General features: G+C 60.3%; 105 protein-coding genes, 1 other RNA gene and 2 pseudogenes (2 of these 108 only partly in view). 44 read left to right on the top strand and 64 right to left on the bottom strand.

Features of this window, described 5'->3' with window-relative positions; translation table 11 throughout:
* Both ilvD and HK44_RS24080 read left to right on the top strand, forming a co-directional pair.
* Positions 1–1,283 carry the 3' portion of a dihydroxy-acid dehydratase gene (gene ilvD / locus HK44_RS24085; RefSeq protein ID WP_019694115.1) on the top strand. The gene continues 559 nt to the left of window position 1, outside the view, so the window shows 1,283 of its 1,842 coding nt (coding positions 560–1,842); the start codon falls outside the window, past its left edge; the stop codon is at positions 1,281–1,283.
* A 223-nt stretch (positions 1,284–1,506) separates the two neighbouring features.
* Positions 1,507–2,898: an L-cystine transporter gene (locus tag HK44_RS24080; protein WP_019694116.1), complete on the top strand. Its 1,392-nt coding sequence runs from the start codon at positions 1,507–1,509 to the stop codon at positions 2,896–2,898.
* 66 nt (positions 2,899–2,964) lie between these two features.
* On the opposite strand, the gene HK44_RS24075 is transcribed toward HK44_RS24080, so the two are convergent.
* A complete protein-coding gene (locus HK44_RS24075; RefSeq protein WP_019694117.1) occupies positions 2,965–3,477 on the bottom strand; it encodes a dihydrofolate reductase in 513 nt (170 codons plus the stop codon).
* 85 nt (positions 3,478–3,562) lie between these two features.
* Between HK44_RS24075 and HK44_RS24070 the strand changes: the two genes are divergently transcribed.
* On the top strand, positions 3,563–4,942 hold the full coding sequence (locus HK44_RS24070; RefSeq protein ID WP_019694118.1) for a DUF2868 domain-containing protein: 1,380 nt from the start codon (positions 3,563–3,565) through the stop codon (positions 4,940–4,942).
* Entirely contained in the window at positions 4,935–6,320 is a 1,386-nt protein-coding gene (locus tag HK44_RS24065; protein WP_019694119.1) for a GTPase/DUF3482 domain-containing protein, read from the top strand. The genes HK44_RS24070 and HK44_RS24065 overlap by 8 nt, the downstream gene beginning before the upstream one ends.
* Before the next feature lie 136 nt (positions 6,321–6,456).
* Here HK44_RS24065 and HK44_RS24060 read toward each other — a convergent pair whose 3' ends face one another.
* Entirely contained in the window at positions 6,457–8,721 is a 2,265-nt protein-coding gene (locus HK44_RS24060; protein ID WP_019694120.1) for a heavy metal translocating P-type ATPase, read from the bottom strand.
* 85 nt (positions 8,722–8,806) lie between these two features.
* Here HK44_RS24060 and cadR point away from each other — a divergent pair, with 85 nt between their 5' ends.
* Positions 8,807–9,256 (top strand): Cd(II)/Pb(II)-responsive transcriptional regulator, encoded by a 450-nt coding sequence (gene cadR, locus HK44_RS24055; RefSeq protein ID WP_019694121.1) that lies wholly within the window; start codon positions 8,807–8,809, stop codon positions 9,254–9,256.
* Here cadR and HK44_RS24050 read toward each other — a convergent pair.
* The 6 genes from HK44_RS24050 to HK44_RS24025 all read right to left on the bottom strand — a co-directional run bounded on the left by HK44_RS24050 (position 9,253) and on the right by HK44_RS24025 (position 14,397).
* Positions 9,253–10,434, bottom strand: coding sequence for an MFS transporter (locus HK44_RS24050; RefSeq protein WP_019694122.1), 1,182 nt, complete (start codon positions 10,432–10,434; stop codon positions 9,253–9,255). The genes cadR and HK44_RS24050 overlap by 4 nt on opposite strands.
* A gap of 50 nt (positions 10,435–10,484) precedes the next feature.
* The gene (locus HK44_RS24045; protein WP_019694123.1) at positions 10,485–11,081 is read right to left on the bottom strand and encodes an undecaprenyl-diphosphatase; all 597 of its coding nucleotides are present in this window, start codon (positions 11,079–11,081) and stop codon (positions 10,485–10,487) included.
* A gap of 188 nt (positions 11,082–11,269) precedes the next feature.
* Complete coding sequence (locus HK44_RS24040; RefSeq protein WP_019694124.1) at positions 11,270–11,473, bottom strand: co-regulatory protein PtrA N-terminal domain-containing protein; 204 nt, start codon at positions 11,471–11,473, stop codon at positions 11,270–11,272.
* Between the two features lie 191 nt (positions 11,474–11,664).
* Positions 11,665–12,636 (bottom strand): thymidylate synthase, encoded by a 972-nt coding sequence (locus tag HK44_RS24035; RefSeq protein WP_019694125.1) that lies wholly within the window; start codon positions 12,634–12,636, stop codon positions 11,665–11,667.
* A gap of 64 nt (positions 12,637–12,700) precedes the next feature.
* Positions 12,701–13,516, bottom strand: a complete 816-nt coding sequence (gene lgt / locus HK44_RS24030; protein WP_019694126.1) for a prolipoprotein diacylglyceryl transferase — start codon at positions 13,514–13,516, stop codon at positions 12,701–12,703.
* 98 nt (positions 13,517–13,614) lie between these two features.
* Positions 13,615–14,397 (bottom strand): sulfite exporter TauE/SafE family protein, encoded by a 783-nt coding sequence (locus HK44_RS24025; RefSeq protein ID WP_019694127.1) that lies wholly within the window; start codon positions 14,395–14,397, stop codon positions 13,615–13,617.
* 123 nt (positions 14,398–14,520) lie between these two features.
* Here HK44_RS24025 and HK44_RS24020 point away from each other — a divergent pair, with 123 nt between their 5' ends.
* Complete coding sequence (locus HK44_RS24020; RefSeq protein WP_019694128.1) at positions 14,521–15,267, top strand: NRDE family protein; 747 nt, start codon at positions 14,521–14,523, stop codon at positions 15,265–15,267.
* Positions 15,268–15,433: 166 nt separating this feature from the next.
* On the opposite strand, the gene ptsP is transcribed toward HK44_RS24020, so the two are convergent.
* Both ptsP and HK44_RS24010 read right to left on the bottom strand, forming a co-directional pair.
* The gene (gene ptsP, locus HK44_RS24015; RefSeq protein ID WP_019694129.1) at positions 15,434–17,713 is read right to left on the bottom strand and encodes a phosphoenolpyruvate--protein phosphotransferase; all 2,280 of its coding nucleotides are present in this window, start codon (positions 17,711–17,713) and stop codon (positions 15,434–15,436) included.
* 22 nt (positions 17,714–17,735) lie between these two features.
* Positions 17,736–18,215, bottom strand: a complete 480-nt coding sequence (locus HK44_RS24010) for an RNA pyrophosphohydrolase (RefSeq protein ID WP_008064982.1) — start codon at positions 18,213–18,215, stop codon at positions 17,736–17,738.
* Positions 18,216–18,359: 144 nt separating this feature from the next.
* Here HK44_RS24010 and HK44_RS24005 point away from each other — a divergent pair, with 144 nt between their 5' ends.
* Positions 18,360–19,016, top strand: coding sequence for an HAD family hydrolase (locus HK44_RS24005; RefSeq protein WP_019694130.1), 657 nt, complete (start codon positions 18,360–18,362; stop codon positions 19,014–19,016).
* A gap of 168 nt (positions 19,017–19,184) precedes the next feature.
* On the opposite strand, the gene HK44_RS24000 is transcribed toward HK44_RS24005, so the two are convergent.
* Positions 19,185–19,610 (bottom strand): DUF2269 family protein, encoded by a 426-nt coding sequence (locus tag HK44_RS24000; RefSeq protein ID WP_019694131.1) that lies wholly within the window; start codon positions 19,608–19,610, stop codon positions 19,185–19,187.
* Between the two features lie 39 nt (positions 19,611–19,649).
* Complete coding sequence (gene ilvA / locus HK44_RS23995; protein WP_019694132.1) at positions 19,650–21,164, bottom strand: threonine ammonia-lyase, biosynthetic; 1,515 nt, start codon at positions 21,162–21,164, stop codon at positions 19,650–19,652.
* A gap of 340 nt (positions 21,165–21,504) precedes the next feature.
* Between ilvA and rpiA the strand changes: the two genes are divergently transcribed.
* Positions 21,505–22,176, top strand: coding sequence for a ribose-5-phosphate isomerase RpiA (gene rpiA, locus HK44_RS23990; RefSeq protein WP_019694133.1), 672 nt, complete (start codon positions 21,505–21,507; stop codon positions 22,174–22,176).
* Between the two features lie 67 nt (positions 22,177–22,243).
* Here the strand turns inward: rpiA and HK44_RS23985 are convergent, their stop codons facing one another.
* The 3 genes from HK44_RS23985 to HK44_RS23975 are packed head-to-tail and all read right to left on the bottom strand — an operon-like array spanning position 22,244 to position 25,242.
* The gene (locus tag HK44_RS23985; RefSeq protein ID WP_019694134.1) at positions 22,244–23,152 is read right to left on the bottom strand and encodes an SdiA-regulated domain-containing protein; all 909 of its coding nucleotides are present in this window, start codon (positions 23,150–23,152) and stop codon (positions 22,244–22,246) included.
* Positions 23,142–23,807: a fumarylacetoacetate hydrolase family protein gene (locus tag HK44_RS23980; protein WP_019694135.1), complete on the bottom strand. Its 666-nt coding sequence runs from the start codon at positions 23,805–23,807 to the stop codon at positions 23,142–23,144. Before HK44_RS23980 ends, HK44_RS23985 begins: the two co-directional genes overlap by 11 nt.
* Positions 23,808–23,847: 40 nt before the next feature.
* Positions 23,848–25,242 carry an FAD-binding oxidoreductase gene (locus HK44_RS23975; protein ID WP_024265150.1) on the bottom strand — a complete coding sequence of 465 codons (1,395 nt, stop codon included), beginning with the start codon at positions 25,240–25,242 and terminating at the stop codon, positions 23,848–23,850.
* A gap of 204 nt (positions 25,243–25,446) precedes the next feature.
* Here HK44_RS23975 and serA point away from each other — a divergent pair, with 204 nt between their 5' ends.
* Positions 25,447–26,676: a phosphoglycerate dehydrogenase gene (gene serA, locus HK44_RS23970; RefSeq protein WP_019694137.1), complete on the top strand. Its 1,230-nt coding sequence runs from the start codon at positions 25,447–25,449 to the stop codon at positions 26,674–26,676.
* Between the two features lie 61 nt (positions 26,677–26,737).
* Here the strand turns inward: serA and HK44_RS23965 are convergent, their stop codons facing one another.
* Positions 26,738–27,175 carry a DUF4399 domain-containing protein gene (locus tag HK44_RS23965; protein ID WP_019694138.1) on the bottom strand — a complete coding sequence of 146 codons (438 nt, stop codon included), beginning with the start codon at positions 27,173–27,175 and terminating at the stop codon, positions 26,738–26,740.
* 132 nt (positions 27,176–27,307) lie between these two features.
* Here HK44_RS23965 and HK44_RS23960 point away from each other — a divergent pair, with 132 nt between their 5' ends.
* Positions 27,308–28,081, top strand: coding sequence for a transporter substrate-binding domain-containing protein (locus HK44_RS23960; RefSeq protein WP_019694139.1), 774 nt, complete (start codon positions 27,308–27,310; stop codon positions 28,079–28,081).
* Between the two features lie 164 nt (positions 28,082–28,245).
* On the opposite strand, the gene HK44_RS23955 is transcribed toward HK44_RS23960, so the two are convergent.
* Together HK44_RS23955 and HK44_RS23950 are read right to left on the bottom strand one after the other, a co-directional pair.
* Positions 28,246–28,731 carry a DUF523 domain-containing protein gene (locus tag HK44_RS23955; protein WP_019694140.1) on the bottom strand — a complete coding sequence of 162 codons (486 nt, stop codon included), beginning with the start codon at positions 28,729–28,731 and terminating at the stop codon, positions 28,246–28,248.
* 2 nt (positions 28,732–28,733) lie between these two features.
* Entirely contained in the window at positions 28,734–29,366 is a 633-nt protein-coding gene (locus HK44_RS23950) for a 2OG-Fe(II) oxygenase (RefSeq protein ID WP_019694141.1), read from the bottom strand.
* 132 nt (positions 29,367–29,498) lie between these two features.
* On the opposite strand from HK44_RS23950, the gene HK44_RS23945 reads away from it, so the two are divergent.
* Positions 29,499–30,251 (top strand): DUF2059 domain-containing protein, encoded by a 753-nt coding sequence (locus HK44_RS23945; protein ID WP_019694142.1) that lies wholly within the window; start codon positions 29,499–29,501, stop codon positions 30,249–30,251.
* A gap of 39 nt (positions 30,252–30,290) precedes the next feature.
* Here the strand turns inward: HK44_RS23945 and HK44_RS23940 are convergent, their stop codons facing one another.
* Complete coding sequence (locus HK44_RS23940; protein ID WP_019694143.1) at positions 30,291–31,244, bottom strand: alpha/beta hydrolase; 954 nt, start codon at positions 31,242–31,244, stop codon at positions 30,291–30,293.
* 109 nt (positions 31,245–31,353) lie between these two features.
* Between HK44_RS23940 and HK44_RS23935 the strand changes: the two genes are divergently transcribed.
* The 3 genes from HK44_RS23935 to HK44_RS23925 all read left to right on the top strand — a co-directional run bounded on the left by HK44_RS23935 (position 31,354) and on the right by HK44_RS23925 (position 34,953).
* Positions 31,354–31,938 carry a DUF6436 domain-containing protein gene (locus tag HK44_RS23935; RefSeq protein ID WP_019694144.1) on the top strand — a complete coding sequence of 195 codons (585 nt, stop codon included), beginning with the start codon at positions 31,354–31,356 and terminating at the stop codon, positions 31,936–31,938.
* Between the two features lie 103 nt (positions 31,939–32,041).
* Entirely contained in the window at positions 32,042–34,453 is a 2,412-nt protein-coding gene (locus HK44_RS23930; protein WP_019694145.1) for a penicillin acylase family protein, read from the top strand.
* Between the two features lie 158 nt (positions 34,454–34,611).
* Positions 34,612–34,953, top strand: coding sequence for a carboxymuconolactone decarboxylase family protein (locus HK44_RS23925; protein ID WP_019694146.1), 342 nt, complete (start codon positions 34,612–34,614; stop codon positions 34,951–34,953).
* A gap of 224 nt (positions 34,954–35,177) precedes the next feature.
* Here HK44_RS23925 and HK44_RS23920 read toward each other — a convergent pair whose 3' ends face one another.
* The 8 genes and pseudogenes from HK44_RS23920 to HK44_RS23885 all read right to left on the bottom strand — a co-directional run.
* On the bottom strand, positions 35,178–36,068 hold the full coding sequence (locus HK44_RS23920; RefSeq protein ID WP_019694147.1) for an ABC transporter permease subunit: 891 nt from the start codon (positions 36,066–36,068) through the stop codon (positions 35,178–35,180).
* Positions 36,065–36,946 carry an ABC transporter permease subunit gene (locus tag HK44_RS23915; protein WP_187682506.1) on the bottom strand — a complete coding sequence of 294 codons (882 nt, stop codon included), beginning with the start codon at positions 36,944–36,946 and terminating at the stop codon, positions 36,065–36,067. Before HK44_RS23915 ends, HK44_RS23920 begins: the two co-directional genes overlap by 4 nt.
* A 35-nt stretch (positions 36,947–36,981) precedes the next feature.
* Positions 36,982–38,124, bottom strand: a complete 1,143-nt coding sequence (locus HK44_RS23910) for an ABC transporter ATP-binding protein (protein ID WP_019694149.1) — start codon at positions 38,122–38,124, stop codon at positions 36,982–36,984.
* Positions 38,125–38,195: 71 nt separating this feature from the next.
* Positions 38,196–39,290, bottom strand: a complete 1,095-nt coding sequence (locus tag HK44_RS23905; RefSeq protein WP_024265149.1) for a polyamine ABC transporter substrate-binding protein — start codon at positions 39,288–39,290, stop codon at positions 38,196–38,198.
* A 187-nt stretch (positions 39,291–39,477) separates the two neighbouring features.
* Positions 39,478–40,572, bottom strand: coding sequence for a polyamine ABC transporter substrate-binding protein (locus HK44_RS23900; protein ID WP_031319668.1), 1,095 nt, complete (start codon positions 40,570–40,572; stop codon positions 39,478–39,480).
* A gap of 200 nt (positions 40,573–40,772) precedes the next feature.
* Positions 40,773–42,137 carry an aspartate aminotransferase family protein gene (locus HK44_RS23895; RefSeq protein WP_019694152.1) on the bottom strand — a complete coding sequence of 455 codons (1,365 nt, stop codon included), beginning with the start codon at positions 42,135–42,137 and terminating at the stop codon, positions 40,773–40,775.
* A 53-nt stretch (positions 42,138–42,190) separates the two neighbouring features.
* On the bottom strand, positions 42,191–43,549 hold the full coding sequence (locus HK44_RS23890) for a glutamine synthetase family protein (protein WP_019694153.1): 1,359 nt from the start codon (positions 43,547–43,549) through the stop codon (positions 42,191–42,193).
* 86 nt (positions 43,550–43,635) lie between these two features.
* Positions 43,636–43,938 (bottom strand): annotated as a pseudogene (locus HK44_RS23885) (gamma-glutamyl-gamma-aminobutyrate hydrolase family protein); the annotation flags it as partial.
* A gap of 278 nt (positions 43,939–44,216) precedes the next feature.
* Between HK44_RS23885 and HK44_RS23880 the strand changes: the two are divergent.
* The gene (locus HK44_RS23880) at positions 44,217–45,593 is read left to right on the top strand and encodes a glutamine synthetase family protein (RefSeq protein WP_019694155.1); all 1,377 of its coding nucleotides are present in this window, start codon (positions 44,217–44,219) and stop codon (positions 45,591–45,593) included.
* 265 nt (positions 45,594–45,858) lie between these two features.
* Positions 45,859–46,497, top strand: coding sequence for a TetR/AcrR family transcriptional regulator (locus HK44_RS23875; protein WP_019694156.1), 639 nt, complete (start codon positions 45,859–45,861; stop codon positions 46,495–46,497).
* 130 nt (positions 46,498–46,627) lie between these two features.
* Here HK44_RS23875 and HK44_RS23870 read toward each other — a convergent pair whose 3' ends face one another.
* From HK44_RS23870 to argE, 10 genes are all read right to left on the bottom strand, one after another.
* The gene (locus tag HK44_RS23870; protein WP_003177394.1) at positions 46,628–46,843 is read right to left on the bottom strand and encodes a TOBE domain-containing protein; all 216 of its coding nucleotides are present in this window, start codon (positions 46,841–46,843) and stop codon (positions 46,628–46,630) included.
* A 33-nt stretch (positions 46,844–46,876) separates the two neighbouring features.
* Positions 46,877–47,683: an aliphatic sulfonates ABC transporter ATP-binding protein gene (gene ssuB / locus HK44_RS23865; RefSeq protein ID WP_019694157.1), complete on the bottom strand. Its 807-nt coding sequence runs from the start codon at positions 47,681–47,683 to the stop codon at positions 46,877–46,879.
* Complete coding sequence (ssuC, locus tag HK44_RS23860; RefSeq protein WP_019694158.1) at positions 47,680–48,468, bottom strand: aliphatic sulfonate ABC transporter permease SsuC; 789 nt, start codon at positions 48,466–48,468, stop codon at positions 47,680–47,682. The genes ssuB and ssuC overlap by 4 nt, the downstream gene beginning before the upstream one ends.
* A gap of 8 nt (positions 48,469–48,476) precedes the next feature.
* Entirely contained in the window at positions 48,477–49,625 is a 1,149-nt protein-coding gene (ssuD, locus tag HK44_RS23855; protein ID WP_019694159.1) for an FMNH2-dependent alkanesulfonate monooxygenase, read from the bottom strand.
* A gap of 25 nt (positions 49,626–49,650) precedes the next feature.
* The gene (locus tag HK44_RS23850; RefSeq protein WP_019694160.1) at positions 49,651–50,619 is read right to left on the bottom strand and encodes a sulfonate ABC transporter substrate-binding protein; all 969 of its coding nucleotides are present in this window, start codon (positions 50,617–50,619) and stop codon (positions 49,651–49,653) included.
* 90 nt (positions 50,620–50,709) lie between these two features.
* Positions 50,710–51,303, bottom strand: a complete 594-nt coding sequence (gene ssuE / locus HK44_RS23845) for an NADPH-dependent FMN reductase (protein WP_019694161.1) — start codon at positions 51,301–51,303, stop codon at positions 50,710–50,712.
* A 146-nt stretch (positions 51,304–51,449) separates the two neighbouring features.
* Positions 51,450–52,088 carry a peroxiredoxin gene (locus HK44_RS23840; protein WP_019694162.1) on the bottom strand — a complete coding sequence of 213 codons (639 nt, stop codon included), beginning with the start codon at positions 52,086–52,088 and terminating at the stop codon, positions 51,450–51,452.
* A gap of 291 nt (positions 52,089–52,379) precedes the next feature.
* Positions 52,380–53,702 carry an OprD family porin gene (locus tag HK44_RS23835; RefSeq protein ID WP_019694163.1) on the bottom strand — a complete coding sequence of 441 codons (1,323 nt, stop codon included), beginning with the start codon at positions 53,700–53,702 and terminating at the stop codon, positions 52,380–52,382.
* A gap of 536 nt (positions 53,703–54,238) precedes the next feature.
* A complete protein-coding gene (gene argA / locus HK44_RS23830) occupies positions 54,239–55,537 on the bottom strand; it encodes an amino-acid N-acetyltransferase (RefSeq protein ID WP_019694164.1) in 1,299 nt (432 codons plus the stop codon).
* A 138-nt stretch (positions 55,538–55,675) separates the two neighbouring features.
* Complete coding sequence (argE, locus tag HK44_RS23825) at positions 55,676–56,824, bottom strand: acetylornithine deacetylase (RefSeq protein ID WP_019694165.1); 1,149 nt, start codon at positions 56,822–56,824, stop codon at positions 55,676–55,678.
* 157 nt (positions 56,825–56,981) lie between these two features.
* Here argE and HK44_RS23820 point away from each other — a divergent pair, with 157 nt between their 5' ends.
* Positions 56,982–58,349 carry an inorganic triphosphatase gene (locus HK44_RS23820; protein WP_019694166.1) on the top strand — a complete coding sequence of 456 codons (1,368 nt, stop codon included), beginning with the start codon at positions 56,982–56,984 and terminating at the stop codon, positions 58,347–58,349.
* A 123-nt stretch (positions 58,350–58,472) separates the two neighbouring features.
* On the opposite strand, the gene HK44_RS23815 is transcribed toward HK44_RS23820, so the two are convergent.
* Positions 58,473–58,946: an Lrp/AsnC family transcriptional regulator gene (locus tag HK44_RS23815; protein WP_019694167.1), complete on the bottom strand. Its 474-nt coding sequence runs from the start codon at positions 58,944–58,946 to the stop codon at positions 58,473–58,475.
* A gap of 125 nt (positions 58,947–59,071) precedes the next feature.
* Here HK44_RS23815 and HK44_RS23810 point away from each other — a divergent pair.
* The 3 genes and pseudogenes from HK44_RS23810 (at position 59,072) to HK44_RS23800 (ending at position 61,765) form a co-directional block, all read left to right on the top strand.
* Positions 59,072–59,411, top strand: a pseudogene (locus HK44_RS23810) (hypothetical protein).
* Positions 59,412–59,552: 141 nt separating this feature from the next.
* Positions 59,553–61,334 (top strand): GspE/PulE family protein, encoded by a 1,782-nt coding sequence (locus HK44_RS23805; protein WP_019694169.1) that lies wholly within the window; start codon positions 59,553–59,555, stop codon positions 61,332–61,334.
* A gap of 98 nt (positions 61,335–61,432) precedes the next feature.
* Complete coding sequence (locus HK44_RS23800; protein WP_019694170.1) at positions 61,433–61,765, top strand: DUF2388 domain-containing protein; 333 nt, start codon at positions 61,433–61,435, stop codon at positions 61,763–61,765.
* Positions 61,766–62,067: 302 nt separating this feature from the next.
* Here the strand turns inward: HK44_RS23800 and HK44_RS23795 are convergent, their stop codons facing one another.
* Positions 62,068–63,093 carry an IS110 family transposase gene (locus tag HK44_RS23795; protein ID WP_024264761.1) on the bottom strand — a complete coding sequence of 342 codons (1,026 nt, stop codon included), beginning with the start codon at positions 63,091–63,093 and terminating at the stop codon, positions 62,068–62,070.
* Between the two features lie 108 nt (positions 63,094–63,201).
* The gene (gcvP, locus tag HK44_RS23790) at positions 63,202–66,075 is read right to left on the bottom strand and encodes an aminomethyl-transferring glycine dehydrogenase (protein ID WP_019694171.1); all 2,874 of its coding nucleotides are present in this window, start codon (positions 66,073–66,075) and stop codon (positions 63,202–63,204) included.
* Between the two features lie 154 nt (positions 66,076–66,229).
* On the opposite strand from gcvP, the gene HK44_RS23785 reads away from it, so the two are divergent.
* Positions 66,230–67,369 (top strand): DegT/DnrJ/EryC1/StrS family aminotransferase, encoded by a 1,140-nt coding sequence (locus tag HK44_RS23785; RefSeq protein WP_019694172.1) that lies wholly within the window; start codon positions 66,230–66,232, stop codon positions 67,367–67,369.
* A gap of 89 nt (positions 67,370–67,458) precedes the next feature.
* Here the strand turns inward: HK44_RS23785 and gcvH are convergent, their stop codons facing one another.
* The 8 genes from gcvH to HK44_RS23745 form a co-directional block, all read right to left on the bottom strand.
* Positions 67,459–67,842: a glycine cleavage system protein GcvH gene (gcvH, locus tag HK44_RS23780; protein WP_019694173.1), complete on the bottom strand. Its 384-nt coding sequence runs from the start codon at positions 67,840–67,842 to the stop codon at positions 67,459–67,461.
* A 51-nt stretch (positions 67,843–67,893) separates the two neighbouring features.
* The gene (gcvT, locus tag HK44_RS23775; protein ID WP_019694174.1) at positions 67,894–68,976 is read right to left on the bottom strand and encodes a glycine cleavage system aminomethyltransferase GcvT; all 1,083 of its coding nucleotides are present in this window, start codon (positions 68,974–68,976) and stop codon (positions 67,894–67,896) included.
* Positions 68,977–69,131: 155 nt separating this feature from the next.
* Positions 69,132–70,748 carry an ABC transporter permease gene (locus HK44_RS23770; RefSeq protein WP_019694175.1) on the bottom strand — a complete coding sequence of 539 codons (1,617 nt, stop codon included), beginning with the start codon at positions 70,746–70,748 and terminating at the stop codon, positions 69,132–69,134.
* A gap of 208 nt (positions 70,749–70,956) precedes the next feature.
* On the bottom strand, positions 70,957–71,958 hold the full coding sequence (locus HK44_RS23765) for an extracellular solute-binding protein (protein ID WP_019694176.1): 1,002 nt from the start codon (positions 71,956–71,958) through the stop codon (positions 70,957–70,959).
* A 166-nt stretch (positions 71,959–72,124) separates the two neighbouring features.
* Positions 72,125–73,342, bottom strand: coding sequence for a 2-octaprenyl-3-methyl-6-methoxy-1,4-benzoquinol hydroxylase (locus HK44_RS23760; protein ID WP_187682505.1), 1,218 nt, complete (start codon positions 73,340–73,342; stop codon positions 72,125–72,127).
* A gap of 106 nt (positions 73,343–73,448) precedes the next feature.
* Positions 73,449–74,636, bottom strand: a complete 1,188-nt coding sequence (gene ubiH / locus HK44_RS23755) for a 2-octaprenyl-6-methoxyphenyl hydroxylase (RefSeq protein WP_019694178.1) — start codon at positions 74,634–74,636, stop codon at positions 73,449–73,451.
* The gene (gene pepP, locus HK44_RS23750; protein WP_019694179.1) at positions 74,633–75,967 is read right to left on the bottom strand and encodes a Xaa-Pro aminopeptidase; all 1,335 of its coding nucleotides are present in this window, start codon (positions 75,965–75,967) and stop codon (positions 74,633–74,635) included. Before pepP ends, ubiH begins: the two co-directional genes overlap by 4 nt.
* A gap of 27 nt (positions 75,968–75,994) precedes the next feature.
* Positions 75,995–76,555: a YecA family protein gene (locus HK44_RS23745; protein ID WP_019694180.1), complete on the bottom strand. Its 561-nt coding sequence runs from the start codon at positions 76,553–76,555 to the stop codon at positions 75,995–75,997.
* A 124-nt stretch (positions 76,556–76,679) separates the two neighbouring features.
* Here HK44_RS23745 and HK44_RS23740 point away from each other — a divergent pair, with 124 nt between their 5' ends.
* The 4 genes from HK44_RS23740 (at position 76,680) to HK44_RS23725 (ending at position 78,106) form a co-directional block, all read left to right on the top strand.
* Positions 76,680–76,889: a TIGR02449 family protein gene (locus tag HK44_RS23740; RefSeq protein ID WP_007982902.1), complete on the top strand. Its 210-nt coding sequence runs from the start codon at positions 76,680–76,682 to the stop codon at positions 76,887–76,889.
* Positions 76,886–77,203 carry a cell division protein ZapA gene (locus tag HK44_RS23735; RefSeq protein ID WP_019694181.1) on the top strand — a complete coding sequence of 106 codons (318 nt, stop codon included), beginning with the start codon at positions 76,886–76,888 and terminating at the stop codon, positions 77,201–77,203. Before HK44_RS23740 ends, HK44_RS23735 begins: the two co-directional genes overlap by 4 nt.
* Positions 77,204–77,233: 30 nt before the next feature.
* Positions 77,234–77,412, top strand: a non-coding RNA gene (gene ssrS, locus HK44_RS23730) — 6S RNA.
* A gap of 88 nt (positions 77,413–77,500) precedes the next feature.
* A complete protein-coding gene (locus HK44_RS23725) occupies positions 77,501–78,106 on the top strand; it encodes a 5-formyltetrahydrofolate cyclo-ligase (RefSeq protein WP_024265148.1) in 606 nt (201 codons plus the stop codon).
* A gap of 42 nt (positions 78,107–78,148) precedes the next feature.
* Here the strand turns inward: HK44_RS23725 and HK44_RS23720 are convergent, their stop codons facing one another.
* The gene (locus HK44_RS23720; protein WP_019694183.1) at positions 78,149–78,307 is read right to left on the bottom strand and encodes a hypothetical protein; all 159 of its coding nucleotides are present in this window, start codon (positions 78,305–78,307) and stop codon (positions 78,149–78,151) included.
* A gap of 199 nt (positions 78,308–78,506) precedes the next feature.
* Between HK44_RS23720 and HK44_RS23715 the strand changes: the two genes are divergently transcribed.
* From HK44_RS23715 to HK44_RS23700, 4 genes are all read left to right on the top strand, one after another.
* Entirely contained in the window at positions 78,507–78,956 is a 450-nt protein-coding gene (locus HK44_RS23715; protein ID WP_019694184.1) for an EVE domain-containing protein, read from the top strand.
* Between the two features lie 122 nt (positions 78,957–79,078).
* Positions 79,079–80,044, top strand: coding sequence for an HlyD family secretion protein (locus HK44_RS23710; RefSeq protein ID WP_019694185.1), 966 nt, complete (start codon positions 79,079–79,081; stop codon positions 80,042–80,044).
* Positions 80,041–82,764 carry a ribosome-associated ATPase/putative transporter RbbA gene (rbbA, locus tag HK44_RS23705; RefSeq protein ID WP_019694186.1) on the top strand — a complete coding sequence of 908 codons (2,724 nt, stop codon included), beginning with the start codon at positions 80,041–80,043 and terminating at the stop codon, positions 82,762–82,764. The genes HK44_RS23710 and rbbA overlap by 4 nt, the downstream gene beginning before the upstream one ends.
* Positions 82,764–83,882, top strand: a complete 1,119-nt coding sequence (locus HK44_RS23700; protein ID WP_019694187.1) for an ABC transporter permease — start codon at positions 82,764–82,766, stop codon at positions 83,880–83,882. Before rbbA ends, HK44_RS23700 begins: the two co-directional genes overlap by 1 nt.
* 43 nt (positions 83,883–83,925) lie before the next feature.
* On the opposite strand, the gene HK44_RS23695 is transcribed toward HK44_RS23700, so the two are convergent.
* Positions 83,926–84,333: a flagellar basal body-associated protein FliL gene (locus HK44_RS23695; RefSeq protein WP_019694188.1), complete on the bottom strand. Its 408-nt coding sequence runs from the start codon at positions 84,331–84,333 to the stop codon at positions 83,926–83,928.
* Between the two features lie 151 nt (positions 84,334–84,484).
* On the opposite strand from HK44_RS23695, the gene HK44_RS23690 reads away from it, so the two are divergent.
* Positions 84,485–85,462, top strand: coding sequence for an NADPH:quinone oxidoreductase family protein (locus HK44_RS23690; protein ID WP_019694189.1), 978 nt, complete (start codon positions 84,485–84,487; stop codon positions 85,460–85,462).
* Between the two features lie 51 nt (positions 85,463–85,513).
* Complete coding sequence (locus tag HK44_RS23685) at positions 85,514–86,128, top strand: hypothetical protein (protein WP_019694190.1); 615 nt, start codon at positions 85,514–85,516, stop codon at positions 86,126–86,128.
* Positions 86,129–86,178: 50 nt separating this feature from the next.
* Here the strand turns inward: HK44_RS23685 and HK44_RS23680 are convergent, their stop codons facing one another.
* Entirely contained in the window at positions 86,179–86,826 is a 648-nt protein-coding gene (locus HK44_RS23680; protein ID WP_019694191.1) for a gamma-glutamylcyclotransferase, read from the bottom strand.
* A gap of 341 nt (positions 86,827–87,167) precedes the next feature.
* Between HK44_RS23680 and HK44_RS23675 the strand changes: the two genes are divergently transcribed.
* Positions 87,168–87,647, top strand: a complete 480-nt coding sequence (locus HK44_RS23675) for a hypothetical protein (RefSeq protein WP_019694192.1) — start codon at positions 87,168–87,170, stop codon at positions 87,645–87,647.
* On the opposite strand, the gene HK44_RS23670 is transcribed toward HK44_RS23675, so the two are convergent.
* From HK44_RS23670 to HK44_RS23650, 5 genes are all read right to left on the bottom strand, one after another.
* Positions 87,644–88,630: a CDP-6-deoxy-delta-3,4-glucoseen reductase gene (locus tag HK44_RS23670; RefSeq protein WP_019694193.1), complete on the bottom strand. Its 987-nt coding sequence runs from the start codon at positions 88,628–88,630 to the stop codon at positions 87,644–87,646. The two genes, HK44_RS23675 and HK44_RS23670, sit on opposite strands and share 4 nt — an antisense overlap.
* Positions 88,630–90,096 (bottom strand): 4-hydroxy-3-polyprenylbenzoate decarboxylase, encoded by a 1,467-nt coding sequence (ubiD, locus tag HK44_RS23665; RefSeq protein WP_019694194.1) that lies wholly within the window; start codon positions 90,094–90,096, stop codon positions 88,630–88,632. The genes HK44_RS23670 and ubiD overlap by 1 nt, the downstream gene beginning before the upstream one ends.
* Before the next feature lie 141 nt (positions 90,097–90,237).
* Positions 90,238–91,497 (bottom strand): transcription termination factor Rho, encoded by a 1,260-nt coding sequence (rho, locus tag HK44_RS23660; RefSeq protein ID WP_019694195.1) that lies wholly within the window; start codon positions 91,495–91,497, stop codon positions 90,238–90,240.
* A gap of 249 nt (positions 91,498–91,746) precedes the next feature.
* A complete protein-coding gene (trxA, locus tag HK44_RS23655; protein WP_003206727.1) occupies positions 91,747–92,076 on the bottom strand; it encodes a thioredoxin TrxA in 330 nt (109 codons plus the stop codon).
* Positions 92,077–92,196: 120 nt separating this feature from the next.
* Positions 92,197–92,901: a FadR/GntR family transcriptional regulator gene (locus tag HK44_RS23650; protein WP_019694197.1), complete on the bottom strand. Its 705-nt coding sequence runs from the start codon at positions 92,899–92,901 to the stop codon at positions 92,197–92,199.
* A gap of 255 nt (positions 92,902–93,156) precedes the next feature.
* On the opposite strand from HK44_RS23650, the gene HK44_RS23645 reads away from it, so the two are divergent.
* The 5 genes from HK44_RS23645 (at position 93,157) to ppx (ending at position 97,779) form a co-directional block, all read left to right on the top strand.
* On the top strand, positions 93,157–93,942 hold the full coding sequence (locus HK44_RS23645) for a transporter substrate-binding domain-containing protein (protein ID WP_019694198.1): 786 nt from the start codon (positions 93,157–93,159) through the stop codon (positions 93,940–93,942).
* Between the two features lie 34 nt (positions 93,943–93,976).
* Positions 93,977–94,657 (top strand): amino acid ABC transporter permease, encoded by a 681-nt coding sequence (locus HK44_RS23640; protein ID WP_019694199.1) that lies wholly within the window; start codon positions 93,977–93,979, stop codon positions 94,655–94,657.
* Complete coding sequence (locus tag HK44_RS23635) at positions 94,654–95,304, top strand: amino acid ABC transporter permease (RefSeq protein WP_019694200.1); 651 nt, start codon at positions 94,654–94,656, stop codon at positions 95,302–95,304. The genes HK44_RS23640 and HK44_RS23635 overlap by 4 nt, the downstream gene beginning before the upstream one ends.
* Entirely contained in the window at positions 95,291–96,028 is a 738-nt protein-coding gene (locus HK44_RS23630; RefSeq protein ID WP_019694201.1) for an amino acid ABC transporter ATP-binding protein, read from the top strand. The genes HK44_RS23635 and HK44_RS23630 overlap by 14 nt, the downstream gene beginning before the upstream one ends.
* A gap of 248 nt (positions 96,029–96,276) precedes the next feature.
* Complete coding sequence (gene ppx, locus HK44_RS23625; protein ID WP_019694202.1) at positions 96,277–97,779, top strand: exopolyphosphatase; 1,503 nt, start codon at positions 96,277–96,279, stop codon at positions 97,777–97,779.
* 59 nt (positions 97,780–97,838) lie between these two features.
* On the opposite strand, the gene ppk1 is transcribed toward ppx, so the two are convergent.
* Entirely contained in the window at positions 97,839–100,064 is a 2,226-nt protein-coding gene (gene ppk1, locus HK44_RS23620) for a polyphosphate kinase 1 (protein ID WP_019694203.1), read from the bottom strand.
* Positions 100,065–100,082: 18 nt separating this feature from the next.
* The gene (gene hemB, locus HK44_RS23615) at positions 100,083–101,096 is read right to left on the bottom strand and encodes a porphobilinogen synthase (protein ID WP_019694204.1); all 1,014 of its coding nucleotides are present in this window, start codon (positions 101,094–101,096) and stop codon (positions 100,083–100,085) included.
* A 207-nt stretch (positions 101,097–101,303) separates the two neighbouring features.
* On the opposite strand from hemB, the gene HK44_RS23610 reads away from it, so the two are divergent.
* On the top strand, positions 101,304–101,936 hold the full coding sequence (locus HK44_RS23610) for a DedA family protein (protein ID WP_019694205.1): 633 nt from the start codon (positions 101,304–101,306) through the stop codon (positions 101,934–101,936).
* Here HK44_RS23610 and HK44_RS23605 read toward each other — a convergent pair.
* Positions 101,917–103,152, bottom strand: a complete 1,236-nt coding sequence (locus HK44_RS23605; RefSeq protein ID WP_019694206.1) for a sterol desaturase family protein — start codon at positions 103,150–103,152, stop codon at positions 101,917–101,919. The genes HK44_RS23610 and HK44_RS23605 overlap by 20 nt on opposite strands.
* 115 nt (positions 103,153–103,267) lie before the next feature.
* Between HK44_RS23605 and elbB the strand changes: the two genes are divergently transcribed.
* A complete protein-coding gene (gene elbB, locus HK44_RS23600) occupies positions 103,268–103,933 on the top strand; it encodes an isoprenoid biosynthesis glyoxalase ElbB (RefSeq protein ID WP_019694207.1) in 666 nt (221 codons plus the stop codon).
* 186 nt (positions 103,934–104,119) lie between these two features.
* On the opposite strand, the gene HK44_RS23595 is transcribed toward elbB, so the two are convergent.
* The gene (locus HK44_RS23595) at positions 104,120–104,575 is read right to left on the bottom strand and encodes a YaiI/YqxD family protein (RefSeq protein WP_019694208.1); all 456 of its coding nucleotides are present in this window, start codon (positions 104,573–104,575) and stop codon (positions 104,120–104,122) included.
* A gap of 54 nt (positions 104,576–104,629) precedes the next feature.
* Complete coding sequence (locus tag HK44_RS23590; RefSeq protein WP_019694209.1) at positions 104,630–106,528, bottom strand: FTR1 family protein; 1,899 nt, start codon at positions 106,526–106,528, stop codon at positions 104,630–104,632.
* A gap of 307 nt (positions 106,529–106,835) precedes the next feature.
* On the opposite strand from HK44_RS23590, the gene HK44_RS23585 reads away from it, so the two are divergent.
* From HK44_RS23585 to HK44_RS23570, 4 genes are read left to right on the top strand one after another with little or no spacing between them, the layout of a single operon-like run.
* Positions 106,836–108,233, top strand: coding sequence for a COG3014 family protein (locus HK44_RS23585; protein ID WP_019694210.1), 1,398 nt, complete (start codon positions 106,836–106,838; stop codon positions 108,231–108,233).
* A 13-nt stretch (positions 108,234–108,246) separates the two neighbouring features.
* Positions 108,247–108,618 carry a YcfL family protein gene (locus HK44_RS23580; protein WP_019694211.1) on the top strand — a complete coding sequence of 124 codons (372 nt, stop codon included), beginning with the start codon at positions 108,247–108,249 and terminating at the stop codon, positions 108,616–108,618.
* A gap of 31 nt (positions 108,619–108,649) precedes the next feature.
* Positions 108,650–109,237, top strand: coding sequence for a penicillin-binding protein activator LpoB (gene lpoB, locus HK44_RS23575; protein WP_019694212.1), 588 nt, complete (start codon positions 108,650–108,652; stop codon positions 109,235–109,237).
* Between the two features lie 3 nt (positions 109,238–109,240).
* Positions 109,241–109,984: a hypothetical protein gene (locus HK44_RS23570; protein WP_019694213.1), complete on the top strand. Its 744-nt coding sequence runs from the start codon at positions 109,241–109,243 to the stop codon at positions 109,982–109,984.
* A 63-nt stretch (positions 109,985–110,047) separates the two neighbouring features.
* Here HK44_RS23570 and HK44_RS23565 read toward each other — a convergent pair whose 3' ends face one another.
* Together HK44_RS23565 and HK44_RS23560 are read right to left on the bottom strand one after the other, a co-directional pair.
* On the bottom strand, positions 110,048–110,680 hold the full coding sequence (locus tag HK44_RS23565; protein WP_019694214.1) for a LysE family transporter: 633 nt from the start codon (positions 110,678–110,680) through the stop codon (positions 110,048–110,050).
* Between the two features lie 187 nt (positions 110,681–110,867).
* Entirely contained in the window at positions 110,868–112,778 is a 1,911-nt protein-coding gene (locus HK44_RS23560; RefSeq protein ID WP_019694215.1) for an ATP-binding cassette domain-containing protein, read from the bottom strand.
* Positions 112,779–112,828: 50 nt separating this feature from the next.
* Here HK44_RS23560 and HK44_RS23555 point away from each other — a divergent pair, with 50 nt between their 5' ends.
* On the top strand, positions 112,829–113,293 hold the full coding sequence (locus tag HK44_RS23555) for a TIGR02444 family protein (protein ID WP_019694216.1): 465 nt from the start codon (positions 112,829–112,831) through the stop codon (positions 113,291–113,293).
* Here HK44_RS23555 and HK44_RS23550 read toward each other — a convergent pair.
* Positions 113,290–113,766, bottom strand: the 3' portion of a protein-coding gene (locus HK44_RS23550) for an AlgP family protein (protein WP_019694217.1). The gene runs 492 nt beyond the window's last position; 477 of the gene's 969 nt are visible here — the last part of the coding sequence; its start codon lies off the right edge, out of view; its stop codon occupies positions 113,290–113,292. The genes HK44_RS23555 and HK44_RS23550 overlap by 4 nt on opposite strands.

Raw genomic sequence — 113,766 nt, 5'->3', positions numbered from 1 at the left:
GCCCGACCTGCGGTTCGTGCTCCGGCATGTTCACCGCCAACTCGATGAACTGCCTGACCGAAGCCCTCGGCCTGGCACTGCCAGGTAACGGTTCGACACTGGCCACCCACAGCGACCGTGAACAGCTGTTCCTGCAAGCCGGCCGTACCATCGTCGATCTGTGCAAACGCTACTACGGCGAGAACGATGAGTCGGTGTTGCCACGCAACATCGCCAACTTCAAGGCGTTCGAAAACGCCATGACGCTGGACATCGCCATGGGCGGCTCGACCAACACCATCCTGCACCTGCTGGCCGCCGCCCAGGAAGCCGAGATCGATTTCGACCTGCGCGACATCGACCGTCTTTCGCGCCACGTGCCGCAACTGTGCAAAGTCGCGCCGAACATCCAGAAGTACCACATGGAAGACGTGCACCGCGCCGGCGGGATCTTCAGCATCCTCGGTTCCCTGGCCCGTGGCGGCCTGCTGCACACCGACCTGCCGACCGTGCATAGCAAGACCATGCGCGATGCTATCGCCAAGTGGGACATCACCCAGACCAACGACGAAGCGGTGCACCACTTCTTCAAGGCCGGGCCTGCGGGCATCCCGACCCAGACCGCGTTCAGCCAGTCAACCCGTTGGGAAACCCTCGACGACGACCGTGAACACGGCTGCATCCGCAGTGTCGAACACGCCTACTCGCAAGAAGGCGGCCTGGCCGTGCTGTACGGCAACATCGCCCTGGATGGCTGCGTGGTGAAAACCGCGGGCGTCGACGAGTCGATCCACGTCTTCGAAGGCAACGCGAAGATCTTCGAAAGCCAGGACAGCGCCGTGCGCGGCATCCTTGCCGATGAAGTGAAAGAAGGCGATATCGTCATCATTCGCTACGAAGGTCCGAAAGGCGGCCCGGGCATGCAGGAAATGCTCTACCCGACGTCCTACCTGAAATCCAAGGGTCTGGGCAAAGCCTGCGCCTTGCTCACCGACGGTCGCTTCTCCGGCGGCACCTCGGGCCTGTCCATCGGTCACGCTTCGCCAGAAGCCGCTGCCGGCGGTGCAATCGGTCTGGTACGCGACGGCGACAAGGTGCTGATCGACATTCCGAACCGCTCGATCAACCTGTTGGTCAGCGACGAAGAGTTGGCTGCGCGCCGCGTAGAGCAAGACAAGAAAGGCTGGAAACCGGTTGAAGTGCGCCCACGTAAAGTGACCACCGCACTGAAAGCCTATGCCTTGCTGGCAACCAGCGCCGACAAGGGCGCCGTGCGTAACAAAGCGATGCTCGACGGACTGTAATGCTGACCCGTTGAACACAAAAATGCCCCGCCAAGTGCGGGGCATTTTCGTTCCCGCGCTCCCGCGTGGAAATACCTCAAGTGACGCAGAACGTCACAGCCTTATTCCAAAAACCACAGCAACCATGCATTTTTGATATTAATTCGTTAGATATCAAGCTGTTAGGCTTCCCGGTTCGCAATCGCCCCGGAACGCGATTGGCACAAGCCTTTTTGGAGCCTCAATGAATCTGCCACTGATCCTCAATCTGCTGGTGTTCCTGGCCTTGCTGTTCGGCCTGGCACAAACCCGCCACACCACTTGGAGCCTAGCCAAAAAAGTGTTGGTCGCGCTGGTGCTGGGCGTGCTGTTCGGTGTTGCCCTGCACACTGTTTACGGTGCCGACAGCCCGGTGCTGAAGGCCTCGATCGGCTGGTTCGATCTGGTCGGCAACGGTTATGTGCAGTTGCTGCAAATGATCGTGATCCCGCTGGTGTTCGCCTCGATCCTCAGCGCCGTCGCCCGTCTGCACAATGCCTCTTCGCTGGGCAAGATCAGCTTCCTGACCATCGGCACCCTGCTGTTCACCACCGCCATTGCGGCGCTGATCGGCATCGGCCTGACCAACCTGTTCGGCCTGACGGCTGAAGGTCTGGTCGCTGGCACCCAGGAAATGGCTCGCCTGCAAACCATTCAGACCGACTACGCGGGCAAGGTCGCCGACCTGAATATCCCGCAGTTGCTGTTGTCGTTCATCCCGCAGAACCCGTTTGCCGATCTGGCCCGGGCCAAACCGACCTCAATCATCAGCGTGGTAATTTTCGCTGCATTCCTTGGGGTCGCGGCGCTGCAACTGCTTAAGGACGACGTCGAAAAAGGTCAGAAAGTGCTCAACGCCATCGACACTTTGCAAGCCTGGGTGATGCGCCTGGTGCGTCTGGTGATGAAGCTGACCCCGTACGGCGTATTGGCGCTGATGACCAAAGTGGTTGCCGGTTCCAACCTGCAAGACATCATCAAGCTCGGCAGTTTCGTGGTGGTGTCGTACATCGGCCTGGGCCTGATGTTCGTGGTTCACGGCCTGCTGGTGTCGCTGGCCGGGATCAACCCGCTGCGCTTCTTGCGCAAAGTCTGGCCGGTGCTGACCTTCGCCTTCACCAGCCGCTCCAGCGCCGCGAGCATTCCGCTGAGCATCGAAGCGCAAACCCGTCGCCTGGGTATTCCACAATCGATCGCCAGTTTCGCCGCCTCATTTGGCGCGACCATCGGCCAGAACGGCTGTGCCGGTCTTTACCCTGCGATGTTGGCGGTCATGGTGGCGCCGACGGTGGGCATCAACCCGCTGGACCCGCTGTGGATTGCGACGCTGGTAGCGATTGTGACCTTGAGTTCGGCAGGGGTTGCCGGTGTTGGGGGTGGTGCAACCTTCGCTGCGCTGATCGTACTGCCGGCCATGGGTTTGCCGGTGTCACTGGTGGCGTTGCTGATCTCGGTTGAACCGCTGATCGACATGGGCCGCACCGCCTTGAACGTCAGTGGTTCGATGACTGCTGGCGCGATCACCAGCCAGATCATGCAGCAGACCGATAAAGAACTGCTGGATGCGGATGAGCATGAGGAACTGGCTCAGGCTTAAGCCACCCACCCCTTCAAGTCTAAACATACAAGCGAGCTTGCTCCGGGCGGCGTTCCGACGATGCTTTTAAGCTTTTTCCCAAACCTCAAAGCTGTAGGCGGGTTTATCACCTTCCGCCGGATTCGGAACATTCGACACCAGCTTCCACTGCTCCAGATCAAACTCCGGAAACCACGCATCGCCCTCGGGGCTCAGCGCCACGCGGGTCAGGTACAGCCGATCGGCCTGTGCCAGGCCTTGCGCATACAACTGCGCGCCGCCAATCAGCATCAGCTCATCGACGCCCTGCTCCAGCGCCCATTCCTGCGCCCGAATCACCGCGGCTTCCAGCGACGGATAGACTTCCGCGCCTTCAAGTTGCAGGTCGGTCTGACGGCTGACCACGATGTTCAGCCGGCCCGGCAGCGGGCGACCGAGCGAATCCCAGGTTTTGCGACCCATGATGATCGGCTTGCCTAGCGTTGCGGCCTTGAAGTATTTGAAATCCCCCGGCAAGTGCCAGGGCATGCTGTTGTCGACGCCGATCACGCGGTTTTCACCGAGGGCTGCGATCAGGCTGAGGGGGAGAGTTTTTTTCATGCCGGCGAGGATACCAGAGCCTCGCTTACCCCGATAAGCGCCACAGCGGTTATGCTCAGCGTTCATTTGAGCGACGGGATGCCGCGTGACTGAACTGACCACACTGCAAACACTTTGGCTGACCGAAACCATCCGCCTGCGCGAGGAACACGCAGGCCCGCTGGAAGACCAGGAAGCCAACCGTCTGGCCCGCAGCGCGGGTGGCGACCTGCCGACCCGCATCAAGGCCCGCGCCCTGTGGCTGGCCGAACGCGATGGCTTGACCGGCGCGCTGCGCCATTGGCTGCAAGGGGCGCGACTGGCGTTGATCGTTCTGGCCGTATTGGCAATCGTCAGCGGTGCCGGGCTGGCATTTGCCGCTTTGAACGACGGCCAGACACCGGTCAACGTGTTCTGGGCCCTCGGCAGTCTGCTGGGGTTGAACCTGATTCTTTTGCTGAGCTGGGCCTCGGGCCTGATATTCGCTGGCGATTACGGCGCCACACTCGGGCGCTTGTGGTTGTGGCTCAGCGACAAACTCGCCCGCGACGCCAAAGCCGCACAACTGGCGCCAGCCCTGTTGCTGTTGCTGCAACGGCAGAAACTCAATCGCTGGGCGCTCGGCGTGCTGGTCAACGGTTTATGGCTGCTGGCGATGCTCAGCGCTCTGGCGATTCTGCTGACGCTGATGGCCACCCGGCGCTACGGTTTCGTCTGGGAAACCACGATTCTCAGCGGCGACACGTTCGTGGTCATGACCCAGGCTCTTGGCGCTCTGCCGGCACTGCTCGGCTTCAGCGTGCCGACCGTGGAGATGATCCGCGCCAGCGGCGATACCGCGCTGAACATCGAAAGCGCCCGGCAAGCCTGGGCCGCATGGCTGGTGGGCGTGTTGCTGGTGTACGGCGTATTGCCACGCTTGCTGCTCGCGCTGTTCTGCCTGTGGCGCTGGACAACCGGCCGCGCGACATTGCATCTGGACTTGAACCTGCCTGGCTATGCGCCGTTGCGTGAACAACTGATGCCGAGCAGCGAGCGCCTCGGCGTCAGCGATGTCGCGCCCGAGCGCCTGCATCAGGTCGAAGGCGGCGCCAACGCGCTGGACAGCGACGGTGCGTTGCTGGTGGCCATCGAGCTCGACGACCAGCGCCCATGGCCGCCGCAACTGCCAAAGAACGTCAAAAACGCGGGCATCCTCGACAGCCGCGAGTCCCGACAAAAATTGCTGGAACAACTGACGCGTTTCCCGCCGGAACGCCTGGCCATTGCCTGCGACCCTCGGCGCTCGCCGGATCGCGGCAGCCTCGCGCTGATCGCCGAACTCGCCCGCAGTGCCAGCGCGACACGGATCTGGCTACTGCAAGCGCCGCCCGGTCAGGCACTCGACGCCGAACGCCTCGGCGACTGGCACGCCGCGCTGCAACAGTTGGCATTGCCGTTCGCTGACTGCGCGCCGATGAACTGGCTGGAGTCGGGCCATGACTGATTCAAAAAAGACGCTGCTGAAACTCGCCGTGGTCGGCCACACCAACGTCGGCAAAACCTCATTGCTGCGCACCCTGACCCGCGACGTCGGTTTCGGTGAAGTCTCCCATCGCCCGAGCACCACCCGGCATGTCGAGGGCGCCCGGTTGTCGGTGGACGGCGAAGCCTTGCTCGAGCTCTACGACACACCGGGACTGGAAGATGCCATCGCCCTGCTCGATTACCTGGAGCGGCTGGAACGCCCCGGCGAACGCCTCGACGGCCCGGCGCGGCTGGCGCGTTTTCTCGACGGCAGCGAGGCGCGTCAGCGTTTCGAGCAGGAAGCCAAGGTGCTGCGGCAACTGCTGGCGTCCGACGCCGGCCTCTATGTGATCGACGCCCGCGAGCCGGTGCTGGCCAAGTACCGCGATGAGCTCGAAGTGCTGGCCGGTTGCGGCAAACCGCTGCTGCCGGTGCTGAATTTCGTCAGCAGCGCCAACCACCGCGAACCGGATTGGCGCGAGGCCCTGGCCCGTTTGGGGCTGCATGCGCTGGTGCGTTTCGACAGCGTGGCGCCGCCCGAAGATGGCGAGCGGCGGCTCTACGAAAGTCTCGCGCTGTTGATGGAAAGCGCACGCGCTCAGCTTGAGCGATTGATCATCGACCAACAGGCGCAACGCGCAGCCCGCCAGCAAAGCGCGGCACGCTTGATTGCCGAACTGCTGATCGATTGCGCCGCCTGTCGACGTAGCGTGGTCAGTGACGCTGCACAGGAACAGCAGGCCATCAGCGAACTGCGCAAAGCCGTTCGCCAACGTGAACAACGCTGCGTCGAAGCGCTGCTCAAGCTGTACGCCTTCCGTATACAGGATGCCGCCGCCAGCGACTTGCCGTTGCTGGACGGCCGCTGGGGCGATGATTTATTCAACCCTGAAACCCTCAAACAACTGGGCGTACGCGTCGGCGGCGGGATCGCCGCTGGCGCGGCGGCCGGTGCCGGCGTGGATTTGCTGGTAGGCGGCCTGACCCTAGGTGCTGCGGCTCTGGCCGGGGCGATTGCCGGCGGCGCCCTGCAAACGGCGCGCGGCTACGGCAGCCGCTTGCTGGGCAAAATCAAAGGCCAGCGTGAGCTGACCGTTGACGACAGCGTGCTGCGTTTGTTGGCATTGCGTCAGCGGCAACTGGTGCAGGCCATGAACCTGCGCGGACATGCGGCGATGGACAGCATTCAGGTCATCACACCGCAGGACAAGAGCTGGCGCGAAGGCAAACTACCAGAGGCGCTGACCAAGGCGCGGGCACATCCGCAATGGTCTTCGCTCAATCCTCATGCAAGGTTGAGCCAGGCGGAACGCCAGGAGCAGATTGAGGTGTTGGCGCAGAAAGTGATCAAGACTTGATCGTTCCCACGCTCCCGCGTGCGGCGACTGGCCGCGGTATACGCGTGGGAAAGGCCGCCGGCAGGCGTTTGCCTTTGCGCTCCTTGAGGCAATACGGGTATTCGGGGATCTGCGGCGCGTTTTCGAGGGTCAGCAACTATTTGCGCAACAGGCGCAGACCGTTGAACACCACCAACAGGGCCACGCCCATGTCGGCAAACACCGCCATCCACATGGTGGCGAGACCCACGAAGGTTATCCCAAGGAAGATCGCCTTGATGATCAATGCCAGGGCGATATTTTGCGTGAGGATATTCGAGGTCTGTCGCGACAGCCGAATAAATGCCGGAATTTTGCGCAGATCATCGTCCATCAGGGCGACATCGGCGGTCTCAATCGCGGTATCGGTGCCGGCGGCGGCCATGGCAAAGCCAATCTGCGCACGGGCCAGCGCCGGCGCATCGTTGATGCCATCGCCGACCATCCCGACCCGATGCCCTTTAGCGTACAAGCCTTCGATGGCCTTGAGCTTGTCGGTCGGCAGCAGGTCGCCTTGCGCCTGATCGATACCCACCTGGGCGGCAATCGCCCGAGCGGTGTGCGGGTTGTCGCCGGTCAGCATCAAGGTCTTGATGCCCAGTTCATGCAACTGCCGGATCGCTTCGCGGCTGGATGCCTTGACCGTATCGGCCACCGCGAACAGCGCCAAAGGACCCGAGGTGTCGAGCAACAGCACCACAGTCTTGCCCTGTTCTTCGAGGGCAAACAGTTTCTCTTCCAGCGCCGGTGAGCACAGGCCCAGCTCTTCCACCAAGCGGTGATTGCCCAAGTGGTAAACCTGACCATCAATCTCACCGCGCACGCCCCGCCCGGTCAGCGCTTCGAAGTTATCCACAGCGAGCAACGTCAGCTGTTTATCCACAGCTGCATTGGCGATGGCCAGCGATACCGGGTGATCGGAACGCCCGGCGAGGCTGGCGGCCAGGATCTGCGCAGTGTTTTCGACCGTGGGGTCGAGGGACAGATAATCGGTTTGCACCGGCTTGCCATGGGTGATCGTGCCGGTCTTGTCCAGCGCCAGGTAATCCAGTTCGTGACCGCCCTCCAGGTACACGCCGCCCTTGATCAGGATGCCTTTACGCGCCGCCGCCGCCAGGCCGCTGACGATGGTCACCGGGGTAGAAATCACCAGTGCGCAAGGGCACGCAACCACCAGCAGCACCAGTGCACGGTAAATCCAGTCGAACCAGGCCGCACCCATGAACAGCGGTGCAATGAGCGCCACGGCCAAGGCGAAGATGAACACCACCGGCGTGTAGATTTTCGAGAAACGATCAACGAACCGCTGGGTCGGCGCCCGTGCGCCTTGGGCGGCTTCCACGGCATGAATGATCCGCGCCAGGGTCGAGTTGTCGGCAGCGGCAGTGACTTTGAATTCCAGCGAACCGGACTGATTGATGGTCCCGGCGAAAACCTTGTCGCCGACGGTTTTCTCGACAGGCAGGCTTTCACCAGTGATCGGCGACTGATTGATGGTCGAGCTGCCAGACACTACTTCGCCGTCCAGGCCAATACGTTCGCCGGGGCGAACCCGCACCCGTGCACCGAGATCGATACTTTTAGCTTCACGTTCGATCCAGCTTCCGTCTTCCTGCTGCACCGTGACCTTTTCCGGGGTCATCTGCATCAGCCCGCTGATTGCATTGCGCGCGCGGTCCAGGGATTTGGCTTCGATCAGCTCGGCCACGGTGAACAGGAACATCACCATCGCCGCTTCCGGCCACTGGCCGATCAACACCGCACCGGTTACCGCAATGCTCATCAGCGCGTTGATGTTCAGGTTGAGGTTCTTCAGGGCAATCCAGCCCTTTTTGTAGGTGCCCAAACCACCGCTGAGGATCGAGATCAGCGCAACGATCGCCACCACCCAGGTCGGCGCGGCGCTGGTGAAGTGAATCACCTCGGCCGCCAAAGCGCCGACACCCGACAGCGCCAACGGCCACCAGGGCTTTTTCACTGGAGCCGGACGCCGGTCATCCGCGCTGGCGCCCTCCTCGATCGGCTCGGCCAGCATGCCGATGGACTTGATGGCGTCGATAATCGGCGCAGTGCTCGGCAGGTCGTGAGTCACGCCGAGTATGCGGTTGATCAGGTTGAACTCCAGTTGCTGCACACCCGCAAGCTTGCCGAGCTTGTTCTGGATCAGCGTCTGTTCGGTCGGGCAGTCCATGGCGTCGATGCGAAAACGGCTCAGACGCGCGCCAGCGGTCGGCGTTGCACTGAGTTTGATCAATGAAGGCGCTGCGGCGCTCGAACAGCAGGAGCCGCCACCACTTGCGTGATCGTGTTTCTGAACCGGCTGAAGTTTTTGCCCGTGATCGTGATCAGCGTGGGGTTTGTGGGTGTGCTGGGAATCGCTCATAAAGTCGCGTCCAAAAAGGTGCCTGTTGCCAAGTGAACACCCTGTAGCCACTATAGGGTCAAGCAGCCAATCGGAGATGATTGAAATGAAGATCGGTGAACTGGCGAAACTGACCGACTGCCAGGTCGAAACCATCCGCTACTACGAGCGCGAAGGCCTGTTGCCGGAACCGGCCCGCAGTGAAGGCAATTACCGTTTGTACACTCAGGCCCACACCGAACGCCTGACCTTCATCCGCAACTGCCGCACCCTCGACATGACCCTCGAAGAAATCCGCAGCCTGCTCAGCCTGCGCGACAGCCCGCAGGATCAATGCGAAAGCGTCAACGCGCTGATCGACGAGCACATCCACCACGTCAAGGCGCGGATCGACGGCTTGCTGGCCTTGCAGACACAGCTGCTGGAACTGCGCCAAAGCTGCAGCGAACGGCCGGATATCGAGCAGTGCGGGATTTTGCAGCAGCTGGAAGTCAGCGGTGGCGTGGCGGCGAGCGAAGCCGAGCATTCCCATGTCGGCCGAAGCCACGGGCATTAAGCGGCTCGGCGTAGCAGCAGCAACAACATGGCTAACGCGGCCAGCACTGCGCCGGTGATGAACGTGCTTTGTGCGCCGACGGTTTGCCACAGCCAGCCGGCGAGAACACTGGCAATCAGCAGGCAAACGCCGCTGATCAGATTGAAAATACCGAACGCCGTGCCCTTCAGTTCGTCGGGGGCCGTATCAGCAACCAGTGTGGCGAGGATGCCTTGGCTGAATCCCATGTGCAGTCCCCACAGGGTTACGCCCAGCATCATCGTCAGGATCGAATCGCTTTGCGCGAGCACCAGGTCCGCCAGCACCAACAACCCCATGCCGAGGCAGAGCAATTTCGTGCGGCTGATGCGATCGGACAACCAACCGGCCGGGTAGGCGGACAACGCATAGAACCCCGACATGACCACCATCACCAACGGCACCCAGGCGGCTGACAACCCGGTCTGCTGCGCCCGCAATACCAGAAACGCTTCGCTGAAACGCGCCAGCGTAAACACCCCTCCGACGACGACCACCCACCAATAGCCGGACGAGAAGTCGTGAAGGACACGCCAGTGAATGGGTGATCGAAAGGTGTGTTTGCCGACAGCGTGCTCGGGCTCTTTTACACCGGTGACAATCAGCGCCACCGCAATGGCCGCGGGGATGACGGCGAACCAGAGTACCTGCTGGATATCGGTGAGCCAGAGCATCAGTACGATGGCCAGTGCAGGACCGACAAGGGCGCCGACGGTGTCCATCGATTGGCGCAAGCCGAAACACGCACCGCGAATTTCCAGCGGAGCTACGTCCGCCACCAGAGCATCGCGCGGCGCGCCGCGAATGCCTTTGCCGATACGATCGAGAAAGCGCGCGGTGAACACCACCTCCACCGAGTGAGCCAGCGGGAATAACGGCTTGGACAGCGCAGCCATACCGTACCCCAGCAACAGCAGGCCTTTGCGTCGACCGATAAAGTCGCTGATCGCCCCCGAGAAAACCTTGACCAGCATCGCCGTCGCCTCGGCGATGCCCTCGATCACCCCGACGGTCAGCGCGCTCGCGCCCAGGGTCGTGACCAGAAACACCGGCAGCAGGCTGTGCACCAGTTCGGACGAAACATCCATGAACAGGCTGACAAAGCCCAAGGCCCAAATGGTTCGCGGAATACGCAGAGACTCCGATCCGACCTGATTCACGTGTTCATCCTGTCGTGCTCCAAGGCCTTATCGAAGGCGATAACCGGGCTCTATAGGTGAGTATTACGCCGAGCGAGTGCCGGAAATACTCGCTGGTACAGACGCTCAACAACGTCGAGCAGACGCTCGCCCAGTTGTCTCCAATCCAGCACTTGCTTGACCAGCCAGGCACTGATCAGCGAAACCAGCAACGACCCGGCAATATCGAATGGAAAGTGCACGCCCAGGTAGACACGCGCCCAGCCAACCAACACCCCCAGCAGCAAAACCAGCAGGCCCAGCTTGCGCAGCGAGGCCAGTATCAACCCAAAGGCTAGCGCAAACATCACCGTAGCGTGGTCGCTGGGAAAAGATGACTCAGCGGCATGTTCCATGAAGTTTTGCCCCAGCCCCACCATGAAGGGACGTGGGTGAAACCAAAGGCTGCTGATCAACAGATTGCAACCCAGCGCGAAGACGATACTCAGCGTTGCAGTGATCGCTACCGCCCGCTGCCGGCGTGTACCTCGCAACCACAATCCAGCCAGCAAAAGCGGCACACAGTAGATCAGCCACTGTGCCAGAAACATCGCCAAAGACCGCATGGGCGCCGAGGCATCAGCGCTGGCGTTGATCGCCAGGAACAGGCTGCGATTGAGTTCTTCCACACATAGACGCCATTCAGATCATCAGAAAATCCCGCACTGCGATAACACGCTGAGCGGTACCTATCATTCTAATTGCAATCGCCCGGACAGTCGGAGTACCCCGCCATCCGGGCTTCAGGCGTTTGACACCTGTTGTGCCACAAGTTCTGCCGCCATACGGCGTGTCAGCAACTGGGTAAAACCCGCTGTCAATTCGAGCGTTCGACAGTGTCGGACTGGGCTTTCTGACTGCTCGCTACAGCCTGCGCATGTTCAGATTGCTGATAGTGGACCATCGCCACATCACGTGCGGCGTCCATTCGAGCCTGAACCTTGTCGCCGCCGCCTTCGGCCATCGCAGCCACAGAAGCGCACATCAGGGAAACGACCAAAAAAGCTTTCAGGGATTTCATCGGGAACTCTCCAGTAGTTGGGTTCTGCCAGACCCTGTATTGGCCTGACTGGAGCTCATCCTATAGGGCGCTATTTATCGGCCCTTTCCCCGGGAGATGAACTTTCTGACATGTAGGCTTTTAGATTCGCGGCGCTGACGCTTGATCGTTCCCACGCGTGGGAACGATCAGATTACGAGAGGTGGAGGTATTCAGACCGCCATTGGCGCGGTCATTGGCGCGTGGTGTTCGTAGCCTTCCAGCGAGAAGTCGCTCGGCTCGATCTGTTCCAGCCACTCCGGCTGGTACACGCCGGTCTTGGCGAACTCCGGCACGCGGTCGGATATCACCAGCTTGGGCATCGGGAACGGCTCGCGCTTGAGCTGTTCGTTGAGCATGTCCAGGTGGTTTTCGTAGACGTGGGCGTCACCGATGAAATAGGTGAACCAACGTGGCGTGTAACCGGTCAGGCGACCGATCAGACTCAACAGCGCGGCACCTTCGGTGAGGTTGAACGGCGTGCCCAGGCCCAGGTCGTTGGAGCGGATGTAGAGCGTCAGGGAAATCTCTTTGGTCTCGACATTCGGGTGGAACTGATACAGCAGATGGCACGGCGGCAGGGCCATTTCATCGAGCTGGGCGCAGTTCCAGCCGTGGAACAGGATACGCCGGCTGCCCGGGTCCTTGATGATAGTGTCGACGCACTGGCGAATCTGGTCGATCGCCTTGTACAGCACCACATAGGCCTGGCCGTCTTCTTCGCCTTCGGCGATCTGGCGATAGCCCTGGCTCAACGTCTGCTCGATGGCAGCCTGATTGCTGACCGGGATCTGCTTGTACGCCGGCCATTTGCGCCATTGCACGCCGTAGATCTCGCCCAGGTCGTCTTCGCCCTGACGGAACGGGTTGGCCAGCCACTGGGCGTTTTCATTGGCATTCTGGTCCCAGACCTTGCAGCCCAATGCGCGGAACTGCGCCGCGTTGTTCACGCCCCGCAGGAAACCGACCATCTCGCCGATGGCCGATTTGAACGCCATCTTGCGGGTAGTGATCGCCGGGAAACCTTCTTTCAGGTCATAGCGCAGCATCGCGCCGGGAAAGCTGATGGTGTTCACGCCGGTACGGTTGGCTTGCCTGGTGCCGTTCTTGATGACGTGGGCGACCAGATCGAGATATTGCTTCATGAGTTACCTGTGTCCTTGAACCCGGGGGCCATCGCCCCGGGGTTCGAATGTAGAGCGCGACGGCTTAAGCAGTCGGGGCAACCGGAGCCGTCGGGGCACGGTGATAAGCCAGCCAGATCAGGAACAGACCGGCGAGGATCATCGGTACGCACAGGACCTGACCCATGGTCAGCCAGTTCCAGGCCAGATAGCCCAGTTGCGCATCCGGCACGCGGACGAATTCGACGATGAATCGGAAAATACCGTAGAACAGCGTGAACATCCCGGACACGGCCATGGTCGGCCGCGGCTTGCGCGAGAACAACCAGAGGATCAGGAACAACGCTACGCCTTCCAGCGCGAACTGATACAGCTGCGACGGGTGACGCGGCAGCTGTGCCGGGTCGCTGAACGGCGGGAAGATCATTGCCCACGGCAGGTCGGTCGGCTTGCCCCACAACTCGGCATTGATGAAGTTACCGATACGCCCGGCCCCCAGGCCGATCGGCACCATCGGTGCGACGAAGTCCATCAGCTGGAAGAACGACTTGCCATTCTTTCTGCCGAACCACAGGGCCGCCAGCATCACGCCGATGAACCCGCCATGGAACGACATGCCACCCTTCCACACTTCAAAAATCAAGGTCGGGTTGGCCAGGTAAGCACTCAGATCGTAAAACAGCACATAACCCAATCGGCCGCCGACAATCACACCCATCGACATCCAGAAGATCATGTCGGAGAGCTTCTCCTTGGTCCAGGTCGGGTCGAAGCGGTTCAGCCGACGCGATGCCAGCATCCAGGCGCCGCCGATACCGATCAGGTACATCAGGCCGTACCAGTGGATTTTCAGCGGGCCGATGGCCAGGGCCACCGGGTCAATCTGCGGGTAAGGCAGCATTGCGACTCCTCGTTAGAGTTGAAACGTAAAATTCCTGGCGCGACCGTGCCACGCCTGGATTAAGCCAGGATTGCGTCGCTGTTCCCGGCAAAAAGAGCTCAAAGCAAAAAGCTCAAACCCACGCAAAACAGCAACGCGGCAAACAGTCTTTTCAGCAACCGCGGTGACAGCTTGTGGGCCAGTCGCGCACCGATGCGGGCAAAGACCATGCTGGTCATGGCAATGCCCAGCAGCGCCGGTAAATAAACGAACCCGAGACTATGAGCCGGCAAGCGTGGATCGTGCCAGCCCAGAATCATGAAACTTAATGCACTGACGAGCGCAATCGGCAGACCGCAGGCCGAAGAGGTGGCCACGGCTTGCTGCATCGGCACACTGCGCCAGGTCAGAAACGGCACCGTCAGCGAGCCTCCGCCGACCCCGAAAATCGCCGAAGCCCAGCCGATCACACTGCCGGCCAGGGTCAGACCGAATTTGCCAGGCACTGTCCGGCTGGCCTTGGGCTTGACCTCCAGTGCCAGTTGCAAGGCAATGATCAACGCGAACACGCCGATGATCTTCTGCAAATGCGGTCCCGAGATGGCTTCGGCCGTCAGCGCGCCAAAACCCGCGCCGATCAGAATCCCGACAGTCATCCAGACAAAAATCGGCCAGCGCACCGCGCCTTTCAGATGATGTTCGCGCACCGCATTGACCGACGTGAAGATGATCGTCGCCAACGACGTGCCGACGGCCAGGTGAGTCAGCACCGACACATCGAAACCCTGCAAGGTGAAACTGAACACCAGTACCGGGACGATGATGATCCCGCCGCCCACCCCAAACAGCCCGGCCAGCACGCCGGCGCAGGCACCGAGCAGTAGATAGAGCGGAAATTCCATGGCTGCATCCCGAAATAAGTGCGGCATGGTAACGGATGCAGGGCCTCAAGCTCCACTGGATGGCGATGGATACCCGACAGCTCTATGCGTACAGTGGGCAAAAAAGCCAAGAGGGATAACCCCATGTGCTTGATCGTTTTCGCCTGGCGGCCGGGTCACGCAACGCCGCTGATCGTTGCGGCCAACCGCGACGAGTTTTATGCACGCCCCAGCCTGCCGCTGGCGCAATGGCCCGAAACGCCGCTGGTGTACGCCGGGCGCGACCTGGAAGCAGGTGGCACCTGGCTGGGCATTGGTGCCGACGGGCGCTTTGCCGCATTGACCAATATCCGCGACCCGCACCAGCCGCCAGCGCGCAAATCACGAGGCGAGCTGGTGGCGCGGTTTCTCACCGGCGACTTGCCGATTGATCAGTACTTGGCCGACGTTGTCGACAGATCACCGGAATATGCCGGGTTTAATCTGCTGATCGGCAATCGTCATGAGCTGTGGCATTACAACGCGCGGGAGCCTGGGCCCGTCAAGCTGCAATCAGGCATCTATGGAGTGTCGAATGCCGGGCTTGATACGCCGTGGCCGAAAGTGCTCAAGGCCAAGGCAGCGTTGAGTGAAGTGCTGACCGACCCACAGCCACAGGCCTTGCTGGCCCTTTTAGGCGACCCGCAAACGGCGCCATTCGCCGACTTGCCGGATACCGGGGTTGGGCTGGCGACCGAGAGCTTGTTGTCGAGCGTGTTTATTGCCAGCCCCACGTATGGCACGCGGGCGAGTACCGCGCTGATTGTGCGGGCCGACGGGACGCGGCTGATGGTCGAAAGGAGTTTCGGACCGTATGGCGGGCATCTTGGGGAAGTTGAGATCAGGCTTTAGCCCTGGCGCGATACTCTGTGGCGAGGGAGCTTGCTCCCGCTCGGCTGCGAAGCAGTCGTTAAACAGTCATCGCGCACAGACTGATAGAACACGCTGACCGATTCAGGAGCGCTTCGCACTCCAGCGGGAGCAAGCTCCCTCGCCACAAAAGCCCACTGTCACAGGCTCAGAGAGGCTTGATCGCCGCCGGATTGATCATCCGCGCCAACCCGAGGTTCTTCAGCGCCAGTTGCAGCGAGCTGTGGATCACCTGCGGGTTGTCGATGGTCATCAGCTCGGCGAGCAGATCCCTGGCCCAGCTCAGGTTGATCTGGCGCAGCATCCACTTCACTTTCGGCAAGTTGGTGGCGTTCATCGACAAGCTGTCGAAACCCATCGCCATCAACAGCACCGCCGCCGCCGGATCACCGGCCATCTCGCCGCAGATACTCACGGGTTTGCCTTCGGCATGGGCATCGCGCACCACGTTTTGCAGCGCTTGCAGCACCGCCGGGTGCAGGTAGTCATAAAGGTCGGCCACCCGCGGGTTGTTACGGTCGACGGCCAGCAGGTATTGGGTCAGGTCGTTGGAGCCGACCGACAGGAAGTCCACTTGCCGCGCCAGTTCCCTGGTCTGGTACACCGCTGCCGGAACCTCGATCATCACGCCAACCGGCGGCATCGGCACGTCGCAGCCTTCATCGCGAACTTCACCCCAGGCCCGGTGAATCAGGTGCTGTGCTTCTTCCACTTCATGAGTGCCGGAGATCATCGGCAACAGAATCCGCAGGTTGTTCAGGCCTTCGCTGGCCTTGAGCATCGCGCGGGTCTGCACCAGGAAGATTTCCGGGTGGTCGAGGGTCACGCGAATCCCGCGCCAGCCAAGGAACGGGTTGTCTTCCTTGATCGGGAAGTACGACAGTGACTTGTCGCCGCCGATGTCCAGGCTGCGCATGGTCACCGGTTGCGGGTGGAAGGCGGCGAGCTGCTCGCGATAAATCGCCAGCTGCTCCTTTTCGCTCGGAAAGCGCTGATTGATCATGAACGGCACTTCGGTGCGGTACAGACCCACGCCTTCCGCACCGCGCTTCTGCGCCCGTGCCACATCCGCCAGCAGGCCGGTGTTGACCCACAGCGGCATGCGGTGACCGTCGATCGTCACGCACGGCAAGTCGCGCAGCGCATCCAGCCCCAGCGCCAGTTGCTTCTCTTCTTCGACCACGTCGGCGAACTGCTTGCGCAGCACGTCACTCGGGTTGGTGTAGACCTCGCCGTGATAGCCGTCGACGATCATCTGAATGCCGTCGACCTTGGAATACGGCAGATCGACCAGACCCATCACCGTCGGGATCCCCATGGCTCGCGCCAGGATCGCCACGTGGGAGTTGCCGGAACCGAGTACCGACACCAGACCCACCAGCTTGCCTTCCGGCACCTCGCCGAGCATCGCCGGCGTCAGTTCTTCGCTGATCAGGATGGTGTTGTCGGGATAGACCAGCGTCTGCTGACGCTCTTCCTGCAGGTAAGCCAGCAGGCGTCGGCCAAGGTCTTTGACGTCCGAGGCGCGCTCACGCAGGTAGGCGTCGTCCATCAATTCGAAACGGTTGACGTGATCGGTGACCACCTGGCGCAGTGCGCCCTGGGCCCACTGACCGGTCTTGATCACGGTGGTCACCTCGCTGCCCAGCGAAGCGTCGTCAAGCATCATCAGGTAGACATCGAACAGCGCCCGCTCTTCCGGCCGCAATTGCGTGGCGAGCTTGGCGGACAGCGCGCGCATATCGGCGCGCACGCCTTCGATGGCGGTCTTGAACAGCCCCAGTTCTGCGTCGATGTCAGCGATGGCCTTGTCAGGCACCACGTCCAGATCGGCCGGCGGCAACATGACCACCGCGGTACCGACCGCCGCACCGGGCGAACCAGGTACGCCGACAAACTTTGCTTCCTGAATACCCTTGCCCTGACGCCCCAGACCACGGATCGAACCGGTGGCCTCGGCGTGGGCGATAACGCCCGCGAGCTGGGCGCTCATGGTCACCAGGAAGGCTTCTTCACCTTCGTCGAACTGGCGACGTTCTTTTTGCTGGATGACCAACACGCCGACAACGCGCCGGTGGTGAATGATCGGGGCTCCGAGGAACGACGCATAACGCTCTTCACCGGTTTCGGCAAAGTAGCGATAGCGCGGGTGATCCGCGGCGTTTTCGAGGTTGAGGGGTTCTTCACGCGTGCCGACCAGGCCAACCAGACCTTCGTTGGGCGCCATGCTGACCTTGCCGATCGAGCGCTTGTTCAAGCCCTCGGTGGCCATCAGCACGAAGCGGTTGGTTTCGGGGTCGAGCAGGTAGACCGAGCAGACCTGGCTGCCCATGGCCTCTTTGACGCGCAACACAATAATCCCCAACGCCGCCTTGAGATCCTTGGCGGAGTTAACTTCCTGGACGATCTTGCGCAGCGTATTGAGCATGGCTCGGGGTCGAACTCCGTCGTCAGTCGCGCGCTAAAAGGCGCGGGGCAAGCTCTTTGAGAGCGCGGCGATAAACCTCGCGCTTGAATGTCACCACCTGGCCCAACGGATACCAATAACTGACCCAGCGCCAGCCATCGAACTCCGGTTTACCGGTCAAATCCATCCGCACCCGCTGCTCGTTGGAGACCAGGCGCAGGAGAAACCACTTCTGTTTCTGGCCAATGCACAGCGGTTGGCTGTGCGTTCTGACCAGGCGTTGCGGCAAACGATAGCGCAACCAGCCCCGGGTGCAGGCGAGAATTTCAACATCTTCACGCTCCAGACCCACTTCTTCGTTCAACTCGCGGTACAAGGCGTCTTCCGGCGTCTCCTGAGGGTTGATACCACCTTGAGGAAACTGCCAGGCATCTTGATTGATACGGCGAGCCCATAGCACCTGGCCGGCATCATTCGTGAGAATGATCCCGACATTGGGGCGGAAACCATCGGGGTCGATCACGGCAACAACCTCGCAAACGCATGTCGTCGCATTGTTCCACAAAGGTTGTGAAGGCGGCAACGAAGCTTCCTACGTTATGTGCACTCTTGTGAAAAGACCGTATTCTGGAGGCCTTTTTACAGACTTTTCAGCGAGTAACTGCAAATGCGTCTGGCTTTATTCGACTTGGACAACACACTTTTGGGCGGCGACAGCGATCACGCATGGGGCGATTACCTGTGCGAGAGGGGATTTCTCGATGCCGTTGCCTATAAAGCACGCAACGACGAGTTCTACCAGGATTACCTGGCCGGCCAGCTGGACCAGGCCGCATACCTGAACTTTTGCCTGGAAATCCTCGGCCGTACCGAGATGACCCTGCTGGACGAATGGCACCGCGACTACATGCGCGACTGCATCGAACCGCTCGTGCTGTCCAAGGGACTCGAGTTGCTCGCCAGCCATCGCGCTGCCGGCGATAAACTGGTGATCATCACCGCCACCAACCGCTTCGTCACAGGGCCGATTGCCCAGCGTCTGGGCGTCGAAACCCTGATTGCCACCGAATGCGAAATGATCGACGGCCGCTACACCGGACGCAGCACCGACGTACCGTGCTTCCGTGAAGGCAAGGTGACGCGCTTGAATCGTTGGCTGGAAGAAACCGGCATGTCACTCGAAGACAGCTATTTCTATAGCGATTCGATGAATGACCTGGCGCTTCTGGAGGAAGTGGCAAACCCGGTCGCCGTGGACCCGGACCCGAACTTGCGGGCCGAGGCACAGAAACGTGGCTGGCCGATAATGTCGTTGCGCGACTGAAGTCAGCGACTTTATCTGTGGCGAGGGAGCTTGCTCCCGCTCGGTCGCGCAGCGGCCGCAAATCCGGCCGACGCGCTCCGCCTGACTAAACGTCTTAGCAGAATTCAGGAGCGCTTCGCGCTCCAGCGGGAGCAAGCTCCCTCGCCACAGTTGATCGCATGGATCAGGTCAAACCGGCTTAGCGCCCATCAACCCGGCAATCGCGATAAAGCAGACGAAGCTGAACAACGCCAAGGCAAACGTAAACTTGCCATTGCCACCCGGTGCAGTGCGCAGCTTGTTAAGCCGCACCAGCAGCCAGAACATCGCCAGCGCACCGACTGTGTAGGTCACGCTGGAAGCCAGAATCCACATCTGCCCCAGCGGCCAGCCCACCAGGTGCACCATCCACCATCCGGTGAACGGCATGCTCAGCAACGCCAGGCCCATCACCAACCAGACAAACACCCATGGACGCTGCAAGGTGCGCGCGTGCGCCGTCGCGTCACCGTTACGGCGCGTGCGCCAGACCCAGATCGCCAGGCCCAGCGCACCGACCAGCAACAACACCGTTGCCAGGACATGCGCTACTTTCAGGGCGGTTAACGTTTCCATTGTTCGTTTTCCTTATGGACTGGCCATCAGCGTAGACGCTCAGCCGAGGAACAGCTTATACGCCGGGTTGTCGCTCTCATCCCAATACGGGTAACCGATTTCTGCCAGCGCCGCCGGCACCAGATGGCGCTCTTCGTGCGGTACTTGCAGACCGGCGACCACCCGACCATCGGCCGCGCCGTGGTTGCGGTAGTGGAACATCGAGATGTTCCAGCGCCCGCCGAGCTTGTTGAGGAAGTTGAACAACGCGCCCGGACGCTCCGGGAATTCAAAGCGCAACACCACTTCATCGACGACATGCGCCGCGCGACCGCCAACCATGTGGCGAATATGCAACTTGGCCAGCTCGTTGTCGGTCAAGTCGAGCACCGGGAAGCCCTGCTCGGTCAGACTGGCGAGCAGCGCACTGCGTGGATCGTTTTCCGGGTGCGTCTGCACGCCAACAAAGATGTGCGCTTCGCTGCCGGTGTTGTAGCGGTAGTTGAATTCGGTGATCTGGCGTTTGCCGATGGCTTCGCAGAACGCCTTGAAGCTGCCCGGTTTCTCCGGGATGGTCACGGCGATGATCGCTTCACGGCCTTCACCCAGCTCGGCGCGCTCGGCGACGTGACGCAGGCGGTCGAAGTTGACGTTGGCACCGGAGTCGATGGCCACCAGGGTCTGCCCGGTTACACCGCGCAACTCGACGTACTTCTTGATCCCGGCCACACCCAAGGCGCCAGCAGGCTCGGTGATCGAGCGGGTATCGTCGTAGATATCCTTGATCGCCGCACAGATCTCGTCAGTACTGACGGTGATCACTTCATCGACATAATCCTTGCAGATGTCGAAGGTGTGCTGGCCGATCTGCGCCACTGCCACGCCATCGGCAAAGAGCCCCACAGTCGGCAGTACCACGCGCTCACCGGCCGCCATGGCCGCTTGCAGGCAGTTGGAGTCGTCCGGCTCGACGCCGATGATCTTGATCTCCGGCCGCAGGTACTTCACGTACGCGGCGATCCCGGCGATCAGGCCGCCACCGCCCACCGGGACGAAAATCGCATTAAGCGGGCCGGGGTGCTGGCGCAAAATCTCCATCGCCACGGTGCCCTGCCCGGCAATGGTGTGCGGATCATCGTAAGGGTGGATGTAGACGTAGCCCTTTTCGTCGACCAGTTTCAGCGAATAGGCCAGGGCTTCGGGGAAAGAATCCCCGTGCAGCACCACTTTGCCGCCGCGCGAACGCACGCCTTCGACCTTGATCTCTGGGGTGGTCTTGGGCATGACGATGGTCGCTTTCACGCCCAACACCTTGGCTGCGAGTGCCAGGCCCTGCGCATGGTTACCCGCCGAGGCGGTGACTACGCCACGGGCGCGCTCCTCATCGCTCAATTGGGTCAGCTTGTTGTAAGCCCCGCGAATCTTGAACGAGAACACCGGCTGCAAGTCTTCGCGCTTGAGCCAGATCTTGTTGCCCAGCCGCTCGGAGAGCTGGCGAGCAGTTTGCAATGGGGTTTCTACGGCAACGTCATAAACGCGCGAGGTGAGGATCTTTTTGACGTACTGTTCGAGCATCGGAAAGCATCACTGAGCGGGTTGGGCAGGGCCAAGGAGTCTAACCCGGCTTTTGCCCGGGCGACCACACGAATCCAGAGGTTTTACAGCGCTTTTGTGGCGAGGGAGCTTGCTCCCGCTCGAGCGCGAAGCGGTCGCAACAAGGTTGAGTAGTTGAACCTGAAGAAATCGGGACTCAGATTCTACGACTGCTGCGCAGCCGAGCGGGAGCAAGCTCCCTCGCCACAGAAGCCTCCCCGGCATGCCATACATACTCATTGGCCAATCGGACAATGACCTTCCCTGCCCCGCAGCCTATAATGCTGGCCTTCAGTTCCCCTTGCCCGCTTTCGGAGCCCGCATGACCCAGGATCAACTCAAACAGGCAGTGGCTCAAGCCGCCGTCGATTTCATCCTTCCAAAACTCGACGACAAGAGCATCGTCGGGGTCGGCACCGGCTCCACCGCCAACTGCTTCATCGACGCACTGGCCTTGCACAAGGGCGCGTTCGACGGCGCAGTTGCCAGCTCCGAAGCCACCGCCGCGCGCCTCAAGGCCCACGGGATTCCGGTGTACGAGCTCAACACCGTCAGCGATCTGGAGTTCTACGTCGATGGCGCCGATGAAAGCGACGAGCACCTGAACCTGATCAAGGGCGGTGGCGCAGCCCTGACCCGCGAAAAAATCGTTGCTGCCGTGGCCAAGACCTTCATCTGCATCGCCGACGCCAGCAAACTGGTACCGGTCCTGGGCACTTTCCCACTGCCGGTCGAAGTGATCCCGATGGCCCGCAGCCACGTGGCCCGCGAGCTGGTGAAACTGGGCGGCGATCCGGTTTACCGCGAAGGCGTGTTGACCGACAACGGCAACATCATCCTCGACGTCTTCAACATGCAGATCACCAACCCGGTCGAGCTCGAGACTCAGATCAACGCCATCGTCGGCGTGGTCACCAACGGCCTGTTCGCTGCCCGTCCGGCAGATGTGCTGCTACTGGGCACCAGTGAAGGCGTGAAAACCCTCACCGCTTAACCCCAACACCCTCCCCTGTAGGAGCAAAGCTTGCTCCCACATTGGTATGGCGGTATGACGGCGCTTGTCAGGGCTGTGGTTTCTTGAAGACATAAAACAGGTTGGGTTCGCTGACCAGGTACATCGTGCCGCTGTCGTCCATGGCGATCCCTTCCGCTTGCGGCACCGTCTTCTGCAAGCCCTGACGCCCCTTGCTCAGCGACATCGTGCTCAACGGCCGACCGTCGATATCCAGTTCCAGCACCAGATGCGACTCATCCGACAGCGCCAGCAAATGGCCGCTGCACTTGTCGTATTGCAGGCTCGACAGGTCGCGCACGAACAGCCCGGCATCGCGCTTGGGGTTGTTGACCACGTGCACCGCATAGGACTTCTCCGGGTTGTAATGCGGGAAGCCCTGCACTTCGTAGATCAGCATCGGGTCGCGTTCCCTGGCGACGAACAGTCGCTTGCCCACCGAATCATAGGCCAGGCCTTCAACGCCCTTATTGCTGCTCATGTGCACGCCAAGGGCCAGTTGCTCGGCCTCCGCGGCGTCCAGAAACGTCGTTTGATCCTTCAGATGAATCTTGATCAGGCGCTGCTGATATTCATCGGCGATCACATAGGTATCAGCACTGATGAACTCCACCGCTTGCGGGTCGCCAAACCCGATCAGCGTCACGCGGCGCAGGATTCGCCCCTCGAGGGACAGTTCGATCAGCTCGGGGTTTTTATTGGTCACGGTGAACAGGCTGTGGCGCACCGGATCGAAGGTCAGCGCCGAAACGTCCGCGCTCAGCCCGTCAATGACCTTCGCCTCGACAACCACCTGGTAATCGTCGAGCGCCATGGACTGGCCGTCGGCCGGGTGCAACCAGGCTTGCAGGTTGAACCAGCCACGCTCGAACAAACGATAATGTTGCCCGGCCGCGCCCACCGCCACGACTGTAGCGAAGAGCACAACCAGGACTCGGCTATGCGGTTTAACGAACACTGCTCTTGAAGCTGCCGGCGCCCGGCAATTCCAGCACCAGTTCATCGCCAACGTTCAACGGACCGACACCCGCCGGAGTGCCGGTCATGATCACGTCACCGGCTTGCAGCGAGAAGCAGCCTGCCATGTACTGGATCATTGGCACGATCGGGTTGAGCATCAAGCTGCTGTTGCCGTCCTGGCGAACTTCACCGTTGATGGTCAGGCGGATACCGATGTCGGTCAGGTCCGCGAAGGTGCTGCTGACCACGAACGGCGCCAGCACGCAGGCGCCGTCGAACGACTTGGCGATTTCCCATGGCAGGCCTTTGGATTTCAGCTCGGCCTGCTTGTCGCGCAAGGTCAGGTCCAGCCCCGGCGCAAACCCGGAGATCGCGTCCAGCACTTCTTCGCGGCTTGGCTTGGTCGACAAAGGTTTGCCGATCAACACGGCAATTTCCGCCTCGTAGTGGACCGAGCCACGCTCGGTCGGAATCGCAAAACCACCTTCCAGCGCGACCACGCAACTGCCCGGCTTGATGAACAGCAGCGGCTCGGTTGGCACCGGGTTATCCAGTTCCTTGGCGTGTTCGGCGTAGTTACGCCCGATACACACCACTTTCCCGACCGGGAAATGAATACGTGTACCGTCGACATACTGGTGCTGATAGCTCATTACCGACTCCTGCCTTATTGATTCATCAGGGACAGCGGCTTCAAACAGCGAAGATCTTGCCCGGGTTCATGATGCCGTTCGGGTCGAACACCGCCTTGACCGCTTTCATGTACTCGATCTCAACCGGGGAACGGCTGTAGGTCAAGTAATCACGCTTGGTCATGCCCACGCCGTGCTCGGCGGAGATCGAGCCGTTGTACTTCTCGACGGTTTCGAACACCCACTTGTTGACGGTCGCACACTTGGCGAAGAACTCGTCCTTGCTGAGGTTCTCTGGCTTGAGGATGTTCAAGTGCAGGTTGCCGTCGCCGATGTGGCCGAACCAGACAATTTCGAAATCGGGGTAGTGTTCGCCGACGATCGCGTCGATTTCCTTCAGGAATGCCGGGACTTTCGACACAGTGACCGAAATGTCGTTCTTGTACGGCGTCCAGTGGGAAATGGTCTCGGAGATGTATTCGCGCAGTTTCCAGAGGTTTTGAAGTTGCGATTCACTCTGGCTCATCACGCCATCGAGCACCCAGCCTTCTTCGACGCAGTGTTCGAAGGTTTCCAGCGCATGGTTGGCCACTTCCTCGGTGGTCGCTTCGAATTCCAGCAGCGCGTAGAACGGGCAATCGGATTCGAACGGTGCCGGCACGTCGCCGCGCGCGAGGACTTTGGCCAGCGCCTTGTCGGAGAAGAATTCGAATGCAGTCAGGTCGAGCTTGCTCTGGAACGCGTGGAGCACCGGCATGATCGAGTCGAAATCGGCGGTGCCGAGGACCATCGCGGTGAGGTTTTTCGGGGCGCGATCAAGGCGCATGGTCGCTTCGACCACAAAACCCAGGGTGCCTTCGGCGCCGATGAACAGCTGACGGAGGTCATAACCGGTAGCGTTCTTGATCAGGTCGCGGTTCAGTTCCAGCAGGTCGCCCTTGCCGGTCACGACTTTCATGCCGGCGACCCAGTTACGGGTCATGCCATAGCGAATCACCTTGATCCCGCCGGCATTGGTGCCGATATTACCGCCAATCTGGCTGGAACCTGCGGAAGCGAAGTCCACCGGGTAGTACAAACCGTGCTCTTCGGCGCGGTTTTGCAGTTGTTCAGTGACCACGCCTGGCTGGCAGACCGCAGTACGGTCGGTCAGGTTCACGTCGAGGATCTGGTTCATATAGTCGAAGGAAACCACCACTTCGCCATTGGCCGCCACGGCAGCAGCGGACAGCCCGGTGCGTCCGCCCGACGGCACCAGCGCAATCTGGTGCTCATTCGCCCAACGGACGATGGCCTGGACCTGCCCGGTGGTCTTGGGGAACACGATGGCCGTCGGGGCCGGGGCGAAATGCTTGGTCCAATCCTTACCGTAAGCATTCAGGGAGTCGGCATCGGTCAGCACCTTGCCAGGCTCAACCAGGGTCTTCAGCTCTTCAATCAGGGCGGGATTGGTCATCGACAGAACTCTCGAACAATTCATGGTCATCCTGAGTACGCTTCACGTCGCAGGAATGAGTGTTTGCGGGGTGCATATGCTAGCATACCGCCCCCGCAGGATAGTGCCCAAAGGCTGTTCTGCGGCGACGGCGTTCCTGCCGTCCGGGTCAGCTCACGCTGTCCGATTCCCTGCCATTTTTCTCCGGGACACAGGTTTACGCAGATGAGCAAGACTTCTCTCGATAAGAGCAAGATCAAGTTCCTTCTTCTCGAAGGCGTCCACCAATCGGCTGTCGACGTCCTCAAGGCGGCGGGCTACACCAGCATCGAGTACCTGACAGGTTCTCTGCCGGAAGCCCAGCTGAAGGAAAAGATCGCTGATGCGCACTTCATCGGCATACGCTCGCGCACTCAACTGACCGAAGAAATCTTCGATCATGCGAAGAAACTGGTGGCTGTAGGCTGTTTCTGCATCGGCACCAACCAGGTCGACCTCAACGCTGCTCGCGAACGCGGCATCGCTGTCTTCAACGCTCCGTACTCCAACACCCGTTCGGTGGCTGAACTGGTGCTGGCGGAAGCGATCCTGTTGCTGCGCGGCATCCCTGAGAAGAACGCTTCCTGCCACCGTGGCGGCTGGATCAAAAGCGCGGCCAACTCCTTCGAAATCCGCGGCAAGAAGCTGGGTATCGTTGGTTACGGTTCGATCGGTACTCAATTGTCTGTCCTGGCTGAAGGCCTGGGCATGCAGGTGTACTTCTACGACACCATCACCAAGCTGCCACTGGGTAACGCCACTCAGGTCGGCAACCTGCACGAGCTGCTGGGCATGTCCGACATCGTGACCCTGCACGTTCCGGAAACGGCTGCTACCCAGTGGATGATCGGCGAGAAGGAAATCCGCGCCATCAAAAAAGGCGGCATCCTGATCAACGCCGCTCGCGGCACCGTGGTCGAGCTGGACGCCCTGGCGGACGCGATCAAGGACAAGCACCTGATCGGCGCGGCCATCGACGTATTCCCGGTGGAGCCACGCTCCAACGACGAAGAGTTCGAAAGCCCGCTGCGTGGCCTGGACAACGTGATCCTGACCCCGCACATCGGTGGTTCCACTGCCGAAGCACAGGCCAACATCGGTCTGGAAGTGGCAGAGAAACTGGTCAAGTACAGCGATAACGGTACGTCGGTATCGTCCGTGAACTTTCCGGAAGTGGCCCTGCCGGCTCACCCTGGCAAGCACCGCCTGCTGCACATCCACGAAAACATTCCGGGTGTACTCAGCGAGATCAACAAGGTCTTCGCCGAAAACGGTATCAACATTTCCGGCCAGTTCCTGCAAACCAACGAGAAGGTCGGCTACGTCGTGATCGACGTCGACGCCGAATACTCGGACCTGGCGCAAGAGAAGCTGCAACACATCAACGGCACCATTCGTTGCCGCGTGTTGTTCTAACGCTCCAGTGTCAATGAAAAGGGAGACCCTCGGGTCTCCCTTTTTCATGCCTGGAAAAAACTTACTTTACAGTCACGGTGATTTTTTTCGAGACAATCGGCGGATCGAACGGCACGTGGTTCTTGTCGCCCAGCTCCAGTTGCAAGGTGTGCTTGCCCGGCGTCAGGGTCACATCGGTTTCGGTCTGGGCCTTGCCGAAATGCAGGTGTTTGGCATCCGCCGGGATCGGCATGTTCTCGGCCGGCAACTTGTCGACGTCGATCAGCAGGTGGTGGTGACCGGTGTGCGGGGTCTGATCGCCGGCCGGCGCCAGGGCAATTTTTTCAACAGCGAATCGGACCTTGAAGGTTTTATCCACGGTTGCACCGTCCGCCGGAGAGACGATATACACCTTCGCACCCTCAGGAGCCTTGGTGCGTGGGACGTCCGCGGCGCTCGCCAGCATCGAAGCGCTGAGCATCAGACCGGCGAGAACTGCACGTGACATAAAGGTTTTCATTCTTTTCTCCAGTATTGAACTTAATCTTTACGGTTGTGACAACTTCGTGGCAATTCGTTGTCGAAGCACCTCAACACCATAGCAAAGCGCACCGAAACAGCGCGTCGCACATAATGAATTCAAGGAGTGACCATGCGCTTTCTGCCTGGCCTGATACTGTTGCTGCCCCTTGCGAGCCCTTTTGCTCACGCTGAACTGATCGACGATGTAAACGACCGTGGCGAGTTGCGCATTGCGCTTGAAGCCAACACTCCACCCTTCAATTTCAAGGAAGACGGCAAGCTCAGCGGCTTCGAAGTCGAACTGGGCCAACTGCTGGCCGACGAGCTGGATGTGCGCGCCGACTTCGTTGTCACCGACTCGACCGATCTGTTGCCGGGGGTCGAAAGCGGCAAGTACGACGTCGCCATCAACCACATAGCACTGACTTCGGAGCTCAAGGATCGTTTCGACTTCAGCGAACCTTACAGTTATTCAAGCGCACAATTGATCGTGCGCCAGGAAGAACAACGCCCGCTCGGCACTTTGCTGGCGCTCAAGGGCCAGGCCCTGGGTGTGGCGCAAGGCAGCCCGTTCGTCGAACAGGCGCGCGGTGTTGAAGGCATTGACCTGCGCAGCTATCCCGACGCGCAGCAGCCGCCAAAGGATGTGGCGGACAAACAGATCGACGCAGCCATCAGCGATCGCTTACCGGTCCCCTACGCCATCCGCGACAGTCGTCTACCGGTAAAAGAAGGTGCCGAGGCTGGCCCGACCCTGAGCCTGGCGATTCCGTTTCAGAAGGGCAACCCGGCATTTCAGGCCAGCCTCGACCGGGCCCTGCAACGGATCAAGACGGACGGCCGATTGATGACGCTGTCACAGAAATGGTTCGGCATGGACGCGAGCCAACCGCCAAAACCGTAACGGCGACACAGGTCATTGTGGCGAGGGAGCTTGCTCACGCTCGGCTGCGAAGCAGTCGTAAATCAGTCAGCGTGGTTTATCGGGAAGTACTCAGTTTCGGGATTTAGGGGTGCTTCGCACCCCAGCGGGAGCAAGCTCCCTCGCCACAGGTTTTGTGTCTGGCGTTAATCCAGTGCCGCCAACGCGAGCGCAGCCTCGGCCAACTCCAGCTCGCTGAACACTTGCACCCCATTGCGGATCAGCAAGGCTGCGGTGACGCCCTCGCCGCTGACTTTGACCCCGCTGAAGGTCCCGTCATAGGTCAGCCGATTGCCGCAGGATGGGCTGTTGGCCTTGAGCACGGCGATGCGGATTGCGTGTTTTCGGACCAATTCCAGCGCCTGATGGGCGCCCGAGAGAAACTCGGCGCTGACGTCCTCGCCCTCGGTCGTCACCACCCGCGCAGTACCATCGAGCACCTGAACGCCTTGCCCACCCGGGATCTCGGCCGCGGCCCGTGGCGTTGGCAAACCGCCGGCGACTTCCGGGCACAAAGGGATCACCCGACCTTCGGCGATCCACTGTTCCAGCTGATTGAACGGCCCGCTGGCCCCGCCGTCGTAACGCACGCGGTGGCCCAGCAGACAACGACTCACCAGAATTTTCCGCATGATCAGAATGGCTCGTTGCCGCGCCGGCGAAACCAGCCCGTCAATGACAGGCGCTCGCGGGTCGCGGGCAGGACTTCATGAGGCACTTCGCCCGACAGGAACACCACCAGACAACCGCCAGTGGGCACCACATCGTGCTCTCTGCCCTCCTCCAGGTACATCCGCAACTGGCCGCCATGCTCCGGCAGCCAGCCGTCATTGAGGTAGATGACCGCCGACACCATGCGTCGGTCGTCGTCGCGAAAGCGGTCGACGTGCTTGCGGTAGAACGCACCCGACGGGTACAGCGCGAAATGGCTCTCGAAATCCTCAAGACCGAGAAACAACCCACGGTTCATCGCCTCGCGCAGGCTGTCCATCAGCCCCAGATAGCTGTCACAGGCCTCGTCTTGCCCAGGCTCAAGCCACTGAATATGGTCGCCACGAATGCCTTCGCGAATCTCCGAGAAAGGCCCGCGCCCCACTGCCGCTGGCGCCAGCTCACCTTCGGCTGCACGTTTACGGCACTCAGCCGCCAGTTCCCGGGTCAGAGCCTGGGGCAGGAAAATATTCTGCTGCGACCAGCCATGGGTAGCCAGGTCGTCGACGATACGTAACAGCAGCGGGTGATCAGAGGGTATTTGCATGGCGCGCATAGTATTCCTGCGCCAGAAAATCCGACAGAGCCGTGTAGCGGAGGATCGTCGGATAAGCTGACGAACCTGATACGAATTCTCGACAACCTGTGTCCGGCCCCGGAGAATAGTCGCCTGCTGACAGGAGTCCTTATGCGCCGTTTGCTTTTTTCACTGTTGATACTCTGCACTTTGCCCGCCTGGGCAGACGGCCACGACCAGTTGTACAAGGTCGCCGGTTGGCCAGACCAACGCGCGCATTTTAACGATGCCCTCACTGCCGCCCAGCAACGCTACCAAAGCAGCCTGCCACCCGCGGTGTTTCAGGCTTTGGTCAGTAACAGCAATCAGCGCTTTGCCCCGCAGGCCATGGACCGGCGGGCCGAAGCGCAACTGCGCAAGAACCTTGCAGACCCGAAACCTGCACTGGCGTTTTTCCAGTCGCCACTGGGGCGCAAGATCATCGCTGCCGAGCTGCTGGCGACCCGCCGCGACCAGTTGGCGAAAAACGCCAAAGGCCTGCCGAAAATCGAAGCCAGCGACACCCGTCAGTTGATCATTGGCCATTTGGCCCAGGCACTGCCGGCGCGCGAAGCCGGTGCCGAAGTCAGCCTGGCGATTGCCGGCGTAGCGGCCGACAGCCTGAGCCAGATGATCCCCGGCCTGCTCGGCGGCGGTCAGGCCCAAGGCATGCTGGACGGCCAGCGTCAGCGCTTGATGGATCAGATCGGCTCCGACCTGAACAACACGTTGCTGTATGTCTATCGCGACTTATCGGATGACGAACTGGAAGAGTTCGCCACCTTTGCCGAGTCCTCTGAAGGCAAGGCGTATTACCGGGCGGCATTGGCAGCGATTCGGGCGGGGTTGGCGGTGGGACAAAGCACGTCGAGCCTCAGCCAGTAAGCTTCAGCGCCTGGAAGATCGCCATCGTCGGAACAGCCCCTAGAGATTCCGGCCTTTGATCCGCTTGGTCAAAAACCCGAAATACTCCTGGCGCAACGCCGGGGTTTCATTTGCCAGATGATGGCGAGCCTCGGGCAGTTTCAACACCTGCGGCCGATCGAACTTGCCCCCCAGCACTTCAAGGTTGTATTCCCAATCCACCGTCATGTCCGCCTGCCCCTGGACAATCAGTGGCCGACGACTGCTGCGCGGAGCCGCTTCAATACGCTTGATCCACCGCGCCAGCGCCCCGACCCACACGGTCGGCAAACGCAGCGGTTGTAGCGGATCGGCTTGCAGGAACGACAAGAACGCCGGGTCGTTGGAGTTCTCGCTGAAACGCCGGGCGATGCCTTTGACGAAAGGCTTCATCAGGTAATAGCTGAAGTGCGACCAGCTCCAGGAGCGCGGCCTGACCAGCGGCGCAAGCAGCACCACCTGCCCTTGCGCGGGGCTGTCCGCACCAGCATTCAGCACATGGTCGATGACAATCGCGCCGCCCGTACTCTGCCCGCATAGGTGCCACGGTTGCGGCAGGTCCAGCGACCGCGCCTCAGCGAACAACCCTTGCAGCGCCGCTTGATACTCGGCGAAATCCTCGATGCTCGCGCGCTCGCCGCTCGACAACCCATGCCCCGGCAAATCACAGGCAATCACCACGAACCCCTGATCCAGCGCCCAATCGATCACATGCCGATAAAGACCCATATGATCGTAGAAACCGTGGAACAGGAACATCGTCGCCACCGCCCGCTGCGGCCACCAGACCTGGCTGACCAACTGATAGCCGCCAACCTTGAAACTGCCGAGTCCGCGTTTGACCGGCACACTGCGCTGCGGGAAATCCAGCCCGTAAAAATGCTGATAAGCCTGCGCTTCCTCCGACAACGGCTGCGCCTCGGCCAAGGGCCGCAGGCTGGCACGCAGATGATCGGGGTTGAAGGTGGCAGGCATCACGGGTGTCCAGGCAACGCGCTGAGCGCAAAACAGACTTTATGCGCCTGCGATATTCATCTGTCGCGGCAAGCATGGCAAGCTACGCGACCTTCGAGGATGGTTCCGCATGCGCCCGCACTACCGCACGACACTGCTTGCCAGTCTGCTCGCCCTTGTGTGTGCCGGCGTGCTGTGGGCCGCCTATGACTGGTTTCAGGGACGCTACCTGCGGACGTTCAGCTCACACACGGCGCTATTTTCCGGCGATCCACTGAACCTTCCCGCCAATCTGGCAGGCCCCGGTGCAATTCGGGTCGTGCATTTCTGGGACCCGGCCTGCCCGTGCAACGTCGGCAATCAACAGCACCTGGCCGAACTGCTTGAACACTTTGTGCCGCAAGGCGTTGAGTTCTATGCCGTTCAAAAGCCCGGCAGTCACGGTCAGTTACCCAGCACCTTGAGCCGCCTGAAAACCCTCGACACCCTCCCAGGCTCCGAGCAAATCCCCGCCAGCCCGGCGGTCGCGATATGGGACCGCAGCGGCAAACTGGCGTATTTCGGGCCCTACAGTGAAGGCCTGACCTGCAACTCCAGCAACAGCTTTATCGAACCGATCCTGCAAGCGCTGAGCGAAGACCGCCCGGTGAGCGCCACGCATACCCTCGCGGTGGGCTGCTACTGTCCATGGGCGAAGACGGATGAAACTCACTAAGGCATTTCGGACTTTTCAAGGAAGGTAATGCTCGGCACAGAGGGTCTGTGCTAAATGTTTGCAGCCTTAGACGGCGGCTATTTCGAAAGCACAAGGAGTCACCATGAAACGCGTCCTGACCCTACTGGCCCTGCTACTCGTCGTCCTCGCGGCAGGTGCTGGCTGGTACGTGTACAGCAAGCAGCCGATGCGTCAGGGCCAGGTCGAGCTGCAACGCCTGCAAGGCTCGGTGACGGTGCGCTACGACGAACGCGGTGTGCCGCATATTCGCGCCGAGAACGAAACCGACCTCTATCGTGCCTTGGGTTATGTGCACGCCCAGGACCGGCTGTTCCAAATGGAAGCCATGCGCCGCCTGGCCCGTGGCGAGCTGGCCGAAATCCTCGGGCCCAAACTGATCGACACCGACAAACTGTTCCGCAGCCTGCGTATCCGCGAACGCGCCGAAAGCTACGTGGCCGCACTCGACCGCCAGTCTGCGGCGTGGAAGGCGCTGCAAGCCTATCTGGACGGGATCAACCAGTATCAGGACACCCACGCTGCGCCCATGGAGTTTGACGTACTGGGCATCCACAAGCGCGCGTTTACCGCTGAAGACAGCGTCAGTGTCGCCGGCTACATGGCCTACAGCTTTGCCGCAGCGTTTCGCACCGAACCGTTGCTGACCTATGTGCGCGATCAACTGGGCAGCGATTACCTGAACATCTTCGACCTCGATTGGCAGCCCAAAGGCGTGCTGGCCAAACGTCAGTCCAGCAAAGCCCCAGTGCTCTCCGCCGCTGACTGGAAAGATCTCAACGCCATTGCGCGCCTGAGTAAACAAGCGTTGGCCGATAACGGCCTGCCACAGTTCGAGGGCAGTAACGCCTGGGTGATTTCCGGCCCCCGTACCCAAAGCGGTAAACCGCTGCTGGCCGGTGATCCGCACATTCGTTTTTCGACGCCATCGGTGTGGTACGAAGCGCAACTCTCGGCGCCGGGTTTCGAGCTCTACGGGCACCATCAGGCCCTCGTGCCTTTTGCCTTCCTCGGCCACAACCTGGACTTCGGCTGGAGCCTGACCATGTTCCAGAACGACGACCTCGACCTGATTGCCGAGAAGATCAACCCGGACAATGCCAACCAGGTCTGGTATCACGGCAAGTGGGTCGACATGGTCAACACCGAGCAGCAGATTGCCGTGAAGGGCCAGGCGGCGGTCACGTTGATGCTGCGTCAATCGCCCCATGGCCCGATCATCAACGATGTGCTCGGTGCCAGCGCCGGCAAGACGCCAATCGCCATGTGGTGGGCGTTCCTGGAAACCCAGAACCCGATCCTCGAAGGCTTCTATCAGCTCAATCGTGCCGACACCCTGGCCAAGGCCCGCGCGGCGGCAGCCAAGGTTCATGCGCCGGGGCTGAACATCGTCTGGGCCAATGCCAAGGGTGATATCGGCTGGTGGGCAGCGGCACAACTGCCCAAACGTCCGGCCGGAGTCAAACCGTGGTTCATACTCGACGGCAGCACCAATCAGGCGGACAAGGAAGGTTTCTACCCGTTCAGCGCCAACCCGCAGGAAGAAAACCCGGCGCGCGGCTACATCGTCTCGGCCAATTTCCAGCCGGTTTCGCCGACAGGCATGGAGATCCCCGGCTACTACAACCTGCCGGATCGCGGCCAGCAGCTCAACCGCCAGCTCAGCGACAAGAGCGTGAAGTGGAACGTCGACGCCAGCCAAAAACTGCAACTGGGCACCACCACTGACTACGGTCCTCGCTTGCTGGCGCCGCTGTTGCCGGTACTGCGTGAAGTGGTCAGCGACCCGCAAGAGCTCAAACTGGTGGAGCAACTGGCCAAGTGGAAAGGCGATTACCCGGTGAACTCCACCAGCGCCACACTGTTCAACCAGTTCCTGTTCAACCTCGCCGATGGCGCACTGCACGACGAACTCGGCGACAGCTTTTTCGAGACCCTGCTCTCGACCCGCGTGATCGATGCCGCATTGCCCCGGCTGGCCGCCTCCGCGGATTCGCCGTGGTGGGACAACCGCAACACGCTTGGCAAGGAAACCCGCGCCGACGTCGTCAAAGCTGCGTGGCAGGCCAGTATCGCCCACCTGAAAACCACCCTCGGCCCTGACCCGGCGCAATGGCTATGGGGCGATGCCCACCCGCTGACCCATGGCCATCCGCTGGGCATGCAAAAGCCGCTGGATCGAATCTTCAACGTCGGCCCGTTCGAGGCCCCCGGCAGCCACGAAGTGCCGAACAACCTCTCGGCAAAAATCGGCCCGGCGCCATGGCCTGTGACTTACGGCCCATCGACTCGCCGGATCATTGACTTCGCCGACCCGGCGCACGGCCTGACCATCAACCCGGTCGGCCAAAGCGGCGTGCCGTTCGATTCACACTACGATGACCAGGCCGAAGCCTATATCGAAGGCGTCTACCAGGAGGCGCATTTCAACGAGGAAGAGGTCACGGCCAATACCCGCAGCACCTTGAAGCTGTTGCCGGCGCGAGTGGCGCAATAACAGTAAAAGATCGCAGGCTCCTACGAGGAGTGTCCGTGCAGGAGCTGCCGCAGGCTGCGATCTTTGAAGACCTTGAATGAGCAAGCGCAAAGCGCCCGAGTGGTCAAAACTGTACGTGTCGCACACCGTACATCCCAACCTGCTCAGGAGTGAATGCAATGTTCAATAACTGGTCCGAACTGCTGCCCACCATCCAGAAAGCTTTCGGCGCACTGGGCAAGAGCAACCCGAAAATGGTCAAGGCCTACATGGCGCTGGATGAAGCTGCCGCTGAAAACGAGGTGCTCGACGCCAAGACCCGCGAGCTGATTTCCATTGCCGTCGCGATCACCACTCGTTGCGATGGCTGTATCGGCGTACACACTGATGCGGCAATCAAGGCCGGTGCCACCCGCGAAGAAATCGCCGCTACCCTGGCCACTGCAATCTCGTTGAACGCCGGCGCGGCGTACATCTACTCACTGCGAGCGCTTGAAGCACATGACATGCTGAAAGGCTGACATCACCCCCTGTGGCGAGGGAGCTTGCTCCCGCTGGAGTGCGCAGCACTCCCAAAACCGATGAGTGCGGTACACCTGATACAGCACGGTTGCAGGTTTTGGGGCCGCTCGCGGCCCAGCGGGAGCAAGCTCCCTCGCCACAAAAGCGTTGCCATTCGCCAACCCTACAGATAAAAAAACCTCGCTCTCTTTGCAGGGAGCGAGGTTTTTTTGTGCTGCCGGGGTTAAGCCGCTTCCGGCGCCTGCGCGCGGCGTACGTCCGGTTGTTTCCAGGAGTCCGCAGCGCCCTCTTCGATGGCTTGCTGGATCGCACGTTTGCGACTTTCTTCTGCACGGCGGCTGAAAAACCAGACCATGAAGGTCACGATCGATACCGCCAGCAGAATCAGGCTGGCCACGGCGTTGATCTCAGGCTTCACGCCCAGACGCACCGCTGAGAACACTTCCATCGGCAAGGTCGTGGAACCCGGACCGGAGACGAAGCTCGCCAGCACCAGATCGTCCAGCGACAGGGCAAACGACATCATGCCGCCGGCGGCCAGCGACGGCGCGATCATTGGAATGGTGATCAGGAAGAACACCTTCCACGGCCGTGCCCCCAGATCCATGGCCGCTTCTTCGATGGACAGGTCCAGCTCACGCAGACGCGCCGAGACCACCACCGCTACATAAGCAGCGCAAAACGTGGTGTGAGCGATCCAGATGGTCACCAGACCCCGCTCCTGTGGCCAGCCGATCATCTGCGCCATCGCCACGAACAGCAGCAACAACGACAGACCAGTGATCACTTCCGGCATCACCAGCGGCGCGGTGACCAGGCCGCCGAACAGCGTGCGACCCTTGAAACGGGTGACGCGGGTCAGCACGAAAGCGGCCAGCGTGCCCAGTGCTACGGCGGCAATCGCGGTGTAGCAGGCGATTTCCAGCGAGCGCACCACCGAGCCCATCAGTTGGGTGTTGTCCAGCAGGCCGACGTACCACTTCACCGACCAGCCGCCCCAGACCGTCACTAGTTTCGAGGCGTTGAACGAGTAGATCACCAGGATCAGCATCGGCAGGTAGATGAACAACAGGCCGAGCACCAGCATCAGGCTGGAGAAACGGAAGCGCTTCATTCTTTACCCTCCATTTCCTTGGCCTGACTGCGGTTGAACAGGATGATCGGCACAATCAGGATCGCCAGCATCACCACCGCCAGGGCGGACGCCACCGGCCAGTCGCGGTTGTTGAAGAACTCTTGCCAGAGCACTTTACCGATCATCAGGGTTTCCGGGCCGCCGAGCAGTTCCGGGATCACGAACTCACCGACCACCGGGATGAACACCAGCATTGCGCCTGCGATGATGCCGTTTTTCGATAACGGGACAGTGATCTTCCAGAAGCTGTTGAAGGTACTCGAACCCAGGTCCGAAGCGGCTTCCAGCAAACTGTTGTCGTGCTTCACCAGGTTGGCGTACAGCGGCAGGATCATGAACGGCAGGTACGAATAGACCACGCCGATATAGACCGCCAGGTTGGTGTTGAGGATCTGCAGCGGCTCGTTGATCCAGCCCATCGACATCAGGAAGCCGTTGAGCAGGCCGTTGTTGCTGAGGATGCCCATCCACGCATACACACGGATCAGGATGGCGGTCCAGGTCGGCATCATGATCAGCAGCACCAGCACCGTTTGCACTTCTTTACGGGCACTGGCGATGGCGTAGGCCATCGGGTAGCCGATGAGCAAACAGAGAAGGGTGCTGAAAAATGCCATTTTCAACGAGCCGAAGTAGGCCGCGATGTACAACTCGTCGCCGCCCAGCATCGTGTAGTTGCCTAGGTTCAGCAGCAACTGGACCTTCTGATCGACGTAGCTGTAAATCTCGGTGTACGGCGGAATCGCCACGTCGGCTTCGGCAAAGCTGATCTTCAGGACGATGAAGAACGGCAGCATGAAGAACATGAACAGCCAAATAAACGGAACCCCGATGACCAGATGACGACCCGCGGGAATTATTCGACTGAGTTGGCGTTTGAGCTTTTGCGTGTTCATGAGCGCAGTACCACGCCGCTGTCATCCTCCCACCAGACGTAGACCTGATCGCCCCAGGTAGGACGCTGGCCGCGACGTTCGGCGTTGGCCACGAACGACTGCACGACTTTGCCGCTTGGCAGTTCGACGTAGAACACCGAGTGGCCACCGAGGTAGGCGATGTCATGCACCTTGCCGCTCGACCAGTTGTGTTCGCAGGTCGGCATTTCTGCCGTGACCAGCAGTTTTTCCGGACGAATCGCATAGGTCACCGACTTGTCTTGCACCGAAGTACTGATGCCGTGGCCAACGTAGATGTTGCGATCCAGGTCCTTGCAGGTAATCAGCGCATGGCCCTCGGCGTCGTCCACCACTTCACCTTCGAAGATGTTGACGTTGCCAATGAACTCACAGACCAGGCGGCTGGTCGGGGTTTCGTAGATGTCGATCGGGCTGCCGATCTGGGCGATCCAGCCCAGGTGCATGATCGCGATGCGCTCGGCCATGGTCATGGCCTCTTCCTGGTCGTGGGTCACCATGACGCAGGTCACACCGACGCGCTCGATGATTTCCACCAGTTCGAGCTGCATCTGCGAACGCAATTTCTTGTCCAGCGCGCCCATCGGCTCGTCGAGCAGCAGCAGCTTCGGACGCTTGGCCAACGAGCGGGCCAGCGCAACACGCTGACGCTGACCGCCAGAAAGCTGGTGCGGCTTGCGCTTGGCGTACTGGCTCATCTGCACCAGCTTGAGCATTTCGGTCACACGGGCGTCGACTTCAGCCGCCGGAATCTTGTCCTGCTTCAGGCCGAAAGCGATGTTCTGCGCCACAGTCATGTGCGGAAACAAGGCGTAGGACTGGAACATCATGTTGATCGGCCGCTCGTACGGCGGCATCTCGGTGATGTCCACGCCGTCGAGGAAAATGCGCCCCTCCGTGGGCCGTTCGAAACCTGCGAGCATGCGCAGCAAGGTCGATTTGCCCGATCCCGAACCGCCGAGCAGGGCAAAGATCTCGCCTTTCCTGATTTCCAGGGACACATCGTCCACGGCAATCGTCTCGTCGAACTTCTTCGTGACCCGGTCGATTTTGACCAACACCTGTTTCGGTGTCTGGTCGCCCTCGAGGGCTTTCTTATAGGCGCCGGAGGCAACTGCCATTTACGAAACTCCCAACAAAATTTGCAGTTCACCCAATACAGGCGAACCTTGGATAGTCTGAGCCTTTGTCACTATTTACCCGACTTGACCTTGGTCCAGCTGCGGGTCATCAAACGTTGAATCTTCGGCGGCAACTCGACCGACACGTAAGTCTTGTCGAGGACCGCTTGCGGTGGATACACCGATTCGTCGGTGCGAATCGACTGCTCCATCAACTTGTCCGAGCCCGGGTTCGGGTTGGCGTAGCCGACGACGTCACTGACCTGAGCAATCACTTCAGGTTTGAGCACGTAATTGATAAAGGCGTGGGCTTCCTTGACGTTGCTGGAGTCCTTGGGGATCGCCAACATGTCGAACCACAACGCGCCACCCTCTTTGGGAATCGCGTAGGCAACCTTCACGCCTTTGCCGGCTTCAACAGCACGGGCCTTGGCCTGGAAAATATCCCCGGAGAAACCGACCGCGACACAGATGTCGCCGTTGGCCAGGTCCGAGATGTATTTGGACGAGTGGAAGTAGGTCACATAAGGCCGTACGGCCAGCAACTTGGCTTCAGCCTTTTGGTAGTCGTCCGGGTTGGTGCTGTTGGCGTTCAGGCCCATGTAGTTCAGGACCGTCGGCAGCATTTCGTCGGCCGAGTCGAGGAAGGCCACGCCACAGCTGTTGAGCTTCTTGATGTTCTCGGGCTCGAACAGCATGGCCCAGGAATCGATCTTGTCGACACCCAGTACTGCCTTGACCTTGTCGACGTTGTAACCGATGCCGTTGGTGCCCCACAGGTAAGGCACGGCATATTGGTTGCCAGGGTCGTTCATCTCCAGGCGCTTGAGCAGCACCGGATCAAGGTTGGAGTAGTTCGGCAGCTGCGATTTGTCGAGCCTCTGGAACGCCCCGGCCTTGATCTGCTTGCCCAGGAAGTGATTGGACGGCACGACCACGTCATAACCTGTGTGCCCGGCCAGCAACTTGCCTTCCAGGGTTTCGTTGGAGTCGAACACGTCGTACACCGGCTTGACGCCAGTGGCTTTTTCGAAATCGGTGAGGGTGGTCTGCCCGATGTAATCCGACCAGTTATAAATATGCACGGTGGACGCCGCTTGAACACTGACGGCAAGCGTCAGGCCGGCGCCAATCAGCATGGCGTTGCGAAATAAAGAAACAGGCAAGTGAAGGTCCTCTAAAATAGTTGGGCCCAAGTTGCCCAGCGTTACGTGACAGCCGTGGCTGCCTGGCAACAAAACCGGCGCGCAACTTACCCTCGATAAACCTTTCCAGCAAAACTTTCTGTCATTTAATTATTCCTGTTGCCGCCGCCAGAGCGACGACGGCAACAGGTTATTGCCTCAAACCGGCTTATTTACCGGATTTGATCTTGGTCCAGCTACGGGTCAGCTCACGCTGAGTGGCGGCTGGCAGATCGGCGATCGCATAGAGCTTGGCCTGCACGTCTGCCGATGGATAGATGCCCGGATCCGAGGTGATTTCCTTGTTCACGTACTGAGTGGCTTCGGCATTACCGTTAGGGAAACGCACGGCGTCGGTGATTTCAGCCATCACTTTCGGCTGCAACAGGTAGTTCATGAACTTGTAGGCACCCTCGACGTTTTCCGCATCTTTAGGGATAGCGACCATGTCGTAGAAGCTGCCGGCGCCTTCTTTTGGAATGGCGTAGCTGACTTTTACCTTGTCACCGGCTTCGGCGGCACGGGTTTTGGCCTGCTGGACGTCACCCGAGTAGCCGACGGCTACGCAGATGTTGCCGTTGGCAAGGTCGGAGATGTACTTGGACGAGTGGAAGTAGGTGACCGAAGGACGAATCTTCAGGAACAGCTCTTCAGCCTTCTTCAGATCTTCCTTTTTCTGGCTGTCGGTTGGCAGGCCCAGGTAATGCAGGGCGACCGGCAGCATTTCGGTCGGCGAATCGAGGAAACTCACGCCGCAGCCCTTGAGCTTGGCGAGGTTCTCTGGCTTGAGCACGACATCCCAGGAATCGATTTTGTCGACGCCCAGCGCGGCCTTGACCTTCTCCGGGTTGTAACCGATACCGATCGAGCCCCACATGTAAGGGAAGGCATGTTTGTTGTCCGGGTCACTGACGGAAACCGCCTTGAGCAGCGACTTGTTCAGGTTGCCGTAGTTGGACAGCTTGGACTTGTCCAGCTCCTGGTAAACACCAGCCTTGATCTGTTTGGCCAGGAAGTTGTTGGAGGGCACCACCACGTCATAACCGGATTTGCCGGCCAGCAACTTCGCCTCAAGGGTTTCGTTACTGTCGAACACATCGTAGACGACCTTGATCCCGGACTCTTTTTCAAAGTTCGCGATGGTGTCCGGTGCGATGTAGTCGGACCAGTTGTAAACGTGCAGGACTTTATCGTCGGCCTGGGCTGCCCCAGCCATCACGCCCATCAGGGACAAGGCGAGCAGGGTCTTGCCAGTTTTCTTCAAACCTAATGCCTTCATGCGTAATGCTCCAATTATTCTTTTTAACCACATTTTTTTTGTGAACCAAGATCCAGCGGCCGATTCCTTGGCAACTCAAACAGCGGATAGTCTGGCAAGTTACAAGGCAGGCTTTCAAGGAAAGACCCGTCCTTTGTGCGCCCTGAGCGAAGTGCCAGCCACGGACCTCGCTCAGAGCCTAGCACTTAGCTTTGCAGCGCACTCAGAGTCAGGTCCAGGCACTTGCGCGCCTTGGTCACCAGTTCATCGATCTCGGCCTTGGTGATGACCAGTGGCGGAGCGATGATCATGGTGTCGCCGACGGCACGCATGATCAGCCCGTTGTCGAAACAGAACTGCCGGCAGATCATGCCAACACCTTTGCCGACATACCGCGCACGGGTCGCCTTGTCCTGAACCAGTTCGATAGCCCCCAACAGACCTACCCCACGAACTTCACCCACCAGCGGGTGATCGTTCAGTTCCCGTAGACGCTTTTGCAAATAAGGTGCCGTTTCTGCACGGACGTGCTCGATAATTTTCTCTTCGCGCAGAATACGGATGTTTTCCAGTGCCACCGCAGCGGCGACCGGGTGCCCGGAATAGGTGAAGCCGTGGTTGAAGTCGCCCCCTTCGTTCAGCACATCGACCACTTCATCACGCACGATCAGCCCACCCATCGGGATGTAGCCGGACGTCAGGCCTTTGGCGATGGTCATCATGTCGGGCTTGAGGCCGTAGAAATCGCTGCCGAACCATTCGCCGGTACGACCGAAACCACAGATCACCTCGTCCGCAACGAACAGGATGTCGTACTTGGCGAGGATTTCCTTGATGCGCGGCCAGTAGCTGTCTGGCGCAATGATCACGCCGCCGGCGCCCTGAATCGGCTCGGCAATGAACGCACCGACCGTGTCGACGCCGAGTTCGAGAATCTTTTCTTCCAACTGGTTGGCGGCCCAGATACCGAACTCTTCAGGGCTCATGTCGCCCCCTTCACCGAACCAGTACGGCTGCGGGATGTGAACGATGCCCGGGATCGGCAAGTCGCCCTGTTCGTGCATGTAAGTCATGCCGCCCAGGCTGGCGCCGGCCACGGTCGAACCGTGGTAACCGTTTTTGCGGCTGATGATGACCTTCTTCTTCGGCTGGCCCTTGATCGCCCAGTAGTGGCGAACCATGCGCAGCATGGTGTCGTTGCCTTCGGAGCCGGAACCGGTGAAGAACACGTGGTTCATGCCTTCTGGCGCGATGTCCGAGATGGCCTTGGCCAGCTCCAGTACCGGCGGGTGGGCGGTCTGGAAGAACAGGTTGTAATAAGGCAGCTCGCGCATCTGTTTGCTGGCGGCATCGGCCAGCTCATCGCGACCGTAACCGATGGCCACGCACCATAGACCGGCCATGCCGTCGAGGATCTTGTTACCTTCGCTGTCCCAAAGGTAAACGCCCTTGGCGTTGGTGATGATCCGCGGGCCTTTCTCCTTCAGCTGTTTGAAGTCGCTGAAAGGCGCCAGGTGGTGTTCGCGGCTCAAGGTTTGCCATTCACGGGTTTGCGGGTTCTTGCTGGTCATAAAGCTCTCCTGGTTGGGTGAGAGTGCGGTTGTTCAGGGCCGCACCCGGCGCATCAGACGGCGAACAACAGGAACTCCCGCTCCCACGAACTGATCACGCGCTTGAAGTTTTCATGCTCGGCCCGCTTGACCGCGACGTAGCCAGTGATGAATTTTTTGCCCAGATACTTCTCGATGGTCGCGCTGTGTTCCATGCGCTCCAGTGCGTCTTCGATGGTCAGCGGCAGACGCAGATTGCGTCGCTCATAACCCCGTCCAACCACCGGTGCGCTCGGGTTGATGCCTTCCACCATGCCGATGTAACCGCAGAGCAGGCTCGCGGCGATCGCCAGGTAAGGGTTGGCATCGGCACCCGGCAGGCGGTTTTCCACCCGACGGTTTTGCGGGCCTGCGTCCGGGACTCGCAGGCCGACAGTGCGGTTCTCTTCGCCCCACTCCACGTTCACCGGCGCCGAGGTATCCGGCAGGAAGCGGCGGAACGAGTTGACGTTGGGCGCGAACAGCGGCAACAGCTCGGGGATGAACTTCTGCAAGCCTCCGATGTGGTGCAGGAACAGCTCGCTCATGGTCCCGTCTTCATTCGAGAAGACGTTTTTGCCGCTTTCGATGTCGATGATGCTCTGGTGCAAGTGCATTGCACTGCCCGGCTCGCCGGTCATCGGCTTGGCCATGAAGGTCGCGGCCACGTCGTGCTTGAGCGCCGCTTCGCGCATGGTGCGCTTGAACACCAGGATCTGGTCGGCCAGGGACAGCGCGTCGCCGTGACGGAAGTTGATCTCCATCTGCGCCGTGCCGTCTTCGTGGATCAGCGTGTCCAGATCCAGCTCTTGCAGTTCGCACCAGTCGTAGACGTCTTCGAACAGCGGGTCGAATTCGTTGGCCGCTTCAATGGAGAACGACTGACGACCGGTTTCCGGGCGACCGGAGCGGCCAATCGGCGGCTGCAACGGGAAGTCCGGGTCTTCGCAACGCTTGGTCAGGTAGAACTCCATCTCCGGGGCCACGATGGGCTGCCAGCCCTTGTCGGAATAGAGCTTCAGGACTTTCTTGAGCACGTTACGCGGCGACAGCTCGATCGGGTTGCCCTGCTTGTCGTAGGTGTCGTGAATCACTTGCGCGGTGGGCTCGATGGCCCATGGCACCAGGAACACAGCGTTCGAGTCCGGGCGGCAGATCATGTCGATGTCAGCCGGGTCGAGCAGTTCGTAATAGATGTCGTCTTCGACGTAGTCGCCTGTCACTGTCTGCAACAGCACACTCTCGGGCAGGCGCATGCCTTTTTCGGCAATGAACTTGTTGGTCGGCGAGATCTTGCCGCGAGTGATCCCCGTCAAATCGCCAATCATGCATTCGACTTCTGTGATCTTGTGGTCTTTCAACCAATCGGTGAGCTGGTCGAGGTTGTTACTCATAAATGCCTCTGGGCTGAGTGTCCTGACATCTTTAAAAGTCAGGCGTTGTTCGACGCGTCCGCGTCGCGTTGTGCTGCATGCTTGCCGGCGCGAATCAACGAAAGCATGGTGGCGTCGCGTGCAGGATCATGAGCAGTTCCCGGCGCACTCGCAGGACCGCTATAGTGAAAAGGTTCTACAGTGGAAGGAGAGCCGGTAAACAGGATGCCATCCAGACCGTCAATAATATCGGTCGGATCGAGCAGTTCCGCCTGGGACGGAAGTATCGACGGCAGGCCCTTGGCAACGGTGGCCGCTGCGCGGACGTACTTATCGCGGGTGATGTGATAAGCATGCAAACCGATCTGTCTTGAGCAGTCGGTGACGCCGATTAACGGCAGGCGAGACATGAAGCACCCCGGTATTATTGCTGTTATGGGTTTGATTTGAGCTTAGCGTTGTTCATTTTTTTACACAACACCCCCGTAAAAAATACAACACGCCCCGCTCAAGCCTGCGGCCGCCAAAGACCCCGAAGGTATAAAAATGCCCCAAAGCGCCTCAAAAATGCCCTTGGAGCGCTTTTTTAGGGCAAAAAAGGCCTCGCTTGACTTCGGCATGCCGTTCGGGTTGACTGGAATCTGAAAAGATCAATGATTGATATTTTTAACAACAAAGGTGTTGCATCATGTCGGTACCCCCGCGTGCCGTTCAGCTTAACGAAGCGAACGCGTTCCTTAAGGAACATCCTGAGGTTCTGTACGTTGACCTTCTGATTGCGGATATGAATGGTGTGGTGCGCGGCAAGCGCATCGAACGCACCAGCCTCCACAAGGTTTACGAGAAAGGCATCAACCTGCCGGCCTCTCTATTTGCTCTGGATATCAATGGCTCGACGGTGGAAAGCACCGGTCTTGGCCTGGACATCGGTGATGCTGACCGAATCTGCTATCCAATCCCCAATACCCTGTGCAATGAACCCTGGCAGAAGCGCCCTACCGCGCAACTGTTGATGACCATGCACGAACTCGAAGGCGAGCCGTTCTTCGCCGACCCGCGTGAAGTGCTGGCCAATGTAGTGCGCAAGTTCGACGACATGGGCCTGACCATCTGCGCCGCATTCGAGCTTGAGTTTTACCTGATCGACCAGGAGAACGTGAATGGCCGGCCGCAACCTCCACGCTCGCCGGTGTCCGGCAAACGTCCACACTCGACCCAGGTTTACCTGATCGACGACCTCGACGAATACGTCGACTGCCTGCAAGACATTCTGGAAGGTGCGAAAGAGCAAGGCATCCCTGCCGACGCGATCGTCAAGGAAAGTGCTCCGGCGCAGTTCGAAGTGAACCTGCACCACGTTGCCGACCCGATCAAGGCCTGCGATTACGCGGTACTGCTCAAGCGCCTGATCAAAAACATCGCCTACGACCATGAGATGGACACCACCTTCATGGCCAAGCCTTACCCAGGCCAGGCGGGTAACGGTCTGCACGTCCACATCTCGATCCTTGATAAAGACGGCAAGAATATTTTTGCCAGTGAGGATCCCGAGCAGAACGCCGCACTGCGTCACGCGATCGGCGGTGTGCTCGAGACCCTACCGGCGCAGATGGCCTTCCTCTGCCCGAACGTCAACTCGTACCGTCGTTTCGGCGCACAGTTCTACGTGCCGAACTCGCCGTGCTGGGGCCTGGACAACCGGACGGTGGCGATTCGCGTACCGACTGGCTCGTCCGACGCAGTACGGATCGAGCACCGTGTCGCTGGCGCTGATGCCAACCCGTACCTGCTGATGGCGTCGGTCCTGGCAGGCGTGCATCACGGCCTGACCAACAAGATCGAGCCGGGCGCGCCCGTCGAAGGCAACAGCTACGAGCAGAATGAGCAAAGCCTGCCGAACAACCTGCGTGATGCACTGCGCGAGCTGGACGACAGCGAAGTCATGGCCAAGTACATCGATCCGAAATACATCGACATTTTTGTCGCCTGTAAAGAGAGCGAGCTGGAAGAGTTCGAACACTCCATCTCCGACCTCGAGTACAACTGGTACCTGCACACCGTGTAAGCGGCTGTAGCAAAAAAACAACGCCGTGGGCTTCAATGCCCACGGCGTTTTTTTATGGCCCCTGTGGCGAGGGAGCTTGCTCCCGCGGGCCGGTCCGCGCTCGGGCGAAGCGGCCCCAAAACATGCGATCCAATGGCATCGGACACTCCACGTTCACTGGGTTTTGGAGTGCTGCGCACTCCAGCGGGAGCAAGCTCCCTCGCCACGGGGTATGGATCATCACTGCGCTCTGCGTACAATGCCCGCTGCCCTGCAGGAGACCTCAATGACGCGCCCCGCCCCCCTTCGCAAACCCCGCGCACGCAGCCAGGCCCGGATCGACTCGATACTCGACGCCGCCCGCACGCTGCTGGCCGCCGAGGGCGTGGCCAGCCTGTCGATCTACAGCGTGGCCGAACGCGCCGAGATCCCGCCGTCATCGGTCTACCACTTCTTCGCCAGCGTCCCGGCCCTGCTCGAAGCCCTGACCGCCGACGTCCACAGCGCCTTTCGCGCGTGCCTGCAAGAACCGATCGAAGTCGACTCGCTCAATGGCTGGCGTGATCTGTCGCGACTGGTCGAGCAACGCATGCTCGCCATCTACGACGAAGACGCCGCCGCGCGCCAACTGATCCTCGCTCAACACGGCCTGACCGAAGTCACCCAGGCCGACCGCCAGCATGACATCGAGCTCGGCGACCTGATGCACAAACTCTTCGATCAGCATTTCGAACTGCCGACGCTGCCCAAGGATGTCGATGTGTTTGCGCTGGCCATGGAACTGGGCGACCGCGTCTACGCCCGCTCGGTGCAACAGCACGGGCAGATCACCCCGCGCATGGCCGAGGAAGGCATGCGGGTATTCGACGCTTATCTGGGGCTGTATCTGCCGCCGTACCTGCCTAAGCGCGCGACTTCAGCCTGATTTTTTTGTTGGTATCTCGGGCCTCATCGCGAGCCTGCTCGCGATAGCCACACTACTGATTCCATGACAGGCACACATCGAAAAAACCCCGAAGGGCTCAAGCCGTCTGGGGCTGTGTGTGACACATCCATCACAACTTGGCGATCGACACCTCGGTGGATTTCACGAAGGCGATCACTTCGCTGCCGATCGCCAGTTCCAGCTCTTTGACCGAGCGCGTGGTGATGACCGAGGTGACGATGCCAGACGCGGTCTGAACATCGATCTCCGAGAGCACGTCGCCCTCGACGATTTCCTTGATGGTGCCTTTGAACTGGTTGCGAACGTTGATGGCTTTGATCGTCATGAGGTTGATTCCTGTCGTTGGGAAAACATTGAGTCAGTGAGCCCAGCGCAATTGCGTGGGCAAGGGTGAAACAGGTTCCGGCGCAGGCGGTGAACCCGGCAGTGACAGCACGCGGTTGAGCACTTCGGTCTCCAGCGCTGCCAGCCGATGGGAACCACGGACCCGAGGGCGCGGCAGTTCGACCTGCAGGTCGAGGCCGATTTCGCCCTCTTCGATCAGCAACACCCGGTCGGCAATCGCCACCGCTTCGCTGACGTCGTGGGTCACCAGCAACACGGTAAAACCGTGCTGTTGCCAAAGACGTTCGATCAGTTGCTGCATTTCAATTCGGGTCAGCGCATCCAGTGCGCCCAGCGGCTCATCGAGCAACAGCAAACGCGGCTGATGGATCAGCGCCCGCGCCAAGGCCACCCGCTGCTTCTGCCCGCCGGACAACGCCGCCGGCCATTCATCGGCGCGATCCGCCAGGCCCACGGCATCCAGTGCGTCCAGCGCCTGCTGGCGCCAATCGCCCTTGAGCCCGAGGCCGACGTTGTCGATGACCTTTTTCCAGGGCAGCAAACGCGCTTCCTGAAACATCAGCCGGGTGTCTTCGCGCGCCTCGTCGAGCGGTGCGGAACCGGCCAACAGCTCACCGTCCGTGGGTTGATCAAGCCCCGCCAGCAGACGCAGCAAGGTACTTTTGCCACAGCCGCTGCGACCGACCACGGCGACGAACTGACCGGCCGGAATGTGCAGGTCGATCTCGCGCAGCACCTGCCGCGCGCCAAAGGTTTTTTGCAGTTTGCGCACCGCCAGCGCAATTCCGCGCAGCAGGCGTGGAGGTTGTTGGGCCGTCATGCTGCACCGCCCTTAACCACTTGATAGGCCGGATGCCAGCGCAACCAGACCCGTTCCAGACCACGGGCCGCGAGGTCGGCCAATTTGCCGAGCACCGCGTACAGAACAATCGCCAGCACCACCACATCCGTCTGCAAGAACTCCCGGGCATTCATCGCCAGGTAGCCAATGCCGGAGCTGGCGGAGATGGTTTCCGCGACAATCAGGGTCAGCCACATGAAGCCCAGGGCAAAGCGCACGCCCACCAGAATCGAAGGCAGCGCGCCCGGCAGAATCACCTGACGGAACAGGCTGAAACCGGACAGGCCGTAACTGCGCGCCATCTCCACCAGAGCCGGGTCGACGTTGCGGATGCCGTGATAGGTGTTGAGGTAAATCGGGAACAACGTCCCCAGCGCCACCAGAAAAATCTTCGCCGACTCATCAATGCCGAACCAGAGGATCACCAGCGGAATCAGCGCCAGATGCGGCACGTTGCGAATCATCTGCACCGAACTGTCGAGCAGGCGTTCGCCCCACTTTGACAGGCCGGTGATGAAACCCAATGCCAGGCCGATACCGCCGCCAATCACAAAACCAATGCCGGCGCGCCAGCCGCTGATCGCCAGGTGTTTCCAGATTTCGCCGCTGCGCACCAGGCTCACGCCCGCCTCGATCACCGCGCTGGGTGCCGGCAAAATCCGTGTCGACAACCAGCCTGCCGACACCGATAACTGCCACACCGCCAGTAGCAGTACCGGCAAGGCCCACGGCGCCAGGCTGTGGATAAGCTTTTCCCTTTTCATGGCGCGCCTCAGCTCTGGGACGCGGCTTTGGGAAGAATGTCGTTGGCAACCATCTCGCCGAACGGGCTGACGTAACCGGTGCTTTTCGGTAGTTCGGGACGCTCGATGTCGAGGTGGGGGAACAACAACTCCGCGACCCGATACGACTCCTCCAGATGCGGGTAGCCCGAGAAGATAAAGGTATCGATGCCCAGGTCCGCGTATTCCTTGACCCGTGCGGCCACGGTCGGGCCGTCGCCGACCAATGCGGTGCCGGCACCGCCACGCACCAGACCGACGCCTGCCCAGAGGTTCGGGCTGACTTCGAGGTTGTCGCGACTGCCGCCGTGCAACGCGGCCATGCGCTGCTGGCCGACCGAGTCGAAGCGCGCCAACGAGGCCTGAGCGCGGGCGATGGTGTCGTCGTCCAGATGGGAGATCAAACGATCCGCCGCTTGCCAGGCTTGCGCGTTGGTTTCACGGACGATCACATGCAAACGAATGCCGAAGCGCACGGTGCGCCCGTGCTTCGCGGCCTTGGCGCGTACTTGTTCGATTTTCTCGGCGACGGCGGCCGGTGGCTCGCCCCAGGTCAGGACCATCTCAACCTGCTCGGCAGCCAGATCCTGAGCCGCTTCAGAAGACCCACCAAAGTACAGTGGCGGACGCGGTTGCTGGATCGGCGGATAGAGCAATTTCGCGCCCTTCACACTGATGTGCTGACCGTCGTAGTCGACCGTCTCGCCTTCCAGCACCCGACGCCAGATCCGGGTGAACTCCACCGAGGCCTGATAGCGTTCTTCATGACTGAGGAACAATCCATCGCCGGCCAGCTCTTCCGGATCGCCGCCCGTTACCAGGTTGAACAGCGCACGCCCACCGGACAAGCGATCCAGGGTCGCCGCCTGGCGCGCGGCCACCGTCGGGGAAATGATCCCTGGGCGCAACGCGACCAGAAACTTCAAACGCTGGGTCACCGGGATCAGCGACGCGGCCACCAGCCACGAGTCTTCGCAGGAGCGGCCCGTGGGAATCAGCACCCCGCCGAACCCCAGACGATCCGCCGCCTGGGCAACTTGCTGCAAATAACCGTGGTCGACGGCGCGAGCGCCTTCGGCGGTGCCAAGGTAATGGCCGTCACCGTGAGTAGGCAGGAACCAGAAAATATTAAGGCTCATGGAGTGGTCTCCTAAGGAAATCGAATTACGGCGCAGTGGCAACGGCTGCCGGTGGCGTCCAGATCACGTCGTTGATGCTCAAGGGTTTCGGAATCAATTTGAGCCGGTAGAAGCTGTCGGCGATTTTCTGCTGGGCCGCGATCACTGGCGGCGTAAGGAAATGCGCGCCGTAGCCCTGGCGCTTCACCGCGGTCAGGGTGATGTCTGCCGGCAAGCCGAGCAGCGGCGAGACTTGTTGCGTGACCTCTTCAGGGTTGGCTTTGGACCATTCGCCGATGGTGCGGACTTCTTCCACCAGGGCCTTGATCACAGCCGGATGTTGTTCGGCGTAAGGCTTGGTCGCCAGGTAGAACTGGTGGTTGTCGACGATGCCGCTGCCGTCACGCAGGGTGCGCGCGTGCAGTTGTTGTTCGGCGGCGGCCTGGTACGGGTCCCAGATCACCCAGGCATCGACGCTGCCACGTTCGAACGCCGCGCGGGCATCGGCCGGAGGCAGGAATACGGTTTGGATGTCGGTGTACTTGAGACCGGCGTCTTCCAGAGCACGCACCAGCAGGTAGTGCACGTTGGAGCCTTTGTTGAGGACGACCTTCTTGCCCTTGAGGTCCTGTACCGATTGGATCGCCGAGCCTTTCGGCACCAGGATCGCTTCGCTGGTCGGCGCGGGTGGCTCGTAAGCGACGTAGAGCAGATCGGCGCCGGCCGCCTGAGCGAATACCGGTGGAGTTTCGCCGGTCACGCCGAAATCGATCGAGCCGACGTTCAGCCCTTCGAGCAGTTGCGGGCCGCCGGGGAATTCAGTCCATTGCACGCTGATGCCTTGGGCGGCGAGGCGCTTTTCCAGCGAGCCGCGGGCTTTGAGCAGCACCAGGGTGCCGTACTTCTGATAGCCGATTCGCAAGGTCTCGGCCGCTTGAGCTTGAGTAATGACGCCGAAGGACACAGCCGCAGCAAACAGAGCGACCAGACCACGACGCAAAATGACAGTGCGCATAGCGCTCTCCTTTTTGCAGTTGGGTTTTGGCTGCACCTGCTTGCCCGTTAGCGGGCGAGTAAGGCCAGTAATTCAATTGTCGGGTAAGGCTTAAATGCTCCAGCGAGCACTCAACAAACGATCATTCAACAGGCTTGGGTCCAGTGGTTTGGGTCGACGGGCCATGGCACTGAAGAACTGCTCCAGCGCCTCAACCAAGCGCTGCTCCAGCGCCGGTGACAACTGCGCCTGCGCACTGCCTTCGCCGTAAGCGATCTGGCTGTCTTCGGCGAAAATCCCGTGGAGCATTTCCTGGGCTTTCAGCGCCGACAGCACGGGCTTGAGCGCGTAATCCACGGCCAGCATGTGGGCGATGCTGCCGCCAGTGGCCATGGGCAGTACAACCTTGTGGCTCAAGGCGCGCTCCGGCAGCAGGTCCAGCACGGTTTTCAGCGCGCCGGAAAACGACGCCTTGTAGACCGGCGTGGCAATCAATAAGCCATCAGCATTTTCAATCTGTTGCAGCAAGTCGACCACCTTCGGGCTGTCGAAGCGCGCGTGCAGCAAGTCTTCGGCCGGGAAGTCCCGTACCTGATAACTCACCACTTCTACGCCTTGTTGCTGCAACCAGCGTTGGGAGCGATCCAGCAGCACCCCGGAGCGGGAGCGTTGGCTGGGACTTCCTCCGAGTGAGACGACCAGCATGCGGCTATTCCTTAAGCTTTTCCGGCGATTCGCAGTGTGCGATCTCGCGACTATGGGCAGACCTTATCAGTTGATTTATATATCTATAAATCATATTTATTTATGTGTTTATTCCTTAAACACATATACAGAAAAACACCAATGGCTTACCTGTTGGGCTGTGGTGTCAGGCGCAGGTACGGTTTAACTGCGCGGTAGCCTTTAGGGAAGCGCGTCCTGATTTCATCTTCATCCTTCAACGACGGCACGATCACCACTTCATCACCGTCCTGCCAGTTGGCCGGGGTGGCCACTTTGTAGTTGTCGGTGAGCTGCAACGAGTCGATCACCCGCAGGATCTCGTGGAAGTTGCGTCCGGTACTGGCCGGATAGGTGATGGTCAGGCGAATCTTCTTGTTCGGATCGATGACGAACAGCGAACGCACGGTCAGGGTGTCGTTGGCATTCGGGTGGATCAGGTCATAGAGATCGGAGACCTTGCGGTCGGCGTCAGCGAGGATCGGGAAGTTGACGAGGGTGTTCTGGGTTTCGTTGATGTCTTCGATCCACTTGTGGTGCGAGTCCACCGGGTCGACCGAGAGTGCAATGGCCTTGACGCCGCGCTGGGCGAACTCGTCCTTGAGCCTGGCGGTAAACCCCAGCTCCGTGGTGCACACCGGTGTGAAGTCCGCCGGATGGGAAAACAGCACGCCCCAGCTATCGCCCAGCCACTCGTGAAAACGGAGGGTGCCGGCGCTGGAATCCTGTTCGAAATCGGGGGCAATGTCGCCCAGTCTGAGGCTCATGATGCTGCTCCTGGTGAGTGCGTGATGAGCCTACTGTGCCTAGTGTCGCCGCTTACTAAAAAGAATAAATATCTATTTATTTAGATCGCAAGTGAATATTAAACATCTATTCACTGGACGCATACGTCAACGAAGACCAGTCTTGGAACCAAGGTTCGAGAAGGCCTTGAGTTGCTGCAAAGAGGGAAGTGAAGGCGGGCCTGCGGGGGTGGGCCCGACTTGAAACGCAAAAGCCCCGCCAGGCTTACGCCGAGCGGGGCTTTTTATTCAGGCGTTACAAACGCCTGGGTATTACAACAGCGGGATCGAGTAGCTTACGATCAGGCGGTTTTCGTCCTGGTCGCGGGTGGCCACGTCGGTGCGCCACATGGCGTTTTTCCAGGCAAAGCCGAGGTTTTTCAGCGGGCCTTCCGGAACAACGTAAGCCAGGCTCAGGTCACGCTCCCACTCGCTCTTGCTGCCAGTAGGGCTGTCGATGTTGTTGCCGTGCAGGTAGATCACACCAGCGGTCAGACCAGGTACACCAACCTTGGCGAAGTCGTAGGCGTAGCGAGCTTGCCAGGTACGTTCGCCAGCGCGGGCAAACTTCTGGATCTGCACGTCGGTGATGGTGCTGTTCGAGGAACCGTCACCCTGGTTCAACCAAGGGAAGTCGCTGTCGCCCTTGGTGTACTGGTAGCCAGCACCGAAGGTGTGACCTTCAACCGAGTACAGGGCCAGGTAGCTGTACAGGTCGTTGTCGACCTTGCCTTTGGTTGTATTGCCGCCGTAGAAACCGGTAGTGAAGAAGTTCTTGTCGTTGCCGTTGGAACCGTTGTCGCGGCTACGGTAGTAGCGCAGGTCACTTTTCAGGACGCCAGGACCGATTGCCCAGTTGTGCACCAGACCCAGGAAGTTCTGCGAGTAGAAGTCCTTCAGCTCACCGTAGTAGTACGAAGCAGTCAGGTCCTTGGTGATTTTGTAGTCAGCACCACCGTAGTAGAACTTGTTGCTGAACTTGCCCGCGTCGTAGTTGGAGCCGCCGTTGGCACCGGCAATCGACAGACCTTCGTCGTTGCTGGAGTTACGCCCTTTGGCCTCGTTGATCTCGCCCGCAGTCAGGGTCAGGTCCTTGATCTCGTTGGACTTGATCTCGCCACCGGTGAAGGTTTGCGGCAACAGACGACCATCGTTGTACTTGATGACCGGGTTGTTCGGTTGCAGGGTACCGATTTTCAGCTCGGTCTCGGAGATCTTGACCTTACCGGTCAGGCCCAGGCTGCCGAAGTCTGGAACCGCACGATTGCCATCACTTGGGAAAATCGTACCGCCAGAAGCCGAACCGCTCGAATTGCCGCTCTTGGCCGGGCTGGAGTCCAGACGCACGCCGTACAGGCCAATGGCGTCAACGCCGAATTTAACTGTACCTTGGGTGTAGCCCGAGATGAAACGCAGATCGAAGCCTTGGCCCCATTCTTCGTTTTTGTTCGCGCCGGTGCCAGTACGGTTGTCGGTGTTGATGTAGAAGTTACGCAGACCCAGGGTCGCTTTACTGTCTTCGATGAAACCGGCGGCGCTTGCCTGCTGCGCCAAAACCCCTACGGCCACAGCCAGGGCCAAGGTGGACTTCTTCATGTTTCGCTCCTCTACGTTTCTAATTTTTTGTGCACTTTGGTCCAGGATCTGACGCCCCGGTTCCCATCGATGCGCGATTAGCGCAAGACCGTGACCGATAAGTCAATCGTAAGCAGTCGCGTCTACGACCTTGGTCTAATCGCCGTGTTTGGTCCGTTCAGGTTAGTGATTTTCTCATAAACCCAAAAAGAATTATTTATGCATTTTTCATACGATTCCGGAATATAGCTCAACACGCCTCAACCGAACCGGATGCAAAGGTATCGGCCCATGAGCTAATTCCTAAATGGTATTTACAGACGCTTCTTTAGTTCCATTCGTGCTCGCGTAATTCTTCTTACGTCAATCACGATCAAATAAGCGACGCCATCATGGCGAAACGTGCATATTCCCGTCAAATTGTTACAGTTTGTATACCGTTGTAATTTTTTTTGCCGCCCGTCCGGTGAGCACCGCTACGGGCAGCAAAACGGCAGAAACGATCGACTCATTACCCTGATCGGTTAGTACCCGGGGCGAAGTCTAAGCCCCTCAGGTTACAGAGTCTTTTCGAAGATCTTCGAATTACGCTGATAGTTGTACAGAGAGGCCCGGGCCGACGGCAGGCGCTCGACGCTGCTGGGCACAAAGCCGCGCTCGCGGAACCAGTGCGCAGTACGGGTCGTGAGGACGAACAGGGTTTTGAGCCCTTGAGCACGAGCCCGGGTCTCGATCCGTTCCAGCAGTTCATCACCACGGCCGCCATGGCGGTATTCCGGGTTCACCGCCAGACAGGCCAGTTCTCCGGCGTCCGAGTCGGCAATCTGATACAGCGCCGCACAAGCGATGATCATGCCTTCACGCTCGACCACACTGAACTGCTCGATTTCGCGTTCCAGTACTTCGCGTGAACGACGCACCAGAATCCCCTGCTCTTCCAACGGGCTGATCAGATCCAGCAATCCGCCGACATCTTCAATAGCCGCTTCGCGCACCACTTCGAATTGCTCCTGAGCCACCAGCGTCCCGCCACCATCACGGGTGAAGAGCTCGGTCAGCAGCGCGCCATCTTCGGCATAACTGACGATGTGACTACGGCCGACACCACCACGGCAGGCTTCGGCCGCGGCATCCAGCAATTCCGCCTGATAGTTGGCGCCCAGACGCTGCAAGTGCGCCGGCACCTGTTGCGGACGCAGCTCGCGGACCAGACGGCCGTTTTCATCGATCAACCCCAGGTCCGCGCCGAACAACAGCAGCTTGTCGGCGCCCAGATCGATGGCGGCGCGGGTGGCGACGTCTTCGCACGCGAGGTTGAAGATCTCCCCGGTCGGTGAGTAGCCCAGTGGAGACAACAACACAATGGAGCGCTCATCCAGCAGACGGTTGATGCCCTTGCGGTCGACCCGACGCACTTCGCCGGTGTGGTGATAGTCGACCCCTTCGAGTACACCGATCGGCCGTGCGGTCACCAGGTTGCCGCTGGCCACCCGCAGACGCGAGCCCTGCATTGGCGAAGACGCCATGTCCATCGACAAGCGCGCCTCGATGGCAATGCGCAGTTGACCCACCGCATCGATCACACACTCCAGGGTCGCCGCATCGGTGATGCGCATCCCGTGGTGGTAATGCGGGGTCAGGCCACGTGCGGCGAGACGGGTTTCAATTTGTGGACGCGAACCGTGAACCAATACCAGCCGCACCCCCAGGCTGTGCAGCAGCACCAGGTCGTGGACGATATTGCCGAAGTTCGGATGCTCGACGCCGTCGCCGGGCAGCATGACGACGAAAGTGCAATCGCGGTGAGCGTTGATGTAAGGGGAAGCGTGACGAAGCCAGTTAACGTATTCGGGCATAACACCTGCGCCTGTAACAAATAGCAGCCGATAAAAAGGACGAAGCAAAACGCACAGCGGGCTGATGGTTATCGTCGGAACAGGCTTGGCGACACGCGCGTTCTCCTCATGAATACGGGTTGGGTGCCCCGGGATTTATCAAGCCGGGGTCAGGCAGTAGTGTTCGATCAGTTGACGTAATAGATGCACGGTAGGCTGCAAACGTGACATTTCAAGGTATTCCCCTGGCTGGTGGGCGCAGGCGATATCACCTGGGCCAAGCACCAATGTCTCGCAGCCAAGACGCTGAAGATAAGGCGCTTCAGTGCCGAACGCTACTGCTTCGGCAAGGTGGCCGGTGAGTCTTTCGGCGACCCGCACCAGTTCCGAGTCGGCCGCCTGCTCGAAAGGCGGCACTTCAGGGAACAGCGGAGCGTAGTCGATCTTCACGTGATGGAGTTCGGCGACTGATTCGAGTTTCTGCCGGATCGCTGCGCGCAACGCATTGGGGTCCATCCCTGGCAAGGGCCGCAGGTCGAATTCCAGCGAGCATTGACCGCAGATCCGGTTCGGGTTGTCGCCACCGTGGATGCAGCCGAAATTCAGTGTCGGTTGCGGCACGCTGAACTGCGGATTGCAAAACTCGCGCTGCCATTGCAGGCGCAAGCCGCGTAACTCGCCCATCGCATCGTGCATGGCCTCCAGGGCACTATGGCCCAAGCGCGGATCGGACGAATGGCCGCTCTGACCGAGAATGTCGATGCGTTCCATCATCACGCCTTTATGTAGACGGATCGGCTTCAGTCCCGTCGGCTCACCAATCACCGCTACCCTGCCCAATGGCCGGCCGGCAGCAGCCAAGGCACGGGCACCCGCCATGGAGCTTTCTTCGTCACAGGTGGCGAGGATCATCAGCGGTTGTTTGAACGGTTTGTCCAGCAGCGGCAACACGGCTTCGATGGCCAGCGCGAAAAAGCCCTTCATGTCGCAACTGCCGAGGCCGACCCAGCGACCGTCGACTTCGGTCAGTTTCAGCGGATCGGTCTGCCACAGCGCGCCGTCGAACGGCACCGTGTCGCTGTGCCCGGCCAGTACCAGCCCACCCGGGCCACTGCCAAAACTGGCGAGCAAGTTGAATTTGCCCGGGCTGACTTGCTGGATATCACACGAAAAGCCCAGGTCACCGAGCCAGGTCGCCAGCAAATCAATGACCGCGCGATTGAATTGATCGAGGCTGGGTTGGGTACAGCTGACGGACGGTGCGGCGATCAGCGCAGCGAACTGGTCTTTCATGGACGGCAAAGGCATCGCTGACTCCCAACTCCCAGATGAGCCTTCATCATAGAGCCATCCTGCGGCAGGAATAAACCGTCGCGGCGCGTAGGTTTAATGAGTGCTGTACACTGCACGACCTTGGCAGCCACACATTCCCCCGGCTGCGCTCCCGATCCTGGATTTTCCGGCCATGCAGAAAGAAACCGAAATCAAACTCCGCGTCAGCCGCGAAACCCTCGCCGCCCTGCGCGAGCACCCATTACTGAAAAAACGCAACAAAAGTGGCTGGGAACGCCGTGAGTTGATGAACCAGTACTTCGACACGCCAGAGCGTGACCTGGCCCATGCCAAGGTCGCCCTGCGCCTGCGCCGCGATGGCGAAGAAGTCATTCAAACGCTCAAGACCCGTGGCCACAGTGTGGCCGGTCTGTCCGAGCGTAACGAATACGACTGGAAACTGCCCAAAGCCAAGCTCGACGTGAAGAAACTCGACGGCGAATGCTGGCCCGAAGAGCTGGCCGAACTGGACAAGAAAACCCTGAAGGCCATTTTCACCACGGATTTCGTCCGTGAACGCGCAGAAATCGCCTGGGGCCGTGGCAAGACCAAAGTAGTCATCGAAGCCGCGCTGGACCTGGGCCAGGTGATTGTCGGCAAGCAGAAAGAAGAGATCTGCGAGCTGGAACTGGAACTGCGCGAAGGCGAACCGGCGGCATTACTGGAACTGGCCGCCGAACTGGCCGCGACCCTGGCACTGATGCCGTGCGATATCAGCAAGGCCGAGCGCGGCTACCGCCTGTTCGACGCCAATAGCTATTCGTTGAGCCTGCCGGCGCCGGAGCTGACCTTCGAACTGCCGCTGGACGATGCTTTCGCCGCGCTGAGCTGGCACTTGCTGGGCAGCAGCCAGCGTCTGGCCGAGCAATATCGCTTCAACGGCCACTGGCGCCTGCTGCAGGATTGGGTCGAAAACCTGGCTGAATTACGCGCGCTGCTCAGCAGCCTGGGTCAAGCCGCTCCGCGTCAGTCGACCCACGACTTGCGTGCGGCGCTGGATGCCTTGCTGGAAGACTGGCGCCCGCTGGTTCAGGCAGGTTGGGACGACGAAGACGTGCGCAAAGCCGCGCCGGAGCAGTTCCTCGAAGAACTGGAAGACCCGCGCTGGGGCCAGTTCTCGCTGAACACCTCACGCTGGTTGCTGGCCCGCACCTGGGCTGCCGATCGCAACACCCGTGGCAACCGCCAGGGTGCTGCCCAACTGGGCAACTGGTTGCCGCGTCTGCTGGGTGAAGAAGCGACTTCCCTGCAGTTGCAGCGTTATCAGCAACAACCGGAAGACCTGGCCGAGCAACTGCCGCGTATCGAGCGCATCCAGGCCTGGCTGCACCATGCCCGCAACGTACTGGACATCCCGGAAATGGATCGCCTGTACGGTGAGCTGAACAAACTCACGCAACTGGCCAACGAGCCGATCACCGACGAAGTGCTGGATGCGCGCAAGCAACAGGCAATTGCGGTGTACCAGAATCGCGCGTGGAAGATGTTGCTGCGTATGTAAGACCGCCATCGCGAGCAAGCTTTGCTCCTACAGTATTTATGGTAAATCACCATTGGGTGGTTGGCACATAACCCGTAGGAGCAAGGCTTGCCCGCGATGAGGCCAGCACTTCCACTACAAAGCTCAGCCCCGCAACACCGGCAAACTCGTCGTGGACTTGATTTCCGACAAGGCCACGATCGAGTTGACCTCCTGAATCCCCGGCACCATTGACAGCTTCTCGAAGAAGAAGCGCTCATAGGCTTCGATGTCTGCCGTGACAATCCGCAACAGGAAATCCACCGCCCCCATCAGCACATAGCACTCCAGCACCTCCGGAAAACCGCGAATTGCCTCGGTGAACTCCGTGAAGTTCGAACGTCCGTGGGCGTTGAGTTTGATCTCGGCGAAGATCTGCGTGTTGAGGCCGATTTTCTTGCGATCGAGCAAGGTCACCTGCCCACGAATAACCCCCTCCTCCTTCATCCGCTGAATGCGCCGCCAGCACGGCGACTGCGATAACCCGACCTGCTCGGCAATCTGCGCACTGGAAAGCGAGGCGTCCTCTTGCAGCAGCGCCAGAATCCGTCGGTCATACGCGTCCAGCTGGCTATGCATAGAAAAACCCGTAAAAATATTATTTGAGAATTGTTTAATTCGATTTAAAACCAATTAAGCCCATCATAGATAAGAAATACCCGGCACCGAATGTAAAAATTTCTCCAATGATTTGGAGACCGACCATGCCCCCGCTCGAAGCCGTCAGCAACCCCCCCTACCCGTGCCGACGTGTGGAACGTCAGCAATGCCCATTGTCGCGTGCACTACCAACTGCTGGCCGAGGCCGAACCGGACGTGTTGTGTCGGGCGCTGAATCTGTTCGCGTTGCAGTTTCTGGTGCCGCAGCAGGTCAATGTGCTGCGCGACGACGACCTGCTGTCGATCGGTATTGTCATGGACGGCTTGAGCTGGCACCGCGCCCAGGTGATCGCGGAAAAATTACGTAACCTGATCAGTGTCTGCTCGGTGGAACTGCAAGCGGCTGATTCGCAACGGGTTCAGCCCGCGCAGGCCGCCGGTTGAAGCGCCCCGGTAAAGGCTCGCAACGATGAATCGGCCGATGGCCGAACGGCCGGCCCTTGTGGGGACTATTCTTGGCATCTGTGGTCAGAGACGCACCTGTCTACACCGCTCGTTGCAGGATCGTTTCCATAAGGAGCCCGGATGTCCGTTCAACTCGCCACTCAGGATCGCTGGCTGGATCTCAATGACCTGCTGCGCGAACTGGTCGCCCAGGGCTTCATCAGCCAGGACTCGGCCGAGCACGCGCTGACCACCCGCCGCAATGCCAGCAACAGCCAGTTGCACCCGCTGGAGTTCCTTGCCAGCCAACACCTCGACGACCTCAGCCGCCCCGGCAAACGCCTGGATCTGGAAAGCCTGACCCTGTGGCTCTCACAACAGGCCGGCCAGCCTTACTTGCGCATCGACCCGCTGAAAATAAACGTCGCGCAAATTACCCCGTTGATGTCCTACGCCTTTGCCCAACGCCACAAGATCCTCGCGGTATCGATCGACCGCGACGCCGTCACTGTCGCTAGCGCGCAGCCTTATGTGCGCAGTTGGGAAGCCGACCTGACCCACGTTCTACAGTTGCCGATCAAACGGGTAGTGGCCAACCCGGCGGACATCCAGCGCTTCAGCGTGGAATTCTTCCGCCTGGCCAAATCGGTTAGCGGCGCGACCCATGCCGACCAGCACATGAACACCCTGGGCAATTTCGAACAGCTTCTCAACCTCGGCGCCAGCGATCAGGAGCCGGACGCTAACGACGCGCACATCGTCAACATCGTCGACTGGTTGTTCCAGTACGCCTTCCAGCAACGCGCCAGTGATATCCACATCGAACCACGACGCGAGCAAGGCACCGTGCGCTTTCGCATCGACGGCGTGTTGCACAACGTCTATCAATTTCCACCGCAGGTGACCATGGCGATCGTCAGTCGCCTGAAGAGCCTGGGGCGGATGAATGTTGCAGAAAAGCGCAAACCCCAGGATGGCCGGGTCAAGACCAAGACTCCAGACGGCGGCGAAGTGGAGTTGCGGCTGTCGACGCTACCCACCGCGTTCGGGGAAAAAATGGTCATGCGGATCTTCGATCCGCAAGTGCTGCTCAAGGACTTCGACCAGCTCGGGTTTTCCGCCGATGATCTGCGCCGCTGGCAGGACATGACCCGCCAACCCAATGGCATCATTCTGGTCACCGGACCGACCGGTTCGGGCAAGACCAGCACGCTCTACACCACGCTGAAAAAACTCGCGACGCCAGAGGTCAACCTCTGCACCATCGAAGACCCGATCGAAATGGTCGAGCCGGCGTTCAATCAGATGCAGGTCCAGCACAACATTGACCTGACCTTTGCCAGCGGCGTACGCGCACTGATGCGACAAGATCCGGACATCATCATGATCGGTGAGATCCGCGACCTCGAAACCGCCGAAATGGCCATTCAAGCGGCGCTCACCGGGCACCTGGTGCTGTCGACCCTGCACACCAACGACGCACCGAGCGCGATCAGCCGCCTGCTGGAACTCGGCGTGCCGCATTACCTGATCAAAGCCACCGTACTGGGAGTCATGGCGCAACGTCTGGTCCGCACGCTGTGCCCGCATTGCAAGGCACCGCTGACACTGGGCGAAGACGACTGGCAAACCTTGACCCGGCCCTGGCAAGCACCGCTGCCTGGCAACGCCCAACGCGCGATTGGCTGCCTGGAATGCCGCGACACCGGTTATCGCGGACGCGCCGGGGTCTACGAAATCATGCAAATGACCGACAGCGTCAAAGCCCTGATCAACCCCGACACCGACCTGCTCGCCGTCCGTCGTCAGGCGTTCAAGGAAGGCATGCGCAGTCTGCGGCTGTCGGGGGCACAAAAAGTGGCGGCGGGGTTGACGACGATTGAAGAGGTGCTGCGGGTGACACCGCAGAGTGAGCAGAAATAGCGGGGGGCATCCTGGTCGAACACGCCGATGAACGCTACGGAACTCGTTTGGGGTATTGGCAATCCAACCCGCCAGAAACCCCACTGGAGTCACCCACAATGCGCTTTAAACTTGCTGCCGCTACGCTTGCCTTGCTGTCTCTGTCTGTCGGTTCAGCAATGGCCCATGACCACGACCATGACGGCATCTTGCAAGAAGTTATTTCCTCAGGCGCGACCACCGCGTCCACCTACCTGACCTCCAGGGATCACAAGCTGGTCGTTGCCGCTCAGGACGACGCCAGCAGTTTCGTGGCCAGTGACGGCAATATCCGTGGTCCGTACCTGGAATCTGCCATGCAGAAAGTCCGTGCGGACAACCCAGGTTTGAAGGCTACCGACATGGAACTGGCCAACGCAATTTTGGCCAAGAACGCTGTAGCCCCGGAATAATTTTGTTGCTGTAAAAATGCGATCCATTGTGGGAGCGAGCCTGCTCGCTCCCACATCTATGGTTACCCCCTTTTCTGCAATACTGTTTTTGATGCGTGTTTGGCTTGCTTTCATCTATCCGGCGTCTGTGTGGGGTGGCAACCCCGCGCCTCGATGAGAATCGATGCCTAACGATCCTAATTATTCGAACGGCCTTTCAGCCGTGTGGGAGCTCAGGGTTGTCGTCAGGCCGGTTAGCCGTTCACGTCATCTGTTATCCAGCATCGCAAAACCAGGTGGGTGGTGCTCGGGTGACAGCAGGGTCAGGCGTTCATCGCGGTTGGCCCTGCATCAAATTCAGTGTGGTGGGCAGCAATCGCCCAGGCGATCCTTGCCAGCTTGTTGGCCAGCGCGCAGACCACATGGTTGGAGTGATGGTGGGCCAATAGCTGCCGGACCCAGTCCGCCAGCCAGCCTTTCTGTCGGTCCAGTTGCATCAGGTAAACACGGGCACATTGGACAAGCAGGCGCCGCTGGTTGCGATCACCTCGCTTGCTGATGCCCAGCAGGACGGTCTTGCCGCCCGTAGAATGCTGTTTGGGTATCAGCCCGATTGAGGCCGAATAGCCTCGGCCGCATTTGAACTGCTTGCCATCGCCCAATTCGGCAGCCAGGACGCTGGAGGTGATCGGGCCTACGCAGGGCATGGTCATCAAACGAGCCGCCAGATCATCTTCGGCGGCCTGGCATTCCACTTCCTTGTCCAGCGTCTTGATCTGCCCATCCAGATAGGTGAAGTGCTCCTGCAACCTCGTCAGAAGTTTTTTGATGGGCACAGGAATTGAACTCGCTTCAAGCCGAGCGGGCAGTTCTTTGATGGGCTTGAAGCCTGTGGCCAGACTGACGCCGACCTCCAAAAGCGCTGCGTGAATCCGATTGACGGTCGCGGTGCGCTCTTTGATGAACGAATCGCGTGTCGAGTTGAGCATGGCCAGCAGCTGCTGAGCCTGGGTTTTGGGGTGTACAAAGCGCATTGTTGGACGAGTCGCCGCCTCGCAGATCGCCTCGGCATCAGCGAAGTCGTTTTTGTTGCTTTTCACGTAAGGGCGTACGAGATGCGGGGCAATGAGCTTGGGCGTATGTCCCAGCTTCGCGACCTCCTGCGCCATGAAGTGGGCTCCGCCGCAGGCTTCCATCACAACGGTGCAGGGTTCGAGATTCATCAGGTGCTGCATGAGCGCCGCACGAGTAAACTTTTTGCGGTAAAGCTCATGACCACGATCATCTTGCGCGTGTAGATGGAAAGAGTGTTTTCCCAGATCGATGGCGGCAATAGCTACTTTGTTCATGGCAACGGTCTCCGATGAGCCCCCTGCGAAAGCTTAGTGGGCGATCACAGGGGGCGGCGGGGGTAGCCATTTCATTATTTGATTTGCGCCTCATCAAAGCAGTGCATTTCAGCGGTATTCATCCACCGGCACGCAGGCGCAGAACAGGTTGCGATCCCCGTAAACGTTGTCCACGCGGTTCACCGTCGGCCAGTATTTATGCAGCCTGGTGTGCGTGTCCGGGGTCACCGCTTGTTCGATGCTGTAGGGCCGATCCCAGACGCCGGTAATGTCCGCCAACGTATGCGGAGAGCGTTTCAGCGGGTTGTCCTCGGCAGACCAATTGCCATTCTGCACCTCGGCAATTTCCGCGCGAATACTCAGCATCGCGCTGATAAAGCGATCCAGTTCCGCCTTGGACTCACTTTCGGTAGGCTCGACCATCAACGTACCCGGCACCGGGAAAGACATGGTCGGTGCATGGAAGCCGTAATCCATCAACCGCTTGGCAACATCTTCTTCGCTGATACCGGTCTGTGCCTTGAGCGGTCGCAAGTCGAGGATACATTCGTGCGCCACCCGCTCGTTGCGCCCGGTATAGAGCACCGGGAACGCACCGGACAACTGTTTCGCCAGGTAATTGGCCGAAAGAATCGCCACTTCACTGGCATCCGCCAACTGCGGCCCCATCATCGCGATGTACATCCAGCTGATCGGCAAAATGCTCGCACTGCCCCAAGGCGCCGCGCTGACCGCGCCATTCTGCGGATGGGGTCCCTCGATCGGCACCACCGGGTGATTGGCAACGAACGGCGCCAAATGCGCCCGCACCCCAATCGGCCCCATCCCCGGCCCGCCGCCGCCATGGGGAATGCAGAAGGTCTTGTGCAGGTTCATGTGCGAGACATCGGCGCCGATATCCGCCGGCCGAGCCAGTCCGACTTGCGCGTTGAGGTTGGCGCCATCCATGTACACCTGACCGCCGTGGCTGTGGATAACTTCACAGATTTCGCTGATGCCCTCTTCGTACACCCCATGGGTCGAAGGGTAAGTGGCCATCAGGCAGGAAAGCTTGTCGCCGGCAGCCGTCGCCTTGGCTTTCAGGTCATCGAGATCGACGTTACCGGCATCGTCGCAGTCGACGATCACCACCCGCATCCCGGCCATCTGTGCCGAGGCCGGGTTGGTGCCGTGGGCAGACGCGGGAATGAGACAGATATCGCGCGCACCTTGCTGACGGCTTTCATGGTATTTGCGGATCGCCAGCAACCCGGCGTATTCACCTTGGGCGCCGGAGTTGGGCTGCATGCAGATCGCATCAAAACCGGTGATCGCGCAGAGCCAGCTTTCCAGTTCGCTGATCATCAGCGAATAACCCACCGCCTGCTCTTTCGGCGCAAACGGGTGCAGGTTGGCGAATGCTGGCCAGGTGATCGGGATCATCTCGCTGCTGGCGTTGAGCTTCATGGTGCAGGAGCCCAGCGCAATCATCGACTGGTTGAGCGCCAGGTCCTTGTTCTCCAGGTGCTTGAGGTAACGCAGCATTTCGGTTTCGCTGTGGTGGGCGTTGAACACCGGATGGCGCAAATACGGCGTGGCCCGCAACAAGCCATCGGGAATCCCGGAGACCAGCGGCTCGCGATCCAGCTCGGCGACATCAAGCCCGTGATCGGCGCCCAGGAACACATCAAACAGCTTGGCCACCGTGCGTTCGTCACAGCTCTCGTCGAGACTCAAACCAACCTGCCCGCGCCCAAGAATCCGCAGATTGATCTGCGCCGCTTTGGCGCTGTCGATGATCGCGGTCTGGCTGCCGCCAACTTCCAGGGTCAAAGTGTCGAAGAAATGCCGGTTGAGCCGGGTGATACCGTTGCGCTCCAGCCCGGCGGCGAGAATGCACGTTAGCCGGTGTACCCGTTGCGCAATCCGTTTGAGCCCCTGCGGGCCGTGGTAGACCGCGTAAAAACTGGCGATATTGGCCAACAAGACCTGGGCCGTGCAGATGTTCGAGTTGGCCTTCTCGCGACGGATGTGTTGCTCGCGGGTTTGCAGGGCCATGCGCAGCGCGACATTGCCGCGAGCATCTTTCGAAACGCCGATGATCCGCCCGGGAATCGCTCGTTTGTATTCATCGCGGCTGGCGAAAAACGCTGCGTGCGGGCCGCCGTAGCCCATCGGTACGCCAAAGCGCTGGGACGAGCCGAATACCACGTCAGCCCCCATTTCACCTGGCGGCGTCAGCAACAACAGGCTCAGCAGATCAGCCGCAACGCAGGCCAGCGCCTGCTGCGCATGCAAGTGATCGATCAGCGGGCGCAGGTCGCGGATTTCGCCATGGGTATCGGGATACTGCAGCAGCGCGCCAAACACCTGATGCCGTTTCAGGTTATCCACAGTGTCGACGATCAGCTCGAAGCCAACGCCTTCAGCGCGGGTCTTCACCACGGAAATGGTTTGTGGATGACAGTTCTCGTCGACGAAGAACAGATTGCTTTTCGACTTCGCGACACGCTTGGCCAGTGCCATGGCTTCAGCCGCCGCCGTGGCTTCGTCGAGCAACGAGGCGTTGGCCAGTTCCAGGCCCGTCAGGTCGATGGTCAACTGCTGGAAATTGAGCAGTGCTTCGAGTCGCCCCTGAGCAATTTCTGGCTGATAGGGGGTGTAGGCGGTGTACCAACCGGGATTTTCCAGCACGTTGCGCAAAATCACCGCGGGCGTCAGGGTGCCGTGGTAACCCATGCCGATCAGGCTGGTCCAGACCTGATTCTGTTCGGCATAGCCGCGCAGCTTGGCCAGCGCGGCTTCTTCATCGAGCGCTGGCGGCAAGTCCAATACGCGATTGAGGCGAATTCCCGGAGGCACTGTCTGCTCGATCAGCTCGACACGGCTGCCAAGCCCGAGGCTGTCGAGCATCGCCTGCTGCTCGGCGGTGTCCGGCCCCAAGTGGCGCCGCAGAAAGGCATTCGGGTCTCGTAACTGGCTCAAGGATGGCAACTGGGACATGACGGGCTCTCTCTTGAATGGCGCTCAACGTCGATGCAACTCGATCACAGCAGCATAGCTCCCCCTGCGCACTCGGCATGGCGTCTTTGCTCAATCAGGCTCATCATGTGCGGCGCATATATCCACCGTCAGCCAATCGGGTGCACTGATCGTCATGAGCCAACTGCCTTTTCTGCCATTTTCCAAACCTACTATCGATGAAGCCACAATTGCCGCTGTCGGCGATGTCTTGCGCTCCGGCTGGATCACCAGCGGGCCGAAGGTGCAGGCATTCGAAGCACAGCTTTCGGAGTTTTTTGGCGGCCGTCCGGTGCGTACCTTCAACTCCGGGACCTGCACCATGGAGATCGCCCTGCGCATCGCCGGGATCGGTGCCGGTGACGAAGTCATCACTACACCGATTTCCTGGGTCGCCACGGCCAACGTGATTCTCGAAGTCGGCGCCACCCCGGTGTTTGCCGACATCGACCCGATCACCCGCAACATCGACCTGGACCAGCTCGAAGCGGCTATTACCCCGCGTACCAAGGCCATTATCCCGGTGTACCTCGCCGGTTTGCCGGTGGACATGAGCCGCCTGTACGCGATCGCCAAGAAACACGGCCTGCGCATTGTCGAAGACGCCGCCCAGGCATTGGGTTCGAGCTGGAATGGTCAGCGCATCGGCGCTACAGGCGACTTCGTGTCGTTCAGCTTCCAGGCGAACAAGAACGTCACCTCCTCGGAAGGTGGCTGCCTGGTATTGAACAACGCTGAAGAAGTGCGCCTGGCCGAGAAGTATCGCCTGCAAGGCGTGACCCGTACCGGCTTCGACGGCCTGGACGTCGACGTGCTGGGTGGCAAGTTCAACATGACCGACGTGGCAGCGGCCATTGGCCTGGGCCAATTCGCCCACATTGAAGCCATCACCGCTCACCGCCGCGAACTGGCCAAGCATTACTTCGCCTGTTTCGGCAGCGATTTCGAAGCCAAATACGGTGCGCAGCTGCCACCGGCAGACTTCACCAACAGCAACTGGCACTTGTTCCAACTGGTATTGCCAGAGCGCAAGGACGGCAAACCGGCCCGCGCAACCTTCATGGAGCAAATGCAGGAGCTGGGCGTCGGCATCGGCTACCACTACCCGCCCATCCACCTGCTGAGCCTTTACCGCGAACGCGGTTTCAAGGAAGGCATGTTCCCGGTGTCCGAACGCGTCGGTCGCCTGATCGTCTCGCTGCCGATGTTCACGGCCATGAGCAAAAGCGATGTCGAGCGTTCAGTGGCGGCGGTGAAGGCTGTATTGCAGGCTTGAGCGTGACGCTTTTGTAGGAGCACGGCTTGCCGGCGATGGCGATCTTGAGAGCGCTATCGCCGGCAAGCCGTGCTCCTACGGGGCGAGCATTACTCGCCGATGGCGTTCTTGTAGCCAGTAGGGTCGAGCAACTTGTCCAGCTCAGAGGTATCAGTCGGCTCGAGTTTGAAGAACCAGCTGTCGTATGGCGCGCTGTTGACCAGTTCCGGGCTGTTGGCCAACTCTTCGTTAACGGCGATGACTGTTCCGGAGACCGGTGAGTAGATATCCGAAGCAGCCTTGACCGACTCGACTACGCCCGCAGCTTCACCGGCAGCGAAGACTTTGCCGATTTCCGGCAACTCGACGAACACCACATCACCCAAAGCTTCCTGAGCATGGTCTGAAATACCGACTTTTACGCCGCCATCTTCATCCAGACGCGCCCACTCGTGACTTTCGGCAAAACGCAGGTCGGTAGGGATATCGCTCATGTTCTGTATCCTCAAGAAGAAATTTCAGCGGTGTTGGCCCGCCAGAAAAAGTTAGATCAGGGTTTTGCCGTGACGCACGAAAGTCGGTTTGACCACCCGAACCGGGTACCACTTGCCACGAATTTCCACTTCTGCCCGGTCGGCGGTCGCCATCGGCACCCGCGCCAGGGCGATCGATTTGCTAAGCGTAGGAGAGAAACTACCACTGGTGATCTCACCTTCGCCAACATCAGCGATGCGAACCACCTGATGAGCGCGTAAAACCCCACGCTCTTCGAGCACCAGACCGACCAGTTTTTGCTTCACCCCGGCTGCCCGTTCAGCCTCAAGCGCGGCCCGGCCAATGAACTGACGAGTGGCCGGTTCCCAGGCAATGCTCCAGGCCATATTGGAAGCCAGCGGTGAGACATCCTGATGAATGTCCTGGCCGTAGAGGTTCATACCAGCCTCAAGGCGCAGCGTGTCGCGGGCGCCAAGGCCAATGGGCGATATGCCCGCTCCGACCAGATCGTTGAAGAATCCCGGCGCCTGATCGGCCGGCAGGGCAATCTCCAGACCGTCTTCGCCGGTGTAACCGGTACGGGCGATGAACCAGTCACCGTCACACTGACCTTCAAACGGTTTGAGCTGCTGGATCAGCGTGCCACGGGACTGGGTCACCAGTTCGGCGATCTTTTGCCGCGCCTGCGGACCTTGAATCGCCAGCATCGCCAACTCGCTGCGCTCGTGCAGTTGCACCTGATAATTGCCGAGCTGGGCCTGCATCCAGGCCATGTCCTGATCACGGGTGGCGGCGTTTACCACCAGGCGGTAAGCGTCTTCCAGGCGATAGACAATCATGTCGTCGACCACCCCGCCCCGCTCATTGAGCATGGTGCTGTACAAGGCACGGCCGACGCTGTGCAGACGTTCGACATCATTGGCCAGCAAATGCTGGAGCCAGGCCTTGGCCTGAGGGCCGCTGACATCGATTACGGTCATATGGGAGACATCGAAAACCCCACAGTCGCGGCGCACCTGATGGTGTTCCTCGACCTGTGAACCGTAATGCAATGGCATATCCCAACCGCCAAAATCGACCATCTTCGCGCCAAGTGCGAGATGAAGGTCATACAGAGGCGTACGCTGTCCCATGGGTTTCTCCTTCCGGGCGTGGCGAAGGTACGGACAGGCGCTGCATGGTTGAAAGCCTTGAAGTAGAAGGCTTTCAGCCTATTTCAGCGACCCGGTCTGAAGGACGATCCGCACCGAATGCCGCGCATTGTAGCCGCAAGGTGTAGGACTGGCACCTAGCCGTTTTGATGTGCCGAACGTCGAATCAACCCGATGACTGGCAACAGGCCTACCAGAATCAGTGTCAGCGCCGGCAATGACGCCCGCGCCCACTCGCCTTCGCTGGTCATTTCGAAGATCCGCACCGCCAGCGTGTCCCAGCCAAACGGGCGCATCAGCAAGGTTGCGGGCATTTCCTTGAGCACATCGACGAACACCAGCAGCGCCGCGCTCAACGTGCCGGGCAGCAACAACGGCAGATACACCTTGAAAAACAGTCGTGGCCCACTGACACCCAAACAGCGTGCAGCTTCCGGCAACGACGGACGGATCCGCGCCAGGCTATTTTCCAACGGGCCGTAGGCCACCGCGATAAAGCGCACCAGATACGCCAGCAACAACGCCGACAGGCTGCCCAGCAGCAACGGTTTGCCTGCACCGCCGAGCCAGCCCGACAGCGGCACCACCAATTCTCGGTCCAGGTAACTGAACGCCAGCATGATCGATACCGCCAGCACCGATCCGGGCAAGGCGTAGCCGATGTTGGCCAGGCTGACCCCGGAGCGAATCGTCCGGGTCGGCGCCAGGCGCCGGGCAAACGCCAGCAGCAGCGCGACGCTGACGGTGATCAGCGCTGCCATGGCGCCCAGGTACAACGTATGGATGATCAGCCCGGCGTAACGCTCATCCAGGTCGAAGCGCCCGCGCTGCCAGAACCACGCCAGCAGTTGCAGCAATGGAATGACAAACGCGCAGGCGAACACCAGCCCGCACCAACCGGTAGCGGCCACAGCCTTGAACCCGCGCAGGTGATAAAGCGCCTTGCCCCGTGGCCTCTCGTTACTCGCCCGGCTGGCGCCACGCGCACGGCGCTCGCCGTACAGCAGCAACATCACCACCAACAGCAACAGGCTGGCCAGTTGTGCAGCGCTCGACAGGCTGAAGAAGCCGTACCAGGTTTTGTAAATGGCTGTGGTGAAGGTGTCGAAGTTGAACACCGACACTGCGCCGAAATCCGCCAGCGTCTCCATCAACGCCAGAGCCACACCGGCACCAATCGCCGGCCGGGCCATCGGCAAGGCCACACGCCAGAATGCTTGCCACGGTGATTGGCCAAGCACGCGTGCAGCCTCCATCAGACCTTTGCCCTGGGCCAGAAACGCCGTGCGCGCCAGCAAATAGACGTAGGGATAGAACACCAACACCAATACCACAATCACCCCACCGGTGGAGCGCACGCGCGGCAACCGCAAGCCACTGCCGAACCACTCGCGAAGCAGGGTTTGCACAGGGCCTGCAAAATCCAGCAATCCAACGAAAACGAACGCCAGCACATAGGCCGGGATCGCAAACGGCAACATCAGCGCCCAATCCAGCCAACGTCGCCCGGGGAATTCGCAGAGACTGGTCAGCCACGCCAGGCTCACGCCCAACAGCGTTACGCCAACCCCGACGCCGAGGATCAGCATCAGGGTGTTGCCCAGCAGGCGCGGCATCTGGGTGTCCCACAGGTGCGACCAGATCTGCATATCGACGGTTTGCCACGACAGCAGCAACACGCTCAGTGGCAGAACCACCAGGGCGGCGACGACGAAAACCAGCGGATACCAACGGCGTTGGGCGGGATGGGCCAAGGAAAGTCTCTAAAAAGTTCGGAGCCGACGCAGTAATGCAGCCAGCCCTATTTTGTGGCGAGGGAGCTTGCTCCCGCGGGTCGGTCCGCGCTCGGGCGAAGCGACCCTAAAATCAGCCACCGCGAATATTCAGATGGAACGCGATTGCCGGATTACGACCGCTTCGCGGCCGAGCGGGAGCAAGCTCCCTCGCCACAATACCGGCGAATCAGTTCCAGCCGGCGCGGTCCATCAGGCGAATGGCTTCAGCCTGACGCAGGCCAGCCACTTCAACCGGCAGGGTGTCCGGTTTAAACGTGCCCCAGGCCTCGACTTCCGCGGACGGTTTCACCGCCGGGTTGGCCGGGAACTCCTGGTTAGCGTCGGCGAAGATCTTTTGCGCTTCAGGTGTGGTCATCCATTCCACCAGGGCCTTGGCGGCTTCCGGGTGCGGAGCGTGCTTGGTCAGGCCAATGCCCGACAGGTTCACGTGTACGCCACGGTCGGCCTGGTTCGGCCAGAACAGCTTGACCGGCAGATCCGGCTTCTGCTGATGCAGACGGCCGTAGTAGTAAGTGTTGACGATACCGACGTCGCATTGCCCGGCGCTGATCGCTTGCAGTACGGCGATGTCGTCAGAGAACACGTCAGTGGACAGGTTGCGCACCCAACCCTTGAGGATCTCTTCGGTTTTTTCCGCGCCGTGGGTTTCAATCAGGGTCGCGGTCAACGACTGGTTATAGACCTTCTTCGCGGTACGCAGGCACAGCCGGCCTTCCCACTGCTTGTCGGCCAACGCTTCGTAAGTGCTCAGGTCCGAGGGTTTTACCCGGTCGGTGGAATAGGCGATGGTCCGCGCCCGCAGGCTCAGACCGGTCCAGGCGTGAGACGCGGCGCGGTATTGCTGCGGGATGTTGGTGTCGATCACCTTGGAGGTGAACGGCTGCAGGATGCCCATTTGCTCGGCCTGCCAAAGGTTGCCGGCATCGACGGTCAGCAGCAGGTCGGCGGTGGCGTTTTCGCCTTCGGCCTTGATGCGCTGCATCAGCGGCGCTTCCTTGTCGGTGATGAACTTCACCTTTACGCCGGTTTTTTGGGTGTAGGCATCGAAGACCGGTTTGATCAGCTCGTCGATACGCGAGGAGTAGACCACCACCTCGTCGGCGGCCTGGGCAGTGGTGCCGATCAGGGTCAGGGCGAGGGCTGTCAGTAGACGCTTCGGTGCCAACATGGGAGCGGTCTCTCGAAATCAAAAATGAGTCGAAATGATAAGGACTCACATTTAGCTTCTCAACCGATCCCGCCCTGGAGGAGTTACCAGATGTTGCACCACCGGGGATTGCACTCCAATGTGGGGGAGCCTGCTCGTGATGAGGCCATCAGCCTCACAAAGGACTTCAGGCCTTGGCCAATGCCGGCAGATCCCCGATCAATCCAAGCGCTTCGCGCACAAACAACGCCTTGGCTTCGGGCATCTGGTCGACCATTTTCAACCCGGTATTACGCAACCAGCGCAGTGGCAACGGATCGGCCTGGAACAAACGCTCAAAGCCTTCCATCGCTGCCATCAACGCCAGGTTGTGCGGCATGCGCCGACGCTCGTAGCGGCTGAGGACTTTCACGTCCGCCAGGCGCTCGCCACGGCTGGCCGCCTGCAGCAGCACTTCAGCCAACACTGCGGCATCGAGGAAACCGAGGTTGACGCCCTGCCCGGCCAACGGGTGAATGGTGTGAGCGGCATCGCCGATCAGCGCCAGCCCCTCAGCCACATAACGCTTGGCATGGCGCTGACGCAACGGCACGCAAAGTCGCGGGTCGGCGCTCAGCACCTTGCCCAAACGCCCTTCGAAGGCGCGCTCCAGCTCACGGCAGAAACCTTCGTCATCCAGCGCCATCAGGCGTTCGGCTTCGCTCGGGGTGGTCGACCAGACGATCGAGCACCAGTCCTGCTGGCCATCCCGCTCCAAGGGCAGGAAGGCCAGCGGGCCGTAATCGGTAAAACGCTGCCAGGCGGTCATCTGATGCGGCAGCGAGCTGCGAACACTGGTGACGATGGCGTGATGCAGATAATCCCACTCGCGGGTCGCGACACCCGCAAGACGACGCACCGCCGAGTTGGCGCCGTCCGCCGCGATCACCAGCGGTGCACGTAGCGTGCGACCATCGGCCAGGGTCAGCAGCCAATCGTCACCGGAACGGCGCATCTGCTCCAGGCGCGCATTGGCCAGCAGGCCCAGGTCGCAATCGTGCAGGCGATCGAGCAGTGCATCCTGCACCACGCGGTTTTCGACGATATGCCCCAGTGCCTCGGCGTGGACGCTGGTGGCCGAGAAATGAATCTGCCCGGTGCCGCTGCCGTCCCAGACGTGCATGTCGGTATAAGGGCTGCTACGCCGGCTGACGACACCGTCCCACACGCCCAGACGCTCGAGGATCCGCTGACTGGCGGCCGACAAGGCGCTCACTCGAGGCTCGAATGCCGACTGCACATCGAAGGGTTTGACGCTCATGGGGCTGCCGTCGAGCAGCAGGACTTCCAGCCCGCTGTTCTGTAACGCCAGCGCCAACGCGCTCCCGACCATTCCGGCCCCGACAATCAGCAGATCTGCGCGCATTTCCATGCTTTAAGCCTGTCTCGCTTGCGGCGTGAGCCGCACGTAAAGGGTTTTATCGACCACGCTGCCAGCGCCGTCCTGAGTATCGAAACACCGGGGTAACCACTCAACCATCGGAGCGTGTTCCCAACCCCATGGCTTGCCGGGCGAACCAACGTTTGGCCGGCGGCAACAGATCGAGGCCCAACAGGCCGATGTTGCGGCCCAGCGAGACCAGCGGCTGGGTACTGCCGAACAACCGGGTGACCTGATCGGAGAAGCCCACCGTGAGGTTCTGATCCAGGCGCTGGCGTTCGCGGTAAGCCTGCAAGGTGGCGAAGTCGCCCGGTGCACTCGGGCTGGCAAGCAGCGCCTCGGCCAGGGCCTGGGCGTCGCGCAACGACAGGTTGAAGCCCTGACCGGCGATCGGGTGCAGGCTATGGGCCGCGTTGCCCAGCACGGCCAGATGCGGACGTACCTGCTCTTCGGCCTCGATCAACGACAACGGGTATAGATTCCGCGCCCCCACCTGCTTGAGCGTGCCGAGGCGATAGCCAAACACACCCTGCAACTCGCTGAGAAAGCTGCGCTCATCGAGTGCCGCCAGACGCTGCGCGTCCATGCCCAAGCGAGTCCAGACCAGCGCGCAGCGGTTTTCCGGCAGCGGCAGCAAGGCCATCGGACCATCATCGGTAAAGCGCTCGAACGCCATGCCGTTGTGGGCTTCGCTGGGGGTAATGTTGGCGATCAATGCACTTTGGTTGTATGGACGCTTTTTGACGCCGATCCCCAGTTGCTCGCGCAAGCCCGAACGGCCGCCATCGGCCAGCACCGCGAGCTCGCACTCCAGAGTGGTTTCATCGTTGAGGGTCAAGCGGTAGCCGTCTTCCAGCGGTTCCATGCGCGTGACTTCGGCCGGGCAGCGCCAACTGATCACCTCCTTGTCCAGACCCTGCCAGAGGCATTGGCCCAGCCAGGCATTTTCCACCACGTAGCCCAGGGCCGGAACACCCTCTTCCATGGCCGACAGTCGCGCGGTGGAGAAGCGCCCCCGGTCGGAAACATGGATCTGTTTGATCGGCTCGGCGCGGCGGGAGATTTCCTGCCACACGCCCAACCGCTGATAAATTTGCCGAGCACCGAAAGACAGCGCCGAAGAGCGCGCGTCGTAGCTTGGCTGGTAGCCGTCGCCGGGGGCAAACGGTTCGATCAGCACGATCTTCCAGCCACGGGCACGGGCACCGGCCTGCAAGGCCAACGCCAGGCTGGCGCCCACCAGACCGCCACCAATGATTGCCAGGTTGACTCGGTTCATGCCGCCTGAGTCCGTGCAGCGGCCATCAAGGCCTCGATCTCGGCGACCGTTCTCGGCACGCCGTTGGTCAGGATTTCACAGCCCTGTTTGGTTACCACCACGTCATCCTCGATGCGCACGCCAATGCCGCGCCATTTCTTCGCCACGTTCAGATTGTCCGGGGCAATGTAGATGCCCGGCTCGACGGTCAGCGCCATGCCGACTTCCAGCACCCGCCATTCTCCGCCGATCTTGTACTCGCCGACGTCATGCACATCCATCCCCAGCCAATGGCCGGCGCGGTGCATGTAAAACGCCTTGTAGGCTTCGCTGGCGATCAACTCATCGACATCGCCCTGCAACAAACCGAGCTTCACCAGGCCGGCGGTAATCACTTGAACCGTCGCCTCGTGCGCCTGGTTCCAGTGCTTGTTGGGGGCGATCTGGGCAAACGCAGCGGCTTGCGCTTCCAGCACCAACTCGTAGATCGCTTTCTGTTCCGGCGAATACTTGCCGTTGACCGGCCAGGTGCGGGTGATGTCGCTGGCGTAACAGTCGATCTCGCAACCGGCATCGATCAGCACCAGATCGCCGTCCTTGAGCAGTGCGTCATTCTGCTGGTAATGCAGGATGCAGCTATTGCGCCCGGCGGCGACGATCGAACCATAAGCCGGCATTTTCGCCCCGCCTTTGCGAAACTCGTAATCGAGCTCGGCTTCCAGGCTGAACTCATGCAAGCCGACACGGCTGGCCTGCATCGCACGAATGTGCGCCTGCGCCGAGATCCGTGCGGCTTCGCGCATCACCTTCACTTCTGCCGCCGATTTATACAGGCGCATGTCGTGCAGCAGATGATCCAGCGCAACGAATTCTTTCGGCGGCTGAGCGCCCAGGTTCGCCTTGGAGCGGATCACATTGATCCAGTCCATCAGGTGACGGTCGAACTCCGGATTGCTGCCCATGGCCGAATACACCCGGTCACGGCCTTCGATCAGGCCCGGCAGGATGTCGTCGATGTCGGTGATCGGAAAGGCATCGTCGGCGCCGAAATCACGGATCGCACCTTCCTGCCCGGCACGCAGGCCGTCCCACAGTTCGCGTTCAGCGTTGCGTTCACGGCAGAACAGGATGTATTCGCCATGCTCACGACCGGGTATCAGCACGATGACGGCCTGGGGCTCGGGGAAACCGCTGAGGTACTGGAAGTCGCTGTCCTGTCGGTAAACGTGCTCGACGTCGCGATTGCGGATCGCCACGGCAGCGGCCGGCAGGATTGCGATGCTGTTGGGTTCCATCTGCGCCATCAACGCCTTGCGGCGGCGGGTGTATTCCGATTTAGGGATATGAATCATGGGCAGATGGAAGTCCCTTGCAAACGATCAGTGCAGAGAAGGTTTGGCAGCAGCGGCTTGCGCCGGTTTCTTGGTTTCGGTGAACAGCAGCAATGGCGCGACCCGCAGGTACTCCATGACTTCCATATAGTCACTTTCGCCGTCGTCGGACTCTTCCAGCGCGTCTTGCACCTGAGCGATAGCCGCGAGATCCTGCAGGACTTCGGTGGCTTCGGAGCTCAGCATGCTACTGTCACGGCAGTTCAGGCCGAAACCGCTGAGGAAGCCCTGACACCACTGACCCAGTGCGGCGGCACGTTCGGTCAGCGGCGCGTCGTCGGTCGGCAGCAGTAGAACGACCGTCATGTCGTCGCTGGTCAGCTCGCCCTTGACCATCTCTTGCAGGCCGATCAGGGCGTTGCGGACGTTGTCTTGTGGTTCGCCTTCGAGCAGTTCGGCGGCGTCGACCAGCCAGCCATCGGCTTCAAAACCAGCGCCGGCGCAACTGCGACCGAGCAACAGGCCGTGCAGTTCGGCAGGCGATACAGGATGGCCGCTGGTGCTCAGCAGGGTGGCGAAGGCTTGATACGGAGAATTCTGAATGGGCATGGGCAGCTAGGCGCCAGACGGCGCTATGTCTAGAATGAAGGCCTTGTATCCTACATCGACAGACTCGCCAAGACTATTAAAGGCTGCCAGTTACCCCCCATCAGACAAATCCCGTGGAACACGTATGGAAGACACCGACTTGCAAGCGCTGATGGCCAGACTCGAGCTGCTAATTACCCGAGTCGAGCAACTTAAGAGCCAGAACGGACTCTTATTAGCTCAGGAAAAGACCTGGCGCGAGGAACGCGCGCACCTCATTGAAAAAAACGAAATCGCCCGGCGTAAGGTCGAATCGATGATTTCGCGCCTCAAGGCCCTGGAGCAAGACTCATGAGTTCAAGCAATAGCGTTACCGTGCAGATCCTCGATAAAGAGTACTCGATCATTTGCCCCCAGGAAGAGCGCAGCAATCTGGTGAGCGCCGCCCGTTACCTGGACGGCAAAATGCGCGAAATCCGCAGCAGCGGCAAAGTGATCGGCGCCGATCGCATCGCCGTGATGGCCGCGCTGAACATCACCCACGATCTGTTGCATACGCGAGAACGTCCTGACGTACAGGCCAGTGGTTCGACCCGCGAGCAGGTGCGTGATCTGCTTGATCGGGTGGATCTGGTGCTCGCCACCGATCCGGATGTCAGCAAAGGCTGATTCCCGAGGGAGGTTGCGGTATACTCGCGCCACTCCCTGGGGTGCTTGCCAGTTGACGATGTCCCTGAGCCGATTCGCACTACCCTGGAAGTTGCACGTTGGGCTGGTGTGCATGTCCGCTAGACGGAAAGCCTTAAAGCCTACTGCATCTTCCACCTTGAACTTTCGGGTTCAAGGGCTAAGTCGACAGCGGTTCATCCGGGGAGCCTGATTCAAGCCGATGCCGGTTTTTTGCCGGCATCGGCTTTTTACGATGTCACCGCCCTGGTGCCCTCGACACTCGAACAGCCCATGACGATGACCGAACCTGCGCCGCTATCCCGCCCGCAACTTCGACGCATGCTGCGCCAGGCCCGTCGCGCACTGAGCAACAGTGAGCAACGCCAGGCCGCTCGCGGGCTATATCGGCAATTGGCGCAACATCCGCTGTTTCGCCGCGCCAAACACATCTCCCTGTACCTGCCTACCGACGGCGAAATCGATCCGCGCCTGCTGCTGCGCGCAGCTCAACGTCGGGGCAAGGCGACTTACCTGCCCGTCCTCAGCGCCTGGCCACGAACCAAGATGGTCTTTCAGCGCATTCGCCCCGGTGAAAAACTGCGACCCAACCGCTTTCGCATTCTCGAACCACGGGTCAACCAGGCTAAGCAACGCAAAGTCTGGGCACTGGATCTGGTGTTGTTGCCGCTGGTCGGCTTTGATGAACACGGCGGACGCCTGGGGATGGGGGGCGGCTTCTATGATCGCAGCCTGGCCTATCTGGCGCGCCGCAAGACCTGGCACAAGCCGACGCTACTGGGCCTGGCCCATGAATGTCAGAAAGTCGAAAAACTGGATCAAGCGAGCTGGGATGTACCGATGCAAGGAACGGTGACTGACAGGAAGTGGTATTTCGCGGGCTAGACTCGGACGCCACTGCCATCAGCGGCGTCGCTTGCAGCGGTATTAGCGCTTATGCGGCTTTAGAGGTTGTTGCTGTTGTTGCGCGACTTCGATCGGTGCATCAGTCTTGTTCGCCCACAGGCTTTGCGCATAACCCGTGGTTACGACGCCCAGGCCGAACACAATCACTAAAATCCACAGTAAATCCGGTTTGCGTTTCATCGATTGCCCCCCCTAAAGGCATGTCGCACACGATGACAGCAACGGCATCCAAAATAGGCCGTGCTTGCCGCGTCTCGCTTAAAAGTCCGGCATTCTGCGGTAACGTGAAGCGACACGCAAACGCTGGCGTCAACCGACCGTCGGTTTGTCATAAAATCGCCGGGCAACGTTCCTGACCACTGCTTTCGGAGCAAAAAAGATGGCCTACTGGCTTATGAAATCCGAGCCCGACGAGCTCTCGATCAAAGGCCTGGAGAAGCTCGGCGAAGCCCGCTGGGACGGCGTTCGCAACTATCAGGCACGCAATTTCCTGCGGGGCATGGCGGTCGGCGACGAGTTTTTCTTTTACCACTCCAGTTGCCCCGAACCGGGCATCGCCGGGATCGGACGAATCATCGAAGCAGCGTATCCGGACCCCACGGCGCTGGAACCCGAGAGTGTTTACTTCGACCCGAAGGCCACGCCTGAGAAAAATGCCTGGAGCGCGATCAGCGTCGCCCATGTCGAGACGTTCTCCAAGGTGTTGAAGCTCGATTACCTGAAACAGCAGACGGCACTGGCAGAGATGCCGCTGGTGCAGAAAGGCTCACGACTGTCGGTGATGCCGGTAACCGCCGAGCAATGGGCGGCGGTGCTCGACCTGCGCTAAATAATGCAGAACCGGCCGGTCACCTGGTCAATCGGGTTAGGCTTGGCCTTCAGTTGACGGACATCAAGTCGCCTCGGCGCTCGCCCGTTCAAACTAGGACGTTACCGTCGCAGGATGCCCGAATGTCAACGCACAGCCGCTCTTCGATTTTTTTCGCCAGTTCTCTGATCATTCTGCTGTTGGCCGCCGGGGGCTTTGGTTACTGGAAATCGATGCATGACCGCCTGCCTGAAGGCCTGTATGTCGGCAACGGGCGCCTCGAAGCCACCGAAGTGCAGATCGCCAGTAAAACGCCCGGGCGACTGGCCGAAGTACGCGTCAATGAAGGCGACAAGGTGAACAAGGGGCAATTGCTGGCGCGCATGGACACCCGCACCCTCGAAGCCCAGCGCAACCAGGCCGAGGCCGAAGTACTGCGCGCCCGGGAGAACCTTTCTGCCGCCCAGGCCAATGTGCAACTGCGCCAGAGCGAACTATTGCTCGCCCAACAGGAACTCAAACGCTCCCAGGAACTGTTCAGGCGCGGTTACGCCAGCGGCCAGATCATCGACCAACAACAGGCGCGCTTCGACACCGCCAATGCCGCCGTCGCTGCGGCCCGCGCCCAGGTTTCGGCCGTCGGGGCCGCCATTGGCGCGGCTCAGGCGCAGGTCGCCCAACTGACCAGCGAAATCGACGACAGCAGTTTGCGGGCGCCGATCGACGGCGTCATCCAGCTGCGCATGGCCGAGCCCGGCGAAGTGCTCGGTGCGGGCGGACGCGTATTAATGCTGATCGATCCGAACGATCAGTACATGAATCTTTACCTCTCAGCGTCCGTGACCGGGCGCCTGACCGTCGGCGATGAAGCCCGGATCCTGCTCGACGCCCTGCCCGGCCATCCACTGCCGGCAAAAATCAGTTTCGTGGCGGCCAAATCGCAGTTCACGCCCAAAGAGGTCGAAACGCGCGACGAGCGGCAAAAGCTGGTGTTCCGCGTCAAGCTGCGACTGACTGACCCGAGCGCCATGCCCCAGGCCAAACCGGGCATGCCCGGTGCCGGCTATGTGCGCACCGCCCCTGTTGACTGGCCGGCCAATCTGCAATGACCGGCCTGGCGCTGCGCACCACCGGCCTCCAGCACCGTTATGGCAAACAGCAGGCACTGACCGACATCGCATTCAGCCTGCCGGCCGGCACCCGCTGTGGGCTGATCGGCCCAGATGGCGCCGGCAAGTCGAGCCTGCTGGGGCTGATCGCCGGCGTGAAAACCCTGCAACAAGGCCAACTGGAGGTGCTCGGCGGCTCAATCCAGGATCGCCTTCATCGCAAGAGCCTCTACGCTCGTATTGCGTTCATGCCCCAGGGCCTGGGCGGCAATCTGTACCCCGAGCTGTCGATCCGCGAGAACATCCACTTTTTTGCCACCCTGTTCGGGCTCTCGAAAGCCGACTTCGAGCAGCGCATGCGTAGTCTGTTGCTGGCCACTGATCTGCTGGGTTTTGCCGATCGCCCTGCAGGCAAGCTGTCGGGCGGCATGAAACAGAAGCTCGGACTCTGTTGTGCGCTGATCCACGAGCCGGATTTGCTGATCCTCGACGAACCCACCACCGGCGTCGATCCCTTGTCACGACGGCGCTTCTGGGAGTTGATCGACGACGTGCGTCGCCAACGTCCGCAGCTGACGTTGCTGGTCGCCACCGCCTATATGGAAGAAGCCGAGCAATTCGAACACTGCCTGATGCTCGACGGCGGCAAGCTGATCGCTACCGGTATCACGCATGAACTGGTCGCCGTCACCGCCAGCGGAAAACTCGATGAAGCGTTCACCCATTTTCAAGGCCGCCGCGACCATGACAACCCACCATTGGTCATTGCACCCAGAACCCGCGCCAGCACCGACATCGCCATCGAAGCCCACGACCTGACCCTGCGCTTCGGTGATTTCACCGCGGTAGACAAGGTCAGCTTCGCCATCGGACGCGGGGAGATTTTCGGCTTCCTGGGCTCCAACGGCTGCGGCAAAACCACCACCATGAAAGTCCTCACCGGGCTGATACCGGCCAGCGAAGGCCGCGCCTCGCTGTTGGGTAATCCGGTGGATGCCAAGGACCTGGCCACCCGCAAACGGGTCGGTTTCATGTCTCAAAGCTTCTCGTTGTATGGCGAGCTCAGCGTGCGGCGGAACCTCGATTTGCATGCGCGACTGTTCGATTTGCCCAAAACCGACAGCGCCTGGCGCATCGACGAACTGATCCAGCGCTTCAACCTGGGCAGCGTCGCCGAACAGCAATCCGGTGCATTGCCGTTGGGCCTGCGCCAGCGTTTGTCGCTGGCGGTGGCGGTGCTGCATCGCCCGGAAGTGCTGATCCTCGACGAACCGACCTCCGGTGTTGACCCGGCAGCACGGGACGATTTCTGGCGTCTGCTGATCGAATTGTCGCGTGAGCAAGGCGTAACAATCTTTCTCTCGACCCACTTCATGAACGAAGCCCAGCGCTGCGACCGCATTTCGCTGATGCACGCTGGCAAGGTACTCGCCTGCGATACCCCGGCGGCACTGCAACAGCAATTCCAGGGGCAGACACTGGAAGCGGCATTTGTTACCTGCCTGGAACAAGCTCAAGGCCCCGCCGAGCCACCAACACCTGCCGCCCCCGCCGACGTGACGATCAAGCCTGTCATGCCGTTGACGGATCGCGGCTTCAGCCTCGGGCGACTGGTGGCGGTTGCCAGTCGCGAAGGCAAGGAATTGCTGCGGGACAAAGTACGGATGACCTTCGCCCTGCTGGGGGCGATTTTCATGATGGTGATCTTCGGCTACGGCATTTCCCTAGACGTGGAAAAACTCGCCTTCGCCGTCTACGACCAGGACCAGACGCCGCAAAGCCGAGCCTACCTGGAAGCTTTTCGCGGCTCTCGCTACTTCAGCGAGCAGCCGTCGATCCGCGATGCCGCAGAACTGCATCGCAGTCTTCAGCGCTCGGAAATCAAATTGGTGCTGGAGATCCCGCCAGGCTTTGGTCGCGACCTGTACGCCGGTCGCCAACCGACCGTGGCGGCCTGGCTCGATGGCGGCATGCCGTTTCGCGCCGAGACCAGTCGCAACTATGTGGAGGCCGTGCACCTGACCAACATTGAACGACTGGCCGAGCAGAGCAGCCCTGCGCTGAATCGACAGCCAGCCGCCAAACTGGAAACCCGTTTCCGCTACAACCAGGATGTGGTCAGCGTCAACGCCATCGGGCCCGGGGTGATGGCGCTGATCCTCGCGTTCATCCCGGCCATGCTCACCGCGCTGGGGATCGTGCGGGAGAAAGAGCTCGGCTCGATCACCAATTTCTACGCCACGCCCCTGACCCGCCTGGAGTTTTTGCTGGGTAAACAAGCGCCGTATCTGGTGTTGAGCCTGATCAACCTCGCGGTCCTGACAGCCATGAACCGCTGGCTCTTTGGCGTGCCATTCAAGGGCAGTGCGTTGACCCTGGCCTTCGGCGGATTGCTGTACGTGCTGGCAACCACCAGCATGGGCCTGCTTATTTCAGCGTTCACCCGGACCCAGATCGCCGCCATCCTCGGCACCATGATCATCACCAGTCTGCCGACCATCCAGTTTTCCGGACTGATCGTGCCGCGCTCATCCCTCGATGGCTCGGCAGCGGTCATGGGCATGCTGTTTCCGGCGGGCTACTTCCTCGATATCGCCGTTGGCACCTTCACCAAGGCGCTGGATATGCGGCAGTTATGGCCGCAATGCCTGGCGCTGTTCGGATTCTTTATCGGGTTCACCGGGCTCAGCCTGGTCATGCTGAAAAAGCAGGAGGCCTGATGCACAAGCTCGCGCACATACTGCGCCTTGGCCTCAAGGAAATGAGCAGCCTGCAGCATGACAGCGTCTTGCTGCTGTTCCTGCTCTATGCCTTTACGGTGGCGATCTATATGCCGGCCGCAGGCTCGGTGATCGGTGTGCATAACGCCAGCGTGGCCATCGTCGACGAAGATCACAGCAACCTGTCGCGACAACTGGCCCAGAGCCTGCAACCCCCGGAATTCCAGCGTCCGGTGTTGTTACCCTATGGGCAACTGGATCAGGTCATGGACAGCGGCCAGTACACCTTTGTCATCAACGTGCCAGCCAGTTTTCAGGCGGATATGTTGGCCGGGCGCCAGCCTGCGGTGCAGGTCAATGTCGATGCCACGGCCATGAGCCAGGCGTTCATGGGCGCGGGTTACATCGCACGGATTTTCCAGCGCGAACTGTTGAGCTACAACGACCAAAGCGACCCGACCGGCAAAGCCCCCGCCCTGCTGACCACCCGTTCGCTGTTCAATACCAATCTGGAAGGCGGCTGGTTCCTGGCGGTGATTCAGATCGTCAACAACATCACCATCCTCGCCATCATCTTGACTGGCACGGCACTGCTGCGTGAGCGCGAACATGGCACGCTCGACCACTTGCTGGTGCTGCCGCTGACAGCACTGGAAATCATGCTGGCGAAAATCTGGAGCAACATGCTGGTGGTGGTGCTGTGCACCTGGGCATCGCTGGAGGTGATCGTCAAAGGTGCGCTGGGAGTGCCGCTGGCGGGCTCCATGACGTTGTTTTTACTGGTGACCGCCGTGTATCTGTTCGCCAGCACGGCGCTGGGTATATTCCTCGCCACCCTGGCTCGTTCGACGCCCCAGTTCGGCCTGCTGGCCATTCCGGTGATTATTCCGATGCTGCTGCTGTCCGGCGGCAGCACACCGCTGGACAGCATGCCGCAATGGCTGCAATGGGTAATGCAGGGCTCGCCGTCGACGCACTTCGTCAGCCTCAGCGCCGCAATCCTGTTTCGCGACGCCGGGGTCAGCGTGGTCTGGCCGGACTTACTGGCGCTGAGCGCCATTGGCTTGCTGTTCTTTGCGATTGCGCTGAAGCGGTTTCGCAAAAGCCTGGCGTCCTGAACACATCATCTGGCGAGGGGCTTGCCCCCGCGCCACAGTCTGTTTACTGGATGATCAGGTTATTGAACAACAGATCGTCAACCATCGGCTTGCCGGTCTCGTCATTCATCACTTGCTGGGTCTGCTTCAAGGCTTCCTGACGCAACTTCTCTTTCGCTTCGACGTTGTTCATGGCTTCAGTGGTCTGCTGAGAAAACAGCGCCACCAGCTGATTGCGGATCAACGGCTCATTGGCCTTCACAGCCTTGATGGCTTCCTCACCGGATACCCGCAACGCCACGTCAGCCTTGTAGACCTTGAGCTTCGGGGTGCCATCCAACCCGTAGTTACCCACGAACGGTGGGGTCAGGCTGATATAGCTGACTTTCGGTGCTTCGCCTTCTTTGGCTTCTTCGGCCATCGCTGCCACAGGCAGAGACAGGGCCAGCATCAACATGATCCACGCTTTCACAATTCGCTCCTCATCCGGTTTGCGGCCTAGCATAACCACCCGCAGCCCAAGCACAAAGCTTATGGCCGCCTATCAGGCTCGGGCATGCTCATTGACCCGTTGACTCTCACACCTACACTTATCGGCCATCACTCCCAAAGGAATAGCCCTGATGAAAGCAGTGCTGTGCAAAGCCTTCGGCCCTGCCGAATCGCTGGTGCTGGAAGAAGTCGCGAGCCCTGTCGCCAAGAAGAACGAAATCCTGCTGGACGTGCATGCCGCCGGGGTGAACTTCCCGGACACGCTGATCATCGAGGGTAAATACCAGTTCAAGCCGCCCTTCCCGTTTTCGCCGGGCGCTGAAGCGGCAGGAGTGGTGAGCGCGGTGGGCGAAAAAGTCAGCCATCTCAAGGTCGGTGACCGGGTCATGGCACTGACCGGATGGGGCAGTTTTGCCGAGCAAGTCGCGGTGCCGGGCTACAACGTACTGCCCATCCCGCCGTCCATGGACTTCAACACCGCCGCCGCCTTCAGCATGACCTATGGCACCTCGATGCATGCGCTGAAACAGCGCGGCAACCTGCAACCGGGGGAAACTCTGCTGGTGCTCGGCGCTTCGGGTGGTGTCGGCCTGGCCGCCGTGGAAATCGGTAAAGCCATGGGTGCCCGGGTCATCGCTGCCGCCAGCAGCGCCGAGAAACTCGCGGTGGCCAAGGCTGCCGGCGCCGATGAGCTGATCAACTACAGCGAAGCCAACCTCAAGGACGAAATCAAGCGCCTGACCGACGGCAACGGCGCCGACGTGATCTATGACCCGGTGGGTGGCGACCTGTTCGACCAGGCGATCCGCGCCATTGCCTGGAACGGCCGACTGCTGGTGGTCGGCTTCGCCAGCGGACGCATCCCGGAACTGCCGGTAAACCTCGCCTTGCTTAAGGGTGCAGCCGTACTCGGGGTGTTCTGGGGCTCCTTCGCCCAACGCCAGCCGCAAGACAACGCCGCAAACTTCCAGCAACTGTTTGGCTGGTTCGCCGAAGGCAAGCTCAAGCCGCTGGTGTCGCAGGTTTACCCGCTGGCTCAGGCTGCCAATGCCATCAATGATCTGGGCCAGCGCAAGGCCGTTGGAAAGGTGGTGGTGCGGGTACGCTGAACAAAACTCCCTGCTACGCTTCGAGTCTGTTTACCCAACACAGGACGGAGGATGAGCATGATGCTGCGCAAGCTGTTATTGAGTCTGGCGGTCTTGCCTGCACTGTTGATTTCAATGCAGACATCGGCAAATCAGAATAACAAGGAGGTTCCGGGTTTGAAAAATGTCACCGTGCTGATCGTCCGGCACGCGGAAAAACCCGATCAGGGCATGGGACTCAGCCCTCGTGGCCAGCAGCGCGCCGAGGCTTATGCGCACTATTTCAACCCGCTGCAACTGGGCAGCAAGAACCTGGTTCCGCAACGACTTATCGCCACCAGCGACAGCAAGTCCAGCGCGCGACCACGACTGACCCTGACACCGCTGTCCCAGCGTCTGCACCTTCCGATCGAGCAACCGTATGCCGATGAGGAAGTCGACAAGCTGGTCAAATCGCTGGGCAAGAACAACCAGGCACCGGTCGTATTGATTGCCTGGCATCACGGGCATATCGACAATTTGATCGAAGCGTTCGGTGGCGATGGCCAAGCGTTGACCGGGCAGAAATCCTGGCCGGAGGATGTGTATGACTGGCTGATCGTATTGCGCTTCGATGACCAGGGGAGTTTGGTCGAATCCCACAGCAAGAAGATCCAGGAACATCTGCTGCCTGGAGATGGCAGCTGATTATCGGGGTGGCACAAGCAAGTCGCCCGTCAGGGTCGTAAAGCGCTCGCTTAATGCGCCGCTGATTTACAACGCTTGAGTCGCGCCTCCAGATTCCGGTCTGGCATGGCGTGGCTGCGCAGGGCGTGTGCGGTCTGCTCGACATAATCGCGAGTGGTGCCGTAACGCCCGCAAGCGCTTTCGAACACCTGGCTCAGCACATGGTCCGGCAAGTTACCGGCATAGCTGGGCAGGTGCCGCTCCAAAACAAACCCCAACGCCTGAACCTTGCTACCGTCTTCCAGCCGGCAATTGAGCCAGTGCGGGCGATAAGACGGCACCGGCATTTCGCGCTGCCACAAGGCAAACAGCGAGGCTTCCAATTGCTCCTCCGGCAACCGATAGGCAAAGCCGCTGCAAGAACCACCACGATCCAGACCAAACACCAGTCCCGGCATTTCCGGCGTACCGCGGTGTTCGTGGGACCACAGGTACAAGCCGCGATGGTAACCGTGCACACGTCCGCGTACCCGCTCGACGGCTGTGCATTCCGGGCGCCAGATCAATGAACCGTAAGCGAATAACCAGACCGGCCCGCCCTTGTGCCGGGCCATGGTCGCCTGCATCGAGCTGAGCAATTGTTCGTGAGTCAGCTGCGCGCCCAGATCGAGCCGCGGAGGGTAAGCCAGATTCAAACAAGCAGATTCAATGGCGGTCATGGCAAAGGGTGTTCAGTCCCACAAGTATTACAGGATGTAAGCAAGATTAATGTCATAGAACATATAGCAGTAAAACTAAAACGAAAAGTGCTAAAGGACGTATGACCCTTCTATATCAAGGACTGCGCCAATGAAGGAGCCTGATATATAGCCTAATACTCTTTGGGAAATATCTTAAATACCCGAATGAAATATGCATAAGCCTTGCGGCCGTTCAGAATCAACCGTCATTTAACGGATCTTTCTGACGTATTCGTCTGATACCCTGCCGCCCCTTCTTTGAATGCAGGCGTATAGCAGCCTCCACAGGCGCAAGCCGAATGACCAATAGAGGTCGCAAGATGAAAAACCTGAAAATGTACGGTCTGCTGTTGCTGGCACTGGCCACCCCGGCGCTGGCAGTCGAAAGCCCGACTCAAGCAGACAAGGGTTTCTGGTACCTGCAAGGTAGCCTCTACACCAAACACTATTCGCCAGACCCCGATCACAATAACAATCAGGACCTGATCGGCCTTGAACGCAATGAAGCATCCGGTTGGTTGTTTGGTGCAGTGACTTTTCGTAACTCGTTCAGTCAGCGCTCGTATTACGCCTATGCGGGGAAGCGTTACGAGAGCGCCGACTATCCGGTGTATATAAAGCTGACCGGTGGATTACTCCAGGGTTACAGCGGCGAGTACAAGGACAAGATTGCGCTCAACCACTTCGGCGTAGCGCCCGTGATCATTCCATCACTGGGCGCTCATTATGGCCCGGTCGCCGCCGAGCTGGTTCTGCTCGGCTTTAACGCCGCCATGATCACCACCGGCGTGCGCTTTTAGGCAGGGTCGCTTGCTTGTGGCCGGGGTGCGTAGGCGAAGACATCAGCGCGCATCTGGTGCGCGTCCATCCCGGCGTTGACCAAGGCGTCCAGCGTGCCGTAAACCATCGCTGGCGAACCGCTCGCATACACATGCAGGGATTTCAGGTCGGGGAAATCCTCGCAAACCGCCTCATGCAGCATGCCGCAACGCCCTTCCCATCCGCACAGATCGCTGACGACCTTGTGCAGGAACAGGTTGGGCAGCTTCAGCCATTCATCCCAATGTTCGATCTGATAGAAGTCTTCCGGCCGCCGCACACCCCAGTACAGGTGTACCGGATGCTTGAAGCCCTTGGCCCGGCAATGCTCGATCAGGCTGTGGATCTGCCCCATGCCGGTACCCGCCGCCATCAACACCAGCGGACAGTCAGGCAACTCGGCCAGATGCGTATCGCCGAAGGGCATTTCGATGCGGACCATGCGATTGCGCTGCAACTGCTCGATCAGGCTGAGCGCGCTGGCTTCGCGCGCCAGCACATGCAGTTCCAGATCTCGTCCTGAATGCGGCGCAGAGGCCAGCGAGAAGGCGGATTTCTCGCCATTCTCGCGCTCGAGCAGCAGGTACTGTCCGGCGTGATAGCGCGGCGGCTTGCCCGCCGGTGCCCGCAGTCGAACCCGCCAGGTATCACCGCCAACGTCTACGCATTCAGTGACCTGACACGACAGGCTGCGCACCGGTAGTTCTCCCAGCGCAAGGACGCCATCCCACAATACGATGCAGTCTTCCAGCGGCTCTGCTATGCAAGTGTAGAACTCGCCGTGATCGCGCACATCGCCGGTCTGTCTGACCCGACCTTCGACCAGCAACGCCGCGCAAACGTGGCAGTTGCCATTACGACAGCTTTGCGGGCACTCATAGCCCAGGCGCCGCGCCCCATCGAGAATCCGCTCGCCGGGCAGTATCTCAAGCACTGCTCCGGACGGCTGCAAGGTTACACGCATCAATCTATTCCTAACTGATTCCAGATGGCATCGATCCGGCGTGTCACCGCCTCATCCTTGACGATTACCCGGCCCCACTCACGGGTGGTTTCGCCGGGCCATTTATGCGTGGCATCGAGCCCCATCTTCGACCCCAGGCCGGATATCGGCGAGGCGAAGTCGAGGTAGTCGATCGGCGTGTTATCGATCATCACCGTATCGCGCTTGGGGTCCATGCGCGTGGTAATGGCCCAGATCACGTCGTTCCAGTCGCGGGCGTTGATATCGTCGTCAGTGACGATAACGAACTTGGTGTACATGAACTGTCGCAAAAACGACCAGACACCGAGCATTACCCGCTTGGCATGGCCGGGGTACTGCTTTTTCATGGTCACGACGGCCATGCGGTACGAGCAGCCTTCGGGCGGCAAGTAGAAGTCGGTGATCTCCGGGAACTGCTTTTGCAGGATCGGTACGAACACTTCATTCAGCGCCACACCGAGAATCGCCGGCTCATCCGGTGGACGGCCGGTATAGGTGCTGTGGTAGATCGGCTTGATGCGGTGCGTGATGCGCTCGACGGTGAATACCGGGAAGCTGTCGACTTCGTTGTAATAACCGGTGTGGTCGCCGTACGGACCTTCATCGGCCATTTCGCCTGGATGAATCACACCTTCAAGGATGATCTCGGCGGTGGCCGGCACTTGCAGGTCGTTGCCACGGCACTTCACAAGCTCCGTGCGGTTACCGCGCAACAGGCCGGCAAAGGCGTACTCGGACAGGCTGTCCGGCACCGGCGTTACCGCGCCAAGAATGGTGGCAGGGTCGGCTCCCAGCGCCACCGACACCGGGAATGGCTGGCCCGGATGCTTTTCGCACCACTCGCGATAGTCCAGCGCGCCGCCACGATGGCTCAACCAGCGCATGATGACTTTGTTGCGGCCAATCACCTGCTGGCGATAGATGCCGAGGTTCTGGCGATCCTTGTTCGGACCTTTGGTGACCGTCAGGCCCCAGGTGATCAGCGGGCCGACGTCGCCGGGCCAGCAGGTCTGCACTGGCAGCATTGCCAGGTCGACGTCGTCGCCTTCGATGACCACTTCCTGGCAGACCGCGTCCTTGACGACTTTCGGCGCCATGGCAATGATTTTGCGGAAGATCGGCAGCTTGGACCAGGCGTCTTTCAGGCCCTTTGGCGGCTCGGGCTCTTTGAGAAAGGCCAGCAGCTTGCCGATCTCGCGCAGTTCGCTGACAGCTTCGGCGCCCATGCCCAGAGCCACGCGCTCAGGCGTACCAAACAGGTTGCCGAGCACGGGGATGTCATAACCGGTGGGGTTTTCGAACAGCAGCGCCGGGCCTTTGGCCCGCAAGGTGCGATCGCAGACCTCGGTCATTTCCAGCACTGGTGACACCGGAACCTGGATGCGCTTGAGTTCGCCGCGCTGTTCCAGGCCGCTGATAAAGTCGCGCAAGTCGCGATACTGCATGCGTTAGCCTCGTTTTGGCCATGGCGTTCGGGGGCATGAGTTTAGCCTCGAACCCACCCGTTCAGAAGAGCGACCTGGCAATTCATCAAAGGTCAGATAGCAAAAAGCCGGGTTTCCCCGGCTTTTTTGATCTTCCGCGATTTACTTGCGTTTCATCGACAGGAAGAACTCATCGTTGGTCTTGGTCTGTTTCAGCTTGTCGACCAGGAACTCGATGGCAGCGACTTCATCCATAGGATGCAGCAGCTTGCGCAGGATCCACATGCGCTGCAGCTCGTCGTCGGCAGTCAGCAACTCTTCGCGGCGGGTGCCGGAGCGGTTGATGTTGATGGCCGGGAAGACGCGCTTTTCAGCGATCTTGCGATCCAGAGGCAGCTCCATGTTGCCGGTGCCTTTGAATTCTTCGTAGATCACTTCGTCCATCTTCGAGCCGGTTTCAACCAGCGCGGTAGCGATGATGGTCAGCGAGCCGCCTTCTTCGATGTTCCGTGCTGCACCGAAGAAACGCTTTGGTTTCTCCAGGGCGTGGGCATCGACACCACCGGTGAGGACCTTGCCGGAGCTCGGGATCACGGTGTTGTAGGCACGCGCCAGACGGGTGATGGAGTCGAGCAGAATGACCACATCTTTCTTGTGTTCAACCAGGCGCTTGGCCTTCTCGATCACCATTTCGGCAACCTGCACGTGGCGGGTTGGCGGCTCGTCGAACGTCGAGGCAACCACTTCGCCGCGCACGGTGCGCTGCATTTCGGTTACTTCTTCCGGGCGTTCGTCGATCAGCAGCACGATCAGATGAACTTCAGGGTTGTTACGCGCGATGTTGGCAGCGATGTTCTGCAGCATGATCGTCTTGCCCGCTTTTGGCGGAGCAACGATCAGACCGCGCTGGCCTTTACCGATCGGGGCGCACAGGTCGATGACACGACCGGTGAGGTCTTCGGTGGAACCGTTACCGGCTTCCATCTTCATGCGCACGGTCGGGAACAGCGGGGTCAGGTTCTCGAAGAGAATCTTGTTTTTCGCGTTCTCGGGACGATCGTAGTTGATCGTGTCGACCTTGAGCAGTGCGAAATAACGCTCGCCTTCCTTTGGAGGACGGATCTTGCCAACGATGGTGTCACCGGTGCGCAAGTTGAAGCGACGGATCTGGCTCGGCGAGACGTAGATATCGTCTGGACCGGCAAGATAGGAGGCGTCTGCAGAGCGGAGAAAGCCGAAACCGTCCTGGAGAATCTCCAGCACGCCATCACCGGAGATTTCCTCGCCGCTTTTCGCGTGCTTTTTCAGCAAGGAGAAAATCACATCCTGCTTGCGCGAACGGGCCATATTTTCTATGCCCATCTGTTCGGCCAATTCGAGCAGTTCGGTAATCGGCTTTTGCTTGAGTTCAGTCAGATTCATATAGGAATGACGTAATCATTTATGGAGGGGGGGGAAATTAAGCTTTTGGCTTAATGAGGCCGCGCCGCAGAGAAGGCGACAGGATCGCGTACTTATTCGAAAAGGAGAGCGTCGGCGACGGCTTGCAGGGGGCGCTGGAGAAACCAGTGCGGGGCCGAATGTAACACCTGAGTTTCGGAGCGTCTAGCCCTGAATAACGAAAAAGCCCCGCTATTTGCGGGGCTTTTGGGATGACGCTTGCAACGACGCTTAAATGTTGGCGTCGAGGAAGGCAGCCAGTTGCGACTTCGACAGCGCGCCGACCTTGGTCGCTTCGACGTTGCCGTTCTTGAACAGCATCAGGGTCGGGATACCACGCACGCCGTGCTTGGCCGGGGTTTCCTGGTTTTCGTCGATGTTCAGCTTGGCAACGGTCAGTTTGCCTTTGTAGGTTTCAGCGATTTCGTCCAGAACCGGAGCGATCATCTTGCATGGGCCACACCACTCAGCCCAGTAGTCGACCAGTACAGCACCTTCGGCCTTGAGTACGTCAGCTTCGAAGCTAGCGTCGCTAACGTGTTTGATAAGATCGCTGCTCATGGAAGTCTCCAGGTTGTAAGCAAAAAAACGTGGCCCATCATAGCCGCCCTTCCCTCGTTCAGGAAGCCGCGAATGATTGAGTCTCGCTATGGTGGTGCATGAGTTTGGGTATAGCTCAAGTCACGCCGTGGCGGGGGTCACGAAGGAAATTCCAGTGCGCAGGGCCGCGTTGCGCACGTGCTCCTGCATGGCTTTCTGCGCAGCCCCCGAAGCCCGGCGGGCCAGCGCGCGAAGGATCTTGCGGTGTTCCTGCCAGGTTTCCATGGCCCGTTCGGCCCGGATAAACGGTAGTTTCTGGCTCTCCAAAAAGAGCTCGGCACTCGCCGTCAGAATGCTCAACATCGCCTGATTACCGCTGGCCAGCAGGATTCGCCGATGAAATTCGAAATCCAGCCGCGCCGCCGCGTCGAAGTCTCCGGCGCGCAACTCGTCGCGCATCGCTGCAACGTTATCTTCAAGGGCATCGAGCTCATCGGCGCTCAACGTCACCGCCGCCAACCCCGCCGCAAAACCTTCCAGGGCATAGCGCAGTTGAAAGATATCCACCGGCGAGGCTTGAGCCGCGAACGGCCAACTCACTCCCGACATTGCCGGGGATGGCTCGACAGCCTGCACGAACACCCCCTTGCCTGGCTGCACGCTGATCACTCCCAAGGCACTCAAGGATGACAACGCCTCACGCAGCGACGCCCGGCTCACGCCCAATTGCAGTGCCAGATCACGCTGCGAAGGCAGCACGTCCCCCGGACCGAAACCCTGTTCGGCAATCAGTTTACGGATGGCGTGCAGCGCCACTTCAGGTACGGCGCGGGAGATTGAATTCATGGTTTTTTCAGACGAGCCAGACCAGTGAGCGGCCAGTTGTAAAGCTAATCGCCGAGTCAGGCAAGTCGTGCCCCACAGGGGTTCGGGCGCTTTGGTCGATGCCCGATCAAGGTGCGAAAAGACCAGCAACTGTTCAGACCAGTAAGACCGATAAACGCCAGTAAATTCGTGGCTCTGCAGGCATTTCGCCGGAGGTTGGCATGGGCTGTGCTCTGTCGATTCGCAGAAATCACTTGCCGAATCCGGAGATTTGCCATGACCCAGCGTTGCAGCGCCCTGCTCACTGCCCTGTTCGCCAGCCTGATGCTCTGTCAGCTCCCCGCCCATGCCGACGGCCTGGAGGATGTGGTCAAGCGCGGCACGCTCAAGGTCGCCGTGCCTCAGGACTTCCCGCCGTTCGGCTCGGTGGGTCCCGACATGAAACCCCGTGGCCTGGACATCGACACCGCTGCGCTTGTGGCCGACCAGCTCAAGGTCAAACTCGAACTGACGCCGGTCAACAGCACCAACCGCATCCCATTCCTGACCACCGGCAAGGTCGACCTGGTGATCTCCAGCCTCGGCAAAAACCCTGAGCGCGAGAAGGTCATCGACTTCTCCCGTGCCTATGCGCCCTTCTATCTCGCGGTGTTCGGCCCGCCAGACGTCGCCATCAACGGCCTGGATGACCTCAAGGGTAAAACCGTCAGCGTCACCCGTGGCGCCATCGAAGACATCGAGTTGACTGCCGTAGCGCCGCAAGGCGTGACCATCAAGCGCTTCGAAGACAACAACTCGACCGTCGCCGCCTACCTCGCAGGGCAAGTCGACCTGATCGCCAGCGGCAACGTGGTGATGGTGACCATCAGTGAGCGCAACCCGAAACGCATTCCAGCGCTGAAAGTGAAGCTCAAGGACTCGCCGGTCTATGTCGGCGTGAACAAGAACGAGCCGGCGCTGCTGGACAAGGTCAACCAGATCCTTGCCACCGCCAGGACCGACGGCAGCCTGGAGAAAAACGCCCAAACCTGGCTCAAGCAGCCACTGCCGGCCGATCTCTGATCGTCGCGACGGCGCTTAATCGAGGAAACTGTCCATGGCCTATCAGTTCGACTTTTTACCGGTGGCGCACAACACCGACCTGTTGCTGCGCGGTGCGCTGTTCACCCTTGAGCTGACGGCCATTGGCGCACTGCTCGGGGTGAGCCTGGGGATTGTCGGCGCCGTGGTGCGGGCGTGGAACATCCGTCCGTTTGCCGGGATTTTCGGGGTTTACGTCGAGTTGATCCGCAATACACCGTTTCTGGTGCAACTGTTCTTCATTTTCTTCGGCTTGCCGTCGCTGGGCCTGCACATCTCCGAATGGCAGGCCGCAGTGCTGGCGATGGTGATCAACCTCGGCGCCTATTCGACGGAAATCATTCGCGCGGGCATTCAAGCGATCCCGCGTGACCAGCTGGAAGCCGCGGCGGCGTTGGCGATGAGCCGCCTCGAAGCGTTCCGCCATGTGGTGCTGCTGCCGGCGCTGGGCAAGGTCTGGCCGGCCCTGAGCAGCCAGATCATCATCGTCATGCTCGGTTCGGCGGTGTGCTCGCAGATCGCCACGGAAGAACTGAGTTTTGCCGCCAACTTCATTCAGTCGCGCAACTTTCGCGCCTTCGAAACCTACGCCCTGACCACGCTGGTCTACCTGTGCATGGCCTTGCTGATTCGCCAGTTGCTGGGCTGGATTGGCCGACGTTATCTTAAAAAAAGCAGCGCGAGGAACGGCCAATGAGCGATTTCACCTTCTGGGACATCGTCCGCAACCTGCTCACCGGACTGCAATGGACCCTGGCGCTGTCGTTGGTGGCGTTTATCGGTGGCGGGCTGATCGGCTTGCTGATCATGACCCTGCGTATCTCGAAAAACGCCCTGCCACGAGGTTTCGCCCGCACCTACATCGAACTGTTCCAGGGCACCCCGCTGTTGATGCAACTGTTTCTGGTGTTTTTCGGCGTAGCGCTGCTGGGAATCGAGATTTCGCCGTGGCTGGCGGCAGCGATTGCGTTGACGCTGTTTACCAGCGCTTACCTGGCGGAGATCTGGCGCGGCTGCGTCGACTCGATCGCCAACGGTCAGTGGGAAGCGTCGGCGAGCCTGGCGCTCAATCCCTTTGAACAGCTGCGCTACGTGATCCTGCCGCAAGCCCTGCGCATTGCCGTGGCACCGACCGTGGGCTTCTCGGTGCAGGTGGTCAAGGGCACCGCGGTGACCTCGATCATCGGCTTCACCGAACTCACCAAAACCGGCGGCATGCTCGCCAACGCAACCTTCGAACCCTTCATGGTCTACGGCCTCGTGGCGCTCGGTTACTTCCTGCTCTGCTACCCGTTGTCCCTCAGTGCCCGCTACCTGGAAAGGAGACTGCATGCCTCTGCTTAGAATTTCCGCTCTGCATAAATATTACGGTGATCACCATGTGCTCAGAGGCATCGACCTGAGCATTGATGAGGGCCAGGTGGTGGCGATCATCGGTCGCAGCGGCTCGGGGAAATCGACCCTGCTGCGTACCTTGAACGGCCTGGAGTCGATCAACGACGGGGTGATCGAAGTCGACGGCGAATACCTCGACGCCGCCCGCGCCGACCTGCGCAGCCTGCGGCAGAAGGTCGGCATGGTGTTCCAGCAATTCAATCTGTTCCCGCACCTGACGGTGGGCGAAAACGTCATGCTCGCGCCGCAAGTGGTGCAGAAAGTCTCCAAGACCAAAGCCGCCGGGCTGGCGCGACAGATGCTGGAGCGGGTCGGGCTCGCGGAGAAATTCGATGCGTTCCCGGATCGATTGTCCGGCGGCCAGCAACAGCGTGTTGCGATTGCCCGCGCTTTGGCGATGTCGCCGAAAGTGCTGCTGTGCGACGAAATCACCTCGGCGCTCGACCCGGAGCTGGTCAATGAGGTACTGAGCGTGGTCCGGCAACTGGCCAGGGACGGGATGACGCTGATCATGGTCACCCACGAAATGCGCTTCGCCCGGGAGGTTGGGGACAAACTGGTGTTCATGCATCAGGGCAAGGTGCACGAGGTGGGCGATCCGAAAGTATTGTTTGCCAATCCGAAGACGGCAGAGCTGGCGAATTTCATTGGCACCGTTGAGGCGACTGCCTGAGATATCTGTGGCGAGGGGGCTTGTCGGACCACCGCACCGCCCCGTTCGGCGGCGAAGCCGTCGTAAAAAGTCCGGTAGGTTCTTTCTGACGGAGCTCGTGGCCAGTATTGGGGACTACTGCGTAGTCCAACGGGGGCAAGCCCCCTCGCCACAGGAGTTGTGCTGGATCAAGGCTTTAATCACTGCGCGTTGGCGGCAGCGGTTGATCGTGGCAGGATGTCGAGGTTATCGACCGAGACCCCCTCACCATGCCTCAATCCCAAGCCAAGAATCTGTCCCTGATCGCCGCTATCGACCTGGGCTCGAACAGCTTCCATATGGTCGTGGCCAAGGCCATCCACAATGAAATCCGTATTCTCGAGCGGCTTGGCGAGAAGGTTCAGTTGGCCGCGGGGATCGACGAAGAGCGCCAACTCACCGAAGAATCCATGCAGCGCGGGCTCGATTGCCTGAAGCGCTTTGCCCAACTGATCAACGGCATGCCACCGGGCGCCGTGCGGATCGTTGGCACCAACGCCCTGCGTGAGGCGCGCAACCGCGGCGAATTCATCCGTCGCGCCGAAGAAATCCTCGGCCACCCGGTAGAAGTCATCTCCGGTCGTGAAGAAGCCCGCCTGATCTACCTTGGCGTCTCCCACACCCTCGCCGACACACCGGGCAAGCGTCTGGTGGCCGACATCGGCGGCGGCAGTACCGAGTTCATCATCGGCCAGCGCTTCGAGCCGCTGCTGCGCGAAAGCCTGCAAATGGGCTGCGTCAGCTACACCCAGCGCTATTTCCGCGACGGCAAGATCACCCCGGCCCGTTACGCCCAGGCCTACACGGCGGCGCGGCTGGAGATCATGAGCATCGAGCACGCCCTGCATCGCCTGACCTGGGATGAAGCCATCGGCTCCTCGGGCACCATCCGTGCCATCGGTCTGGCGCTGAAGGCGGGCGGCCACGGGGCTGGAGAGGTCAATGCCGAAGGCCTGTCCTGGCTCAAGCGCAGGCTGATCAAACTCGGCGACATCGAAAAAATCGATTTCGAAGGCATCAAACCGGATCGCCGGGCGATCTTCCCGGCCGGCCTGGCGATTCTCGAAGCAATCTTCGACGCACTCGAATTGCAACGCATGGATCACTGTGAAGGCGCTCTGCGTGAAGGCGTGCTCTATGACCTACTGGGCCGTCATCACCACGAAGACGTCCGCGAGCGCACCCTCAGCTCGCTCATGGAGCGTTACCACGTCGACGTGGAACAGGCCGACCGTGTCGAACGCAAAGCGCTACACGCGTTCGACCAGGTGGCCGATGACTGGGACCTGAATGACGGCGTCTGGCGTGACTTGCTGGGCTGGGCGGCCAAGGTCCACGAAATCGGGCTGGATATCGCCCACTATCAATTCCACAAACACGGTGCCTACCTGATCGAACACTCCGATCTGGCCGGTTTTTCCCGTGAAGACCAACTGATGCTGGCGCTACTGGTACGCGGCCACCGCCGCAACATTCCCAAGGACAGGTTTGCCGAGTTCGGCGATGACGGCATCAAGCTGATTCGCCTCTGCGTGCTGCTGCGCTTCGCGATTCTGTTCCATCACATCCGCGGCACCCAAAAGATGCCGCAGGTCACGTTGCAGGCTAACGGCGATACCCTGGATGTGCTGTTCCCGGAGAACTGGCTGGACGAAAACCAGCTGACCCAGGCCGACTTCGCGCTGGAAGCGGAATGGCTGACCCGCGTTAACTTCGTGCTTAACGTTCGCTGAAAACAAAAGGGCGATCCTTACGGATCGCCCTTTTGCATCATGCTGCTCCCTCTCCTGCGTTAACTCACACTCAGAATCGGGCTACCCAAACGCTCCAGCAAGGTTGCCTGGGCGCTACGCGGGTTCTGGTTGCCGGTCGGTGTGTTGCGGATGTAACGGCCGTCCGGCTGCAGGCTCCAGCTATGGGTGTTATCGGTGAGGTAAAGCTCCAGCTCTTTCTTGACCCGGGTAATCAACTTCTTGCCTTCCACCGGGAAGCACGTCTCGACGCGTTTATCGAGGTTGCGCTCCATCCAGTCGGCACTCGACAGGAACATCTGCTCTTCACCGCCGTTGAGGAAGTAGAAGACCCGCGTGTGTTCCAGAAAGCGACCGATGATCGAGCGCACGTGGATGTTGTGCGAAACCCCGGCGATACCCGGTCGCAGGCAGCACATGCCGCGTATCACCAGATCAATCCGCACCCCCGACTGGCTGGCTTTGTACAGCGCGCGGATGACCTTCGGATCGGTCAGCGAGTTGAACTTGGCGATGATGTGCGCCGGTTTGCCGTCGAGGGCGAACTGGGTTTCCCGGGCAATCATGTCGAGCATGCCCTTCTTCAGCGTGAACGGCGCGTGCAGCAGTTTCTTCATGCGCAGGGTTTTACCCATGCCGATCAACTGACTGAACAGTTTACCGACGTCTTCGCACAAGGCGTCGTCGGAGGTCAGCAGGCTGTAGTCGGTGTACAGGCGGGCGTTGGCGGCGTGGTAGTTGCCGGTGCCCAAGTGGGCGTAACGGACAATCTCACCGGCCTCGCGACGCAGGATCAGCATCATCTTGGCGTGGGTCTTGAAGCCCACCACGCCGTAGATCACCACCGCGCCGGCGGCTTGCAGACGGCTGGCCAGTTGCAGGTTGGACTCTTCGTCGAACCGCGCGCGCAATTCGATCACCGCGGTGACTTCCTTGCCGTTACGCGCTGCGTCGACCAGGGCATCGACAATCTCCGAGTTGGCGCCGCTGCGGTAAAGGGTCTGACGGACCGCCAACACGTGCGGGTCCTTGGCCGCCTGACGCAGCAAGTCGACCACCGGGGTGAAGGACTCGAACGGGTGCAGCAGCAGAATGTCCTGCTTGCTGATCACGCTGAAAATGTTCTCGCTGTTCTGCAGCAGCTTCGGGATCTGCGGGGTGAACGGCGTGTATTGCAGTTCCGGGTGACTGTCCAGACCGGTGATGCTGAACAGCCGCGTCAGGTTGACCGGACCGTTGACCTGATACAGTTCGTTCTCGCTCAGGTTGAACTGCTTGAGCAGGTAGTCGGACAGGTGTTTCGGGCAGGTGTCCGCGACTTCCAGACGCACCGCGTCACCGTAGCGACGGGAGAACAGCTCACCGCGCAGAGCGCGGGCCAGGTCTTCGACGTCTTCGGTGTCGACCGCCAGGTCCGCGTTTCGGGTCAGGCGGAACTGGTAGCAACCCTTGACCTTCATGCCCTGGAACAGGTCGTCGGCGTGAGCGTGGATCATCGACGACAGGAACACATAGTTGTCACCCGTGCCTCCGACCTCTTCCGGCACCTTGATCACACGCGGCAGCAAACGCGGTGCCGGGATGATCGCCAGACCGGAATCGCGACCGAACGCATCGATACCTTCGAGCTCGACGATGAAGTTCAGGCTCTTGTTCACCAGCAATGGGAACGGGTGCGTCGGGTCGAGACCGATCGGGGTGATGATCGGCGCGATCTCGTCGCGGAAATAGCGGCGCACCCAGGTCTTGAGTTTGGTGGTCCAGTAGCGGCGACGGATGAAGCGGACCTGATGTTTTTCCAGTTCCGGCAACAGGATGTCGTTGAGGATCGCGTATTGGCGATCGACGTGGCCGTGTACCAGATCGCTGATACGCGCCAGCGCCTGATGCGGTTGCAAGCCGTCGGCACCGGCTTGTTCACGGGCGAAGGTGATCTGTTTCTTGAGCCCGGCAACACGAATCTCGAAAAACTCATCCAGGTTGCTGGAAAAGATCAGCAGAAATTTCAGCCGTTCCAGCAACGGATAGGACTCATCCAGCGCCTGCTCCAGCACGCGGATGTTGAACTGCAGTTGCGACAGTTCGCGATGGATGTACAGGCTGCTGTCATCCAGGCCTGGAATCGCGACTGCCGGCGCCGCCGGTGCCACTTCGGCTACTACCACCGCGGGTGGGGCAGGCTCCAGCGCAGGCTCGATTTCGACGACAGGCTCAACCAGCGGCTGAGCTTCTTTTACGGCAACTTCAGTGAGTCCTTCGGTATTCATCGGATGTTCCTGGGAGGGCTATTGTTGCTCTCGTAACAATTGAGCGGCACGCACGGCAAAGTAAGTCAGGATGCCATCGGCTCCAGCACGTTTAAAAGCGGTCAGGGATTCGAGAATAACCCCTTCGCTCAACCAGCCATTCTGGATCGCTGCCATGTGCATCGCGTATTCACCGCTGACCTGATAGACAAAGGTCGGCACTTTAAATTCTTCTTTGACCCGGTAAAGGATGTCCAGGTATGGCATGCCTGGCTTGACCATGACCATATCCGCGCCTTCTGACAAGTCCGCCGCCACTTCGTGCAGGGCTTCGTTGCCGTTGGCCGGGTCCATTTGATAGGACGCCTTGTTGGCCTTGCCCAGGTTCAGCGCCGAACCCACCGCATCGCGGAACGGACCGTAATAGGCGCTGGCGTACTTGGCCGAGTAAGCCATGATCCGCACGTTGACGTGACCGGCCAGCTCCAGCGCTTCACGGATCGCCTGGATGCGGCCGTCCATCATGTCCGACGGAGCCACCACCTGCGCACCGGCAGCGGCATGGGACAAGGCCTGCTTGACCAGCGCATCGACGGTGACGTCGTTCTGCACATAACCTTCTTCATCCAGAATACCGTCCTGACCGTGGGTGGTGAACGGGTCCAGCGCTACGTCGGTAATCACCCCCAGCTCAGGGAAGCGTGCACGCAGGGCGCGGGTGGCGCGCTGGGCGATACCCTCCGGGTTCCACGCCTGCGCAGCGTCGAGGGATTTGAGTTCGGCCGGGGTCACCGGGAACAACGCCACGGCAGGAATGCCCAGCTCGACCCACCGGGCCGCTTCTTCGAGCAACAGGTCGATGGTCAGACGCTCGACACCCGGCATCGAGGCAACTGCTTCGCGACGGTTTTCACCGTCGAGCACAAAGACCGGAAGAATCAGGTCATTGGTGGTCAAGACGTTTTCACGGACCAGACGGCGAGAAAATTCATCACGACGGTTGCGACGCAGGCGGGTTGCAGGAAACAAACGGTTGGCGGGGGTAAAGCTCACGACAGACTCCTGAGCCCGCGCTGGCAGGCGAGCGTGACAGTTATAAGCGGCCATTATGACCAACACATTACAGTTATGTGCACCCCTGCGACCTGTAGTCGCAACCATTGTCCTTGTAGGAAATGTTCACGTCGAGACACATTTCGACACTTTCCTGAATGTGCCTGAAGGGTTAGGCTGCGCGTTCATTTCGCCAGCACCCAGACAATGCTCCAACAATTTCTGCATGACTTCGGCTACTTTGCCCTTTTCCTCGGCACGTTCTTCGAAGGCGAAACCATACTGGTACTCGCAGGCTTCCTCGCGTTCCGTGGATACATGGACATCAACCTGGTGGTAATCGTGGCGTTCTTCGGTAGCTACGCCGGCGATCAGCTGTGGTACTTCCTGGGGCGCAAGCACGGCCGCAAACTGCTGGCGCGCAAACCACGCTGGCAACTGATGGGTGATCGGGCGCTGGAGCATATCCGCAAGCACCCGGATATCTGGGTGCTGAGCTTTCGCTTCGTCTACGGCCTGCGCACGGTGATGCCCGTGGCTATCGGCCTGTCGGGTTATCCGCCAGTACGCTACCTGATACTCAATGGTATTGGTGCGGCGATCTGGGCCAGTGCCCTGGCGGCTGCCGCTTACCACTTTGGCGCGGTGCTCGAAGGCATGCTCGGCAGCGTCAAGAAGTACGAGCTGTGGGTACTGGGCGCCCTGCTGGTGCTGGGTTTCTGCCTGTGGCTGCGCCGGCGCTTCAAGAATGCTCGCCTTGCCAAGCAGATCTACGAAGACGAACAGGTCCTGCAAGCCGAAAAGGCCAAGAGCAGCGAGCCTACGACACCAGTCGAGTAATGCGGTTTCTGCAACAGTAGAGACCGATGCCGCTGAGCAGGCTGTAACTGAGCAGGCCGACCCAACCCACCGCGCTGGCCGGCCATAGCCCGACCAGCGGCGCCAGCCAGACCAGCGGCAGGTTCAGCGCCAGCCGCAGCAACTCCAGCCTCAACGCCTGCGGGCGATTCTCCAGGGCCACGCCCAGCACAAACAAACCCAGCGCCACCGCCCCCCAGCCCAACACCAGGGCCGCGGTCGGCAAGCTTCGTTCCAGATTCATCAGGTAGCTGCCCAGCGCGATGTACAGGCAAAACTGCAGCGCGATATAGACCTGCTGCCGTCCGTCCAGCGGTACCTCGAACTTGCGGAACTGACTCAGGTCCGGCTTGTTCATCGGGTACTTCGCCACCACGTCTGCGGGCCGCCAGCCGGTGCGCATGAACCAGATACGCAGCTTGTCCCACCAGCGCTCGGCGCGTCGTGCATCGGCCCATAACTGCGCATAGAACTGCACATTCGCCCACAATGGGTTCCAGCTCGCCAACGGTGTGGTCACGCCAAAAATCACCGGTTCGTTGTCGTCCTCTTCCTGGAACGAGCCGAACAGCCGGTCCCAGATAATGAACACCCCTCCGTAGTTACGATCCATGTAGAGCGCGTTCTGCGCATGGTGAGCCCGATGGTTGGAGGGCGTGACGAAGAACCATTCGAACCGGCCGAGCTTGGGAATGTGTTTGGTGTGGACCCAGAATTGGTACAGCAGATTCAGCGCCGCGACGCTGACGAACACCATTAGCGGCACGCCGAGCACCGCCATCGGCAGGTAGAAAATCCAGCTCAGCAGGAACCCGGTGCTGGTCTGGCGCAACGCCGTGGAGAGGTTGTAGTCCTCGCTTTGATGGTGCACCGAATGCGCCGCCCAGAGGATGTTGCGCTCATGCCCTAAGCGGTGCAGCCAGTAGTAGCAAAAGTCATAGGCAACAAAGGCGAACACCCAGACCCAAACGCTCTCGGCCGACAGCTCGAACAACGCCAGATGCTTGAGGGCAAACGCGTACGTCACCAGCCCCACACCTTTGGTCAAGAGGCCGGTCGTGGTCGACAGCACACCGGTGCTGAGGCTGTTGATCGCATCGGCCAGACGATAATGACTCACCCCGCGCCAACGATCCGCCAGCAGCTCGACGGCAATCAACACAAAGAAAAACGGCACCGCATACAGAATGAAGTCCATGACGCGACCTGATCGCAATGGTGATGGCTGATCCTAGGTGTAGCCGTGAAATAACCCTATGGCAACGAGTGACAAATTAGTGGACATTTAACGCCATGAATCTGGAGAAGAACCCATGAGCAAAAAAGTTGCAGTGATACTTTCCGGCTGTGGCGTGTATGACGGCGCCGAGATCCATGAAAGCGTGATTACCCTGCTGCGCCTCGACCAACGCGGTGCACAGGTGCAATGTTTCGCCCCTGATATCGCGCAATTGCATGTGGTCAACCACCTGACGGGCGAAGAAGTGCCCGAGTCGCGCAACGTGCTGGTGGAGTCGGCGCGCATCGCCCGCGGGCAAGTGAAAGACCTGCGTGAAGCCAACGCCGAAGACTTCGATGCGCTGATCGTGCCCGGGGGTTTTGGTGCTGCCAAGAACTTGTCCAACTTCGCCATCGAAGGCGCCGGTTGCAGCATTCAGCCAGAAGTTCTGGCGCTGGCCGAAGCCTTTGCCGAAGCCGGCAAACCGGTTGGCCTGATCTGCATCTCGCCGGCGTTGGCGGCGAAAATCTACGGCCCGGGCGTGACCTGCACCATCGGCAACGACGCCGACACCGCCGCCGCCATGACCCGAATGGGCGCGACCCATGTCGATTGCGCCGTGGGCGATATCATCGAAGACAAGGCACGCAAACTGGTCAGCACCCCGGCCTACATGCTGGCGCAGTCGATCAGCGAAGCCGCTTCAGGGATCAACAAGCTGGTGGACCGCGTCCTCGAACTGACTCACGAGAACACGTAAACCTTCTCTGACGGTCGAGAGCTTTGTGGCGAGGGGGCTTGCCCCCGTTGGGGCGCGAAGCGGCCCTAATACCGGCAACCGCGATTTCTCAGGATGATTGCGTTGGGCGGCTTTACGACTGCTTCGCAGCCGAACGGGGCGGTGCGGCGTTCCGACAAGCCCCCTCGCCACAGAACGGTGTGCTGATCAGGGTTTTCGGGATAGCCGAGTGATGATCCGGTCCAGCGCATTGGCGAACGCCTGCTTCTCGCGATCACCAAACGGCGCTGGACCACCGCCCATCTGGCCCTGCTCACGCAGGTCGGTGAACAGGTTACGCACCGCCAGCCGATCACCCATGTTCTGCGCATCGAACTCCTTGCCCCGCGGATCCAGCGCCGCGACGCCTTTCTTCACCAGGCGGTCGGCCAGCGGCACATCGCTGCAAATCACCAGCTCACCCGGTACTGCGTGCTCCACCAGGTAATCGTCGGCCGCGTCCGGGCCGCTCGGCACCACGATAAGCTTAACCAGCGCCAGGCCCGGCTTGATCTGCGGCTGCCCGGCCACCATCACCACTTCGAACTGGCGCTTGAGGGCGAACTTCACCACCAGGTCCTTGGCCGCCCGAGGGCAGGCGTCGGCATCGATCCAGACACGCATTGCGTTTACCTCTTCCAAAAAGCCTGCTCGCGATTGTGAGCGCAGCGAATGCTGCTAAGAAGCCTGCACCCGCTGCTTCTCCGCCATGCGACTACGGCTATACAGCACGACAATCGCCAGAATCGCCACCGCCTGCGCACCCAGCGAATAGGCGTCAGCGTGAATCCCCAGCCAGTCGAAGTCAAAGAATGGCACCGGACGAGTGCCAAAGATCCCGGCCTCCTGCAAGGCCTTGATGCCATGCCCGGCGAACACCACCGACAACGCGCAGAGCAAACCGGCGTTGATCCCGAAGAACAGCGCCAGCGGCAGTTTCGCCGAACCGCGCAGGATCACCCAGGCCAGACCGATCAGCAGCACCAGCGCCGTGGCGCCACCCGCCAGTACCGCGTTATGCCCGGCCGGGCCGGCTTGCAGCCACAGGGTTTCGTAAAACAGCACCACTTCGAACAGCTCGCGGTAGACCGAGAAAAACGCCAGCGCCGCAAAACCGAAACGCCCGCCGCCGCTGACCAGGCTGCTCTTGATGTAATCCTGCCAGGCCGCCGCGTGACGACGGTCATGCATCCAGACCCCGAGCCAGAGCACCATGACACTGGCGAACAGCGCGGTGCAGCCTTCCAGCAGCTCGCGCTGGGCACCGCTGACATCGATCACGTACGCCGCCAGCGCCCAAGTCGCCAGACCCGCCACCAGCGCCAATCCCCACCCGATGTTGACGCTGCGAATCACCGACTGCTGACCGGTGTTGCGCAAGAACGCCAGAACCGCAGCCAATACCAGAATCGCTTCCAGCCCTTCGCGCAACAGAATCAGCAGGCCGGAGACATAGCTCAGCGACCAGCTCAAACCATCGCTGCCCAGCAGGTCTGCAGATTCTTTCAACTTGGTCTTGGCAAACGCCAGCCGTTGCTCGACTTGCTCGATCGGCAGCCCGTCCTGCAACGACTGACGGTAAGCCATCAGGGATTTTTCAGTGTCTTTGCGCACTACGGTGTTGACGTTGTCCAGCGAGCTTTCGACCAGTTCGAAGCCCTCCAGATACGCCGCTACCGAGAGGTCATAAGCCTGCTCGCGCTCGCCGGCACGGTACGCGGCCAGGCTCTTGTCGAGGGTCGCGGCGGTGTAATCGAGCAACTGCGCCGGGCCACGCTTGACCTGCGGCGGTTGGGCGCGCTGGGCGCGGAACGTAGCGGCTGCCTGAGGGCCTTCGGCCGCCAGCACTTCCACCGGGGTCTGTCGGGCGAGGTCGGCGAGGTTGAAGTTCTTTTCACTTTTAGCCGCAGCCGGATCGGCGCTGAACGCGGCGATGAACGTCGCCAGATCCCAGCGCTGACGCTCGTCGAGTTGATCGGCGAAGGCCGGCATGTCTGTGCCTTCGATACCCTGCCCCAACGTGCTGTAGATCGCATACAGGCTCAGGCGGTCGAGCCGCGTGGCATCGCGCAGATTGGCCGGCTGCGGTGTCAGGCCAACACCTGCAGGACCATCACCGGCACCGGCGTCGCCATGGCACACCGAGCAGTGTTGCGCGTACAACGGCGCACCCCGCGTAGGGTCCGGGGTAATGATCGGTGCCTGGCTGACTTCATAGGCCACCGCCAGTTTCGCGCCCAGTTGCCGCGCCAGACGGGCCACCTCCGTGCCGTCCTGACGCTGGGTCACCGCGTTACGCAGATGGCTCACGCCCTGTTCAAGCTCGGCGCGCTCGGGTTTGGCCGGCAGCGCAACGATCAGCCCCTGCAAGACGCCGAGAAACTCCAGCTGTTCGCGGTATTCGCCATCATCAATGACCTGGCCCGCCTCCACGGTCGCCGGATAATCGGCACCAATGTAATCGAGCAAATGCAGTGCCTGTGGCGCACCTTCCACCGTGTCCGCCAGCAGGTTGAAACTGCACAGGGCAAACAAAGGGAACACCAGCCAGGCCAGGAAACGGGACGGGGCAGTCATGAATGAATCTCAATTGATAATACGAAGTAACACATTGTTCACTCTCAATGCTTTCCACTCAAGCGTTGTCGTCCGATGTTCGTGGATTCGGCTACCTCCCACATAGTGGCATCCATAGAAAAAACGAAATTAAAAAGCCATTACATAGCCAGTATCCGCGCTTATAATGTCGCGCCCTCGTTATTGCGATCGGGTATTTAAGCTCCTCTTTTTATGAGGAATTGGCATGGAAAGCCATCTTCCCTGTCGATTGGTTCACCCAGCCCGACCAGCACGCTCGGCTGTTTATTTCAGGGAAGAAGCATCCATGGCATCCCGCGCCCTCACCTCGATCGCGCTCAGCGCAGTCACTTTGCTTGCCGGTTGTTCGGCCTTTCGCAGCTACGACACAGAACTGCAACAAACCAACCAGCAGTTGGCCAGCGGTAACGTCGACGCCGCCCTGGCGTTGTTGGAAAAGAACAACACTGGTGAAAACAAGGACCTGCTCTATTACTTCGAGAAAGGTGAACTGCTACGCGCCAAGGGTGACCTCACCGGCAGCCAGGCCGCGTGGAGAAGCGCGGACCAGGTGGTCGGCAGCTGGGAAGAGTCGGTCAAGCTGGACACCGACAAGTACCTGACCCAGTTCGGCAGCTTTCTGGTCAATGACAAGGTCCGCCGCTACGAAGGGTATGACTACGAAAAAGTCATGCTGACCACGCAAATGGCCTTGAACCTGCTGGCCGTGAACGATTTCGACGGAGCCCGCACCGAAATCAAGAAGACCCACGAACGTGAAGCGGTAATCGCCGAACTGCGCGACAAGGAATACCTCAAGCGCGAGGACGAGGCCGAGAAGCAAGGCGTCAAGACTCAGTACAAGGACCTGCAGGGTTACCCGGTGGCGAGTCTCGATGCGCCTGAAGTGGTCGGCCTGAAGAACAGCTATCAGAGCGCGTTTAGCCATTACCTGGCCGGTTTCGTTTACGAAGCCCTGGGCGAAAAAGACCTGGCCGCGCCGGGCTATCGCAAAGCCGCCGAACTGCGCCCCAACACTCCGTTGCTCGAACAAGCGCTGCTGAACCTGGACAAACCGGCCGGCAAGAACGATGAGAGCGACATCCTGATCGTCGTGCAAAGCGGCCTCGCACCGGCCCGTGACTCGATCCGCATTCCGTTGCCACTGCCGATCAGCAACAACGTGGTGATTACCCCGCTGTCATTCCCGGTGATCAAGCCTGACACCTCGACCGTGACGTACGCGCAGATCGGCGTCGACGGCCAGCAACAGAACCTGACCCAGCTCAACAGCACCACCGCCATGTCCCGCCGCGCACTGCGTGACGATATGCCCGGGATCATCCTGCGCACCACCGTACGGGCCGTAACTCGTGCCGTGGCGCAAAAGAAGATCAACGAGACCAACCCGCTGGCCGGTCTGGCCGTAGGCATTTCGTCGGCGGTGATGGAAGGGGCGGATACCCGCACCTGGCGCACCCTGCCTGACAACACCCAAGTGGTACGCCTGCGCCTGGCCAAAGGCGAGCACCAACTGAGCTTGCCAAACGCTCTGGGCGGTTCACGAATCACGGTCAAGGTCGATCAGCGCTACCAGGTGATCAGCCTGCGTACGGTGGGCAATCAGGTGTTCGCCAGTGGCGTCGCCGCCCACGTGATCCCAAGCGCCACCCCGCAAGTCGTGGCCAGCGTCAAACAACCTTAAGCGGAGCTTCTCCATGCGTTTCAAACTGATTGCTGTCGCCGCCCTGGCTCTGCTGGCCGGTTGCGCCACCCCGCCGCCACCTGCGCCTGGCAGCGCCGCGAGCAAAGTCGTGGTGATGAACAAATTCAATAACGTCGCCATTGGCGCGATGCGGGTCGCCCGTGAAAACGGCTTCCTGACCGTCAAGGTCGCGCTGAACAACACCAGCCACACCAACATGACGATGTACTACCGCTTCGTCTGGCTGGGCGACGACGGCTTCCCGGTGGCCGATGAAGAAAGCTGGAAAACCCTGAACCTGTATGCCGCGCAGGCCACGTTCCTGCCAGCCATTGCGCCCGTGCCCAAGGCCACCGACTTCCGCCTTGAAGTCAAAACCCCTTAAGCCCTCTATTTCGTGACAGAGAGACATTCCCATGTTTGCACGCTTTTCGTTCCTCGCCGTGGTCGCCCTTCTGGCCAGCGGCTGCGCCAACAACTCGCCGGTTCTGGGCGGGAAAAACATCGGTTATGGCGACAGCAAGGCTGTTGAACTGGTAACCAACGAGTTCGGTTCCACTGACTTGCAGATGATCGCCGAGTCCATGACCCGCTCCCTGGCCCAGTCCGGCATCTTGCAGGGCCGCCCGGTCGTGCAGGTCTACGACGTGAAGAACAAGACCAGCGAATACGTCGATACCCGCGAAATCACCACCAGCATCAAGACTCAGCTGATGAAGTCCGGTACCGCGCGCTTTGCCAGCGACAACACCGCGATGCAGAGCCAGGTTGACCAGCTCAAGCTGCAAAACCAGAGCGGCCTGTACAAGAAAGGCACCGTGGCCAAGACCGGCAACATGATCGCCGCCAAATACCGTCTTGAAGGTTCGATCAGCTCGATCGTCAAGCGCAGCAGCGATTACAAGGACGTTTTCTACAAGTTCAGCCTGCAACTGATCGACGTTGAAAGTGGCCTGGCCGAGTGGATGGACGAGAAAGAGATCCGCAAAACCACGGAGCGTTAAGCAATGCGTGCATGGATTGGCATCATGGCCCTGGCCTGCGCGTTTGGCGCGCAGGCGGCCCCGAAAATCGCGGTCACCGACCTCGCCTACCAAGAGCGCGTGGAGCAGTACATCCACATCGTCTCCGCGCAGAGCAACATGCAGGCGGGCATGTACCACGCCAGTGGCTCGTCGAGCTACAACGAGATCGAGGCCAGCAACAGCTACATCGAGCAAGGCGAGCTTCGCAAGTTCACCGGAGACATCAAGGGCGAGATTCTCAAGTCCGGGATGTTCCAGCTGGTGCAAGGCACGCCGTACACGGCCAAGTCCAAGGAAGATGTCTTTGATGTGATCAAGCGGATCAAGGCTGGTAACTACAAGGGCGCCGACTATGTGTTGTTCGGCACCCTGTCGGATATCGACTTCACCCGCGACATCACCTCGCTGGCCAACACCGACAGCTACTCGGCAATTCTCGGCCTGAACCTGGTGGCGGATTTCAGCCTGATCAACACCCGGACGTTTGAAATCACCTCGGCGTTCACCGCCATGGGTGACGGCCAGGACACCAAGCTGGTCAATGGCGAAGACGTCAAAGTGTCGCTGAACCGCCCACGGGTGGTACGTGATGTGTCCAAGTCGCTGGGTGAGGACGTGGCCCGTCAGTTGGGCGAACAGCTCGGTCGCGGCGTTCAGCAACAGCCGGGGCAAGCGCCACTGCGCAATAACCTGCCGCAGGATACGGCGCCGGTTATTCTGCGCTGAGAAACCCGCGCGAAAACGAAAAAGGCGACCTCTTGAGGTCGCCTTTTTCGTGCGTTGCGGGTGTTACACCGCGGCTCTGCGAATGGTCGCCAGCAGCCCGGCCGCACCGATGAACAGTCCGGCAAACGTGCGGTTCATCCGCCGTTGTTGCTTGGGTGTGCGCAGCAGTCGCAGAACTTTGGAAGCGAGGCCGGTGTAGCCTGCCATCACGATCAGGTCGACGCAGATCATGGTTACGCCAAGGATCAGGTACTGCGCCACCAGCGGCGCGTGCGGGTCGATGAACTGCGGCAGCACCGCGAGCATGAATACCAGCGCCTTGGGGTTGCTGACATTCACCAGGAACCCGCGAAAGACCAGCGCCAGCGGTTTGCCGATCTGCCGAATGGCCGCGTCATCGCTCATGTTGCTGGGCAGTGCGCGCCACTGCTTGACGGCCAGATACACCAGATAAGCCACGCCAAACCATTTGATCGCGTAGAAGGCCGTGGCCGACGCGGCGAGGATTGCGCCCACACCGGCGGCGACAATCGCAATCTGCATCGCCAGCCCCAGTTGCAAGCCAAGGGCGTTCCAGTAGCCGCGCCAGAAACCGTACTGCAAACCGCAGGACATCGACGCAATGGCGCCAGCGCCCGGGGAAAGACTGATCACCCAACAGGCGGCAAAAAACGCCAGCCATGTCTCAAGCACCATCGCACACCTCGACTCAGACTCGTTATAGACGTCTAAGCTAATGCGCTGGCCTGTGAATGACTACCGATTTTTTGCAGAAAAATGTCCCTGCCGACCAGCGTTAGCGGCAGCCCGGCCTACTTTCCGAAGCCGCTCGACAACTCTTCGCTGCCGCGCCAGCGTCATACCGAACGCTGGCAGCCCGCTATCAGGACAGCGCTTCCAGCTCCGCCTGCATGCTTTCAAGCAGTTCCAGGGCTTCCATCCAGGTTTCTTCAAGCTCGGCTTCGCGAACTTTCAGCCTGGCCTGTTCGGCCAGCAGATCACGCAACTCATCCTTGCGGGCGGCTTCGTAGACGGCGCTGTCGCCGAGGCTGGTTTCGATCTTCGCCAGCTTCTCGTGCAACTTGCCCAGCTCGGCTTCGAGCTTGTCGGCCTCGCGCTTGTGCGGTGCCAGTTGCTGACGCAACGCAGCAGCGGCCTGACGCTGGGCTTTCTTGTCGGTTTTGTCCGGATTGACCGGCGAGTTGTTCACCGGCGCATTGCGCTGTCGATAATCGACCAACCAACGGGCATAGTCTTCCAGATCGCCGTCGAACTCTTCGACCTTGCCATCGGCCACCAGGAAGAAGTTATCCGTGGTGCTTTTCAGCAGATGACGATCGTGGGAGACCACCAGCACTGCGCCACTGAATTCTTGCAGGGCCATGGTCAGCGCCAGGCGCATTTCCAGGTCCAGGTGGTTGGTTGGTTCGTCGAGCAGCAACAGGTTCGGCCGGCCCCAGGCGATCAACGCCAGTGCCAGACGGGCCTTTTCACCGCCGGAGAAGTTCAGCACCGGCTCGTCGATCCGCGCACCGCGGAAGTCGAAACCACCGAGGAAGTCGCGCAGGGTCTGCTCGCGTTCGGTCGGCGCCAGACGCTGCAAGTGCAGCAGCGGGCTGGCCTTGGAATCCAGCGAATCCAATTGGTGCTGGGCAAAGTAGCCGACCACGGTATTTTCGCCACGGGTCAACCGGCCGGACAACGGCTCGAGTTCACCGGCGAGGTTTTTGATCAGCGTCGATTTACCGGCACCGTTGGGGCCGAGCAAACCGATCCGCGCACCGGGTGTCAGTTGCAGCTTGACCTTCTCCAGCACGGCTCGCTCGCCGTAACCCAGACGGGCGTCAGAGAGGTCGATCAACGGGCTGGAGATCTTCACCGACTCGCGGAAGACGAAGTCGAACGGCGAATCGACGTGAGCGGCGGACAACTCTTCCATCCGCTCCAGCGCCTTGATCCGGCTCTGGGCCTGACGGGCCTTGGTGGCCTGGGCCTTGAAGCGGGCGATGTAGCTTTCCATGTGCGCACGTTGCGCCTGTTGCTTCTCGTAGGCTTGTTGCTGCTGGGCCAGACGTTCGGCACGGGCTCGTTCGAACGCCGAGTAGCCACCGCGATAGAGAGTAATTTTGCGCTGATCGACGTGAGCCACATGATCGACCACGGCGTCGAGGAAATCGCGGTCGTGGGAAATCAGCAGCAAGGTGCCGGGGTAGCTCTTGAGCCACTCTTCCAGCCAGATAATGGCGTCGAGATCCAAGTGGTTGGTCGGCTCATCGAGCAGCAACAGGTCCGACGGGCACATCAGCGCCTGTGCCAGGTTCAGACGCATCCGCCAGCCACCGGAGAAATCTGCGACCTGACGATCCATCTGCTCGTTGGTGAACCCCAGGCCCGCGAGCAACTTGCGCGCCCGGGCATCGGCGGTGTAGCCGTCGGCGCTGTCGAGTTCAGCGTGCAGACGCGCCTGTGCGGCACCGTCATGGGCCGCTTCGGCCGCAGCCAGGTCCTGCTGGACCTGACGCAGGCGCAAGTCGCCATCGAGCACGTAGTCGACCGCCAGGCGCTCGAGCGTGTCGACCTCCTGACGCATGTGGGCGATACGCCAATCGGCCGGCAGGAAGCAGTCGCCCGAGTCCGGGTGAAGTTCACCCCGCAACAAGGCGAACAGGCTGGATTTGCCGGCGCCGTTGGCACCGATCAGGCCGGCTTTGTGACCGGCGTGCAGGGTCAGCTCGGCGTCTTCTAGCAGACGTTGCGGGCCACGTTGTAAAGTCAGGTTCTGAAGTCGAATCATAATGGCGGCGGAGTCTACCAGCTTCGCTCGCAACTGGCGCGAGTAGCACTATGTCCTCTGACCTGTGGAGCTTTTCCCTGACCCTTTACACCCGACCGGGTGTTGAAGACGCCTGCCTGAAACTGCAAGCAGCCGGCGCCGACGTTTGCCTGTTGTTGTGCGCGGCCTGGCTCGGACAGCGCGGCGTAAGATGCAATGCGCAACGCCTGCAACACCTGCAGCACCTGGCCGGGCCGTGGCATACGGAAGTCGTGCAACCGCTTCGACAACTGCGTACGCAATGGAAAGCCGCCGCCCTCGATGACGAGGAACTGAACACGTTACGCACGCAAGTCAAAGCTCTGGAGCTTGAAGCGGAGCGGCAACTGTTGTTGCGCCTGGAAAATGCGGCGCAAGCATGGCCGCAGGGTCAAGCCAAAGACCTGGCCGTGTGGCTGGAAGGATTGGCGGCGAGCGCCGCCAACCTGAACCGCGACGCGCTGAATCAGCTGCGCGTCGCGGTGACCGGCACTTAGGAAGCGCTGGTTGGGGTGTTGCTAGTGCTTGCAGCCGCTGCCGGTACAGGCGAAGCGACTGGCGTGTTCGCGGCCGGAGCGGGTGAAGCCGCCGGTGCAGGCTTGGCAGCCGCGGGTGCGGTTGCTGGTTTTGCGGCGGCAGGTTTGGCCACGACTGGCTTTTTCACCGCCGGCTTGGCTGCTGGTTTGGCAGCAGACGTTGCAGGCTTGGCAGCAGCTGGTTTGGCAGCGACGGCTGGTTTAGCCGCTGGCTTGGCGGCAGGTTTTGCAGCAACCGGTTTAGCGGCTGGCTTGGCAGCTGGTTTCACCGCAGCAGTTTTTGCAGCTGGTTTGGCAGCCGGTTTCGCAGCAGCAGTTTTTGCAGCTGGTTTCGCTGCGGCAGTTTTCGCTACCGCAGGTTTGGCAGCGGTCGGTTTGGCAGCCGGTTTAGCAGCACTGGCAGCGACCGGTTTTTTCGCTGCAGGTTTGGCGGC

Source organism: Pseudomonas fluorescens HK44 (genome assembly GCF_000217955.3).
Lineage (GTDB): Bacteria > Pseudomonadota > Gammaproteobacteria > Pseudomonadales > Pseudomonadaceae > Aquipseudomonas > Aquipseudomonas fluorescens_AQ.
Note: the sequence above shows the minus strand (reverse complement) of the source record. Positions and strands in the feature narration are given on the sequence as shown.

Bases quoted from the DNA above. Each gene is read 5' to 3' on its own strand.
- HK44_RS24080 (WP_019694116.1), top strand. From the start codon at position 1,507: ATGAATCTGCCACTGATCCTCAATCTGCTGGTGTTCCTGGCCTTGCTG.
- HK44_RS24075 (WP_019694117.1), bottom strand. From the start codon at position 3,477: ATGAAAAAAACTCTCCCCCTCAGCCTGATCGCAGCCCTCGGTGAAAAC.
- HK44_RS24065 (WP_019694119.1), top strand. From the start codon at position 4,935: ATGACTGATTCAAAAAAGACGCTGCTGAAACTCGCCGTGGTCGGCCAC.
- HK44_RS24060 (WP_019694120.1), bottom strand. From the start codon at position 8,721: ATGAGCGATTCCCAGCACACCCACAAACCCCACGCTGATCACGATCAC.
- cadR (WP_019694121.1), top strand. From the start codon at position 8,807: ATGAAGATCGGTGAACTGGCGAAACTGACCGACTGCCAGGTCGAAACC.
- HK44_RS24040 (WP_019694124.1), bottom strand. From the start codon at position 11,473: ATGAAATCCCTGAAAGCTTTTTTGGTCGTTTCCCTGATGTGCGCTTCT.
- HK44_RS24035 (WP_019694125.1), bottom strand. From the start codon at position 12,636: ATGAAGCAATATCTCGATCTGGTCGCCCACGTCATCAAGAACGGCACC.
- lgt (WP_019694126.1), bottom strand. From the start codon at position 13,516: ATGCTGCCTTACCCGCAGATTGACCCGGTGGCCCTGGCCATCGGCCCG.
- HK44_RS24025 (WP_019694127.1), bottom strand. From the start codon at position 14,397: ATGGAATTTCCGCTCTATCTACTGCTCGGTGCCTGCGCCGGCGTGCTG.
- HK44_RS24020 (WP_019694128.1), top strand. From the start codon at position 14,521: ATGTGCTTGATCGTTTTCGCCTGGCGGCCGGGTCACGCAACGCCGCTG.
- ptsP (WP_019694129.1), bottom strand. From the start codon at position 17,713: ATGCTCAATACGCTGCGCAAGATCGTCCAGGAAGTTAACTCCGCCAAG.
- HK44_RS24005 (WP_019694130.1), top strand. From the start codon at position 18,360: ATGCGTCTGGCTTTATTCGACTTGGACAACACACTTTTGGGCGGCGAC.
- HK44_RS24000 (WP_019694131.1), bottom strand. From the start codon at position 19,610: ATGGAAACGTTAACCGCCCTGAAAGTAGCGCATGTCCTGGCAACGGTG.
- ilvA (WP_019694132.1), bottom strand. From the start codon at position 21,164: ATGCTCGAACAGTACGTCAAAAAGATCCTCACCTCGCGCGTTTATGAC.
- rpiA (WP_019694133.1), top strand. From the start codon at position 21,505: ATGACCCAGGATCAACTCAAACAGGCAGTGGCTCAAGCCGCCGTCGAT.
- HK44_RS23980 (WP_019694135.1), bottom strand. From the start codon at position 23,807: ATGAGCTATCAGCACCAGTATGTCGACGGTACACGTATTCATTTCCCG.
- HK44_RS23975 (WP_024265150.1), bottom strand. From the start codon at position 25,242: ATGACCAATCCCGCCCTGATTGAAGAGCTGAAGACCCTGGTTGAGCCT.
- serA (WP_019694137.1), top strand. From the start codon at position 25,447: ATGAGCAAGACTTCTCTCGATAAGAGCAAGATCAAGTTCCTTCTTCTC.
- HK44_RS23965 (WP_019694138.1), bottom strand. From the start codon at position 27,175: ATGAAAACCTTTATGTCACGTGCAGTTCTCGCCGGTCTGATGCTCAGC.
- HK44_RS23960 (WP_019694139.1), top strand. From the start codon at position 27,308: ATGCGCTTTCTGCCTGGCCTGATACTGTTGCTGCCCCTTGCGAGCCCT.
- HK44_RS23955 (WP_019694140.1), bottom strand. From the start codon at position 28,731: ATGCGGAAAATTCTGGTGAGTCGTTGTCTGCTGGGCCACCGCGTGCGT.
- HK44_RS23950 (WP_019694141.1), bottom strand. From the start codon at position 29,366: ATGCGCGCCATGCAAATACCCTCTGATCACCCGCTGCTGTTACGTATC.
- HK44_RS23945 (WP_019694142.1), top strand. From the start codon at position 29,499: ATGCGCCGTTTGCTTTTTTCACTGTTGATACTCTGCACTTTGCCCGCC.
- HK44_RS23940 (WP_019694143.1), bottom strand. From the start codon at position 31,244: ATGCCTGCCACCTTCAACCCCGATCATCTGCGTGCCAGCCTGCGGCCC.
- HK44_RS23935 (WP_019694144.1), top strand. From the start codon at position 31,354: ATGCGCCCGCACTACCGCACGACACTGCTTGCCAGTCTGCTCGCCCTT.
- HK44_RS23930 (WP_019694145.1), top strand. From the start codon at position 32,042: ATGAAACGCGTCCTGACCCTACTGGCCCTGCTACTCGTCGTCCTCGCG.
- HK44_RS23925 (WP_019694146.1), top strand. From the start codon at position 34,612: ATGTTCAATAACTGGTCCGAACTGCTGCCCACCATCCAGAAAGCTTTC.
- HK44_RS23920 (WP_019694147.1), bottom strand. From the start codon at position 36,068: ATGAAGCGCTTCCGTTTCTCCAGCCTGATGCTGGTGCTCGGCCTGTTG.
- HK44_RS23910 (WP_019694149.1), bottom strand. From the start codon at position 38,124: ATGGCAGTTGCCTCCGGCGCCTATAAGAAAGCCCTCGAGGGCGACCAG.
- HK44_RS23895 (WP_019694152.1), bottom strand. From the start codon at position 42,137: ATGACCAGCAAGAACCCGCAAACCCGTGAATGGCAAACCTTGAGCCGC.
- HK44_RS23890 (WP_019694153.1), bottom strand. From the start codon at position 43,549: ATGAGTAACAACCTCGACCAGCTCACCGATTGGTTGAAAGACCACAAG.
- HK44_RS23880 (WP_019694155.1), top strand. From the start codon at position 44,217: ATGTCGGTACCCCCGCGTGCCGTTCAGCTTAACGAAGCGAACGCGTTC.
- HK44_RS23875 (WP_019694156.1), top strand. From the start codon at position 45,859: ATGACGCGCCCCGCCCCCCTTCGCAAACCCCGCGCACGCAGCCAGGCC.
- HK44_RS23870 (WP_003177394.1), bottom strand. From the start codon at position 46,843: ATGACGATCAAAGCCATCAACGTTCGCAACCAGTTCAAAGGCACCATC.
- ssuB (WP_019694157.1), bottom strand. From the start codon at position 47,683: ATGACGGCCCAACAACCTCCACGCCTGCTGCGCGGAATTGCGCTGGCG.
- ssuC (WP_019694158.1), bottom strand. From the start codon at position 48,468: ATGAAAAGGGAAAAGCTTATCCACAGCCTGGCGCCGTGGGCCTTGCCG.
- ssuD (WP_019694159.1), bottom strand. From the start codon at position 49,625: ATGAGCCTTAATATTTTCTGGTTCCTGCCTACTCACGGTGACGGCCAT.
- HK44_RS23850 (WP_019694160.1), bottom strand. From the start codon at position 50,619: ATGCGCACTGTCATTTTGCGTCGTGGTCTGGTCGCTCTGTTTGCTGCG.
- ssuE (WP_019694161.1), bottom strand. From the start codon at position 51,303: ATGCTGGTCGTCTCACTCGGAGGAAGTCCCAGCCAACGCTCCCGCTCC.
- HK44_RS23840 (WP_019694162.1), bottom strand. From the start codon at position 52,088: ATGAGCCTCAGACTGGGCGACATTGCCCCCGATTTCGAACAGGATTCC.
- HK44_RS23835 (WP_019694163.1), bottom strand. From the start codon at position 53,702: ATGAAGAAGTCCACCTTGGCCCTGGCTGTGGCCGTAGGGGTTTTGGCG.
- argA (WP_019694164.1), bottom strand. From the start codon at position 55,537: ATGCCCGAATACGTTAACTGGCTTCGTCACGCTTCCCCTTACATCAAC.
- argE (WP_019694165.1), bottom strand. From the start codon at position 56,824: ATGCCTTTGCCGTCCATGAAAGACCAGTTCGCTGCGCTGATCGCCGCA.
- HK44_RS23820 (WP_019694166.1), top strand. From the start codon at position 56,982: ATGCAGAAAGAAACCGAAATCAAACTCCGCGTCAGCCGCGAAACCCTC.
- HK44_RS23815 (WP_019694167.1), bottom strand. From the start codon at position 58,946: ATGCATAGCCAGCTGGACGCGTATGACCGACGGATTCTGGCGCTGCTG.
- HK44_RS23805 (WP_019694169.1), top strand. From the start codon at position 59,553: ATGTCCGTTCAACTCGCCACTCAGGATCGCTGGCTGGATCTCAATGAC.
- HK44_RS23800 (WP_019694170.1), top strand. From the start codon at position 61,433: ATGCGCTTTAAACTTGCTGCCGCTACGCTTGCCTTGCTGTCTCTGTCT.
- HK44_RS23795 (WP_024264761.1), bottom strand. From the start codon at position 63,093: ATGAACAAAGTAGCTATTGCCGCCATCGATCTGGGAAAACACTCTTTC.
- gcvP (WP_019694171.1), bottom strand. From the start codon at position 66,075: ATGTCCCAGTTGCCATCCTTGAGCCAGTTACGAGACCCGAATGCCTTT.
- HK44_RS23785 (WP_019694172.1), top strand. From the start codon at position 66,230: ATGAGCCAACTGCCTTTTCTGCCATTTTCCAAACCTACTATCGATGAA.
- gcvH (WP_019694173.1), bottom strand. From the start codon at position 67,842: ATGAGCGATATCCCTACCGACCTGCGTTTTGCCGAAAGTCACGAGTGG.
- gcvT (WP_019694174.1), bottom strand. From the start codon at position 68,976: ATGGGACAGCGTACGCCTCTGTATGACCTTCATCTCGCACTTGGCGCG.
- HK44_RS23765 (WP_019694176.1), bottom strand. From the start codon at position 71,958: ATGTTGGCACCGAAGCGTCTACTGACAGCCCTCGCCCTGACCCTGATC.
- HK44_RS23760 (WP_187682505.1), bottom strand. From the start codon at position 73,342: ATGCGCGCAGATCTGCTGATTGTCGGGGCCGGAATGGTCGGGAGCGCG.
- ubiH (WP_019694178.1), bottom strand. From the start codon at position 74,636: ATGAACCGAGTCAACCTGGCAATCATTGGTGGCGGTCTGGTGGGCGCC.
- pepP (WP_019694179.1), bottom strand. From the start codon at position 75,967: ATGATTCATATCCCTAAATCGGAATACACCCGCCGCCGCAAGGCGTTG.
- HK44_RS23745 (WP_019694180.1), bottom strand. From the start codon at position 76,555: ATGCCCATTCAGAATTCTCCGTATCAAGCCTTCGCCACCCTGCTGAGC.
- HK44_RS23740 (WP_007982902.1), top strand. From the start codon at position 76,680: ATGGAAGACACCGACTTGCAAGCGCTGATGGCCAGACTCGAGCTGCTA.
- HK44_RS23735 (WP_019694181.1), top strand. From the start codon at position 76,886: ATGAGTTCAAGCAATAGCGTTACCGTGCAGATCCTCGATAAAGAGTAC.
- HK44_RS23725 (WP_024265148.1), top strand. From the start codon at position 77,501: ATGACCGAACCTGCGCCGCTATCCCGCCCGCAACTTCGACGCATGCTG.
- HK44_RS23720 (WP_019694183.1), bottom strand. From the start codon at position 78,307: ATGAAACGCAAACCGGATTTACTGTGGATTTTAGTGATTGTGTTCGGC.
- HK44_RS23715 (WP_019694184.1), top strand. From the start codon at position 78,507: ATGGCCTACTGGCTTATGAAATCCGAGCCCGACGAGCTCTCGATCAAA.
- HK44_RS23710 (WP_019694185.1), top strand. From the start codon at position 79,079: ATGTCAACGCACAGCCGCTCTTCGATTTTTTTCGCCAGTTCTCTGATC.
- rbbA (WP_019694186.1), top strand. From the start codon at position 80,041: ATGACCGGCCTGGCGCTGCGCACCACCGGCCTCCAGCACCGTTATGGC.
- HK44_RS23700 (WP_019694187.1), top strand. From the start codon at position 82,764: ATGCACAAGCTCGCGCACATACTGCGCCTTGGCCTCAAGGAAATGAGC.
- HK44_RS23690 (WP_019694189.1), top strand. From the start codon at position 84,485: ATGAAAGCAGTGCTGTGCAAAGCCTTCGGCCCTGCCGAATCGCTGGTG.
- HK44_RS23685 (WP_019694190.1), top strand. From the start codon at position 85,514: ATGAGCATGATGCTGCGCAAGCTGTTATTGAGTCTGGCGGTCTTGCCT.
- HK44_RS23680 (WP_019694191.1), bottom strand. From the start codon at position 86,826: ATGACCGCCATTGAATCTGCTTGTTTGAATCTGGCTTACCCTCCGCGG.
- HK44_RS23675 (WP_019694192.1), top strand. From the start codon at position 87,168: ATGAAAAACCTGAAAATGTACGGTCTGCTGTTGCTGGCACTGGCCACC.
- HK44_RS23670 (WP_019694193.1), bottom strand. From the start codon at position 88,630: ATGCGTGTAACCTTGCAGCCGTCCGGAGCAGTGCTTGAGATACTGCCC.
- ubiD (WP_019694194.1), bottom strand. From the start codon at position 90,096: ATGCAGTATCGCGACTTGCGCGACTTTATCAGCGGCCTGGAACAGCGC.
- rho (WP_019694195.1), bottom strand. From the start codon at position 91,497: ATGAATCTGACTGAACTCAAGCAAAAGCCGATTACCGAACTGCTCGAA.
- trxA (WP_003206727.1), bottom strand. From the start codon at position 92,076: ATGAGCAGCGATCTTATCAAACACGTTAGCGACGCTAGCTTCGAAGCT.
- HK44_RS23650 (WP_019694197.1), bottom strand. From the start codon at position 92,901: ATGAATTCAATCTCCCGCGCCGTACCTGAAGTGGCGCTGCACGCCATC.
- HK44_RS23645 (WP_019694198.1), top strand. From the start codon at position 93,157: ATGACCCAGCGTTGCAGCGCCCTGCTCACTGCCCTGTTCGCCAGCCTG.
- HK44_RS23640 (WP_019694199.1), top strand. From the start codon at position 93,977: ATGGCCTATCAGTTCGACTTTTTACCGGTGGCGCACAACACCGACCTG.
- HK44_RS23635 (WP_019694200.1), top strand. From the start codon at position 94,654: ATGAGCGATTTCACCTTCTGGGACATCGTCCGCAACCTGCTCACCGGA.
- HK44_RS23630 (WP_019694201.1), top strand. From the start codon at position 95,291: ATGCCTCTGCTTAGAATTTCCGCTCTGCATAAATATTACGGTGATCAC.
- ppx (WP_019694202.1), top strand. From the start codon at position 96,277: ATGCCTCAATCCCAAGCCAAGAATCTGTCCCTGATCGCCGCTATCGAC.
- ppk1 (WP_019694203.1), bottom strand. From the start codon at position 100,064: ATGAATACCGAAGGACTCACTGAAGTTGCCGTAAAAGAAGCTCAGCCG.
- HK44_RS23610 (WP_019694205.1), top strand. From the start codon at position 101,304: ATGCTCCAACAATTTCTGCATGACTTCGGCTACTTTGCCCTTTTCCTC.
- HK44_RS23605 (WP_019694206.1), bottom strand. From the start codon at position 103,152: ATGGACTTCATTCTGTATGCGGTGCCGTTTTTCTTTGTGTTGATTGCC.
- elbB (WP_019694207.1), top strand. From the start codon at position 103,268: ATGAGCAAAAAAGTTGCAGTGATACTTTCCGGCTGTGGCGTGTATGAC.
- HK44_RS23595 (WP_019694208.1), bottom strand. From the start codon at position 104,575: ATGCGTGTCTGGATCGATGCCGACGCCTGCCCTCGGGCGGCCAAGGAC.
- HK44_RS23590 (WP_019694209.1), bottom strand. From the start codon at position 106,528: ATGACTGCCCCGTCCCGTTTCCTGGCCTGGCTGGTGTTCCCTTTGTTT.
- HK44_RS23585 (WP_019694210.1), top strand. From the start codon at position 106,836: ATGGCATCCCGCGCCCTCACCTCGATCGCGCTCAGCGCAGTCACTTTG.
- HK44_RS23580 (WP_019694211.1), top strand. From the start codon at position 108,247: ATGCGTTTCAAACTGATTGCTGTCGCCGCCCTGGCTCTGCTGGCCGGT.
- lpoB (WP_019694212.1), top strand. From the start codon at position 108,650: ATGTTTGCACGCTTTTCGTTCCTCGCCGTGGTCGCCCTTCTGGCCAGC.
- HK44_RS23570 (WP_019694213.1), top strand. From the start codon at position 109,241: ATGCGTGCATGGATTGGCATCATGGCCCTGGCCTGCGCGTTTGGCGCG.
- HK44_RS23565 (WP_019694214.1), bottom strand. From the start codon at position 110,680: ATGGTGCTTGAGACATGGCTGGCGTTTTTTGCCGCCTGTTGGGTGATC.
- HK44_RS23560 (WP_019694215.1), bottom strand. From the start codon at position 112,778: ATGATTCGACTTCAGAACCTGACTTTACAACGTGGCCCGCAACGTCTG.
- HK44_RS23555 (WP_019694216.1), top strand. From the start codon at position 112,829: ATGTCCTCTGACCTGTGGAGCTTTTCCCTGACCCTTTACACCCGACCG.